An 87,977-nucleotide genomic window follows, 5' to 3' on the forward strand; every position below is an offset into this window, starting at 1 on the left:
CCCAGCCCCCCCCAGACCCCTCGATTCGACGAATGTCTATGTTGACGGTTATCGAATCAGCTGCCATGCTGGCGACGCAAGCCATCGACAGATGTCGAAACAAGAGGAGTCGCTGTGAACGCGCCCATCACCCCCGAACTGCCTGTCGTGGTCGTCGGGGCCGGCCCGATCGGTCTGGCCGCCGCCGCCCACCTCATCCAGCGCGGCGTCGAGCCGCTGGTCCTGGAGGCCGGTTCGTCCGCCGGAGCGGCGGTGCGCGAGTGGTCGCACGTGCGGCTCTTCTCCACCTGGGGCGAGGTCACCGACCCGGCCGCCGAGAAGCTGCTGGCCCCCACCGGCTGGGTGAAGCCCGACGGCACGACGTATCCCTCGGGCGGCGACTGGGCCGAGTTCTACCTCCAGCCGCTCGCCGAGGTACTGGGCGAGCGGGTCCGCTTCGGTGCCCGGGTCACCGGCGTCTCGCGTGCCGGGCGGGACCGGGTGGTCGACGCCGACCGTGAGAAGCGGCCGTTCACCGTGCACGTACGGAACGCCGACGGCACGGAGGAGCGGATCACCGCCGCCTCGGTGATCGACGCCTCCGGCACGTGGGGTAGCCCGAGCCCGGCAGGCGGCGACGGTCTGCCCGCGCTAGGCGAGAAGGCAGCCGCCGACCACATCACCTACCGGGTCCCGGATCTCAAGGACCCCGCCGTACGGGCCCGTTACGCAGGCAAGCGCACCGCGGTCATCGGTTCCGGCGCCTCCGCGTTCACCGCCCTCGCCTACCTCGCCGAGCTGGCGAAGAACGAGCCGGGCACGCACGCGGTGTGGATCCTGCGCCGCGGCATCAGCGGCTCCACCTTCGGCGGCGGCCAGGCCGACCAACTCCCGGCGCGGGGTGCGCTGGGCCTGCGCGCCAAGGCAGCCGTGGAGGACGGGTACGCGAGCGCGGCCACCGGCTTCCGCACGGCCGCCGTGGAGCGCGACGGTAGCCAGCTGGTCCTCGTCGGCGAGGACGGCCGCCGCCTCGACCCGATCGACGAGGCGATCGTTCTGACCGGCTTCCGCCCCGACACCGCGCTCCTGTCCGAGCTGCGCCTGAACCTCGACGAGCGACTGGAGGCCCCCGTCGCCCTCGCCCCGCTCATCGACCCGAACGTCCACTCCTGCGGCACCGTCTACCCGCACGGCGCCAAGGAGCTCTCCCACTCCGAGCAGGACGTCTACGTGGTCGGCATGAAGAGCTACGGCCGTGCCCCGACCTTCCTCGCCATGACTGGTTACGAGCAGGTCCGCTCCGTCGCCGCCGCCCTGACCGGAGACCAGGAGGCCGCCGAGCGCGTCGAGTTGACCCTGCCGGAGACCGGAGTCTGCGGCGGCGCGGGCTTGTTCGACGAGCCGGGGACCCCGGAGAACACAGAGCAGTCCGGAGGCGGCTGCTGCGCGACCCCGACCACCCTGCAGATCGGCATCGGCGCCCCGGCCTCCTCCGGCGGCTGCTGACCGCGCTGATCACACCTCGAGCTGCCGGGCGGCGGCGCGCACGGTCTGCTCCAGCAGCGTGGCGATCGTCATGGGGCCGACCCCGCCCGGCACCGGAGTGATCAGCGAGGCCCGCTCACGGGCGCCGTCGAAGTCGACGTCGCCGACGTTGCCCGGGTTGTAGCCGGCGTCGATCACCACGGCGCCCGGCTTGATGTCCTCCCCGCGGATCAGCCTGGGCCGCCCCACGGCGGCCACCACGATGTCCGCCTCCCGCACGATCGACGACAGCTCCGCGGTCCGAGAATGGCAGTACGTCACCGTGGCGTCGCGGCCGAGCAGTAGCATGCCGACCGGCTTGCCGAGGATCGCACTGCGGCCCACCACGACGGCACGCTGCCCGGCCGGGGCGACGTCGTACTCGTCGAGCAGCCGCATGATGCCGCCGGGCGTGCCGGACACGAAACCGGGCAGCCCGAAGCTCATCGCGGAGAAGGAGGCCAGAGTCACCCCGTCGACGTCCTTCTCCGGAGCGATCGCCTCGAACGCCGCGCGCTCGTCGATGTGCGCGCCCACGGGGTGCTGCAAGAGGATGCCGTGCACATCCGGATCGCGTGACAGCGCACCGAGCGTGTCCACCAGTTCCGCCGTCGTGGTGGCGGCGGGCAGCGCCACGTACCGCGACTCGATACCTGCCTTCCGGCAGCGGTTCCGCTTCATACGGACGTACGTGACGGAAGCCGGATCCTCACCGACCAGAACCGTCGCCAGACAGGGCGCCGTGCCCGTCCGCTCGGTGATGTCCGCCGCCTGCTTGGCGGTCTCCTCGACGATGCGCCGCGCGAGACCGGTGCCGTCCATGAGTCGAGCGGTCCTGGACATGAGTTCCTCCTGAGCGTCGCTGCAACAATCGCCCAGGCGCACGGCATCGACCCATGAGGTGGACCGCTCCCCGGTGGTGCTCCACCTCAGCGCCAGTCACGGTCCGCGACCAGCCTATCCGGGTGGGTCAGGATCGGACGAGAGGGCCCGGGTCCGACGAGACGTGACCCGGACCCTCGACAGGTCCCTGTCCCTGCCTACCCTTCGTCGTCCCATTCCTGGAGCAGTGTCTGGTCGACGATCTTGCCGTTCCGCAGCGCCACCATCGAGGTGGCGAGGACCTTGACGCCGTCGGGGTACTCGCACGACTCCGTGTACGCGAGGTGGTCGCCCTGGACGACGCACTGTTCCAGTTTGTGGGTCATGTCGCGGTTGTACACGTCGTTGAGCATCTCGCTGATCTGCTCGCGACCGTGCATGACCTTCGGGTGGCTGGGCTGGGTGTTGCGGTCGACGACGCGGAACTCCGCGTCGTCGGCGTACAGCGACAGGAGTGCCGTCGCGTTGGGGCCTTCAATGGCCTGGCGCAGGGTTTCGGTGTTGAAGCCGGGGGCTGCCGCTGTGCCCATGATGAACCTCCTTGTGGACCGCCTCCGAAGGCCGCGGCCCGACGAGGAGCGGGCCGCGAGCGGGCTCTCCCTTCGAGGCTCCTCCCGCTCGGGGGCCACAGCAAGCGCAGCCGTCGCGGTGCCCCTGGAGCCTGGGGCGCCCCGGGTGCCGTAAGCCTTCCGTCATCTCTTGATCGGTGCCATGCGGTCGTGGGTTGGCTTGAATGGGGGTTCGAGAGGTTTGACCTTGTAGAAGGCAGGGGTGGGGCGTGTGCGCAAGGTGCTGAGCAGACCGGTGGCCGTCGGCTTCGTGGTGGCGGCCGTCGTGGCGGTCGGCGCGGGGCTGTACTGGTTCCAGCCGTGGAAGGCGTGGCAGGACGAGACCGTACGGGAATCCCTGCCGACGGCCGCTGCCACGCCGACACCCGCGGCCGAACCCTCGAAGGCCGCCTCCGCGTCACCGGAACCGGCCGGACCGGAGACGCTGGCGCGCGGCGACCTGATCAGCCACGAGCACACGACATCCGGTACGGCGAAGGTGGTGCGGCTGGCCGACGGCTCCCACGTACTGCGGCTGGAGAACCTGGACACCAGCAACGGCCCGGATCTGCGTGTCTGGTTGACCGACGCACCGGTGAAGAAGGGGGAGGCAGGCTGGGCCGTCTTCGACGACGGCAAATACGTCAGCCTCGGCAAGCTCAAAGGGAACAAGGGAGACCAGAACTATGTCCTGCCCGCCGACGTCGACCCGGCCGCGTACACGAGTGTGAGTATCTGGTGCGACCGTTTCGACGTGTCGTTCGGCGCGGCGGAACTGGCCCGCGCGTAAACGGTCAGGATGCTGCGAACGGTCAGGATGTTGTTGACCTATGGCCGCGGTTTGCGGGGCCTGGACCTACATGAGTCCAAAGCTGTGATTTGTATCACATTGGGACTAGGGTGAAAGTGCCTGGAGGACTCCCGCCGGGAGCGAGCCGAGTGGCGGTACGCGACGGGGCCGACTCCGGGCGAGGGAAGTGATCCCTTTGTCCGTCGCCTGGGACGACATCGGCGGGCTCGTCGATGCCCACGAGCGTTTCCTGGCCGGTGTGCGGGTCGACTCGGACGTCCGGAGCCCGGTGCTCGACTCCTGGAAGCGGTGCAGGTCCGCGGGGGTCGAGCCGCACCGCCTCGTGGTTCCGTACGCCTCGGACCTGGCCTTGGACGAACGGTTCCTGCGGGCTGCCGACCCGGTGCTGAAGGACCTGGCCACGGCGCTCGCCCATGTGAGCATGACGGTCGCGCTCTGCGACCCGCAGGCCCGCATGGTCCAGCGCCTCGGCGGTGACCGGCGGCTGCGCGAACGCCTCGACGAGGTGAGTTTCGCTCCCGGGTTCGACGCCTCCGAGCACACCGCGGGCACCAACGGCGTCGGCACGGCGCTGGCGGAACGGAGCCCCTGCTACGTAGTCGGCCGTGAGCACTTCGCCGACTGCCTGCAGCCGTTCGCCTGCGCGGGCGCCCCCGTCCGGGACCCGCTCAGCGGACGCATCGAGGCCGTCCTCGACATCACCTGCCTGCGCGACAACGGCGACCCCGCCATGCTGCGGCTGGTCCGTGAAGCCGTCCGCGACATCGAGGCGCGGCTGCTGGAGCAGGCCACGGCACGCGAGCGTGCGCTGCTCGCCGCGTACCGGCGGGCCCGCCACACCATGGGCGGCGACGGCGGATGGCCGGGGCAGCCCGAGTACGCGCCTTCGAGGCACGGGGAGCACGGGGACACCCACAACGGCGGCGACCTCCGCCCGGTCGACCTGGCCCTGCTGCGGGAGAAGGCCGAGGCGCTCATCGCCTCGCCGCACCGCACCCTCGACGAAGTGGCCCTTTCCGGCGGTCGCATCGCCACTCTGCTGCGTCGCGAGGTCAGGGGAGCGGCGGGGGAGACGGGCGTCGTCGTCGAGGCCCGCCTCCTCGACGGACTGCGACTGCGCCATCCCGCGCTCACCGCGCCGGCCGCGCCCGCCCCGTCGGCCGACCTGGCGTCGCTGACCGTTCCGGCCCTGCCCGTCCTGCCACCGCTGCCTTCCCTGGTGCCGATGACGGCCGGAACGCCCCCTGTCGTCGTACGTACCGCCGTACCGCCGCCCCCACCGACGCCTCCCGCGGTACGGCCGGAACCGCGGGGACGGGACGGAAGCAACGGGGACAGCAGTGGCGCAGGCACCGACGGCTGGCCGCTGCTCGTCGGCGAACCCGGCGTCGGCCGGCTGGCCGTACTGGCCCGCAGGCGCCTGGAGTTGCTGCACGACGCCGGTGTACATATCGGCACCACCCTGGACGTCACCCGCACCGCGGAGGAACTGGCGGAGGTGACCGTCCCCCGGTTCGCCGACTTCACCGCCGTCGACCTGCCCGACTGCGTGCTGCGCGGCGAGGAGCCGGAGCCGCTCGGCGCGGACATCCAGCTGCGCCGGATCGCACTGGGCGCCGTGCACGAGGAGTCCCACCTGTACGGCGTCGGCGACGCTGTCCGCTACGTCCCCTCCACACCGCAGGCCCGCAGCCTGGAGAACAGGCAGTCCGTGCTCGAACCCGTACTGGCGGAGGCCGGCGGCTGGATCGCCCAGGATCCGGAACGGATCGAACGGGTACTCACGGCGGGCGTCCACTCCCTGATCACCGTGCCGCTGCGGGCCCGGGGCACGACCCTCGGCGTGGTGTGCTTCTACCGCTCCGAGCAGCCCGCCCCCTTCGAGGACGACGACCTGTCCCTGGCCCAGGAGCTGGTCGGCCGCGCCGCGATCTGCATCGACAACGCCCGCCGCTACACACGCGAGCACAACACCGCCCTCGCCCTGCAGCGCAGCCTGCTGCCCCGCGGCAGGTCCGAGCAGAACGCCGTCGAGGTCGCCTACCGCTATCTGCCCGCCCAGGCCGGGGTGGGCGGCGACTGGTTCGACGTCATCCCGCTGTCCGGCGCCCGGGTGGCGCTGGTGGTCGGCGATGTGGTCGGGCACGGCCTGCACGCTGCCGCCACCATGGGCCGGCTGCGCACCGCCGTGCACAACTTCTGCGCCCTGGACCTGCTGCCCGACGAACTCCTCACCCATCTCGACGACCTGGTCGGGCGGCTCGACCGGGGCGAGGGCTGGGCCGTGGAGAACGCCCAGCCGGATGCCGGAATCGTCGGCGCCACCTGTCTGTACGCCGTGTACGACCCCGTGTCCCGGCGCTGCACCCTCACCCGCGCCGGGCACCCGGTCCCCGCGGTCGTCGGACCCGACGGAGTGGTGGACTTCGTCGATCTGCCCTCCGGGCCGCCGCTCGGGCTCGGTGGGACGCCCTTCGAGACAGTGGAGCTGGAACTGCTTGAAGGCAGCCAACTCGTGCTGTACACCGACGGCCTGATCGAGGACCGGCACCGGGACATCGACGCCGGCCTTGACACCCTCCATGCCGTCCTGGCCTGTGCCGACCGGGCGCCGGAAGACACCTGCGAGGCGGTCCTCGACGCGCTGCTCCCGAGCCGGCAGAGCGACGACGTGGCCCTGCTCGTCGCCCGCACGCGAGCGATGGGGCCGGAGCAGGTCGCCCAGTGGGAGCTGCCCAGCGACCCGGCAGTCGTCTCCCGCTCCCGCGCGGCGGTCACCGAGCAACTCGCCGCCTGGGGCCTCGACGAACTGGCCTTCACCACCGAACTCATCGCCAGCGAACTGGTCACCAACGCCATCCGGCACGCGACCGGCCCCGTTCTACTACGGCTGCTCCGCGACCGGGCGCTGATCTGCGAGGTCTCCGACGGCAGCAGCACCTCGCCTCGGCTGCGCCGTGCCAGGAACGAGGACGAGGGCGGGCGCGGGCTCTTCCTCGTCGCCCAGCTCACCGAGCGGTGGGGAACCCGTTACACCACGAACGGCAAGATCATCTGGACCGAACAGCCACTTCCGTGACCGGAACGGGGGACAGCCCTACTCCGAAGGCTCGGGTTGGCCGGATGGGCCAAGGAGTTGACGCTCCGTAACGTCTGATCCATGGGATCGAAGACACGCGAGCGGTTCGGTCGGTCGGCACGGATCAGGATGACGTTGGCCGTGGCGGGGGTCGGCGTGATCGGGGTGGCCACCCTGCTGGGGTCCGGCTCCGGGGCCCGGGGCGCCGATGCCGATCCGGTGTCGCGCGGCCAGTTCCAGCGGGACGCCGACGCGGTCCGGGACACCGGCGCCACCGGTCTGGCGGCCCGGGCGCGAGACACGTCCGGCCGGGACACGACGGTCAGGTCGGGCGTCGCCGATCTGAAGCAGGGCGGGTCCGTGCCGTTCGACGCCTACTACCGGGTCGGCAGCGACACCAAGACCTTCGTGGCCGTGGTCGCGCTCCAACTGGTCGCCGAGGGCACCCTGAGCCTGGACGACACCGTCGAGCAGTGGCTGCCCGGAGTGGTGGCCGGGAAGGGCAACGACGGAAGCCGCATCACGCTCCGTAACCTGCTGCAGCACACCAGTGGGCTGGCCGACTACACGGACATCCTCTTCGAGGACCCGGCCGAGCTGACACCCGAGCGCTTTCGCGAGCAGCGCTTCACGGTACGCACGCCCGAACAACAAGTCGCGCTGGCCATGACGCGGGCCCCCGGTTGGCTGCCTGACGCCGGCGACCCGGGGGCCGAGACACGCTGGGCCTACTCCAACACCAACTACGTCCTGGCCGGGATGATCATCGCCGAGGCCACCGGTCATCGCTGGGAGCAGGAAGTCCACGAGCGCGTCATCGAGCCGCTGGACCTGCGCCACACCATGACCTTCGGCACCTCGCCCTACATGCCCCGGCCGACCGCCTCCGGCTACGTCCAGTTCCCCGGCCGCGACGACCTCACCGACACCACGCTCTCCGTGGCCGGTGGCGCGGACGGCAGCATCGTCAGCACCACCGCCGACATGAACACCTTCCTGCGTGCCCTGATGGGCGGACGGCTGCTGCCCTCGGAGCAGCTGGCGCAGATGCGCACCACGGTGCCGGACTCCGGTGAGGGCGGCATCGACGGAGCCCGCTACGGGCTCGGCATCGTGTGGCGTCCGGTCGAGGGTTGCCCCAAGGGGGTCTGGTACCACGGCGGCACGTCCATGGGCACCGTCTCGGAGGGCGCCGTCACCCCGGACGGAAAGACCTCGGCCGCCGCGGCCGTCTTCACGACCCGCTTCGGCGACGAGGAACGCTTCCTCCGGCAGAGCGAGGCCACCATCGACCTGATCGACCATGCGGTCTGCGGCCGTTAGCGCGGCCGTGTCCGCCGTGTCTGCCGTGCCCCCCGTGTCACGGGTGCGGGTGCGCCGGTGAGTGCGTGGCCTCCTCGATCTCGTGAGCGGCCTTGCGCAGCAGTCGTCGGGCCAGGTCGTTGAGTGCCCTGGCCGCGGCGAGTTCCTCACCGACCTGGGCCTGGTCCGGATCGTCGGGATTGCGCCGGGCGTGTCCGTGGGTCGTCAGCCGCGTGGTGTCGGGCAACTGCAGGGTGGCGGTCGCCTCGCTCTCGGTGTCGGACCGGTCGATGTCCAGGTCGATATGCCAGTTGAGGTGTGCCTGGTGTGCCTGGTGTGCCTGCATGGCGCTCACCCCTTCGCACACGCCGATGTTCCGTGCAGCCGTGACGAGTGCCCGAATCCCGGGGCCGTATGCGTCGGACGAACCCCGTTGCCGAGGAAACCCCTGCCGCCACATTGGTCACGCGAGGGCGAAGTAGCGCAGCCATACGTAGGCGAGGGCGAAAGCCACGGCCGACGCTCACGACACGGCGACGAGCAGCCGGTCCAGCAGATGCGAGGCGGTGATCACGCCGAGCAGCCGCGTACCGGCCTTGTCCTTTTCGACGACCGCCACCAGCGGGCTGCGCACCTGCGCCATCTGCGCCGCGACTTCGAGGGCGGTGTCGTCCGGCGCGGCGACCGGCGGCGCGGGCACGGACTTGGACAGGCAGTCGCGTACGGTGCGCCCCTTGAGGGCCTGGCACAGCCGGTCGGCGTGGCGCTCGTCGACCACCGCGGCCAGCGTCGGATCCTCGATGACGTACTCCGGCACCAGGATCTTGATCATCTGGGAGGCAGGCAGGATCGCCCTCGGGGCGCCCTGCTCGTCGACCACCAGGAGGGCGGGCAGCCGATGCCGGGCCATCAACCGTGCCGCCTCCAGGGCGTCGGTGTCGACATCGACCGTCTCGTACTCCACTGCCAGGTCACGTGCCCGCACGATCGGCTCCTGTCTCGTTCGTTGTCCCGCCGTCCCGCCGTCCCGACGCCGGACAGCGGAAAAGCCCCGCACTTCTGATTGTCGCTCTTCCACGGCGAGGCACGGCGGCCGGCGTTCGGCGACCGGCCCGGGGGAGCCTTGATGCGCGGGGGAGCGAGGATCGCAATCCCGCACCTCCCCGCTCCCACATCCCACATACCGCATCCCGCTGCGCGCAATAGTCCACACAGCCGCCGTCATCGTCCACAACCGTCGCTCTAGCATCGTCCACAGCCAGCCGCGCGGCTCAGGTTCAGGTACGTGTACATCACGCTCTCCAAACCCCCACGGATGGAGAAACCCATGCGCAGGACGAGCGCAAGGTTCACATTGATGAGCGTCGCTGCCGGTACGGCCGCCGTGCTGGCCGTGACAGCGGCGACCACCGCCAACGGAGCCCCGGCCGAGCCGGCCGGGGACCAGGCGGCCGCGGCCGCGGGCCCCATCGGCTTCGGCGCAGGTACGACGGGAGGTGCGGGCGGCAGCACGGTCACCGTGTCGAACGCCTCCGCCTTCACCTCGGCCGTGCAGAGCAGCAGCCCCACGATCGTCAAGGTCAACGGCACCATCTCGCTGAGCGGCATGACGAAGGTCGCCTCCAACAAGACCATCGTCGGCGTCGGCACCTCCGGCAAGATCACCGGCGGCGGCCTGAACGTCAGCAAGGTCAACAACGTGATCATCCAGAACCTGGCCCTCTCGGGTTCCGGCGACGACGCGATCAACGTCGAGTACGCCGAGAAGGTCTGGATCGACCACAACGACATCTCCGGCGCCAAGGACGGCGGAGTCGACATCAAGCGGGCCTCGAACAACATCACCGTCTCGTGGAACCGCAGCCACGACCAGGACAAGAACATGCTGCTGGGGCACTCCGACGACAACGGCAGCGAGGACAGCGGCAAGCTGAAGGTGACGTACGACCACAACTGGTTCGACGGCACCAACCAGCGCAACCCGCGGGTCCGCTTCGGCAACCCGGTCCACGTGCTGAACAACTACTTCAGCAACGTCGGGTCCTACGGCGTGGCGTCCACCGAGGGCGCGGGCGTGCTCGTCGAGGGCAACTACTTCGAGAACACCGAGGACCCGTTCCACCTCGGCGAGGGCGACTCCGGGCCCGGCACGCTCGTGGCCAAGAACAACCACTTCGCGGGCTCCGGGTCGGGCCAGGCCGGCGGCAGCGTGGCGAGCATCCCGTACAGCTACACCGCGGACCCCGCCTCCGGCGTGAAGGCCGCGGTCATGGCGGGCGCCGGCGTCGGCAAGATCTGACGCACCATCTGATCCGGTACACACCGGATCGTCACCGCGCGGCGCCGCCTCGCCGCAGCGGACACCGGGGCAGGACCTGCGGACGAGCCGTGCCGCAGGTCTTGCCCCGGTAAGCGCTTTCCCCTACGTTCCTCCACCCGACGGGACATCCCCGGACAGCAGCCCGGGAGCACCCCTGACGAGTGAGGCACACATGGCGGAACAGGGACCCGCCGGAGCCGCTGGGCGGCGGGAGGTACCGGATCGGCTCACGATCGGCCTTGTCACGGCGAACATCCATCTCGGTGTCGGGGCCACGTTGTGGTCCGGAGCGCTGAGGGCCGCGGAGCGTGGCGACGTGAACCTCGTCTGCTTCCCGGGAGGGCAACTGCGCCCGGGCGGCGAGGCATCGCGCAGCGCACTGTACGAACTGGTCGGCCGGACAAGGCTGGACGGCGTCGTCTGCTGGACTTCCACCCTCGGCCTGCCGGCGTCCGGCGACCACGCCGAGCGGCTGCTGCGGTCGCTGAGGCACCTGCCGGTCGTCAGTCTCAACCACGCCCTGGAAGGCGTGGACGAGCACGAGACCCTGACACTGGACTCGTACGCGGGTATGCGGGAGCTCGTCGGCCATCTGGTCGCCCGGCACGGCGTGCGTCGGCCCGCGTGCATCCGCGGGCCGCTCACGAACCCGGTCTCCTTCGGGCGGTACCGCGCCTACACCCAGGCCCTGGCCCAATACCGGCTGCCCTCGGAACGCTCCCTCGTCTGCGCCGCGGGCGACTTCACGGCGGGCGCCGGCGCCTCGGCGATGCGGGTGCTGCTGGACGCGCGCGGGCTGCGGCCCGGCATCGACTTCGACGCCGTGGTCGCGTGCAGCGACGTACTGGCGGCGGACGCGCTGCGGCTGCTCGCCGAGCGGGGCATCCGGGTACCCGAGGACGTCGCCGTGGTCGGCTTCAACGATTCCCCCGAAGCCCGGCTGTCCGAGCCGCCGTTGACCTCGGTCTCGCTGCCCTTCGCGGAGCTGGGCGGGCTGGCCGTGGACACCCTGGTGGCCCGGCTGCGGGGCGGGCCCGCACCGGACCGTACGGCGGTCGCGGGCGCCGTGGTCGTCCGCCGCTCCTGCGGATGCCCCTCGCCGCTGGTGGCGCAGGCGTCGGTGCGCGGCCGGTCGTCGTCGGTGCACGGCCGGTCATCCTCGTACGGCGACGAGCCCGCACCGTCGGCCGTGCCAGAGACGACCGCGGCCGTGGCCGGGGAGGACGGCCCGTGGGAGGAGGTCTTCGCGGCTCTTCCGTACGCCGGGCGGGAGTTGGCGGAGGCGTTCCGGGCGGATGTGGCTCTCGCAGCCGGTCCCGCAGCCGGTCCCGCAGCCGGTCCTGCAGTCGGCGCCGAGCCCGCGGTGGCGCGGCGCACCGCGAAACCGGTCGATGGCGCACCCGGCGCCCAAGGTTTCCTGCCCACGCTGGAGCGCCTGTTGGGGCAGCAGGTCCGCAGGCCGGACACGGTGGCGGCGTGGGAACGGGCCCTGCTGGAGATCCGTGACGAGGCGGTGCGGGGCTTGCCCGAGGCGGCGCGGGTCCGCGGCGAGCGGCTCCTGGCACAGGCACGGCTGCTGGCGGCCGACGCGTCCCGGCGGCTGCTGGAGTACGAGCGGTGGGTGGATGCCCGGGAGGCGTCCCGCCTGCGGGAGTTCGGCACGGCGCTGGCCACGGTCGTCGATCTCGACGGGCTCGGCGAGGTGCTGGAGCGGCACACGGCGGCGGGTGGGCTGCCGGGTTGCCGCGTGGTGCTCTACGAGGGCGCCTGGGAACGCGTCTCCGGGGCCGGCCGCGGTCTGGCGCGGGTCCTGCCGGTCCCGTCCGAGCGCTCCCCGGGCGACCATGGCGGCACTCGCCCCGAGCCGGGTCCGTACGGCCCGTACCCGGCACAGCTGCTGCTTCCCGACGAACTGCTGCCCAGGGTGGACCGGTTCACCTTCGTACTCGAACCCCTGCACGTCGGGGACGAGCAGCTGGGTTTCGCCGTCTTCGAATCCGGTACGGGGCACGAGGCGGACCGGCGAGGGAGCCTCTACCGGGCGCTGGGTGACCAGATCAGCGCCGCGTTGAAAGGGATCAGGCTGTTCGCGGAGGTGCGCCGCGCCCGCGATGCCGCGGAACAGGCGAGCACGTTCAAGACACGGCTGCTGACCCAGGTCACCCAGGAGCTGCGCGGACCGCTGGAGGAGATCCGGCGGCATGCGGCCGACGACACGGGTGGGGCCGAGGCGCTGGAGCGGGTCCATCGCGATGCCGACCGGCTGCTGCGGCTGGTCGACGATCTGACGGAGTGGTCCCGCACCGGGACGGACGAACTCGGCCTGGGCCGACGGCTGATCGACCCGCGTCCCGTACTGGTGGAGGCGTTCGGCGCCGTCGCCGCCACGGCACCGGGCGGGGCCGACTGGTCACTCGTACTGCCCCGTCGGCTGCCCGCGGTGCTCGCCGACCGCGAACGGCTGTCGAAAGCTGTCTGTCATGTACTGGACGCCGCGGCACGTGCCGACACACAGGGGGGCGTGGTGCTGACGGCGCGCACCGCTCCGACGTCCGTCCGGGTCACCGTGACCGCGGTGGCCGATCCGTCCGCCGACCCGCCGGCGGGCGAGGCCGAAGGGGCGGGCCTCGGGTCGGCCACAGCACGGCGCCTGGTGATGCTGCACGGTGGTTCGTACGCGGTCGGCGACAGCCCGCCGCACATCCGGCTGACCGTGGACCTGCCGCTCCCCGCGTCGCCGGGGCCCAGGACACCCTGGGCCGGAGCCGGACGCACCCTGCTGGCCGTCGGTACGGGCCGGCCCGCCGAGGATGTCACCGCCCTCGCCAGGCAGCACAGGCTACGGCTGCGCCCGCTCGACGCGTCCGCAGACGGCGCACCCGCCCCGCTCACCGGTGAGCGCACGGTGGCGGCGGTGGTCTGGGATGCCGAGGCCGCCGGGCCCGAGGAGTGGCGGGCGGCACAGCGTCTGCACGACGATCCGGCGCTGAGCGGCACACCGTTCGTGCTGTTCGGGGTGACGGGCGACGACCTCGCGCAGGCGCTACGGGGACAGCGGCCCGCGAACGGCCCACGGCCGGTGATCGTGGTCGACGGTTCGACGCTGTCGCGGGAACGTCTGAGACGTTCGGCGGCCACCGCGTTACGCGGCCACCCGGTCCGTGCCGCCGCCGACGGCACCACGGCACTCGCTCTGATCGCCGACGAGGAACCGCACCTGGTGATCACACAGAGGACGCTCGCCGACATGGACGGGTTCGACTTCGTCGACCGGATACGGGTCGCGGAAGGGCGCCTCTCCGAGGGGCGGCTTGCCGAAGGAGGCTTCGAAGGGGAGGGGCCGGCCGGAGGACGGCTCGTCGGAGGGCGTACCCCCTGCCCCGTACTCCTGCTCAGCGCCGAAGGATTCACCCACACCGACGCACACCGCGCCAAGTCCCATCCCGGTCTCCTCCTCCTCGACCGCGGCATCCTCAGCCCGGATGAAACCGCCCGTCTCGTCGCCGCGATGACGCGCGACCGGACGACGGCCGCCGGACGGAACCGGGCTCTGGTCCACCAGGCCCTGGTCTGTCTTCAGACGCACTACCGTCACCGGATCTCGCGCTGGCAGATCGCTCGGGCGGTCGGAGTCAGCGCCGACCACCTGGGCCGGCTCTTCCACCAGCAGTACGGCCTCACGGTGTGGGAGTACCTCACGCGCCTTCGCATCCAGCGGGCGTGCGAGCAGCTGCGCGGCAGCGAGGACAGCATCCAGAGCGTGGCCCGGGCGGTGGGTTTCACCGACCGGGCGTACTTCAGCCGCGTGTTCCGCAGGGTGACCGGCGTCGCGCCGCACGCCTACCGCACGGCCGCGTCGACGGCCGGCCCTCGGCCGCAGGAGGCGGACGGGATTCTGATTGAGAAGGCAGGGTCATGAATGCGTGCGGGTTCTCGTGTTGGACGGGCGATCTTCTCAGGCCCGATGCTGGAAGCTCGTCACCTCACTGAGCCCCACGGGCACCACGGCGCGACTGAAAGAGATCATCATGGAACAGCGGGTATTCGGCAGGACGAACCAGAGGGTCTCCGTCGTCGGCCTCGGCACCTGGCAGCTGGGCGCCGACTGGGGCGAGGTCAAGGAGGAGGACGCGCTCGCCGTCCTTGACGCCGCGGTCGAGAGCGGCGTGACCTTCTTCGACACCGCCGATGTGTACGGCGACGGGCGCAGCGAGCAGCTCATCGGCCGTTATCTGCGCGAACGCCCGGACGCCGACCTCCTCGTCGCGACGAAGATGGGCCGCCGCGTGGCGCTGGACCCGGCGCTCTACACCCTCGACAACTTCCGTGCCTGGACCGACCGTTCGCGGACGAACCTGGGCGTGGACACCCTCGATCTCGTACAGCTGCACTGCCCGCCCACCCCCGTCTACTCCTCGGACGCGGTCTTCGACGCCCTGGACACCCTCGTCGAGGAGCAGCGCATCGCCGCGTACGGGGTGAGCGTGGAGACCTGTGAGGAGGCGCTGACCGCGATCGCCAGGCCCGGCACGGCCAGTGTGCAGATTATTTTCAACGCGTTCCGGCTCAAGCCGCTGGAGGCGGTGCTCCCGGCTGCCGCCGAGGCGGGCGTGGGCATCATCGCGCGCGTTCCGCTGGCCTCCGGGCTGCTGTCCGGCAAGTACACGAAGGAGACCGTCTTCCCGGCCGACGACCACCGGACGTTCAACCGGCACGGCGAGTCCTTCGACCAGGGCGAGACGTTCTCCGGCGTCGACTACGAGTCGGGGCTCGAAGCGGCCGCGGAGTTCTCGGCGCTCGCACCTGAGGGGGCCACCCCGGCCCAGACCGCGCTGCGCTGGATCATCCAGCAGCCCGGCGTGACCTCGGTCATCCCGGGCGCCCGTTCGCCCGAGCAGGCTCGGGCGAACGCGGACGCCGCCGCCCTGGCGCCCCTGCCGGACGCGACACTCGACGCCGTACGGGAGCTCTATGACCGCAGCATCCGGGCGCAGGTCCACCACCGCTGGTAGCCGCGGGCGACCAGGGACCGACGGCGGCCGTCAGGCCGAGCAAAGGATGTCCAGCGCCGCCAGGCACGCGGGGGAGTGAGGGGTCTCGGGCCACGCCGCCGCCAGGTCCACCAACGGCGGGTCGGCCAGCGGGCGGAAGACGAGCCCCGCACGGGTGATTGCCTGCTGGGACGCGGGGACCAGCGCGAGGCCGGTGCCGGCGGCCACCAGGGCGGTGATCGTCTGCATCATGACCGCTTCCTGCACCACCCGAGGGTGACTGCCTCCCCGGCCGCGGCAGTACCCCGTGATCAGGTCGTGCAGCCACGCCCCCTTCTCGCGGGGGAACAGGACGAAGGGCTCACCCCGCAGATCCGCCGGGGTGAGCCGCTCGCGCCCGGCGAGTGGGTGCCCCTCGGGCAGCGCGGCCACCAGCGGCTCCCGGACCACCAGCCGGATCCGCAGCCCCTGTACGGGAGGCGACGGCGGGCGCAGCAGGCCGAGGTCCAGCTCGCCGCGTCCGAGAGCGGCCACCTGCTCCGCGCTGGTCATCTCCCGCAGGACGAGCCGGAGATCCGGATACCGCGCGCGCAGCACGGGCAGTGCGCGCGGCAGCAGTTCGTCCGTGGCGGAACCGACGAAACCGAGGGTGAGCTGCCCGAGCTCACCGGCAGCCGTACGCCGTGCCGTTCGCGCCGCGCGGTCGGCGCGGGTCAGCGTCTCCCGGGCCTCCCGCAGGAACGCGGCCCCCGCCGGGCTCAACGCCACCCGGCGCCGGTTGCGGATCAGCAGTTCCACGCCGAGCCCCGCCTCCAGACGCTGTATCTGCTGGGAGAGAGCGGGCTGGGCGATCCCCAGGCGTTCCGCGGCGCGACTGAAGTGCAGCTCCTCGGCGACGGCCACGAAGTATCTGAGCTGGCGCAACTCCATGGACTCAACTTATAGGCAACAGCGATTACTTGATATGCGGTGATTGATTGATTGTCTCAGTGGCCCTTCCTAGCGTCGCCCCCATGCGCAGACGACACTTCCTGGGAATGACGGGCGCCGCGGGCGTGGCGACGGTCGTGGGGACCGCGGGCCCCGCCGTCGCGAGGACGGACGCCGACGGCGTCGTACGAACCGATCTGTGGGCGAAGGGCGAACAGGGGCGGCGGATCCACGTCCGTGAGGTCCTGGCCGCGGACCGTGCCGGCGACCGGGACCGGGATGCGACGCCGTTGCTCGTGGTGCACGGTGCGCGGCCCGATGGCGTGGCGGCGTTCGACCTGCCCGTTCCGGGCGGCTCCCTGGCCGCCGACCTGGCTCGGGCGGGACACGCCGTCTACGTCATGGACCTGCGCGGCTTCGGCCTCTCCGGCTACCCGCCCGAGATGAGCCAGGACCCCGAGGCCAACCCGCCGTTGGTGCGGTCGGACGCGGCGGTGTCCGACATCGACACCGCCGTCGCCCTGGTCCGCCGCCGCCGGGGCCGTCGGCCGGCCGCGTTCGGCTGGGCCACCGGCGGCCACTGGGTCGGCATGTACGCCGCGCTGCACCCGGACCGGATCTCCGACGCGATCCTCCTCAACACCCTGTACTCCGGGACGAGTCCATGGCCGCTGCAGAGTGAACTGGAGGACCCGGACCGCCCCGGGCACCCTCGCCCGCAACCCGCCTGGCGGGCGGTCACGGCCGATGCGCTGACGTCTCGCTGGGACGCGGGACTGGAAGGGGAGAACGCCGACGCCCGACGCGATCCGGCGGTACGGGACGCCTACCGCACCGCCGCGTTGCGTGTGGACCCCACCAGCGCCGACCGCACCCCGCCCAGCTTCCGCAACCCCACCGGCCCCCTCGTCGACGCCTTCTACCTGGCCCAGGGACGGCAGTTGTACGACGCGAGCCTCATCCGTGCCCGTACGCTCGTCCTCCGCGGCGAGAACGACTTCTGGTCACGCCCCGAAGACAGCGAGCGGCTCGCCGAGCACCTCACGAGCGCAGGGTCCGTACGCGTACGGACCCTGCCCGGTGCCTCGCACTTCCTGCATCTGGAGCGCAGCCGGTACGGCCGGGGTCAACTGCTCGACGAGATACGGTCGTTCCTCGCCCCCTGACCGCGGGAGTCGTCGTTCCGCTACGGCTTGCGGCCCACGCCGCCATAGGCGTCGACCGTCGACACGCCGGAGTCCGGACGCCACTCGGTGACCGGGACGACGCCGGGCTCGGCCAGTTCGAGGCCGTCGAAGAACCCGGCGACCTCCTCGACGCTGCGTACGTAGTACGGAACGGCCCCGCTCTCGTTGTACGCGTCCGAAGCGGCGATCATGCCCTCGCTGGTGGCGGTGCTGTCGCTGATCACCAGGTAGCTGCCGGACGGCAGACCGGCCATGAGGCGCCCGACCAGCTCCCGGGCCTGCTCGTAATCGGCCACGTGGCCAAGGGTGTTGAGGATCATCAGGGCGACGGGCTGCGAGAGGTCCAGCGTGCTCGCCGCCGCCTTGAGGATCTCCTCGGGCTCGTAGAAGTCGGCGTCGATGTACGCCGTCTCGCCCTCGGGCGTACTGGTGAGCAGCGCGCGGGCGTGGGCCAGCACCATGGGGTCGTTGTCGACGTACACGATCCGCGCGTCCGGGGCCACGCGCTGGGCCACCTCGTGGGTGTTGTCGGCGGTCGGCAGGCCGGTGCCGATGTCGAGGAACTGCCGGATGCCCTGCTCGCCGGCCAGGTGGCGGACGGCACGCCCGAGGAACAGGCGGCTCGTGCGCGCCACGTCCACGAGGCCCGGGAAGATCTCCTTGATCTGGTCCCCGATCTCGCGGTCCACCTCGTAGTTGTCCTTGCCGCCCACGAAGTAGTTCCAGAAACGTGCGGAGTGCGGCTTGCTCGTGTCGATCCGGGCACGAATCTCGGCAGCAGCGGCGAGCTGGGGATCTTGATCGGACACGAGAGTTCCTCCTGCACATTGTTGTTCGGTCAACGAACACCAACTTAGTCGAACGTCCGGCTCCCGACTGACGCCCTGGCAGGCGAACTCAGCCGCACCCTATGGGTTTTGGCCATGTGAGCCGCCGTCAGGCCAATGCGGTGCGGGCGAGGGCGGTGCGGGCGAGGGCGGTGCGGGGGAAGGCCCGGCTCAAATCCAGCCCTGCTGCCAGGCTTGATGGGCGGCGGCGTGGCGGGTGGGGGCGCCCAGCTTGGACATGGCCGCGGAGAGGTAGTTGCGGACCGTGCCCGGTGCCAGATGGACCTCGGCGGCGATCTCGACGACCGACGCACCGGTACGGGCGGCGCGCAGGACTTCCAGTTCGCGGTCGGTGAGGGGGCAGTCGTCCTCGGTCAGCGCGGAGGCGGCGATGTCGGGGTCGACATAGCGACGGCCGGCGGCGATATCGCGGATGATCTCCGCCAGCCGCGCCGCCGGAGTCGTCTTGGGGACGAAGCCGCGTACACCGGCCGCCAGGGCCCGGCGCAGCACCGCGGGCCGGGCATGCCGGGTGACCAGGACGGTCTGCGTGGGCAGTTCGGCGGCCCGGATCTCCTCGGCGGCGCGCAGCCCGTCGGTGGGCGGCATCTCCAGGTCGAGCACGGCGATGTCGGGGCGGTGCTCGTGGGCCAGCCGTACCGCGTCGGTGGACGTGGCCGCCTCGGCGACCACGGTCAGGTCGTCCTCCAGCGCGAGCAGGGCGGCGAGGGCGCTTCTGAGGAGGTCCTCGTCGTCGGCGATCAGCAGCCGGATCATCGCGCCGCCCCCTTCGCGGAGTCGGCCGGGTTCGCTGGGCTCGCCGGATCCGCCGGGTTCGCCGGCAGGGACGCCGCGACCACGAAGCGGTCGCCGTCGTGCTCCCAGGTCAACGCGCCCCCGGCCGCCCCGAGTCGCTCGGCGAGGGTGCGCAGCCCCGTGCCCTCCGGGGAGCCGGGACGGTCGTCGGCACCGTCGTTGCTCACCCGCAGGCGGGCGAAGCCGCCCGCGATCCGGTAGTCGACCTCGGCGTGCCGCGCCCGGCTGTGCCGGAGGACGTTCGTCGTGGCCTCCCGCATCACCAGACCCAGCAGATGGCGGGCGGAGTCCTTGAGGCCGGTCGCGACGGCCGCGGGGTCGATCGCCATCCTGGCGTCGATGTCGGCCGCGGCCAGCACCCGGGTCGCGTTGGCGATCTCGTCGTCGAGCGTCGTACGGCGATAGCCCTGCACCACGGCGCGCGTGTCGCTGAGGGCATCGGCCGCCAGCCGCCGCACCTCCTTCATCTCCGCACCGGCGCGCGCCGCGTCGACCTCCACCAGCCGGGCGGCCAACTCGCTCTTCAGCGCGATCACTTGCAGATGATGGCCCTGGATGTCGTGCAGATCGGCGGCGAACCTCAGCCGCTCGTCCTTGACCGCCAGCTCCGCCTCAAGGCGTCGCGCCTCGTCCAGCCGCCGCGCCGTGTCCCAGGCCCACAGCGGACCGAGCGTCACCCACGCGGTGAAGGCGACGAGCCCGGCCGGGAACAGCGCGGCGTACGGCAGCTCCCCGTCCCCCTCGACCAGGCTGACGACACCCCCCGGCAGGAGCGCGAGAACCACGGCGCCCGCGATCAGCAGTCGCCTGCGGCGTGGCGGGAGGTACGTCGCGACGATCGCCACCACCATGGCGGGCGCGATCGCCCACAGGCCGTAATCGCGCAGGGCCAGCGGGAACACCGCGAGCACAACTCCGGCCACGACTGCGGCAGTCAGCCAGCCCGCGGGCGGCCCGCCGGGGCGCTCATCGGTCACCGGAAGCAGCGCCAGCCGCCGGCTCAGCAGCACCACGCTCGCCACCACCTCGACCACCAGGGCGGCGGCGGCCGGGCCCCGGGCCCAGAGGGCGATGTCACCGTCGAGGACCCAGTCGCCGACCGCGACGACCAGCACGCACGCGATCATGCCCGGCACGGTCCACCACGTGTAGCGGCGGAAACTCGTCAGCCCTGTCCCCGGCCCTGTCCCGCGCTCGATCGCCCCGTCCCCCATCCGGCCATTGTGGCCCAGGTCGCATGACAAATGTCATGCGAGGACGTGACAACGCCATGTGCCCCCATGCGGGTTCGGCACTACTGGCGGGCCTTGCCCCGGCGCAGTCTTGAGGCATCGACAGATACCCCACCCCGGTACCGAGGGAGAGCCCGTCATGCAGGCACAACACACTCAGGCCGCACGACACGGCAAACGGCATTTCGCCCGCCACTACCTGGAGATGCTGGCCGCGATGGTCGTCGGGATGCTGGTCCTCGGCGCCGTGACGAAGGGCGTCCTGGCGCTCGCGGGGGTGGAGTTCTCCGCGAGTCGGTACCCCGAACTCGCCTCCCTGGAGATGGCGTTCGACATGTCGGTCGGGATGGCCGTCTGGATGCGCCACCGCGGTCACGGCTGGGCGAGCACGCTCGAGATGTGCGGTGCGATGTTCGCGCCCCTGCTCGTGCTGTTCCCCCTGCTCTGGCTGGACGTCGTCACGCCGGACTCGATGAGCACCCTTGAGCACCTCGCGATGCTCCCGCTGATGTTCCTGGTCATGCTCCGCCGTCGCCACGAGTACGGCTGCTGACCCGTTCCCTCTCACCGCTTCCCCCCCACCCCTTCCCGTACGACCTCATGACCCGGAGGTTCCTCATGTCCGCCCCGACACCTCACGCGACGCCGGAGAGGCGGCACCCGGCCGCGGCACTCATGCGGCGCTGGCCGACGGCGCTGGCCGTCGCTCTCTCGCTCCCCGGCATGATCGGAGGCGGTTCGGCGGACGTGGCCGACACCGTCGGCGGATTCGGGGAAGCCCTGCCCCTGCTGCCCCTGCTGTATGTGATCGTCAATCAGATAGGGCAGCCCCGGTGGACCTGGCCCCTGCTCGGAGCGGGGCTGGCCGCCATGGTCGCCCTCCGTGCGCTGGACGTCGTGGCCCCGTCCACCGTCTTCGTCGCGCTCGCACTGGTCTTCCTGGTCTGGGGCGCCGTCCGCGGAACCCCGCACGGTCAGGCCACCTTCGGCGTCCAGGCCGTGGGCGCGCTCGTCTTCTGCGGCCTCGCGCTGGCCGGTCTTGCGGTGGATCCGGACCTGGGCCGCTACCTGGTGGCGGCCGGCTGGTTCTTCCACGGCGTCTGGGACTTCGTGCACATATGGCTCGACAAGGTCGTCGCCCGTACGTTCGCCGAGTGGTGCGGTGTCATAGACGTGCTCGTCGCCGTCGAGCTGCTCTTCCTGGTGTAGTCGCGCCACCGGATCACATCAGCGCGGCGGAGAACTCGTCGTAGCCGACCGCCAGTTGCCGCAGCGCACTGGCGGCCGCCGACGTGTCGCCCGCGACGAGGCTGTACTGCACACCGCCGAGCAGCCGCGCCTGGTGGTCGGCGACTTCGGAGCCGCGGGTCTCGCCGATCTCGGCCAGCCAGAGCGAGGCGTCCGCGAGGCGCCGGGTGCCGACCCGGACGGCGAATTCGGTGAGATGGCCGAGGGTGCGGTCATCGAGGCCGGCCTGTACGTCGGCGGCGAGACGTTCCACCGCGGCGGCACCGCCGTCTTTCGAGGGCCTGCGTCCTGCCTGTCGGCCTGTGAGCCAACCCAGCGCGGCGGGCAGGGACCGGCGAAGAGCCGCGGCCAACTCGACCCGCTCGACACGCCGGAAGCCGCTGCGCATGGTGAACGGGCCCGCGCAGTCCGGCAGTTGCTCACGCCAGGCCGCGACGAAGGCGTCGATGGGCAAGGTGGTGAAGGGGAAGCCGCCGGGATCGTGGAAGAGAACCGTACGGTCGTCGACGCCGAGCACTGCTACCCAGTGGTCGCCGCCGTTGGGTGTGCCGGTCGACCCCGGCTGGTACAGGAGCAGGCCGATGTCCACGGGCCCGACCAGTACCGGCCCTCGCTCGGCGGCCTGCCGCAGGCGGCTGACGGCCTCGTCCGCCGTACCGCCCGTGGTGCGGTGGCACGTCCAGCCGAGCAGGCCGATGGCCTGGTCGAGGCCGAGGTCGGGGTTCCAGCCGAGCGGATCGAAGTACGGCAGGCCGCCCTCGATCTGCGCGCCGAACGGCGACCCGGTCAGGACCTCGATCGCGGACGGCGGAGGTGCTTCCGTGTCCAGGACCATGGCGAGCGAATTGGCATAGCAGTACGGGGTCGAACCCCTGAACGCGATCGGCATGCGCCAACCCTGACACTTTCAATTTTTCGCCGCCAGACCTCCTGCCTCCGGCGGGTGGGGCGCCCGCTGTCCAGCACGGCTACGGCTCGCCGCCGGGCCCTGGTCGCGTCCCGGCCCGGGGTCACGTCAGCGCACCAGGCGAACTTCGCGCAGGCGGATGGTGGTTGCGGCGCCGACCGCTTCGAATCGGACCTGGACGGGTCCGGTGGGACGCGTGTCGAGCGGGAACACCTGGGAGATTTCCTCGCCATCGCCATCGCCATCGCCATCGCCATCGCGCTCTGGCGAGGGCGTAATCGTGCCCAGCGCTTGTCCGTCGACCAGCACGCGGGTCGGCCCTGCGCTTCCGTCTGAGAGGTGGACCACCTGAAGCCCTATGGCGGTGCCGTCCGGGTCGGTCAGGCGGTAGGACCACCATCCGGTGGCGGCCCGCCACCTCAGCCCGTCGGTGAGGCCCGACCATGTGTCCTGCCCCAGGAACCGGTGGTCGCTTTCGGGCTGTTGCTCGCCGGCGGCAACGGCGTCAACGGTTCGGTCGTGCAGCGCGAGTGCCGCCTCGTCGGCCGTGCGGAGCTCAGCCCGCCGTTCCTGGAGCCGCCCCGGTTCCGCCACCGGGAAGTAGAGGACGTAGCGGGAGTCGTGGATGCCGGCGAACGGGACGAGGGTGACGGACTCGCCCGGTCGCGCGTCCACATGCTCCAGGGCGAACGCCAGCCGGTCCGGGGCGAGTCGGCGTACCCCGGCCGCCAGGTCGGAGGTGCTGTGCGCGAGCACGACGGGCAGGTGCTCCAGGGGGCGCAACGGGCCGTCGGCGACATGACCCATCCGGGAGTCGTCGGCGAAGAGCCCGACCAGGTCGCTCCGGTCGCCCTCGGCGGCGAGGACGGTGGGTCCGTAGCGGTACGACACCCACGGTGAGCCGTCGGGGAGCAGTTCGGCGCTGATGCGCGGACGAAGGCGCACGGTGACCGTGTCCCCTGCGGACCACCGCTGCTCAAGACGCACGTAGGTCAGGGGCTGTTCGCCTGTCCCGCTGCGTGTCGTGAGTGGGGGCGGTCCGTCCTCGGGCGGTGCGCCGTTGATACGGACCTGCGGCGTCCCTTCGTGCCAGCCGGGGATGCGTATGTGGATCGCCACGGGGCTGGCGGGAGCCTCGCGCACCACGAGTCGCACCTCGTCGTCGTACGGGGCTGTCCCGGTCTGCTCCAGCACCAGGTTCTGTTCGGGCCGGCTGAGTCGGGAGGCGATGAAGAGGTTGACGAACAGGTCGCCGCCCTCGGCGGTGTACACCAACTCGCCGTACTTGGCGTGGTTCTCCAGCCCGGTGCCGACGCAGCACCAGAAGCAGTTGTGGGGCGTCGACACCACGCGGTAGTGGCCCGGCCGTACCGGCGTGAAATACACCAGCCCGCCCTGGGGATGCAGGGACGAGAGGATGTGGTTGACCGTTGCGCGCTCGTAGTGGTCGAGTACCTCGGCGTCGGGCCGTTCGAGGAACAGGGCGCGGCTCAGCTTGAGCATGTTGTAGGTGTTGCAGGTCTCGGGGCCCTCCGGCGACTGGAGCGCGGAGCTGAAGTCGTCGCGGGCGTGCAGGTGCTCGCGTACGGAGTTGCCGCCGAAGGAGAACGTCCGGTGCCGGGTCATGGTCTGCCAGAAGAACCGGGCGGCGTCCCGCAGACCGGGGTCGTCGACGACCTCGCCGAGCCGCTGGTAGCCGACGGCTTTGGCGATCTGGGTGTTGGCGTGCATCCCGTCGAGTACGTCACGGTGCTCGCGCAACGGGCCGAGCAGTGACCTGTCGAGGAACCGCCGGGCCAGGGCGGCGTACCGCTGCGTGCCGGTGATGTCGGCGAGGTCCGCCAGCACCTCGCACATCCCACCGAACTCCGTGCGGAGCATGGCTTCGTGGGTGTCGTCGTCCATCCCCGCCGCCAGCCGGTCCCACCAGTCGGCCAGCCGCCGGACAGCGGTCAGGGCCGGCTCCGAACCGGCGTACCGGTGGGCGTCCAGCAGGCCGGCGAAGAGCTTGTGCAGGTTGTACCAGGGCACCCAGGCGCCACCGAGCTCGAACGAGTCCCGCTCCACCTGCCCCGCGGCGACCCGCTGCCACAGCCGCACGCCGTCGGGAATGCCCCCGACGTAGCCGGTGCCCAGGGCGTCCTGGCACTCGGCGATGCCCTGGACCAGACGCTCGACCATGGCTCTTGGCCGGGGGTCGTCCGTCACCGCGCTCATGAGGGCGGCGCCCGACAACGCGTGCCCGACGGTGTGGCCGTCGAGACCGGAGTTCTCCCAGTTGCCGTAGGACTCGGCGACCGGCGGCAGGCCTGCCTCGCCCCGCAAGGGCGCGAGGAGCCGGTCGGCGTCGAGAGACAGCAGGTAGTCCAGGGCGGTGACCTGCGCGTCCAGGAACGGGCCGGGAAGAAGACGTACCGCGCTGCGGGGGAATGCCTGCATGGGGTGCTTGTTTCCTTAGTTCGAACGCTTCGGCCCTGCGAGAGGGAGGATGGGGGCCTCAAGGATTTCGTCGCGGTCGCACACGAGGGTGTCTCCGCTCACCCGCAGGCGGGCCACCTGGATCGAGCTCCGGCGGCCGTCGTGGTCGTTGTCCGGTGCGGGGGCGTCGCCGGACCGCCTGGGGTGCGAGAAATAGAAGACGAACGCGCCGAGTTCGCTGGTGACGACATCGGCGTGGTAGCCGTACCCCCCGTCGTCCGGGCCCTTGCCGGGACGATCGAGGATGAGTCCTCGCGGTTCCCATGTCTCCAGGTCCCGTGAGTGAAGAACCCGCTGTCCATGCCATTCGTCGATGAGCATCCAGTAACTGCCGCCGAGCTCGAAGACGTTCGGGCCTTCGTGCTTCGAGCACTCGACGGCGGGCCCCCGGACGGTCCACCGCGCCAGATCGTCGCTGTCCGCCGCGTAGGTGTGCGCGTGATCGGCCTCGTCCTTGTACCACATGCGGTAGCCCCCTGTGGGGAGCCGCAGGACGCAGGCGTCGATCACTCGCTCGGAGGAGAGCGACAAGGTGGAACGGTAGGTCCAGGAGAAGAGGTCATGGCTCGTGTAGTGACGGATCACGCGTGCATGGCCCTCCCACCGGGTCGGAACACCGCGGATCACGCTGACGAACATGTGGTACTCGGTGCCGTCGTCGACGATCTCGGGCGCCCAGTAGGTATGCCGCCCGGGCTCGATGTCCAGCCCCTCGGCGATTCCCCGGTACAGCCAGTCGGCACCGCCGTCCGCGGAGGACGCGATCCCGATGTCGGTCCCGTGTATCCAGCTCACGTCGTTCATCGGCGGCGCGTCGGCGCGCCGGCTCGTGTAGAACATCCACCACTCGCCGGCCTGCCGGTTCCAGATGACAGTGGGGTCGGTCGCGCCGTCGTGCATGGGGTCTCGGAACAGGGGTCGGGCAACGGTCGTCATCGGTTCTTCCCAGGTGTGAGGGTGTAGTGGTGCCGCACTGATTCGTCCGAGTGCTCAGTCCTGTCGGTTCGTCAGCCGGATCATGTTCCAGGAGAGCGGTTCGAGTTCGGCGTGGAGGACGCCGCCGTCGGTGACGGTCGTGCCGGTGGCGGGGTGCGTGGTGACCCGGTCGGGCCGGTCCGCGGTGTTGACGGCCTCCGGGTCGCTGTCGGCCAGGACCAGGTGCTCCGCCACGGTGTGGGCGCCGATGCCGCGCAGGTCGATCTCCAGGGGCAGAGCATCTGTCTGGCTGCGGTTGACCGCGAAGACGGTGATGTCGCCGCTCTCGTCGTCCATGACGGCGGTGGCGTGCAGCAGTGGTACGTCACCGAAGCGGGCGGTGGGGTACGTGGGGCTGTCCACGTCGACGCGCAGCACCCGGCCGCGCCCGTACGTCGACGCCTGGGCGAAGGGGAAGAAGGTGGTCTGCCGCCAGGCGGGGCCGCCCGGCTCGGTCATGATCGGCGCGATGACGTTGACGAGTTGGGCCAGGGAGGCGGCGGTCACCCGGTCGGCGTGCCGGAGCAGCGCGATGAGCATCGAGCCGAACACCACGGCGTCGGTGACGGTGTAGACGTCCTCCAGGAGACGCGGGGCCTGCTGCCAGTCGTCCACGGCGTGCGGGTTGGGCCGCTTCTGGTACCAGACGTTCCACTCGTCGAAGGAGAGGTTGATGCGCTTGGTCGCCTTCAGCCGGGCGCGGACGTGGTCGCAGGTGGCGACCACCGACTCGATGAAGTGCTCCATGTCGACGGCGGACGCCAGGAAGGAGTCCCGGTCTCCGTCGATCTCCTCGTAGTAGGCGTGCAGGGAGACGTGGTCGACATTGTCGTAGGCGGCCTCCAGGACCGTGGCTTCCCAGGCGGCGAAGGTGGCGATCCCGGAGCCGGAGCTGCCGCAGGCCACCAGCTCCAGGTCGGGCTCGATCATCTTCATGGCGCGGGCGGTCTCGGCGGCGAGACGCCCGTACTCCTCGGCCGTCTTGTGTCCGATCTGCCAGGGCCCGTCCATCTCGTTGCCCAGGCACCACATCTTGATGCCGTACGGCTCCTTGGCGCCGTGGGCGGCACGGCGGTCGGACAGCTCGGTGCCGCCCGGGTGGTTGCTGTACTCCAGCAGTCGCAGGGCGTCCTCCACCCCGCGGGTGCCGAGGTTGACGGCCATCATGGGTTCCATGCCGGTCTTGGCGCAGAAGTCCATGAACTCCCCGAGGCCGAACTCGTTGGTCTCGGTGGAATTCCAGGCGAGGTCCAGCCGGACCGGGCGCTCCTCGCGCGGTCCCACGGAGTCCTCCCAGCGGTAACCGGAGACGAAGTTGCCGCCCGGGTAGCGCACGGTGGTGACGCCCAGTTCCCGGATCAGCTCCAGAACGTCCCGGCGCAGGCCGTCGGTGTCGGCCTGCGGGTGGCCGGGTTCGTAGATGCCGGTGTAGACGCAGCGGCCCAGGTGCTCGACAAAAGATCCGTACAGCCGGGGGTGGACGGTGCCGATGCCGAACGCCGGGTCGAGGGTGAAGCGTGCGGGGATGGTGGGGCGCGACATGACTGCCCTACTTTCTTGATCGTTGGCTGTTCTCAGGCCGTCCGGCGATGGCGGACGAGGTGTTCAGGGCGAAGTGGGTGTTCAGAGGGCGAGCGCGCAGACCACCGACGGAACGGACATCGCCGGGCCCGCCTGCCGCAGCGCCCCGTCGTCCAGGACACGCAGCGCGACGAGCGTCCCGCTGTGCTGGTTGGCCACCAGCAGATGATCGTGCGCGTAGGTCAGGCCGCGCGGCCAGGTACCGCCGGCTGGTATCTCGTCGATCGGTTCCAGTGCTGTGCCGGTGACCCGGAACGCGGCCACCGTGTCCGCGCCCCGGTTGGTCACCCACACGAAGCGGCCGCAGGGCGAGGCGACGATGCCGCCCGGCTGGTTAGTGACGTTCCGGACCGCCGTGGCGGGCAGTGAGGAGAGACGCGTCAGGGTGCCCGTACCGGCGTCGTACCGGTGGCAGGTGACCGTCGAGGACAGTTCGTCCGCGCTGAACACCAGCTCACCGCCGGGGGCGAAGGTGAGGTGGCGAGGACCGGAGCCGGGGCGCAGCTGGTTCACCGCCGTCCGCTCCAGGGTTCCGGCGCGGGTGTCGAGCCGGTAGGTGAAGACCGCGTCGGCGCCCAGGTCGGTGGCGAGGACGTAACGGCCCGCCGGGTCGACGAGCACCTGGTGGGCGTGGCTGCCCTCCTGCCGTCCGGCGACCGGGCCCGCCCCTTCGTGGACGGCGACGTCGGTCAGCTCCACCGGACGTCCGTCCGCGTCGAGGCGGTGCACGGCCACGCTGCCGGGCGCCGTGTCGCTGCCGTAGTTCGCGGTCAGTAGCCAGCCCCCGTCCGGGTGGACGGTGAGGTGGCACGGGTTGGCGCCGCCGCTGCTCAACGGGCCGCCCAACGGGGACAGTTGACCGCCGCCGTGCCGGACCAGGGCGCTGACGGTGCCCGGATCGGTCTCGTTCGTGCTGTAGACGACGTCGAGCGAGGGATGCGCCGCCAGGAAGGACGCGCCGCTGACGGGCAGCGGCGGCACTCCCGTGTCGTCCGCAAGGTGGCCGGTGGCCGGGGCGAGTCTCAGGGCGGCGATCCCGGCACCGTCCCCGCCGGAGTCGGGTGTGTAGGCGCCGGTGAGGACAGCGACCTCATCGGTGGAGGAAGGCGTGGGCATGGGTGGTCCCTGGAAGTTCCTTGAGCGGGTGGGTACTCGCGCGGATGCGGTGCCGGGAAGGGCTCAGCGCACGATGTCGTCGTAGTGGTCCAGCAGATCCAGTTCGCCCCGCCTGGGCAGGCCTTCCCAGTCGCCGGTGGTGCTGACGGCGAAGGCGCCGAGCAGGGCCGCCGTCCGCAGGCGCTTCTCCGGCCGTTCGCCCGCGAGCAGTTCGGCGAGGTATCCGGCGGCGAACGCGTCTCCCGCGCCCACGGAGTCGTGCAGGGTGACGGGCACGGCGGGCTGCCGGTGTTCCCGGCCGTCGAGGAGGGCGTACGCGCCCTCGGCGCCCAGCTTGATGACGGCTCCGGCGGGGCCGAGTTCGCAGATGCGCTTGGCGAGTTCCTCCGGGCCGTCGGCGTCCGGCACCATGAGACGGGCCTCGTGCGGTCCCGCGAAGACCAGGTCGCTTCTGCGCAGCAGCGGCAGCAGCGTGCACCTGGCCTCCCGCTCGTTCCACAGCAGCGACCGGAAGTTGATGTCCAGTGAGACCGGTACGCCGGCGTCGACGGCGATGTCCACCGCCCGGGTGACGGCACCGGCCGGACCTTCGCCCAGCGCCGGGGTGATCCCGGTGATGTGCAGGACCGCCGCGCCGGCGACGAGGTCCTCGGGGATGTCGTCGGCGGACAGCCGGGCACCCGCCGTGTGGGTGCGGTAGTAGCGCGTACGGCTGTGCGTGGCCGTACGGCGTTCGCGCAGCAACAGTGAGGTGGGGGCCCGGTCGCGTGCGGCGACCGTGGTGACGCCCTCGGCGCGCAGCTCGCGGAGGATGAGGTTCCCGAGTGCGTCGTCGCTGACACGGCCGATCCAGGTGGCGGACCCGCCGAGCCGGCTGACGCCCACGGCGACGTTCGACTCGGCTCCGGCGAGCCCGAGACGCAGGTCGGAGCCCACGGCCAGGGGGCCGGTGTCCGACGCCGCCAGGACCGCGAGGACCTCGCCGACGGTCACCAAGTAGCGTTGCTGGGAAGGGTCGTTCACGGGCCGATCTCCTGATGACTGGATGTGGCCCGGATCGAGTCGAGCAGCGTGCGCGACCTCGCCGTGAGGGCGTCCAGGGTCTCCGGTGCCGGGTTCCGGTCCGCTCCGCGCAGCAGCGGGGAGCCGATGCCGACGGCGAGGGCGCCCGCGTCGAGGTAGTCGCGGGCCTGGTCGAGGCCGACTCCGCCGACGGCGACGAGCGGGATGTCCGGCAGCGGCGCCCGCAGCTGTCGCAGATGGGCGGGGCCGCCGGTGCTCGCGGGGAAGAGCTTGACGGCGGCGGCACCCGCCCGCCAGGCGGTGGACACCTCGGTGGGTGTCCAGGCGCCCGGGTAGAACGGGATGCCCCGGCCGGCGGCGTCGCGGATCACGTCGGTGTCCACGGCCGGGGCCACCAGGAACTCGGCCCCGGCCGCGAGCGCTTCCCGGGCCTGCTCGGTGGTGATCACCGTGCCCGCGCCGACCGCCACATCGGGCCCGAGCTCGTCCCGGATGGCGGCCAGCGCGTCGAGAGCACCCGAGGTGGTGAGGGTGACCTCCAGGCAGGTGATGCCACCGGCCGCGAGGGCCCGGGCCACGGCGGGCAGTCCCGTCGCGTCGGCCGACCGCAGGATGGCCATGACCCGGGTTCGGCCCAGCTGCGGAGTGAGTGGCGGACGCCCGGTCAAGACCTCACCGCCGCGGACGACATGCCGAAACGCTGGGTGGTGGTCATACGAAGTTCCTTTGCGGCGTGGTGCGTCGGTGAACGGCGTCACTTGAGTCCGGAGGTGGAGATCCCGGCGACGAAGCCGCGCTGCAGGATCAGGAAGAGCACCAGCACGGGCACGACGTACATCACGGTGCCTGCCGCGACGAGGTTGCCGAGCTGGGCACCATGCGCGTTGACGTAGCCGGTGGTGAGCTGGACCGCGAGGGTGGTGCGGCTGGTGTCCAGCAGCAGCGCGGGCGCGATCCAGTCGCCCCAGGTCCAGCTGAAGGACAGGATCAGGCTGGTGGCGATGACCGGCCACGACTGGGGCAGGAAGATCCGCCAGAAGATACGGATCTGTCCGCAGCCGTCGACGATCGCCGCCTCCTCCAGTTCCTTGGGCATGTTGCTGAAGAACTGCCGGAACAGGAAGATCAGATACGGTGCGCCGCACAGCCCCCACAGCACCCACGGCATATAGGTGTTCAGCAGGTTGACCTTGGCGAACAGCAGGTAGGTCGGGATGAGGGTGATGACCTGCGGCAGCATCATCGTCGACAGCAGCACACCGAAGATCACCCGCTTTCCCGGCGCTTCGAGCCGGGCGAAACCGTACCCGGCCCAGGCCGAGGCGAGTGTTGCCAGGACCGAGTAGATGACGGCGATCGTCAGGGAGTTGCGGGCGTAGCCGAAGTAGTCCCAAGTGGTCAGCGCCTTCACGAAGTTGCCAGGACTCGGATGATGCGGCCACCAGTGGATGGGGAAGGCACGCAGCTCCGACGGGTCCTTGAAGGCGGTGATCACGAGCCAGGCGAAAGGGCTGAGCATGAGAACGAGGAAGGCGACCAGGAGCATGTAGACGACACTGCGCCGGCGGAGCACCATCACGCGCCTCCGATCGTGCGGGGCTTGGTCTTCGCGCGCTCCGGCTCCACGGAGTAGAAGACCGCGCCCTTGCTGAGTTTGAAGACGAGGAAGGTGACGGCGACGATCATCAGGAAGAGCACCCACAGCAGGGCGGAGGCGTAGCCGTAACGGCCGTCGACGAGGTACTGGTTGAGGACGTGGATCATGATGAAGTAGTTGCTCTCCGGGACCGTTCCGAGGCCCTTCGGTGTGGGATCGAGCGAGATGAGCAGCGGTGCGAAGGTCTGCAGCGCGGCGATGATCCCGGTGACGACCTGGAAGAAGATGACGGGGGAGAGCAGCGGCAGGGTGATCCTGGTGAAGGACTGCCAGGGACTGGCGCCGTCCACCCGGGCCGCCTCGTTCAGCTCCTTGGGGATGTCCTGCAGTCCCGCCAGAGAGATGATCATGACGTTGCCCACGCCCCACAGGGTCAGGACGATCAGCACCCAGCGGGCGTAGGGATCCGCCAGCCATGCGAGCGCGTTGATGCTGAAGAGGTCCAGAAGGCCGTTGGCCGACCCCGAGTCACGATCGAAGATCATCTTGAAGGCGAGGGCGGCGCCGACCGGCGGCACCACGGCGGGCAGGTACAGCAGTGTGCGGAACAGGCCGCGGCCCCGTATCGGCTGGTTCACCAGGACCGCCAGGAACAGCCCGGCCACGATCGTCAGCGGCACGGTCATCGCGGTGAACACCCCGGTGCGGGCCATGGAGTGCAGCGTCTCCGAGTCGGTGAGGATCTCCTTGTAGTTGTCCAGGCCCACGAAGCGGGAGTTCTTCGACAGTCCGTCGGAGTTGGTGAAGCTCAGCCACAGGGCGTAGCCGAGCGGATAGGCCGTCAGGGCCAGAAACCCCAGCATCCAGGGACCGGCGAAGACATAGAAGGACCAGGCCCTGCGCGTGGTCAGTGAGAGGCGCCGGCGCGGCGGCCGGGCGGCCGCCGCGCCGGCCGGGCTCGTGGCACCCGGCCCGGCAGACGTCTCGGTGAGCTGTCCGGTGGTCACCCCACCAGCTCCTTGCCCTTGGCGAGCTGGTCGTTCATCTGCTTGTTCAGCGCGTCCGCGACCTTGCCCGCGGAGGTACCGGACTTGACCGCACCCGGCAGTACCTTGCTGATCACCCCGTCCAGGGCCGCGATCTGGGCGTACGGGGTAAAGGTCAGGGTCTCGAAGTGGGCGAGCTCCTGCTCCTGCACCTTGAAGGCCTGCTTCTGGTACGGCTTGTCCTGCGGCATCTTCGCGCGCAGCGACTTCAGCGCGGGAATGCCCCAGCCGCCGGCGGCCCGGCCCTGGGCGGGCTCTCCGCCGAAGAACCACTCGAAGAACTTCCAGGCCGCGTCCTTGTTCTTGGCGTCCCTGGGCATCCAGAAGCCGGTCGCGCCGAAGCAGGGGCTGACGCGGTTGCTGCCCAGCTGGGGAGCGGGTGCGAAGCGGGAGACATCGGCGACCTTGGGATCGGCGGAGATCGCCCCGCCGAACCAGTAGCCGTCGGTGGCCATCGCCATCCGGCCCGCCTGGTAGGTCGGCCAGTCCCAGCCGTCCGGGTTCGGGTTGACGACGCTCGGGCCGATGTCGGCCTTCGTGTAGTCCAGGTACCACTGCAGCGCCTTGCGCGCCTCGGGGGACGAGAAGTCCACCGAGGCCAGATCCTCGGCGAACAGGCTGCCGCCGGCCGACGCGGTCATGCCCATCAGCTGGGAGAAGTAGCCGAGTCCGCTGGCGTTCAGGCCGTACACCTTCACCTTGCCGAGCCGGCGCTTCGTCAGCTCCTTGCCGAGGTCCAGCCACTCGTCGCAGGACAGCGGCTCACTCTCGCCGGGCAGGTCCAGCTTCGCGGCCTCGAACAGGTCGGAGCGATACCAGAACATCTGGTCCTGCGAGAAGTCCTTGGCCATGCCGTAGCGGGGGCCCGCGCCCTGCTTGCTGCCGTCGTACCGCCAGAGGTCGTTGACCGGGTCGAGGTCGGCGGGCTTGAGCACCGTGCTCTTGGCGAAGTACGGGTCCAGATCGGCCATCAGGCCGCGCGCGGCGAAGTACGGGGTTTCCACAGCGCCGAGCCCGCGCACCAGGTCCGGCGGGGTCTTGCCGGCCAGCATGGCGTTGAGTTTGGTGGCGTCGGTCTTGAGGAACCTGATCTTCACGCCCAGTGCCTTCTGGGCGGCCTTGATGTCGAAGTCCTCCTTCTCGCACATGACCGTGAGCGTCGTGCTGCCGCTCTTCGAACCGCTGCCGCCCGAGCCGTCGTCGACGGAAGCGGCACAGCCGGACAGCGCGGCGGCGCCGAGCGCGGCACCGGAGTAGGTGAGGAAACGACGTCTGTCGAGAGACCCTGTGGTCGGGACTGACATGACTGGACAGCCTTTCGTACGGGACGTATCGGGCATGCGGAGCTGCCGCCGGGGGAAGCGGCAAGAGGAGCGGCAAAGGAACACCGGCGTGGGGACGGACCGGGCGGGAAGCGTCGGGCTCACTCAGCCATGGCGCGAGAGGTCCCGGACCGGGCGCGCACACGGCTGTCGTGCATGTGTGTCGTGTCGTGCATGTGTGTCGGTACCGCCTCGTCCGGCCGCGACGGCGACGGTGGTCGCGTCCGCGGTGACCCTCCCGGGGCGCCTCGTGGCGCACCCCATCCATGGCTGGAATTCGGCGATGACACTGCTGCGTTCACATGGACCGGTTTCTGTGGCTCTGCCCAGAGATGTCGTCTATTTCCTGCTGGGGAAACCGGTTGACTCGAACTTCGGCGAACGTTAAGTTGCAGCGCCAGACGATGTCAAGAGGCTGTTAAGAGAACAGAATGCGCCACCGCCGCACACGCCGAGCGGCCCCTGGCGCCCACCGGAGAGGGGGACCCACGTGCCGGAACAGCCCGTCAGGGCGAGGCTGGTGGACGTGGCGGAGAGGGCCGGAGTCTCCAAGGCCACCGTGTCCAAGCTGCTCAACGGCCGTCAGGACCTGTCCGTGCGGCCGGAGACGCGCCAACGCGTCCTGGAGGCAGCCGAGGCACTCGGCTACCGGCCGCATTCCGGGGCCCGTGCGCTGGCCGGCGCCAGCACGCACGTACTGGCCCTGCTGGTCCCCGCCCTCGGCAACCCCACGTACGTCACCATCGCCCGAGGCGCCTACCAGCGCGCCCGTCAGCTCGGCTATCTCTCCCTGCTGGCCGAGGACTTCGACGGGCAGGAAGCCGACGAGTCGTTCAACGACCTGGTGCAGGAGGGCAGGGTCGACGGGCTGCTCATCGCCTCGGCCCGCCCCGGCCACCCCCTGCTGGACACCCTGAGCCGCAGCCCTGTCCCGCACGTCTTCCTCAACCGCGCCGTGCCGGGATCCGGCCGCAGCGTCACCATGGACGTCGCCCGCTCCAGTGTGACCGCACTCGACCACCTGCACGGCCTCGGACACCGCGCGGTCGGCCACATCGCGGGTCCGCCCGGGATAACGCCCAGCGAGGTCCGCAAGGAGGCGTTCCTGCGCCACGCCGAAGCACTCGGGCTGGATGCGGCTCCGGTCGCCTCCGGGGAGTTCACCGAGGACGGCGGCGGCTTCGCGGCGCGGGAACTGCTGCGCCCCACCGACGGTGGCGAGCGCCCGCCGGTCACCGCCCTCTACACCAGCTCGCTCGCCCAGGCGATCGGTGCCATGGCCGCGATCCGGCAGCTCGGCCTGAGGATTCCGGAGGACGTCTCCGTGGTCGGCAATGACGACCTGCCCGTGGCGGCGCACCTCCATCCCCCGCTGACCACCGTGGCGATGCCCCTGTACGAGCTGGGAACCGCGGCCGTGGACGCCCTGGTGGCCACCATCGAGGGTGCGCCGGTGGGAGACGTCGTCGTACCGACCGAGCCGCGGCTGATGCTGCGCGGCTCCACGACCAGACCGGCAGGACCAGGAGAAACGCCATGACCGTCGCCGCCGCACCGGCGCGTTTCACCGGCCGTACGGCCCTGCTCACCGCGGCCGCCTCCGGCATCGGGGCGGCCACCGCCCGTCGGCTGGCGGCGGAGGGAGCGTCGGTCCTCGTCACCGACGTGGATGCCAAGGGCGCCCATCGCGTCGCCGAGGAGATCCGCACCGCGGGAGGCCGGGCGCGGGACCTGCGCCTCGACGTCACCTCACCGAGTGAGTGGGGCGCGGCCGTCGCCGAGGCCGAGTCCTGGACCGGGCGCCTCGACGTACTCCACCTCAACGCCGGCCAGAACCTGCCCGGAGCCGCACACGAACTGGACGACGCCGGCTGGCACGATCAGCTGCGGCTCTGCCTCGACTCCGTCTTCTACGGTGTCCGGGCCGCCGTGCCCCTGCTCAGGACGGCCGGGGGCGCGGTGGTGATCACCTCCTCCGTACACGCGGTCATCGGCTTCAAGGGCTTCCCCGCGTACGCGGCGGCCAAGGGCGGGATCGACGCCCTCGTACGCCAGCTCGCCGTCGAGTACGCCGGGCAGATCAGGTTCAACGCCGTCCTGCCCGGAGCCGTGGCCACCGCCCTGTGGGCCGAGGTGCCCATGGAGTACAAGGCGCAGACCATGGCACGCACCCCCGTCGGCCGGCTCGGCACCCCCGAGGACATCGCCGCCGCCGTCGCCTTCCTCGCCTCCGAGGACGCCTCCTTCGTCACCGGCCAGAACCTGCTCGTGGACGGTGGCCGCAGCATCAGCTCCCAGGAGTAGACCGCCCTCGCCCGTTCCAGACCTGACCCCTGCCCGCTCCAGACAGGCATGACCGGCCTCCGCATCCCGGTGGGCCGCGCCTGCGGGCGTCCTGCACAGCAACCCCTTCCTCACAGGACCGGAGATCCACCGCATGAAGATCACTGGATACGAGCTTTTCCTCGTCGAACCGCGCTGGCTCTTCCTGCGCGTCGACACCGACGAGGGCATCTCCGGCTGGGGAGAGCCCATCGTCGAGGGCAAGGCCCACACGGTCGCCAAGTGCGTCGAGGAGATGTTCGACTATCTCCTGGGGCAGGACCCGGCCCGTATCGAGGAGCACTGGCAGGTGCTGGCCAAGAGCGGTTTCTACCGTGGAGGCGTCGTACTCAACAGCGCCTTGGCCGGCATCGACCAGGCCCTGTGGGACATCGCGGGCAAGACCCACGGTGTGCCGGTGTATCAGCTGCTCGGCGGCCACGTCCGCGACCGGGTACGCGTCTACGGCTGGGTCGGAGGGGAGACCCTCGAGGAACTGGGTGAGTCGGCAGCCGCGCAGGTCGCCAAGGGTATGACGGCGGTCAAGCTCAACCCCTGCGGCCAGTTGGAGCCACTCGCCACGCCCGCCGCGATCAACGCCATCGTGGACGGGGTGAGTGCGGTCCGCGAAGCCATCGGCCCGGAGCGCGATCTGGCACTCGACTTCCACGGCCGGTTCAGCGGGGCGATGTCCCGCCGCGTACTGCCCCTGCTCGAGCCCCTGCTGCCGATGTTCGTCGAGGAGCCGGTGCTGCCGGAGTTCTCCCAGGACCTCGGCGCCGTGGTGCGCTCCACCTCCATCCCCATAGCCACCGGCGAACGGCTCTACTCCCGCTGGGACTTCCGCTCGGTGCTCTCCGACGGCATCGCCGTGGCCCAGCCCGACATCAGCCACGCCGGAGGCATCTCCGAGAGCCGCCGGATCGCCGCGATGGCCGAGGCCTACGACGTCGTGGTGGCCCCGCACTGCCCGCTCGGCCCGATCGCCCTCGCGGCCAGCCTCCAACTCGACTTCGCGATCCCCAACTTCCTCATCCAGGAACAGGCGCTGGGCATCGGCTACGGCGACAGCAGCGGGCTGCTGGACTACCTCGCCGACACCACGCCCTTCACGTTCCGCGACGGCTACATCGACCGCCCCACCGCGCCCGGACTCGGCATCACCATCGACGAGGACGCGGTCCGCGCCGCCGCCGAACGCGGCCACCGCTGGCGCAACCCGGTCTGGCGCAACACGGACGGCTCACTGGCCTCCTGGTAGACGACGCCTTCCCCGGGCCCCGGGCAGCGGCTCGGGAATCGGGGCGCCGGTGACGCGTAGCAGTGGGTCCATCATCGTCACCGGCGCCACCGGACACGTCGGCCGTCTTGTCATCGAGGAGCTGCTGGAGAAGGTTCCGGTCGATCGGGTCACGGCCGTCGTGCGGAACAGGGAGAAGGCCGCCGACCTCGCGGCGCGCGGCGTGCGGATCGCGGTCGCCGACTACAACGCTCCCGAGACCTTCGACGGTCTGTTCTCCGCCGGCGACAAGGTGCTGCTGATCTCCAGCAGCGAGACGGACAAGGACCGTGTCGCCCAGCACAAGGTCGTCGTGGACGCCGCCAAGGCGGCCGATGTGGCGCTCCTCGCCTTCACCAGCACCGCCGCCACCCTCAAGGCTTCCCTCGCCGACGACCTCCGCGCCACCGAGCAGGTCATCCAGGACTCCGGCGTTCCTTATGTGGTGCTGGGCAATTATTGGTACCACGAGAACGAGACACAGCAGCTCGCCCAGATCCTGGCGCACGGTGCCGTGCTGCGGGCCGCGGGAGAGGGCCGGATCGCCTCCGCCAGTCGCGCCGACTACGCCGCCGCCGAGGTACTGACCGGTGAGGGGCACGAGAACAAGACGTACGAGCTGGGCGGCGACGAGGCGTGGAGCCTTGCCGAGTTCGCGGCCGAGATCGGCAGGCAGACCGGCAGGGAGATCGCCTACACGCCTGTCTCCGTCGACACTCTCAGCGGCGTCCTCGCCGACGCGGGCGTGCCCGGCCCCTTCGTCGCCACCCTCGTCGGCGTGGACGCGTCCATCGAGAAGGGCGAGTTGGCCGTCCTCACCGGCGATCTCTCACGCCTCATCGGCCGTCCGACCACACCGATCGCCGATTCCATCGCGGCGGCGCTCAAGGCACTCGACAGCTGAGGTTCCCGCTGTCCCAGGCCCCTCCCCGTCGCAGCCCGGTTGGCCCGGTTCGGGTGGTGGTCTCAGGCGCTTGCCTGGGGTTGTGCCGGGCTGAGGTAGTGCACGGTCGTCTGTGCGGTGTGCGGGGCGAGCAGGCCCTGGAGTTCCTCCGCTGCGACCTTGAGGAGGTCGCCGTCGCGGGTGGCGTGGAGGGTTTCGAGGACGAAGGTGACGTGGGTGGAGTCCTCGGTGACGCGGGTGCGGTGGGCGTCGCGGTGGTTCCAGTGGCGGGTCAGGACGCCGGTGGCGTCCGCGTAGATGATCTCGCCGGGCTTGGGGTTCTCGACGGTGTCGGGTTCGCCGAGCGGGGTGAAGGACTCGGTGCCGTCCGCGTGGCGGATGTCGACGTCGCCGGTGACGTGGTCCAGGTCGAAGGCGCCGGCGGGCAGGGCGTGCCGTACGGAGACGGCGTTGTAGGAGTCGACGGCCGCATTGATGCGCGGCAGGGTGCCCTTCTTGGCGAGGCGGCGGCCGAGCGCGTCGACGCTGGGGCGGATACGGCGGGGGTTGGTGCCGAACGAGCGGTAGGCGGTGTGCCAGGCCTCGATGCGGGGGTCGGTCTCGTCGGCGGGGTGCCAGGTGCCGTCGGCGAGTTGTTGCTCCAGGTCCTCCAGGGCTGCGGTGGTGTGGGGCCAGGGTTCGCGGCTGCGCAGGCCGGTGGCGGTGACCAGGGCGATCAGAGTGTCGGGGAAGGCGTCCGCGACGGCGGGGGTGAGGCGGAAGGCGGGCATGGGCGGGTTTCCGTTTCCTGCGTGCGTGCGTGCGTGCGTGCGTCAGTGAGTGAGTGAATGCGTGCGGGGCGGTCGGGGTGGGGGTCAGGGTTTCCAGGGGCCGATGCGGTCCCGGCGGCGGCGCTGCTGGCGTGCGGCGGGCGCGTCGAGGCCCTGGCCGCGTGCGGTGAGGTGGTCGGCGACGGTGGTGCGGTGCTCGACGGGCTTGTGGTCGTCGTACTTGAACTTGGCCTGTACGTCGGCGACTTCGAGGCGCAGGCCACGGATGCCGGGCAGCATCCGGCCGTAGGGCGGCTGGTCGACGGCGACGGGAGCGTGGTCACCGTCGGGCTGGAAGTGGGCGAGCTGGCGGCGCAGCAGCTCGGCCTTGGCCTCGGGGTCGTCGACGATATGGGCGCGACAGGTGAACTGGACGGCTGTGTAGTAGCTGGTGGGGACGCCGTCGGTAGGCGGAGTGTCGGCTTGGGCGCGCCAGGGGCCGGGGACGAAGGCGTAGTCACCGATGACGGTGAAGACGACGTTCGCGTCGTGCTCGATCGCCTTCCAGACCGGGTTGGGCCGGGCGAGGTGGATCAGGAGATGGTCGCCGTCGCTCGTGAAGTGAGTGGGCACGGTCATGGGCGGGTGGCCGGGCAGGCCGTTGACGCTGAGCTGTCCGAAGTCGTGGCCTTCGGCGATCCAGGCTTGCCATTCGGCTTCGTCCAGGCCGGCGTCCCAGGGCTGGATGAGCATGCTCGTCTCCTTGCGTCGTCGGCTGCGGGGTGGGCTTGCTTGGGCTGCGGGGCTGCGGGGCTGCGGGGCTGCTCAGGTCAGGGCGAGGAGACTGACGGCGACGGCGGCGGTGCCCAGGCCGACGAGCTGGCCACGCCGGACGCGTTCGGCGAGCACGCCGCGGGCGAGCAGGACCGTGCCGGCCGGATAAAGGGCGACGATCACGGCGACGACGGCGAGGTCCCCGCTGCGGGCGGCGAGCAGGAACAGCAGGTTCGCCACGGAATCCAGCACACCCGCGGCTGCGGACATCGCGTACGCGGGCCGCTCCGAGCCCAGCCTGCGATACATCACCCCCGCCGCGGCCAGGGTGACGGCCGAGGAGACCGCCCGGCCCACGATCAGCGGCGCCACCCCGCTGTCGGACGGCGTCTGGTGCAGGAAGACCAGCTGGAGGGCGATGGCGGCGCCCGCGCCGAAAGCCAGCAGCAGCGCCGTACGGGAGGGGCGCGCCGACCCTGCGCCGTGTCCTGCGCTGACCAGCACGACCGCCACCAGCGCGAGCGGCAGACCCACCATGCCCGCAACGGCCAGGTGCTCGCCCTGCAACAGGCCCACCCCGACAGGCAGAGCGGCGGACACCAGCGCGGTCACCGGCGACAGCACGTTCATCGGACCGATCGCCAGCGTGCGATACAGCAGGACGAACGCGGCGGCGGAGGCGACCCCGGACGCGGCACCCCAGCCAAGGGCGCCGACGCTGAACGAAGCACCGAGCACCGGCCACAGCAACAGCTCGACCACGAGAGACGCCGGGGCCGCGATCATCACCGTACGCAGCACATGAGCCTTACGGGCGCCGAGGCCGCCGAGGAAATCGGCGCATCCATAGGCGAGTGAGCTGCCCAGGGCCAGCAGCAGAGCGATCACGGCACATCCCTTAATCCCTTACTATCATTCGAACGACCGCACCGTACAACGTAACGACCGTTCCGTGTCAACCGAACGACCGCGCGGTGCACTGTGATGGTCAGTGGCGAGGATGGAGATCAGATGGTCGAGACAGCCGGGGCCCTGCGGACGGTCGCGCACAACGTGCGGGCGGCCCGCACCCGGGCCGGCCTGTCCCTGGAGGAACTCAGCAGACGCTCCCAGGTCAGCAAGGGAGCCCTGGTCGCCCTGGAGAAAGCCCAGGGCAACCCCAACCTGACCACCCTGGTCCGACTGGCCGACACCCTCGGCATCTCGGTCTCCGACCTGATGCAGGGACCGCCCGAAGGCCGCGTCCGCGTCGTGGCCGCCGACGCCGTGGCACCGCTGTGGACCGGAGAACGGGGGAGTGAGGCCCGGCTCATGCTGACCACCTCGGGCCCGGCCCCTGTCGAGGTCTGGCGCTGGCAACTGGAGCCGGGCGAGGAATACCCCAGCCACCCCCACCAGGCCGGCGTCGTGGAAACCGTCAGCGTCACCTCCGGCCGGATGACCCTGGTCGTCGACGGCACCGAGCACACCCTGGAAGCCGGACAGACCGCCACCTTCGACGGCGACACCCCGCACACCTACCGCGGCTCGGGCACCGAAACCTGCCACCTGATCATGACGGTCCACCTGCCGCCAGGTCCCGCTCCCACAACCTGACCCCCTCGGAATCAACAGGCCGCTGAAAGGCCATAGTTGGGCGAGATACCCGGGTCGGACTCAGCACGCGTCCGGGAATCCCACAAACTCGCCCGCACGTTCCCCGCAACACACACGCACCTCACCCAAGCCATGCATGGAGGAGCCGGATACATGGTGACCCGCATACTCGTCATCGGCGGCGGGATCGCCGGTACTACGACGGCCCTGGCCCTGCACAAGGCCGGCTTCGACGTCTCCGTGTACGAGGCCCACCCCGACTCGGCCGAGGACATCGGCGCCTTCCTCACGCTTGCGAGCAACGGCATGCGAGCCCTGGCGCAGATCGACGCGTCCGCCGCGGTCACCGCGGCCGGTTTCCCGCTGACCTCGATGCGCCTCCTCGACGGCGCGGGCACCGAAGTCGCGCGGAGGCCGCTCGGCGAGGCCGACAACCCCGTTCTGCGGTTCCGGTGCCTGCGACGCGGCGAACTCAACGCCGCCCTGCAGACCGAGGCCGCCCGCCGGGGCATCGGCATCCGGCACGGCGCCTCGCTGGCGTCCGTCGAGGACGGCCCCGACCACGTCACCGCACACTTCACCGACGGCAGCACTGCGACCGGCGACCTGCTCATCGGCGCCGACGGCCTGAACTCCACCGTCCGCCGGGCGTTCGCCCCGGCCGCACAACCGCGCCACGCGGGCGAGTACGTGTTCTACGGCTACACCACCGGCGCCACTCCGGCCGAGGAGTCCGACGACGAGCGCTTCACCATGGTGCGCGGAAGTGCGGCCTCCTTCGGTCACGCGGTGTCGCCCGGCGGGCAGACGTACTGGTTCGCACGCGTGGCCGGAGGACCCCTGTCCGCCGACGAGATCGCACACGGCACGCCTGCCCGATGGCGCGACCTGCTGCTGCCGCTCCTGCGCGAAGACGCCACCCCGGCCGCCGCCATCGTCGCCGCGACCACCGACGACATCCTGGTCACCAACGCCACCGAGATGCCGCCCGGAGGACCCTGGCGTTCGGAGCGGATGCTGCTCGTCGGCGACGCCGCCCACGCGGCATCCCCGGCAACCGGGCAAGGGGCCTCGATGGCGATGGAAGACGCCGTCATCCTCGCCAAAGCCCTCCGCGACACCCCCGACACCGACACCGCGCTGTCCGTCTATGAGACGCTCCGCCGCCCGCGTGTGGAACACAACACCACCGTCAGCGGAAACATCTCCCGGGGCGTCCACACACCGTCCCGCCCCGGTCAAGCGCCTGCGGCGCGGCCCGGGGACGAGGAACTGGCGCGGCTGCTGGAGTGGAACTCCACCATCGGACTCAATGCCTGAGACGACCGCTGCCAGCATCTGTGCCTTCGGATGGGCGGGGTGGAGTGCCTGAGCGGACTTGCCGAAGTCCTGTGCGGTTCCGCGCCCCTAAGGAGGCCGCAGGCCTCTTTGGGGCGCGGGGAACTGCGCGACCAGCCACGAACGGCCCGCAGCCGTCGAACCGCCTGTCGAACCGCACCCCCAGCGGAGCGCCTAGCTCGAATCCTGCTCCGCCGCCTCCGCTTCCTCGGCCACGCGCTTGATGGTCGCCAACCGCCGGTCCCAGTCGGCCGCGAGCGAGGCCATCCACCGCGCTGTCGCGTCCAGCGCCGCCGGCCGCACCGCGTACCGCACCTCGCGTCCGACCCGGCTGCCGGAGACCAGCCCGGCGGCGTCCAGCACGGCCAGGTGCTTGACCACCGCCTGCCGTGAGACGGGCAGTTGTGCGGCGAGCGTGGTCGCGGTGGCCTCGCCCTGGGCGGCGAGTTGATCGAGCAACTGACGTCGCGTCGGGTCGGCCAGCGCTCCGAGGACGCTGTCGACCGCCGCGACGCCGCCGCGAGCTTCGTCGGTCACTCGGCGGGCTGTTCGGCGCGCGACTTGAGCGCGTCGAGCTCCAGGGGCCAGCCTTCGCTGTGGTCCTTGAAGTTCTGGCTGCGCAGCTCCTCGGAGCCGGCCAGCGCCGCGAACCCGCTCTCGACCACCTGCAGCCGGGTCTGGTCGCCTTCCTGCGTCAACGTGAACTCCACGAGGGTGCTGTTGTCCTCGCGCAGCTCTTCTCCCGGGAACGCGCTGGTCCAGCGGTACGCCAGATACGTCGGAGGCTGAACCTTCTCCACGCGCACCGGGAAGTCGCCGTGCTCGGAGTTCTTCGCCACCATCGATTCGCCTTCCCTTGCCACCGTGCCGGGCAGGCTCGCCTTGTCGGCCACCCAGAACCCGGGCTGGGCCACCAGCGACCAGACCCGCTCAAGGGGTGCCGCGATCAGAGTCTCGCGTTCAATCCGGTCCTCGTTCATGAGATGACTCCTTTATCGCCTTCATCGCCGTCGTCGCTTGCAACTCCAGAGTTGCACATCGATTCCCGACGTGCAACCCCAGGGTTGCGCTATGCCTCGGCCGGCACCGCCGACTCCGGCGGCATGTTGTACGGGGTGACGACCTGGATGGCGGACGGCAGCGCGGGAGCCGTGTCGGCGGGCAGGGCACCCTGGGCCCGCATGATGACCCGGCAGGCGCGGCGCATGTCCTGACGCAGGTCGTGGTGGAGTACGGCGGACAGCCGCCCCGCCCGCAGCAGCCGCGCGTTGTCGTGGTCCAGGTCATGGGCGATGAAGACCTCGCACGGCCGGTTCAACGCGTCGAAGGCGTCGAGCGTGGCGACGTTCCCGCCACCGATCGAGTAGACCGCCTTGATACCGGGGTCGTCCCGGAGCGCGGCCAGCACCAGGTCGTACTGGGTGGCGTCAAGGCCGTCGCTGTCCGTGACCTCGACCAGGCGCCGTACGGGATGCCGGGCGCGTATCGCGGCGCGGAAACCCATCTCGCGTTCCTCCTCGCCCCGGAAGAAACCCCGGCTGACGGTGGTCAGGACGTGCCCCGGCCGGTCGCCCAGCCACTGGCCCAGAAGATACGCAGCGGTGGCGCCCGCCGCCCGGTTGTCGATGCCGACGTAGGCGAGCCGCGTGCTCGCGGGCAGATCGGTCACCAGGGTCACGACCGGGATGCCCGCCGCCTCGAGCCGGCCGACCGCGGCGGTGACCTCGGGGACGTCCGGGGCCTTCAGGATCACGCCCTGCGAACCGCGCCGGGCGATCCGGTCCAGGGTGCCGACCAGTTCCCCGACCGGGCCCCTCTCGCGGAACCGGAACCGGGAGCGCAGCACGGCAGGGTGCAGGGACGGCAGCTCGGCCTCCAGAGCGGCGCGTACGGCGGTGGTGAAGCGCTCCGGCGCCTGCATCACTATGTCGATCATGAAGGTACGGCCGACGAGCCGGACCTGCGTGCGCTGCCGGTCCAGGTCGGCTATCGCCCGCCGCACCTCCTGCGCGGTGCTCTCCCGCACACCGCCCCGGCCGTTGAGGACCCGGTCGACCGTGGCCTCGCTCAGGCCCGCCTGACGTGCGATCTCCCGGACGGGAAAGGGGTGGCCCATGCGCCGGCTCCTTGAGGGGTTTTTGATGGGTTGCTGCTGGTTGTTCGAGGGGTTTGTACTGACAAGAATGACAGCGCTGCGTCGCTCCGTGACCCGAAGGGACGGCGATGTCCTTCACCTCCGTACACTCCCGTGCCTGGCTGTCCGAGCAGGACTGCGACCTGGACGCCTTCCGCGCCCTCGTCGAGCAGGGGACCGACCCCACCGACTACCCGCAGGCCTCCGCCATCCAGCGGAACGTGCCGGTCTACGACGCCGAACAGGTCGAGCCCGACCGCGAGTTCCAGGCCGAGCTGGTGCACGCACTCGCCGAGGGGCCGGGCATCGTGGTCTTCCGCGGCGCCTTTGCGGACCCGGAGGTCGTCGACCGGGCCACCGCCGTCTTCGACGCCCTGATCGCCGAGCAGCGTGCCGCGGGCGCGACCGCCGGCGATCACTTCGCCAAGCCGGGCGCCAACGACCGGGTGTGGAACGCGCTGGAGAAGGCCGCCCTGTACGACGTGGAGGCGTTCGCCGACTACTACGCCAACGACGTCCTCGCCCTGGTGTCATCGGCCTGGCTCGGCCCCGGCTACCAGGTCACCTCCCAGATCAACGTGGTCAACCCGGGCGGCGCCGCCCAGACCGCGCACCGCGACTACCACCTCGGCTTCCTCTCCGACGAGACCGCGGCCGCCTACCCGGCGCACGTCCACCGACTCTCACCCGTACTCACCCTCCAGGGCGCGGTCGCCCACTGCGACATGCCCGTCGAGTCCGGCCCGACGATGTACCTGCCGCATTCACAGAAGTACGAGCCCGGCTACCTGGCCTGGCGACTGCCGGAGTTCCGGGCCTACTTCGAGGCACGTCACGTCCAGCTCCCGCTCGCCAAGGGCGACGCGGTCTTCTTCAACCCCGCCCTCTTCCACGCCGCCGGGCACAACCGCTCGGCGGACATCCGCCGCATGGCCAATCTGCTCCAGATCTCCTCGGCCTTCGGCCGGGCGATGGAGACCGTCGACCGCGAGGCCGTGGCGAACGCCGTCTACCCGGTCCTGCTGAAGCGCAAGGCCGAGGGCGTACGCCAGGAGTGGCTGGACTCGGTGATCGCGGCCTGCGCCGAGGGCTACCCCTTCCCGACGAACCTGGACTCCGACCCGCCTGTCGACGGACTGGCCCCGCCCTCCCAGGCGGACCTCGTCCGGCGCGCCCTCGGCGAGGACTGGCCCCCGGGACGCCTGCGGAGCGCACTGCGGGCCGCCACCGAGCGCCGCGAGACCTGAGGAAGAGGAACGAGAGAGCACATGGGACTTCTTGAGGACAAGGTCGTCCTCGTCAACGGCGGCACCCAGGGTGTCGGCGCGGCCGTCGCCCGGGCCGCCGCCCGCGAGGGCGCGACCGTGGCCGTCACGGGGCGCCGCCCCGAACCCGGCGAGGCACTGGTCACGGAACTGACCGAAGCCGGGGCCAAGGCCATGTACGTACGGGCCGACCTCGCCGACGCGCAGCAGGCGCGGGGGAGCGTGGCCCGGGTGATCGAGGCGTACGGCCGGGTCGACTGCCTGGTCAACTCCGCCGGGCTCACCTCCCGCGGAACACTGCTCGACACCACACCCGAGCTGTTCGACGCGCACATCGCGATCAACCTCAAGGGCCCCTTCTTCGCCATGCAGGCCGCCGTCGCCGACATGGTGGCGCGCAAGGCGCCCGGCACGATCGTCAACATCATCACCTCGTCCGAGCACGGCGGGCAGCCCTTCCTGGCCCCGTACGTCGCGGCCAAGGCCGGACTGGCGGGGCTGACGCGCAACGCCGCGCACGCCCACCGCTGGGACCGGATCAGGATCAACGGCCTGAACATCGGCTGGACCGCGACCGAGGGCGAGGACGCCACCCAGCGCACCTTCCACGGCGCGGGCGACGACTGGCGCGAACGGGCCGCAGAGCGGCTGCCCATGGGCAAGCTCGGCCGGCCCGACGAGATAGCCGACTTCGTCGTCCTTCTCCTCTCCGACCGCAGCGGTGTCGTCACCGGCTCGGTCATCGACTGGGACCAGAACGTCCTCGGCGGACTCGACTGACACAGCCGGGCAGCCGGAGCACATCCGCACACCCCACCAAGGAGCAGCACCACCATGCGTATCGGCATCCTCGGCCTCGGCCGCATCGGCGCGTTCCACGCCGAGACCCTCTCCCGGCTCGACGTGGTCGAGTCCCTCGTCGTCGCGGACCCGTTCGCGAATGCCGTCACGGCCGCCGTCGAGCGCTTCGGCGCCGAAGCAGTCGGCTCACCGGAGGCCGTGCTGGCCGCCGGCGTGGACGGTGTGGTGATCGCCGCCGCCACCGACGCCCATCCCGGACTGATCCGGGCCGCCGTCGAGGCGGGCGTGCCGGTCTTCTGCGAGAAGCCCGTCGCCCGCGCGATGAAGGAGGGCGTCGAAGTGCTGCACGCGGTGCGGGACAGCGGCGTCGAGATCCAGATCGGCTACAACCGGCGCTTCGACGCCGGGTTCGTGGCCGCCCGTTCCGCCGTCCAGAGCGGTGAACTCGGCCCGCTGCACACCGTACGGTCCACCACCCTGGACCCGGCGCCGCCCCCGGCCACGTACATCGCCGCCTCCGGAGGCATCTTCCGCGACTGCTCCGTGCACGACTTCGACATCATCCGCTGGGTGACCGGCCGCGAGGTGACCGAGGTGTACGCCGTCGGCGGCAACCGGGGCGCCGACTACATCAAGGAGGCGGGCGACGCCGACACCACCGGCGCGATCCTCACCCTCGACGACGGGACGATCGCGGTGGTGTCCAACTCCCGCCACAACGCCCGCGGTTACGACGTCCGCATGGAGATCCACGGTTTCCAGGACTCCATCGCGGTCGGCCTGGAGGACAAGCTGCCGCTGCGCTCCGTGGAGCCCGGCGTCACGTTCCCCGCCGGGACGCCGCACGACTTCTTCATGGACCGCTTCACCGACGCCTACCGGGCCGAACTCGACGCGTTCACCGAGGTCGTCGCAGGCCGACGGACCTCGCCGTGCACGGTGGCCGACGCGTTGGAGGCGGGCTGGATCGCCGAGGCCTGCACGCTGTCGCTGCACGAGCACCGGCCGGTGACGATCGCCGAGGTCCGCGCCGGCTGAGGCGCCCCGGAGGCGCAGCAATGTAGACGCCGCCCGGGACACAGGTGTGTGAACACCACAGCTCCCGTATCCGTTTACGGCCGTGTGATCTCTCCGTACGACCATGAGAGCCCTTCACGTCCGACCGATCGAGGAGCGACGACCATGCACGACTTACCCGACACCGCCGGACCCCGGAGCGTGGTCGTCATCGGCGGGGGACCGGGCGGTCTGGCGGCTGCCCGTGAACTGGAGCGTGCCGGGCACCGGGTGACCGTCCTGGAGGAGCAGGACACGGTGGCCGGGAAGTGCCAGAGCGTTCACGTCGACGGCCGGGCCTACGACCTCGGCGGCCATATATGCACCAGCCGGTATGCGCGGGTCGCGGAGTTGGTGACCGAGCTGGACGTGGAGACGGAACGCACCACCCGCTACCGCGTCCTCGACGTCGCCGCACGCACCCCGGGCCGCCAGTCCATGGCCTTCCTGCTCGACGGCGCCCTCCCGCGCTACCAGGCGCTGCGCGAGCGGGAGTTCCCGCGCATCGCCGAACCCGGGCTCGCCCACTCCGCGCGGGCGCTCGCCGCTCCCGTCACCGAGTGGCTCGCCCGGCACGGCCTTCAGTCCATGGCCGAGTCGTTCGGCACCGGATACACGGCGGCCGGATACGGCTATCTCGACGACGACGTGCCCGCGCTGTACTTCGTGAAGTACGCGGAGATGACCGGGCTGTTGTCCTCCCACAGACCCGAACTGCTCGGGTACGCAGGCGATTTCACCGTCGTGGGCGGTTTCGCCTCGCTGTGGCGCCGGGTCGCCGACGAGCTGAAGGACGTACGGTGCGCCGTGCGCGTGGAGTCGGTCGAGCGGCACGCGGGCGGAGTGCGGGTCGCTACCGACTCCGGCCCGGTGGAGGCGGACGACCTGGTGCTCGCCGTCGCCCTGGACCGGATCCTGCCGGTCCTGGACGCCACCGAGGAGGAGCGCGACCTCGCCGCGCGGATCCGCTGCAACGCCTACCACACCACCCTCGCCTCCGCGTCCGGCCTGCCGGAGAACGCCTTCTACTTCCTCGACCGCCACACCGCGACCCGCGAGGCGAGGGGCCACTGCGTCTCGTACCACCACCGTTACCCGGGCAGCGATGTGCGCACCTTCTACTCCTACGGCCGCCCCGAGGACGTCCCCGCGCTGCTGCGGGACGACGTCGCGGCGCTCGGGGGGCGGCTGCGGGAGGTGCATCTGCGGCGCCAGTGGGCGTTCATGCCGCACTTCGGCAGCGACGACCTCGCCGGCGGCGCCCTTGACCGCCTCGACGCGCTGCAGGGCCGGGCCCGCACCTACTACGTCGGCGGCCTGCCCGCCTTCGAACTCGTCGAGTGCGCCGTGGCCCACGCCCAGGACCTCGCCCGCCGGCATTTCCCGGCTGTGGACGGCGGGGCGACACTGCAGGAAGATCGTCCTGTCACGATCGAGGAGGAACAGCAGGCATGAGCGAACCGGGCAGGGAACCACTGCGCATCGGCGTACTCGGGGCGGCACGGATCACCGAACGCGCGCTCGTCGACCCGGCCCGGGCCGGCGGCCATCGCCTGGTCGCGGTGGCCGCACGGGACCGCGGCCGGGCGGAGACCTTCGCCGCACAGCACGGCGTGGAGCGGGTGCACGACTCGTACGGTGACCTGCTCGCCGACCCCGAGGTCGAGGTCGTCTACAACCCGCTCGCCAACGGTCTGCACGGGCCGTGGAACCTCGCCGCCCTCGCCGCGGGCAAGCATGTCCTGACCGAGAAACCGTCGGCGAGCAACGCCGAGGAGGCCGCCGAGGTGCGGGAGGCGGCCGCGAAGGCGGGAACCGCCTTCATGGAGGGCTTCCACTACCTCTTCCACCCGGTCACGCGGCGCCTGCACGAGCTGCTGGGCAGCGGTGAACTCGGGGAGCTGCGACGGGTGGAGACCCTTGTCGCGATTCCCGCCCCGGACGACGCCGACCCGCGCTGGTCGCTGCCGCTCGCCGGCGGTGCCGTGATGGACCTGGGCTGCTACAGCCTGCACGCGGTGCGGATGCTGGCGCCGTGGGCGGGCGGTGCGCCCCGGCTGGTGTCCGCCCGCGGTGAGGAACGGGCCGGGGCACCCGGGGTCGACGAGTGGATGGACGCCGAGCTGGAGTTCCCCGGCGGCGCCACCGGGTCGGCCCGCTGCCACATGGCGTACGGCGAGCTGGAGATGAGCTGCCGGATCGTCGGCACCCGGGGCGAGGCTTTCGCACCGAACTTCGTGCTGCCGCACCAGGACGACCGGGTCGTGGTGCGCACGGGGGAGGGGGAGCGGGTGGAGCGCCTCGGCACCAGGTTGTCGTACACGTACCAGCTGGATGCCTTCGCCGCGCGCGTCCGCGGCGGGGCGGCGCTCCCGCTGGACGCGGACGACGCGCTGGCGACGATGACCCTGATCGACGAGTGCTACACGGCGGCGGGCTTCCGCCCGCGACCGCGTACGGCTCTCCCGGCCTGACACCGCGTCAGCCGCGTCGAACGACAGGCGTGGGCCGGGGATTGGCTCCCCGGCCCACGCCTTGACGTCCGGTATGGCGCCCTGTCAGCTCCGGTACAGCTCAGGGCGGTCGATCAGCTCCACCTCTCTTCGGCCGCCCTCGGTCAGTGCCGTCACGCCCGTCTCGCAGACCGCGGCGGCCGCGTAGCCGTCCCACACGCTCGGTCCTGTGACCTCGCCGCGGCGGGTGGCGTCGACCCAGGCCTGCACTTCACGGTCGTACGCGTCCTCGAAGCGCGCCACGAAGTCCGGGGCGATCGAACCGCCCCACTGCCCGGCCGAGTTGACGAGCATCCCGTGGGCGTCACCGATCCGTGCGGTGCCGTTCTCGCAGACCGCCTCCGCCTGAACCTGGTAGCCGAACCGGCAGTTGACGCTCATCTCGACGTCGACGACGGCGCCGCCATCGGTCTCGAAGATGACGAACTGCGGGTCCTGGAGGCCCTCGGGCGCGTTGGACGACGGCCTGGGCTTCATCACGGTGACCGCGGTGATCTCCTGGTCCAGGAGCCACCTGGTGATGTCCATCTCGTGCACGACGGCGTCGTTGATGAGCATCTCGCTGGTGAAGCCGGGCACCGGGAGGGTCGCGTTGCGGTGCCGGTGGTGCAGCATCAGCGGACGTCCCAGCCGGCCGCTGTCCAGCAGTTCCTTGAGCCGCATGTACTCGGCGTCGTAGCGCCGCATGAACCCGACCTGCACCCGCCGGTGGCCCAGCCTCTGCTCCGCCTCCATGATCCGCAGCGCGGAGGCCGCGTCCGGAGTGAGCGGCTTCTCGCACAGGACGGGCAGGTCGTGCCCGAAGGCCGTGAGCAGCGCCGCCTCGTGAGCGGGACCGGGGGAGGCGATCAGCACGGCGTCCACGTCGTCCGCGGCCATGGCGGCGGCGGGGTCGGTGTACGCCGTGCAGCCGTCGATGCCGTCGGCGAGCAGCTTGGCCCGTTCGGCGTCGATGTCCACGACCGCGGTCACTCGGGCGCCGCTTGTCACCGCGTCGATACGACGCACATGGTCGGCCCCCATCCTGCCGGTGCCGACGACGGCCACGCCGAGCGTTCCGCGCTGGGTCATGGGCTGATGTCCCCTTCTCAGGCGCCGCAGGAGCGGAGGAACTTCCGGGTGCGCGTGGCGATGGGCAGCGGCTTGTCCGGCGGGCAGGGGTACATGTCCTGCTCGACGATGGCGAACAGCTCGACGCCGAGGTTCTGCGCGGCGGCGAGCACCGGCTCCAACTCCGGTACTCCGGACGGGGGTTCGCACATCACACCGCGCTGGACGGCGGGACCGAACGGGACCTCGTTCTTGACGACGTCGGCGAGGATCTCCGGGTCGACCTGCTTGAGGTGGAGGTAGCCGATGCGCTCGCCGTAGGTCTCGATCAGCTTGACGTTGTCGCCCCCGCAGTAGGCGTAGTGGCCGGTGTCCAGACAGAGGTTGACCAGTCCGCTGTCGGTGGAGTCGAGGAAGCGCTCGACGTGCGTCTCGGTGTCGATGTGGGTGTCGGCGTGCGGGTGCACGACGATGTCGAGGCCGAAGTTCTCCTTCACCTCGTGTCCGAGGCGCTCCATGCCCTTGGTCAGATAGGCCCACTGACGCACCGTCAGCTCGGGTGGCTCGATCAGCTCGGCGGTCTTGTCGTCCCGCCAGAAGGACGGGATGACCACCAGGTGCTTGGCGCCCATGGCCCGGGTCAGCTCGGCGACCTGGCTGACGTGCTCCCAGGTGGACTCCCAGACGTCGGGGCCGCGGTGCAGCGCGGTGAAGACCGTGCCGGCCGACACCGTAAGACCGCGCCTGTCCACCTCGTCGGTGAGCCTGGCCGGATCGGTCGGCAGATAGCCGTACGGGCCGAGTTCGATCCAGGAGTAACCGGCCTCGGAGACCTCGTCCAGGAAGCGTTCCCAGGGCACCTGCTGGGGGTCGTCGGGGAACCACACGCCCCAGGAGTCGGGAGCCGAACCGACGCGGATACGGTCCAGAGCGTTCGTCACGGGGCAGTCCCTTCGGAAGCCACGACAGGGGCTTTGAGGTCGTCCTTTTCGGGGAGTTTCTCGACGTCGACGCCGCGGACCTGCGCCAACTCGTGCTTGAGTGCGGCCAGTTCGGCGCCTCCGGCCATGTGGTTGGTGAGTTCTTCGAGGCTGACCTGGTCGCGGGAGGCGGAGAGTTCCATGGTGCCCAGGCGCAGGACGCTGAAGTGGTCGCCGACCATGTAGGCGTGGTGGGGGTTGTGGGTGATGAAGATGACGCCGAGGCCGCGGTCGCGGGCGGCGGCGATGTACTTGAGCACGACGCCGGACTGCTTGACGCCGAGGGCGGCGGTGGGCTCGTCCAGGATGAGGACGCGGGCGCCGAAGTAGACGGCGCGGGCGATGGCCACCGACTGGCGCTGGCCGCCCGACAGGGTGCCCAGGGGCTGTTCGAGGTCGTCGAGGACGATGCCCATGGCGCGCAGTTCCTCGTCCGCGGTCTTCTTCATGCGGTTGATGTCGAGGCGGCGGATCGGCCAGGGGCCCTTGGTCATCTCGGAGCCGAGGAAGAAGTTGCGCCACACCGGCATCAGCGGGACGGTCGCCAGGTCCTGGTAGACCGTGGCGATACCGGCGTCCAGGGCCTCGCGGGGAGTGGAGAAGCGCACCGCCTGGCCGTCGACGAGGAACTCGCCCTCGCTGTGCTGGTGCAGGCCGGAGATGATTTTGATGAGCGTGGACTTGCCGGCGCCGTTGTCGCCCAGCACGCAGGTGACCTTGCCGGGGTGGACTTCGAGGTCGACGCCGTGCAGGGCGCGGATGTTGCCGTACGACTTGCCGGCGCCGCGCAGCGCGACGATCGGCTTGCCGTCCTTGGGGACGGCATCCTTGACGAGGGCCTCGTCGGGCGAGGATCCGTTGGTTGTCATGAGATGGTTCACCTCCGGGTCGCCGCGTTGCGGACCCACAGATTGACGAGGGTGGCGCCGAGCAGCATCACGCCGAGGAAGGCCATGAACCAGTCGGGGTTCCAGTTGGCGTAGACGATGCCCTGCTGCACCATGCCGAACATGAAGGCGCCGAAGACCGGGCCGATCGCGGAACCGTAGCCGCCGGTGAGCAGGCAGCCGCCGATCACCGCGGCGGCGATGTAGATCAGCTCCTGGCCGACGCCCTCGCCGGACTGCACGGTGTTGAAGGCGAACAGCTGGTGCATACCGACGAACCAGGCACCGAAGCCCACGCCCATGAACAGCGTGATCTTGGTGAAGGTCACCGGCACGCCGACCGCGCGGGCGCTGTGCTTGTTGCCGCCGACCGCGAAGATCCAGTTGCCGTACTTGGTGCGCAGCAGCAGCCACGTCGCCAGCGCCGCGAAGACCAGCCAGTACACGATGGTGATCTTCAGCTGGACGTCACCGACGGTGAAGGACGAGGAGAAGACCGCCTTCGCCTGCTCGAAGCCGTCCATGTCGCTGATGTCGTTGGTCGCGACGTTGCCGGTGACCAGCTTGGTGACCGCCAGGTTCACGCCCTGCAGGATCAGGAAGGTGCCCAGGGTGACCAGGAAGCTGGGCAGCCCGGTGCGCATGATCATCCAGCCGTTGAACGCGCCGACCGCGAGGGACACCACGAGGGCGGCGAACACGCCCACCCAGACGTTCATCGTCAGTTGGTAGCTGACCATGCTCGCGGTCAGTGCCGAGGTGAGCACGGCGACGCCGGACGACAGGTCGAACTCTCCGCCGATCATCAGCAGGGCCACGGGCAGGGCCATGATGCCGATCGTCGACGACTGATACAGGATCGTGGCCATCGAACTGGCCTCGCGGACCGGCGGCGCCGCGACCAGGAAGAAGACGAACACCGCGACGGCCCCGAGGAAGACGCCGACCTCGGGCCGGGCCAGCAGCCTCAGCCACAGGGGGCGCTGCGCGGTCCGGCCGTCGGTCTCCTTCTTGGGGCCGGAGGCCGGCGGTGCGGTCACCGCCGGCGCAGCCTGCTGGGTCATAGGGATCACCGGGTTCCCTTCGCGGCGAACTTGGCGACGGTCTCGACGTTGGACTTGTCGACGAAGGCCGGGCCGGTCAGCACGGGCTGCTCACCGCCGCCGGGGAAGTTGCCGTTGTTCTTGTAGAGCCACATGGTGTCGATCGCGAGGTAGCCCTGGAGGTAGGGCTGCTGGTCGACGGCGAACTCGATGTCGCCCTTCTCGATGGCGCCGGTCAGGTCCTTGTTGAGGTCGAAGGTGGCGACCTTGGCCTCGCTGCCCGCGTCGGCCACGGACTGCACCGCGGTCAGCGCGTACGGGGCGCCGAGAGTGACCACCTCGTCGATGGAGGTGTCCTGCTTGAGCTTGGCGGTGATGGTCGACTTCACGGACGGCATGTCGGTGCCGTTGACGTAGAGGTTCTGCGTCTTGCCCTCGAAGGTCTTCTTCACGCCCGCGCAGCGCGCCTCGAGGCCGACGTGGCCCTGTTCCTGGACCACGCAGACGGCGTTCTTGGCACCGGTCTCGTTGAGCTTGTTGCCGAGGGCTTCGCCGGCGACGCCCTCGTCCTGGCCGAAGTACGACAGCAGGCCCAGGTCCTTCCAGTTGTCCACGCCGGAGTTGAGGCCGACCACCGGTATGCCGGCCTTCGTCGCCTTGGCCACCACGTCCTTCATGGCGTCCGGCTTGGCCAGGGTGACCGCGATGCCGTCGACCTTCTGGTCGATCGCGTTCTGCACGAGGCCCGCCTGCTCGGCCGCATTGGGATTGCTGGAGTAGATGAGCTTGACGTTGTCCTTGGCGGCGGCGGCCTCGGCACCCTTGCGGACGATGTCCCAGAAGGTGTCGCCGGGGGCCTGGTGGGTGACCAGCGCGACGGTCATGCGGGGAGTGCTGGCCTTGCCCGCGGCGATGTTCTCGCCGCTCTCCTCGGCTTCCTTGCCTCCGGAGCTGCTGGAGCAACCGGTGGCGATCATCAGCGCGGTCGCGGCGGCAGCGGCCACGAGGACGGGGAATCTACGGGAGCGGGGGCGAGACGTACGGTCCATCTTTCCGGCACCTCACTGTGCTGCGGGGAAAAGGGGAGTGGGCGGGGAGACGGGCCGGGCGTAAGCCCGCACCCTGGGAGCCCGTTGCGTAAACATACGCCGGGCCACGTGCCGAGGAACTCTCGGCTGCACTTGTATGGGACGGGATGAAAGTCCCTGGCAGGCTCCGTGTCAATACTTTGTTAAGACATCATTTCACGATCACGTGCGAATGTAAGTACAAACTATTGACAGGGCTCCGTCGCGCGACTTACACCTGAGAGCATCCACACCACGAGGAGCGACGCGCATGACCGAGTCCTTCGACCTGATCACCATGGGCCGCATCGGCGTCGACCTCTACCCCCTCCAGACCGGAGTCCCCCTGGCGCGCGTCGACACCTTCGGGAAGTTCCTCGGCGGCTCCGCGGCGAACGTCGCGGTGGCCGCCGCGCGCCTGGGCCGGTCCACCGCGGTCATCACCCGCACCGGGAACGATCCCTTCGGCGCGTATCTGCACCAGGCCCTGGGGGAGTTCGGGGTCGACGACCGCTGGGTCACCCCGGTCGACGCCCACCCGACCCCCATCACTTTTTGCGAGATCTTTCCCCCCGACGACTTCCCGCTGTACTTCTACCGGCAGCCCAAGGCGCCCGATCTGGAGATCCACACCGAGGAGCTCGACTTCTTCGCCATCCGAGCGGCCCGCATCTTCTGGATCACCGGGACCGGTCTGAGCGAGGAGCCCAGCCGCTCGGCCACGCTCGCCGCCCTCAAGGCGCGCGACAAGTCGGGCATCACCGTCTTCGACCTCGACTGGCGGCCCATGTTCTGGAAGAACCCCGACGAGGCCCGCCCGTACTACGCCGAAGCCCTGCGCCACGTCACGGTCGCCGTCGGCAACCTCGACGAGTGCGAGGTCGCCACCGGCGTGCGCGAACCGCATGCCTGCGCCCGGGCGCTGCTCGACGCGGGCGTGGAACTCGCCGTGGTCAAGCAGGGCCCCAAGGGCGTCCTCGCCGTCCACCGCGACGGCACGACCGCCGAGGTGCCACCCGTGCCCGTGGAGGTGGTCAACGGCCTCGGCGCGGGCGACGCCTTCGGCGGTTCCCTCTGCCACGGGCTGCTCGCCGGCTGGGAACTGGACAAGACCATGCGGTACGCCAACGCGGCCGGAGCCATCGTCGCCTCCCGCCTCGCCTGTTCCTCCGCGATGCCCACCGCCGCCGAGGTCGACGATCTCGTCGCCTCCCGAGGCTGACCCCGACGCCCCCTGAACGGAGCCAACCCTTGAGCCTCACCATCCCCGACCTCGTCAGGGTGCGCGCCCGGCACCCGGAGGCCATCGCCGAAGCGGCCGCCCGCCGTTCCCGTCGCCCGCTCATCGGCGACAGCGGACGCCTCATGATCGTGGCCGCCGACCACCCGGCACGCGGCGCGCTCGGTGTCGGCGACCGCCGTATGGCCATGGCCAACCGAGCCGACCTGCTGGAACGCCTGTGCATCGCACTGTCCAGGCCCGGCGTGGACGGGGTGCTCGCCACCGCCGACATCCTGGACGACCTGCTTCTCCTCGGCGCCCTGGAGAACAAGGTCGTCATGGGCTCGATGAACCGCGGCGGGCTCGCCGGGGCGTCCTTCGAGATGGACGACCGCTTCACCGGACACCGCGCCGAGGACATCGCCCGGCTGAACTTCGACGCGGGCAAGCTCCTGGTGCGCATCGACTACGACGACCCCGGATCGCTGACCACCCTGGAGTCCACCGCCCGCGCCATCGACGCCATGGCCGAGCGCCGGCTCCCGATCTTCGTCGAGCCGTTCATCTCCCGCCGCGTCGAGGGCACGGTGCGCAACGACCTGTCCGCCGAGGCCGTCACCCGCTCCATAGCCATCGCCTCCGGCCTCGGCGGCACCTCCGCCTACACCTGGCTGAAGCTGCCGGTCACCCGCGACCCGGACGACATGGCCGCGGCCCTGGAGACCTCGACCCTGCCCGCTGTACTGCTGGGCGGCGAGGTCGGCAAAGACCAGGAGGGCGCGTACGAGAAGTGGCGCAAGGCGCTGCGGCTGCCCACCGTGCAGGGCCTGGTCGTCGGCCGCTCCCTGCTCTACCCCGCCGAGGGCAGCGTCGAGACCGCCGTGGACACGGCCGTGGGCCTGCTGTGAGCGGGGCCGTGAGGATCCACGCGATGACCGGACCGGGAGGAGCCGAGCGATGACCACCACCCACCACCTGCCCTCGGGCAAGGCCACCAGTGACCAGTACGCCGTCGACATCACCCCCGAGAAGGCCGGCTGGGGCTACTCCAGCCTGCGCGTGCTCGACCTGCCGCCCGGCGGATCCCATCTCTTCACGGCCGGGGACAGCGAGTGGATCGTGCTGCCGCTCAGCGGCGGCGGCGCCGTCACCGTCACCGACGACTTCGGCAGCGAGGCGTACGAACTGCACGGCCGCGACAGCGTGTTCAGCGGGGCCAGCGACTTCGTGTACGTCCCGCGCGACGCGACCGCGGCCCTCACCTCGGACACAGGCGGGCGCCTCGCGCTCACCGGCGCCCGCTGCACCCGGCGCCTGCCGCCCCGCTACGGGCCCGCCTCGTCCGTCCCCGTCGAACTGCGCGGCACCGGCAACTGCTCGCGCATGGTCCGCAACTTCGGCGCCGCCGGCGTCTTCGAGTGCGACAAGCTCATCGCCGTCGAGGTGATCACCCCCGGCGGCAACTGGTCCTCGTACCCGCCGCACAAGCACGACGAGAACCGCCCCGGCGAGGAGTCCGAGCTCGAGGAGATCTACTACTTCGAGTTCGCGGACCACGCGGGCACGCCGGGCCTCGGCTATCAGCGGGTGTCGCCGTCCGGCAACGGTCACGGCACCGATGTGCTGGCGGAAGTCCGCGGCGGCGACGTCGTCCTGATCCCGGACGGCTGGCACGGGCCCTCCATGGCCGTGCCGGGTCACGACATGTACTACCTCAACGTCATGGCGGGCCCCGGCGCCGACCGCGCCTGGCTGATCTGCGACCACCCCGACCACGCCTGGATCCGCGACACCTGGCCGGGCCAGCCCGTCGATCCCAGACTCACACGATCCGACTCCGCGTCCCAGTGAGGTACGTACCGATGAGCCGTTCCACCCGCCGCCTGACCGTCGCCCAGGCACTGGTGCGCTTCCTCGCCGCGCAGTACACCGAACGCGACGGCGCCCGGCACCGGCTGATCGCCGGCACCTGGGGGATCTTCGGCCACGGCAACGTCGCCGGCATCGGCCAGGCGCTGCTTGAGGCCGGTGAGCAGACCATGCCGTTCCACCAGGGCCGCAATGAGCAGTCCATGGTGCACGCCGCGGTCGGCTACGCCCGCCAGCTCAACCGGCTCTCCGCACAGGCGGTCACCACCTCCATCGGCCCCGGTGCCACCAACCTGGTGACCGGCGCCGCCCTCGCCACGGTCAACCGGCTCCCGGTCCTGCTGCTGCCCGGCGACTACTTCGCCACCCGCGCCGCCGACCCGCTGCTCCAGCAGCTCGAACACCCCGTCTCGGCGGACGTGTCCGTCAACGACACCCTGCGCCCGGTCTCCCGCTACTTCGACCGGATCACCCGCCCCGAGGCCCTGATCCCCTCCGCCCTGGCCGCCATGCGCGTGCTCGCCGACCCCGTCGAAACCGGCGCCGTCACCCTCGCCCTGCCGCAGGACGTCCAGGCCGAGGCGTACGACTGGCCCGAGGAGTTCTTCGCCGACCGGATCTGGCGGGTACGCCGCCCCGCGCCCGAACCGGCCGAACTCGCCGAGGCAGTCCGCCTCATTCGCGCCGCCGAACGGCCGCTGATCGTCGCGGGCGGCGGCGTCCACCACAGCGAGGCCGAGGACGCCCTGAAGGCACTGGTCGACGCCACCGGCATCCCCGTCGCCTCCACCCAGGCGGGCAAGGGCTCACTGCGCCACGACCACCCCGCCGACCTCGGCGGCATCGGCCACACCGGCACCGCGGTCTGCGACGACATCGCACGCACCGCGGACCTGGTCATCGGCGTGGGCACCCGCTACACGGACTTCACCACCGCCTCTGCCACGCTCTTCCAGAATCCGGACGTCCGTTTCCTCAACCTCAACGTCACCGCATTCGACGCCCACAAGCTCGCCGCCCGCACCCTGGTCGCCGACGCCCGCGCGGGCCTTGCCGCGCTCACCGAGGCGCTGTCCGGCCATCGCGTGGACGAGGCGTACGAGGCCGGGTACCGCGCGGGCAAGGAGCGCTGGGCGCAGGTCGTGGATGCCGCCTACCGGGCGGACGACGAGAACCAGATCCCCACCCAGACGCAGGTGCTGGGCGCCCTGGACGCCGTGGTCGGCGACGACGACGTGGTCATCAACGCGGCCGGCTCGCTCCCCGGCGACCTGCACAAGCTGTGGCGCGCCCGCTCACCGCGCCAGTACCACCTGGAGTACGGCTACTCCTGCATGGGCTACGAGATCCCGGCGGGCATCGGCGTCCAGCAGGCCGCGCCCTCAACTCCCGTATGGTCCCTGGTCGGTGACGGTACGTACCTGATGATGCCGACCGAGATCGTCACCGCCGTCCAGGAGGGCCTGCCCGTCAACCTGGTCCTCATCCAGAACCACGGCTACGCCTCCATCGGCGGCCTTTCCGAGGAGACCGGCGGCGAGCGGTTCGGCACCGCCTACCGCTACCGGGCGGCCGACGGCACCTTCACCGGCGCGCCCCTGCCGGTCGATCTCGCCGCCAACGCGGCCAGCCTCGGCATGGACGTCCTGCGCGCCAAGACCGTCCGCGAACTGCGCGACGCCCTGGCCACCGCCCGCGCCTCGGACCGCCCGACCTGTGTGTACGTCGAGACGGACCCGACGCCCACCGCCCCCGCGGCCCAGGCCTGGTGGGACGTACCGGTCGCCGAGGTCGCCTCCCGCGAGGCCGCCACCCGGGCCCGCGAGGCGTACGACCAGCATGTTCAGGGACGCCGTCGGCACCTCTGACCCCTCCGGCGCGGACGTGGCGCGATCACCCCGTTTGAACCCTCTGACCCCTTCCTTGCCTCTCCCCCCGGCTCACGAAAAGGACCCGCACGTCATGAAGACCATCAACCACTGGATCGGGGGCAAGCCCGTCGAGGGCGCCTCCGGTCGCTTCGGACCCGTGTACGACCCGGCCACCGGCGCTCAGGACAAGCAGGCCGCCTTCGCCACCGTCGACGAGGTGGACGCCGCCGTCGCCACCGCCAAGGCCGCCTTCGAGAGCTGGGGCACCGCCTCGCTCGCCAAGCGCACCGCCGTCCTGTTCAAGTACCGCGAACTGCTCGACGCGCGCCGCGACGAGATCGCCGCGCTGATCACCGCCGAGCACGGCAAGGTGCACTCCGACGCGCTCGGCGAGGTCGCCCGCGGTATGGAGATCGTCGAACTCGCCTGCTCCATCCCGCAGTTGCTGAAGGGCGAGCTGTCCACGCAGGTCTCCACCCGCGTGGACGTGTCGTCCATCCGTCAGCCGCTGGGTGTCGTCGCGGGCATCACGCCGTTCAACTTCCCGGCCATGGTGCCGATGTGGATGTTCCCGGTCGCCATCGCCTGCGGCAACACCTTCGTGCTCAAGCCGAGCGAGAAGGACCCCTCCGCCTCGTACCGGCTGGCGGAGCTGGCCTCCGAGGCAGGACTGCCGGACGGCGTGCTGAACGTCGTGCAGGGCGACAAGGTCGCCGTGGACCGCCTCCTGGAGCACCCGGACATCGCCGCCGTCTCCTTCGTCGGCTCCACGCCGATCGCCAAGTACATCCAGCTGAAGGGCATCGAGCACGGCAAGCGCGTCCAGGCCCTCGGCGGCGCCAAGAACCACATGCTCGTGCTGCCCGACGCCGACCTGGACTTCGCCGCGGACCAGGCCATCAACGCCGCGTACGGCTCGGCCGGCGAGCGCTGCATGGCCGTGTCGGTCGTCGTCGCGGTCGGCGACACCGGCGACGAGCTGGTCGGCAAGATCGCCGAGCGGGCCAAGGGACTGAAGATCGGCCCCGGCAACGACCCCGCCTCCGAAATGGGCCCGCTGATCACGCGCGAGCACCGCGACAAGGTGGCGTCCTACGTCGCCGGAGCGGCGGCGCAGGGTGCCGAGGTCGTCGTCGACGGCACCGGCTACTCCGTCCCGGGCCACGAGGACGGCTTCTTCCTCGGCGTCTCGCTCCTCGACAAGGTGCCGGTGACGGCGGACGCGTACAAGGACGAGATCTTCGGCCCGGTGCTGTGCGTGGTGCGCGCCGACACGTACGACGACGCCATCAAGCTCATCAACAGCTCCCGCTGGGGCAACGGCACCGCGATCTTCACAAGGGACGGCGGCGCCGCCCGCCGCTTCCAGCTGGAGGTGCAGGCGGGCATGGTCGGCGTGAACGTGCCGATCCCGGTGCCCGTCGGCTACCACTCCTTCGGCGGCTGGAAGGACTCCCTCTTCGGCGACCACCACATCTACGGGAACGACGGCATCGCCTTCTACACCCAGGGCAAGGTGATCACCACGCGCTGGCCCGACCCGGCCGACGGAGGCATCAACCTCGGCTTCCCCAGCAACTCCTGACCCCACGTCAATTCCTGACCCCACGTCGCCCCCCGACGCGAAGGGAGGGTTCCTGTGGCGAAGAAGGGCCGAGCCGCTCGTGCCGTGACCGCCTCCGCGTTCGACGGCATCGAGATCGCGCTGGACCGGGGCAGCCCGATCCCGCTCTACTACCAGTTCGCCCAGCAGCTGGAGTCCGCGATCGAGCACGGTGCGCTCGCTCCCGGCAACCTGCTCGGCAACGAGATGGAGATCGCCGCGCGGCTCGGCCTTTCCCGGCCGACCGTCCGGCAGGCGATCCAGTCCCTGGTGGACAAGGGCCTGCTGGTGCGCCGCCGGGGTGTCGGCACTCAGGTCGTGCACAGCCAGGTCAAGCGCCCGCTGGAGCTGAGCAGCCTCTACGACGACCTGGCGACCGCCGGGCAGAGCCCCGCCACCCGGGTCCTGCGCAACGAGGTCGAGCCCGCCTCGCCGGACGTCGCCGCCGCCCTCGGCATCCCCGAGGGCGGCGACGTCACGGTCCTCGAACGGCTGCGCCTCACCCATGGCGAGCCCATGGCACACCTGTGCAACTACCTGCCTCCCGCACTGCTCGACCTCGACACCGCCAGGCTGGAGGCGACCGGCCTCTACCGGATGATGCGGGCCGCCGGGATCACCCTGCACAGCGCCCGCCAGACCGTCGGCGCCCGCTCCGCCACCACCGAGGAGGGCAAGCTGCTCGACGAGCCGGCGGACGCCGCGCTGCTCACCATGCGGCGCACGGCCTACGACGACACGGGGCGGGCGGTCGAGTACGGCACCCACGTCTACCGCGCCGCCCGCTACGCCTTCGAGTTCCAGCTCCTCATGCGGGCCTGAGCAGGCGGCCCCAGGGCCGGACGGCCCGGGTGACGGTAGGTTGGGGCCGTGCCGGACAGGTGTGGCCGCTGCCGCACAGGGCACCGAACGAGAAGTACGAGAGCAGACCACTCTCAGGGACGGAGAGGGTCACGGTGGTGACGGGCGAGGAAAGCGGAGTCACGCGCCGGCGGTTCGACGTGGCGGACGCCGCGGCGGTGCTGCTGGACGCGGACACAGTGCTGACCGGCTGGAGCAGGGACGCCGAGCGGCTGTACGGATATGCCGCGGCCGACGTCCTCGGCCGGGGCGCCGCCGACCTGCTGATGCCCGAGGACGCCGCGCGCCTTCCCCACCTGATCGAACGGTGCGGCCGCGACGGCGGCTGGGCCGGGCCGCTGTCGGTGCGGCACCGGGACGGGCACCCGGTCGCCACGATGGTGCGCGTCGTCCCGGCCCTGGAGTCGGACGGCCCGCCGCGGTGGATGGTGCTGGCCTCCGACATGACCGGCGCCGCGGGCTGGGCCATGAGCCGTACGGTCCTGGAGCGGATCGCCACACAGTCGCCGATCGGCCTCGCCATCGTGGACACGGACCTGCGGTACGTGTGGTCGAACACGGCCATGCAGCAGTTCGGCGGCGGGCCCGCGCACGAGCGTCTCGGCAAGCGGCTGGCGGACATCCAGCCGGGCCTGGACGCCGAGCGGCTGGAAGGCGTGATGCGCCAGGTACTGCACACCGGTGTGCCGATCGTCGAATACGAACACGTGGGCAGAGTGCGGTCCGCGCCGCACCGCGAGGCGGCGCACGCCATGTCGTTCACGCGGCTCGAGGACGACCACGGCAACCCGATCGGCGTGTACTACACGGTCGTGGACGTCACCGAGCGCTACCGGGCCCGTCAGCGGCTCACTCTGCTGGACCAGGCCGGTGAGCGCATCGGCCGCACGCTGAACGTGATGCGCACCGCCCAGGAGCTGGCCGACGTGGCGGTGCCTGGACTCGCCGACTTCGTCACCGTCGACCTGCTCGACTCCGTCCTCCAAGGGGGCGAGCTGGTTCCCGGGCCGCTGAGCGAGACGGACGTGGTGGCGCTGCGGCGGGCCGGCCACCAGTCGGTGAACGAGGACGTCCCGGAAGCCGTCGTCGACATCGGGCATGTGGTCAGATACCGGGCCGGGGCGCCCCCGATCCGCTGTCTGACCAGCGGCAGGTCCTGGCACGAGGAGCGGCTCGACCCGCTGGCCAGGGAGTGGGACAGCGACATACCCGGAGGCAGGGCCGCCGCCTTCCTCGACCTCGGGCTGCACAGCGTGATGATCGTGCCGATCCGGGCCCGGGGCACCACGCTCGGTGTCACCACGTTCTTCCGGCGGCAGCGGCAGGACCCCTTCGAGGCGGACGATCTGAGCCTGGCCGAGGAGTTCGTCGCCCGCGCGGCCCTGTGTCTGGACAACGCCCGCCGCTACACGCGGGAGCGCGACGCTGCTCTCGTACTGCAGCGCAATCTGCTGCCGCACCGGTTCCCCGAGCAGGACGCCATGGAGGTCGCCGCCTGCTATCGGCCGGCCGACGAGCTGACGGGCCTTGGAGGCGACTGGTTCGACGTCATTCCGCTGTCGGGTGCCCGGGTCGCCCTGGTGGTGGGGGAGGTGGCGGGGAGCGGGATCGAGGCCGCCGCGGCCATGGGACGGCTGCGTGCCGCCGTCCAGACGCTCGCCGACCTGGATCTGCGCCCCGACGAGGTGCTGGCGCACCTCGACGACGTGGTCGTCCGGGACGCGCACGAGGACGACACCACGACGGATCTGCGGGTCGGTGGCGTGCAGGCGGTGGGTGCCAGTTGTCTGTACGCGGTCTACGACCCGGTCGCCGGGCGGTGCGCCATCTCCGCCGCCGGCCAGGGCGCACCCGCGATCGTCGCGCCGGACGGCACCGTCGACTTCCTCGAACTGCCTCCCGGCCCCGCGCTCGGTGTGGGCGGCCCGCCCTTCGAGTCGGTCGAACTGCCGCTCGCGGAAGACAGCGTGCTCGTCCTGCACACCAACGGCCTGCTCGTCGCCGAAGGGCTCGACCCGGTCGAGGAGGCCGCCGCGGGCCGGGAACGGCTGCGCCGTGTGCTGGGGCGGCGGGAGCCCACCCTCGACGACCGGTGCCAGGCCGTGGTCGACGCGCTCGTGCCGGCCCGCCCGCCGGACGACGTGGCGCTGCTGATGGCCCGCGCCCGCCGCCTCGACCAGCGGCACATGGTGTCCTGGAACCTGCCCCGCGATCCCGCGATCGTCGCCGACGTCCGCAAGCGGACCGCACGGCGGCTGGCCGAGTGGGGCCTTGACGAGCTGACCTTCACCACCGAACTCGTCGTCAGCGAGCTGGTCACCAACGCCATCCGGCACGCCTCAGGACCGATCCGGCTGCGCCTGATCCTGACCGGCGCCACCCTGATCTGCGAGGTCTGGGACGCCAGCGCCAGTGCCCCGCATCTGCGGCATCCGAAGGCGACCGACGAGGGCGGCCGCGGCCTGTTCCTGATCTCCCAGTTCACGCAGCGCTGGGGCACCCGCCACACCCAGGACGGCAAGATCATCTGGACCGAGCAGTCCCTGACGGGTCCGGCGGTGTGACACGCAGTCCCTGACGGGGCTGGCGGTGTGGCACGCCGATTCCGGCGGTTCTTCGGCGCGCGTGGTGACGTTCCGCTGGCTAGCGTGAAGAACCGGAGCACTTCTCGCAGCAACCTTCGACGAAGAGGGAGGCGGAGCCATGGCCGTGGAACCCGAGGGAACGCCGTGCTGGGCCGATGCGATGTTCAGCGATGTCGAGGGGGCTAAAAGCTTCTACGGTGACGTGCTGGGCTGGACGTTCGGCGAGACGTCGACGGAGTTCGGCAACTACACGGAGGCGTACTCGAACGGCAAGGCGGTGGCCGCCGTCGTCCCGCCGATGCCCGGCGCGGAGGAACAGTCGGCCTGGTGCCTGTACTTCGCGTCGCCGGACGTCATCGCCACCGCCGCCAGGATCCGTGACAACGGCGGTGAGGTGGTGATGGAACCCATGCAGGTCGGCGACTTCGGCTCCATGCTGCTCGCCCGCGACCCGGGCGGTGTTGTCTTCGGCGTGTGGCAGGCCGGCAAGCATGAGGGCTTCGAGGCGAAGGCGGTGCCCGGCGCGTACTGCTGGGCCGAGGTCTTCACCCGGGAGCCCGAGAAGTCCGACGCCTTCTTCCCGGCCGTCTTCCCGTACAGCGCGCAGCAGATGGAAGACGAGGAGATGGACTTCCGGCTCTTCAACATCGACAAGGAGCCGGTGCTCGGGCGGATGAAGATGACGGAGGAGTTCCCGCCGGAGGTGGCGCCCTACATCAACGTCTACTTCACGGTCGAGGACTGCGACGCCGCGGTGGCGAAGGCCACCGAGCGCGGTGGGGTGCTTCGGTTCGGCCCGATGGACAGCCCCTTCGGCCGCTTCGCGGCACTGAGCGACCCGCAGGGCGCGTTGTTCTCCGTCATCGACACCACGACGATCAAGGGCGAGATGCCCAAGCTGACCGACGTGTCCTGACGGTTCGGGCGGCGGCCGTTTTTGCGGGGAACCGGCCGCCACCCTCGTCGTGCGGTGCTCGCTAACAGATGTTCTGGCTGCTGTTGACCAGCCGGTTGTTGCGGAACGTCGTGTTCTCGCCGCAGGGGCTTTCCCTGATGGCCGAGTCGGTCACCGTGAGGTTCTGGATGGTGATGTCCCGGTTGTTCGGGAAGTCGGAGCGCGCGGCGAGCCGGATCTCTCCGCCGCCGGTGACGGTGCCGCTCTGGGCGGCGATGTTCACGTTGGAGCAGTTCTCGATCAGGATCGAGTTGTTGCCGGTGTTGGAGAGGGACACCTTGTCGATGACCGCGCCGCCGCTCTCGGAGACGCAGAAGACGCCGCGTCCGCCACCGCGCGCGATGACCTCGCCCACCCGGATGTTGGTCGGGTAGCTGCTGCCGACCCGGCCGTTGCGGTTGGCCATGCGGAAGGCCGCGTAACCGGTGCCGGCGCCCGCGTTGTCCGCGTCGACCTTGGTGACGGTGGCGTTGATGGTCTGGTTGAGCAGCAGACCGGACTCGCCGACATTGCGGGCGGTGACCGTGCCGATGGTGATGCCGTCGACGCCGTACGTCTCCACGGCGTGGCTGCTCGCCCCGGACACGTACACGTTGTCGATCCTGACGTTCTTGGTCCACTGGCTGGTGTCGCCGCGGTTGTCGATGCGGACGCCGAGACCGCGCGACAGGCGCATGTCGATCTGGCCGAGGACGACGTTCTGCACGTTGCGCATGAAGACGCCGTACAGCGGGGCGCCGGTGAGTTTCAGATTCTGGACCTCGATGTCCCGGGCGCCGCGTGCGTAGACGGGGGCCTGGTCGCCGGAGCCCGTGCCGGTGACGTTGATCGTGCCGCACACGTCGAGGACGGTGTAGCTCGGCAGGGAGACCCTGGATCCGGCGCTGATGGAGCCCGAGCCGCGCACGACGACCCGTTCCTTCGAAGTCCGGCCCGCCGTAAGGCTGTTGACGGCGGCCTGCATCGCCGCACGCATGTCGGTGCCGGTGTAGGCGACGCTGCTGCCGCGGCGGGCGGTCCAGGTGCTGCCGCTGAGCACGGCCTCGGCCTGGAACGAGCCGTCGCCGCAGGCCGCCGCCCTGGCGGCAGCCGCCGGTTCCGGTGCGGCGGCCGGTTCCTGGGCCGCGTCGGCGGGTGCTGTCAGCACGGCCGCTCCGGTGAGCAGGGCGGTGGCACAGGCGGCGGTGACGCCGGCCCGCTTCTTGCGCGTACCTAAGGCTCTGCCGATGAGGTGAGGTGCGGCTCTGCGTCCCATCTCGTCTTCTCCTGTACGTGGGGGTGGACGCGTCCGCTGCCCCCGTTGCCGTCCAGCACTTCACTACGGTCGTCGAAGCCGATTCGATTGAATCGATTCACGACCGGGCGTGCGTGACCTGGGGCGACTTGGCTCGGGGAGCGGCGGCACGTTGCGGGAAGTACGTTAGCAAGCGCTTTCTGGTGCGGGTGGTGAGTGTGGCAACGGCCTGACGTGACGTCAAGGGGGCTGGTGCGCCTCGGCTTTGGGTGCCGGGCTCCGGGCTCAGGCCGTGGCGTGGAAGGCGTGCAGAGTGTCGACGACCTCCGCGTCGGAGATCTGGCGGAAGTCCTCGTACCACTCGCTGACCGCCTGGAAGGCCGGCGGCTGTTCGAGGCAGACGACGTCGTCGGCCTCCCGGCGGAGTTCGGCCACCGCCTGCGGGCTGCCGACCGGTACGGCCAGGACGAGCCGTCCCGGCTCCTGCCGGCGCAGGAAGCGCAGGGCCGCGGTGGCGGTCAGGCCGGTGGCGAGGCCGTCGTCGATCAGGACGACGGCGCGGCCGCGCACGGAGGGGGCCGGGCGGCTGCCCCGGTAGAGGTATTCGCGGCGGTGCAGCTCATTGCGCTCGCGGGCGACGTCCGCGCCGAGCCGGTCCTCGGTCATGTCCAGGAGCGCCAGGCTGCGCCGGTCGAAGAGCGGGGGGTCCTCGCCGACGATCGCGCCGATCGCCGCTTCCGGCCGGACCGGGGTGCTGATCTTGCGGGCGGTCAGTACGTCCAGCGGCGCGTGCAGTTCGCGGGCGACCTCCGCCGCGACGGGTACGCCGCCGCGTGGCAGGGCGAGGACGAGCAGGTTGATGAGGTCGCCGGAATCGGCCCACTCGGCGAGCCGCAGGGCGAGTTGCCTGCCGGCGTGCTTGCGGTCGCGGAATGGCATGGGTTGCCTCCGACGGTTGGGTGGTTGGGTGGTTGGGTGGTTGGGCGGTTGGGTTCGTTGGCGGTTGGGTTCGTTTTCGTGTGCGGGTGGTTTGTGGCTGGTCGCGCAGTTCCCCGCGCCCCTAAAGGGGCGCTGGTCGCGCCCACGGGGCGGAGCCGCATATTGACACAGCCCCGCGCCCCTGAAGGGCGCTGGTCGCGTCCGCGCGGCGGAGCCGCACATTGTCACAGCCCCGCGCCCCTAAAGGGCGCTGGTCGCGTCCGCGCGGCGGAGCCGCAGATGGACACAGCCCCGCGCCCCTGAAGCTTCGCGCCCGCGCGGCGGGGTCGCTCGTGTGGCAACCCCGCGCCCCTGAAGTGCGCTTTGCGTCCTTAGGCCCGCGCCCGAGTTCCCGGCGCGGGGTGGCCGAAACCACGCACCGCGTTTCCGGCGCGGGGTGCCCCGAACCGCGTACGGCGGACGGGGCCGCTGTCAGCCCGAGTACGGCGGACAGGGCGCTGTCAGCTCGGTGTGGAGGTGACGTCGGGGATTCCGTCCCGGAGGCGGGCTCCCTGTCGCAGTAGTTCGCGCTGGACGAGCGAGTGCGGCAGGTCCCGTGGGCTTCGGCCGAGGCGGGTGGCCAGTGCTGCGCAGGCGCCTGCCGCCTGGCCGGTGGCCATTGCGATGGGCATGACCCGGTACGAGGAGTGGGCCACGTGCGTACCGGAGATGCAACGGCCGGCCACCAGCAGACGGTCGGTGTCCCGGGGCAGCAGGCAGCGCAGCGGGATGTCGTAGAAGCTGCCCGTGGGCACGCGTTTGAGGAGCGTGCCGGTGCCCTCCGGGTTGTGGATGTCGATCGGGTAGGCGCCATGCGCGACGGCGTCCGGAAACGGACGGGCGGCCAGGATGTCGTGGCCGGTCAGCTGGTAGTCGCCCACGATGCGGCGGGTCTCCCGTACGCCGATGTGGGTGCCGCTCTGCATCACGTAGGAGTGCTCGAAGCCCGGCACCCGGGTGCGCAGGAAGTGGTCGATCTGTGCCAGCTGGCGGCGGGCGGTGTACTCGGCGCGGCTGAGGTCCCAGACGCTGGTGCCGAGCGCTCCGGTGACACGCGTGCTGTTGACGCTGACCTCGCGGGGGTGCGGGGTGGCGAAGAACAGCACGTCCTCGCGCGGCAGCCGGAGTTCGCCGGCCTCCGTGGCCTCCCGGACCAGGTCCCACAGGCCGTGCACGCCGCGCCACTCGTCGGGGTGGGCACGGACGTACTCGGCGAACCGCGGCCGCAGGAAGTCCGCGACGCGGAACATGAGCGTCATCGGCTGCACCCGTCCGTCCTCGGGGCGGCCGATCTCGTACGGAGCTCCGCAGGCGGCCGCGACATCGCCGTCACCCGTGCCGTCGACGACCACGCCCGCGTCGATCACCACCGGTCCCGACTTGGTCTCGAAGACCACGCGCCAGCCGTCGTCGAGCGGCAGCGCGGCGGACGCGAAGGAGTGGAACAGCATCCGTACGCCCGCCTCGTCGAGCATCTCCAGCAGGACCATCTTGAAGATCTCCGGGTCGAACGGCACGGTGTAGCCGGTCTCGACGGAGGGCGGGACACAACCGCCGCTCGCGGTGAGCCGGTCAAGGAGGCGCCACAGAACGCCGGCGACCACCGGCTCGCCCTCGCCGTGGTCGGTGGGCAGCAGCCGGGTGTCCTCGCCGTTCTCGGTGAACGCGGCCTGCTTGTGCTCGTTGTGGAACGACATCAGGGGCATGACGAGGGCCACGGTCGCATTGCCGCCCAGGAACGCGTAGCGCTCGACGAGGGCGACCTCGGCCCCGGCGTCGGACGCGGCGAGCGCGGCGCCGCAACCGGCCGGGCCGCCGCCGACCACCAGGACGTCGGTCCGGCCCGCGTAGCGGGCCTCCCGCGGCGGCAGGGTGACGGTACGGGGCTCGTTGGGCGGCTCCAGGATCGGCATCGCTTCCTCCCGTCAATCCTCTCTCGGCTGCGGGGCCTCGGGAGGCCCGCGCACTTCCGGCCGGTCGTGCCCGTCAGGCCCCCGCACTCAGGTCCTCCACGTGACGGTCGTCCGGGGCGGGCCGGGACACCAGCAGCTCGTCAGAGCCCCTGCGGGAGCCGCTGTCGATCTCGTCGATCTTGTCCAGGAGGGCTCCGCAGCGCCCGCAGGTCTCCCGGGCGAGCCCGCACAGCTCTCGGACACGCGACCGCAGCTCCTGGCGCCGCTGCGGATACTCGTCCCAGAGCCGGTCCACCTCCGCCAGCAGCAGCCCGGCCTGCTCCCGTGCCACTCCGACCAGGGCCGGCGCACCCACCCGGCGCGCGAAGTCGAACACCTTGCCCGAGTAGGGGAGCGGCAGGATCGGCAGCCCGGAGAGCGCCGCGAAGATCAGGAAGTGCAGGCGCATGCCGACGGCGAGATCCAGGTGGCGCATAAAGCCGAGGACCTGCCCTGGGCTGTAGGTGCCGTTCATGATCCGGCCCTGGTCCGGCGCGGACATGTGCGACAGCACGGCATGTGCGTGGCGCACGTCGTGGCGTTCCATCGGCATGAAGACGACATGGGCGTCCAGGCGCCGGACCAGGAAGTCGGCCACGTCCGCGAGCAGTGCGTGATAGCCGCCCTCGTCCAGCTTCTCGGCCGCCCGGCCCGGCTCCCGCACCGACATCCCCACCAGGCGTTTCCCGGCCGGGATGCCCTCGTGCGTCATCATCCGGCCGGTGAACGGCTCCGGGGACAGCAGCAGCGCCGGGTCGGCGGTGACCGTGAGCTCGCGCTCGACCCCGACCTCGTCGAGGACGAGGCCGGACTCCTCGTCCCGTACCACCACGTCGTCCATCTCCGGCAGCACGGTGCGTACCGCCTCCCGGTCGTCGGCCTCCCTCAGCGGACCCGCGCCGATGGCGTAGGCGAACGTGCGGACTCCGTGGACCTGCGCCGCACGGACCAGCCGCAGGTACCGGCGCGCCTCACCGTCGTAGAGGATCCCGCCGCCGCCCAGCACCAGCAGGTCCAGGCCGGACAGCGCGTCCAGCAGCTGCCTCTGGGCGACGCCCTCCCAGTCCACCACCTCGTCGACGCCGCGGTGGTGGGTGCGGGTGTGCTCGGCGTTCCGGCTGAAGACGACGATCCGGGCGTGCGGGCGATGGTGCCTCAGGCAGCCCAGCACACAGGTCAGGATGGACTCGTCGCCGATGTTGAAGCCGCCGTACGAGCCGAGGACGCCGATCCGCGGGGCCGAGGTACGGGGGGACGGAGGCGGGCGCTGGGCAGCGTGGGTCATCCATGCGCTCCCGTCGCGTCGGGGTTGGTCGGTAGGGGCTCGGGTTGCCCGGCCCGGGCGCGACAAACACCCCTGAAACGGTCACCGCCCCTGCGTCCGGTGCGGTGCCGACACGGCATCGCTCAGCCGGTCGTACTCCCACAGCTCATCGACCAGCTCGAATCCGGCCTCGTGGAAGAGCCGCGGCGCGGCGCCGCTGGTACCGGTCGGGCGCGACGACGTGCCGACGACGGCGACGACATGTGTGGCGCCCTCCTCGGCGAGCAGGGCCAGCGCCTGGTCGAGGAGTTTGCGGCCCAGACCGCGGTGGCGGTACGGGCTCACCGTCTCGAGCCAGTACACGGTCGCGGTGCGATCGCGCGCCGTGCTCACCACGATCTCGGCGACCGGCTCGGCCGCCTCGTGGAAGACCAGACGATGGCCCGGCGGAAACTCGTTGGGGAACACGTCGGCCACGAGTTTGGGAGGCGAAGGACCGCAACGGAGGGACCGAAGCAGGTAGTGGCCCCGGAGGCGGCCGGTGAAGCCCCGGCGGACCAGTACGTCATGGGTCGCGGCGCGGTGGGTGCGGGGCAGGCCGCCCGGGCCCAGGGCGCCCGGTTCGGCACAGGTGAACGCCTCGATCCGCGGGCAGTCACCGAGCGCGGCCAGGGCATGGGCGACCAGGTCCTGCAGGGCCGCGGTGTCCTCGCGGGCGTGCAGAAGATGGATCAGCCCGGAGCGCAGGTCCTGCCAGGACAGAAACGCGATGGTGCCCAGGGGCCGGTCGTCGGCGTCGGTGAGCACGCTCAGGCGTGCCCGGGCCGGTGCCTGCCAGCCCGCCGCGGACGGGCAGCCCTGCAGCGCGGCGGCCGGCAGCTCCGGTACGCAACGCGGCTGCCCGGGCAGCCGGTCGGCATCGATCAGATCTCGTACGGTCGGCTCGTCCCTGGCCTGGTACGGGCGCACGTTCCACCCGCGCCTGTCGGGTGCCACGGCGATGTCACCGTCCTTGCGCATGGTGTCGTCTTCTTCCGGCATCTGCTGGATGTACCCAGCCTCTCGCAAGCCGGCCGCCCTGTCATGGGCGGCGGCTCAGCCGGCCAGCGGAACCTGCACGGCGGCGTCGGTGAGCAGCGCGCGGACCTCATTGATGACCGTGCCGTGCACGGGCAGCATCAGATGCCCGACGCCGTCCACGAGGACGTTGCGCACCAGCAGGTCCTCGTGATCGAGGCGGCCCCGGGCGGTCGGGATGACCGCCTCGTCGAGGTTGCTGTAGAAGGCGACGAACTGGGCGCGGCAGTCGGGGCACGGCTCGGCCAGCTCGGCCAGCAGCGGACTTCCCGGGCGCAGCTGGCGCAGCACGGGGTGCGGAGGAGCCCACAGCGCCATCGCGGTGCCGCTGTGCGGCGTGGCCAGCGTGATCACCAACGGCACATGGGCGTCTCCGCCCAGCCGCTGCACGTAGTAGCGCGCGATCAGTCCGCCCATGCTGTGCCCCACCAGGCACACGGGCCGGTCGCCGTTCTGCTTCCGCACCCGTTCGACCTGCTCGCCCAGCATGCGGGCGGCGACGCGGATGTCGGGGTTGAAGACGTTGTACGTCGCCGTGACGAACGGCCCGGCCCCGCAGCCGCGCAGACCGTTCTGCAGCTTCGAGAAGATCGACGGACGGTCGGCAAGGCCGTGTACGAACACCACAGGCATGCCCGACACATCGGGTTCACACTTGTCGTCGTCCGTCGGCAGCCGGCGGTCAACGGCGCCGATCAGTCCGGCGAACTGCCGCACACCCCACAGGGCGAGATCCAGCGGCAGGCCGGCCAGTCGCACGGTCATCCATCCCGTCTCCAGGGTGACTCCCCGAAGGGTCACCAGCCAGGGAACGGGGAAGCGCGGTCCCCTCAATGAAATGCTCGTGGTACTCATCTCCGAGACGACACTACCGGCGCCCGTACCCCGATTTTCCGGGGTTACCAAGGCGGCCGACTCTGTTCCTGAGCCTCTCAAGTACCCAGGAGCACCACCTCAAACGTGAGGAGCGCGGCGGGTGACCATGGTCCGGAGCCGTGTTTCCGGTGGCAAAGTGTAAGTTTACGCCTCGTGCTGCTTACTGTCCTGGTGGGCGTACTGGGGATGGTTCAGGTCGAAGGCCGGGGACTCCGAGCGGATCCGGGGCAACGCCACGAAGTTGTGGCGCGGCGGCGGACTCGACGTGGCCCACTCCAGTGACCGGCCGTACCCCCAGGGATCGTCCTCCGTCACGCGCTGTCCGTACCGCGCCGTCCGCCACACGTTGTAGAGGAACGGCAGCGTGGACACGCCGAGCAGGAACGCACCGGCCGAGGAAAGCGTGTTGAGCAGGGTGAAGCCGTCCGCGGGCAGATAGTCGGCGTACCGACGGGGCATTCCCTTCTCGCCGAGCCAGTGCTGCACAAGGAAGGTCAGCTGGAAGCCGATGAACAGCAGCCAGAAGTGGACCTTTCCGAGGCGTTCGTCGAGCAGTTTCCCGGTGAATTTCGGCCACCAGAAGTAGAAGCCCGCGAACATCGCGAACACGACCGTGCCGAACAGCACGTAGTGCAGGTGCGCCACGATGAAATACGAGTCCGTGAGGTGGAAGTCGAGCGGCGGAGAGGCGATGAGCACGCCGCTCAGCCCGCCGAGCAGGAACGACACCAGGAAGCCCATGGCCCACAGCATCGGGGTCTCGAAGGACAGCGATCCCTTGATCATGGTGCCGATCCAGGCGAAGAACTTGATGCCGGTCGGTACCGCGATGAGGAACGACATCAGTGAGAAGAACGGCAGCAGTACGGCGCCCGTGGCGAACATGTGGTGCGCCCACACCACCGCCGAGAGCATGGTGATGGCGATGGTCGCGCCGATGAGCGGCACATAACCGAAGATGGGTTTACGGCTGAACACCGGGATGATCTCGCTGATGATGCCGAAGAACGGCAGCGCCACGATATAGACCTCGGGATGGCCGAAGAACCAGAAGAGGTGCTGCCACAGAATGGCGCCGCCATTGGCCGCTTCGAAGATGTGCGCCCCGAATTTGCGATCCGCCTCCAGCGCCAGCAGTGCGGCGGTCAGGACGGGGAAGGCGGGCAGTACGAGAATGGACGTGAACAGAATGTTCCAGGTGAAGATCGGCATTCGGAACATCGTCATGCCCGGCGCGCGCAGGCACAGTATGGTGGTGATGAAGTTGACCGCGCCGAGCGTGGTGGACACACCTGTGATCACCAGCCCCATGGTCCACAAGTCGCCGCCGGATCCGGGCGAGCGCACGGCGCTGTTGAGCGGTGCGTAGGCGAACCAGCCGAACGCGGCCGCACCACCCGGCACCAGGAAGCCGGAGACCACCATCAGCCCGCCGAACAGATACATCCAGTACGAAAGGGCGTTGAGACGAGGGAAGGCCACGTCCGGAGCCCCGATCTGCAATGGCATCACGGCATTCGCGAAGCCCGCGAACATCGGCGTCGCGAACAGCAGCATCATGATGGTGCCGTGGATGGTGAACAGCTGGTTGTACGTGTGCTCGTTCACCAACTGCAGTCCGGGACGGGCGAGTTCGGCCCGCATCAGCAGCGCGAGGACGCCGGCCAGCAGGAAGAATCCGAACGCGGTGACCATGTAGAGATTGCCGATCACCTTGTGATCGGTGGTGGTCGCCCAGCGGTACAGGGCACGCCCCAGCCGCAGGCCTGGTGATCCTGGTGAAGTTGACGGCGGGCCGATCGGAACGGTCTTCCTCGCGGACGTGCCCATGAGCCCGCGCAGTACCCCGGCGTGCGGGGCACAAACAAGAGGTGGACGAGACCATGGCAGGTGAGACGGACGCCATCAGGGAACTGACCGATGACCACCGCCACGTGGAAGACATATTTCGGCAGATCGAGGCACTTCCCAGCGCTGACCGGATATGCAAGATCTATACGGACCGGGCCACCATCGAGCTGGTACGGCATTTCGTTTCCGAAGAGGAATTCGTCTATCCGGTCCTGAGTGATCGCATCGCGGACGGAGCCGATCTCGCGAAGAAGGGAATGGAGGACCACGGTCGCGTCGAGCAGCTGATGAGAGATCTCGAAGACGCCGAGGCGGGGACTTCCACATTCGGGCGACTTGTCGACCAGCTGCTGCGTGAGGTCCGCCTCCAGACCCGGGAAGAGGAGGACCTGCTCTTCCCCCGCCTCCAGGCCGCTCTGCCGCCGACGACGCTGACCGATCTCGGCAGCCGGATCCGCCGGGTGAAATCCATCGTGCCGACGCGTCCCTACCCGGCCGTCCCCGGTGTTCCGCCGACGAGCAAGCTGCTCTTTCCCGGGCCCGGCCTCGTAGATCGGGTACGGGCCGTCCTGTCGGGATGGAGCCACGCCTTCTGACGACCTTCTGATGAGGACCTTCTGATGAGGACCGAGGCACGTCTGTTCACCGGGGTGGCGGTCTTCTTCGCCGTCACCGCCGTCGGATACGGCTGGTTCTCCGAGGAACCCGCCGGCACCGCCGTCCTGGCCATCGCCTTCCTGATGGCGGCACTCGTGGCGTTCTTCCTGCACGTCCAGTACCGCAGGCGCGGCCCCAGGGCCCAGGACCGCGGCGACGCCCAGGTGGTGGAGACCGCAGGGCCCCTGGAGTTCCTCCCGCCGCACAGCCCCTGGCCCATCACCACGGCCGTGGGATCGGTCGTCGTCGCCCTCGGCGTGGTCTACGGCCTGTGGCTGCTGCTGCTCGGCCTCGGTGTGCTGGCGCACGGTGTATTCGGAATGGTCTTCCAGTACGCCGGACGGGCCGATCGGGCCGGTCCCGGACGCCCCGGCCACCCCGATCGGGCCGGTCAGGGCTCCAACTCGCCCTTACGGGACGGCCGTTCCGCCTCGACACGGTCACGGTAGTACCAGGAGCTCAGCGTGGCACGCAGCCGTCGCAGCCGAGGCACGTCGCCGTTGCGCTCCGGCACGGTCAACGGCTGCGGCAGCTCGCGCGTCCGCAGGATGTACTGCCGCTCGGCGTCCAGCGGTTCGTGGCTCTCCTCGTATCCGCCCTCCACCGACTGCCGCACCTCGCCGGTCTCCTCGCCCTCCTCGAGCCGCTTCAGCTCCGCCTCCCGCAGGGCGAGACAGACCCGCTTGGTCACCATGAACGCGAGCGGCGGCAGCACCACGAGGAGGATCCGGAATACCCACGTCAGAGTGTTGAGCGAGATCCTGAAGGTGTGCGCGATGACGTCGTTGCCGCCTGCCGCGAGCAGTACGCCGTAGAAGACGATCGCGGCGACGCCGAGCCCCGTGCGTACGGGCTTGTCCCGCGGCCGGTCGCACAGATGGTGCTCCTGGTCGTCGCCGGTGACCCACTTCTCGAAGAACGGATACGCGTACAGCACCGCGAAGAGGGCGAGCGGCAGTATCACGGCGGGCAGCAGCACGTTCCACATGACCGTGTGCCCGGCGACCGCCGTCTCCCACGGCGGCACGAGTCTCAGCGAGCCTTCGAGGAATCCCACGTACCAGTCGGGCTGCGAGCCGGTCGACACATGGTCCGTGCGGTAGGGCCCGTACGCCCAGACCGGATTGATCTGCGCCAGCCCCGCCAGCACCGTCAGTACGCCGAAGACGGTGAAGAACAGGCCGCTCGAACTCGCCACGAACTGCGGGAACATGGGCTTGCCCACGGCGTTGCGGTTGGTCCGGCCGCGCCCCGCCCAGTGCGTGTGCTTCAGGTAGAAGACCAGGATCAGATGGACGGTGACGAGCGCGAGCAGCAGGCCGGGCAACAGCAGGATGTGCAGCGAGTACAGCCGCGGAACCATGTCCTCGCCCGGGAACTCGGCCCCGAACGCGAACATGCTCAGATACGTCCCCACCACCGGGATCGACAGCATGATCCCCTGCGCGATGCGCAGCCCCGTGCCGGACAGCAGGTCGTCCGGCAGCGAGTAGCCCGCAAAGCCCTCGGCGAGCGCCAGCAGGAACAGCGTCACGCCGATCATCCAGTTCACCTCGCGCGGCTTGCGGAAGGCGCCGGTGAAGAAGATCCGCAGCAGATGCACGCCGATCGCCGCGAGGAACACCAGGGCCGCCCAGTGGTGCAGCTGCCGGATGAGGAGCCCGCCGCGCACGTCGAAGCTGATGTGCAGGGTCGACTCGTACGCCTCCGACATGCGTACGCCCTCGAGCGGCCGGTACGAGCCGTCGTACACGACCTCGTTCATCGACGGATGGAAGAACAGCGTCAGCCAGACCCCGGTCAGCAGCAGGACGACGAAGCTGTAGAGCGCGAGCTCGCCGAGCAGGAACGACCAGTGGTCGGGAAACGCCTTGCGCAGCAGCGAACCGCCCTCGGAGACCGGCAGCCGCGCGTCCAGCGCGTCAGTGGTTCGCTCCGCGGTCCGCCGCATGCGCGCCGAGGCGCGAGCCTTCCGCCTGGTGAACACCCGCCCCGGGTGCCCCGCGCCCGTGGGCGGAAACCATGGTCATGAGGGCTTGAGGGGGTCGTGTCCCAGGGACATGAGCCGGTGGCGCCTGCTCTGGTCGGCGGCCTCCGGCTCCCGCTCCTCGTCGCTCAGGGCATGGATGCGGTCGACCACCTTGCGCATGAGGCGTACGTCGTCGTCCGTGAGGTCCCTGCGGCGCTTGGCCAGGATCGACAGGATGTGCTGTCCCGCCTCGCTCCCGGCCTGATCGGGCAGCGGCTCGGTGAGAGGGCTCGCGTCCCGGGTCCTGAGCCAGGTACTCAGCTCCTGCGAGGTCATGTTCACCACACGGTGGAACTCGTCCCACAGGACGTCGACTTCGTGGTGGGAGAGGTCGGTCATGGAGGATCACCTCACATCATGAGTCGGTGTGCGGCCCCTCGTGGACAGGCGGGGCGAGGTCATCGGCCTCGGGTACCCGTGAGCGCGCGGCTCACCCTCGTACGACGCCGAAACCGGTGCGGAGGACTGGTCCGGCCGGAGGGGACTGGTCCGGTCCCCAGGGGGGACTCGTAACCGCACAGCAGTGCGGAAGAGCGAGGAGCCATGGAGATCTCAGGCATTTTCAGTGCGATTGTGATCGGTATCGTCATCGGCGTGCTGGGCCGGCTTGTCGTGCCGGGGCGTCAGCGCATCGGCATTCTGTGGACGATCGTGGTCGGTATCCTGGCGGCCTTCGTGGGATCGGCGATCGCGTCGGCCTTCGACGTGGCCGACACGGAGGGCGTCGACTGGGTGGAGTGGATCTTCCAGATCGCTCTGGCCGCCTTCGGCGTTGTCGCCCTGGACCGGGTGAAACTGCGCCGCTGACCCGGCGCCCGACTTTTCGGCCGGGGCGAGACGGGAACTCGGCCGCCTGACCGGACTCGACCAGCGGTCAGGAGGCCGACGTGACCGATCCGCAGCACGCGCAGCAGAACCCGGCGACGCAGCACCCTCGCCCCGAGTTTCCGGCACAGGACCAGCCCCATCCGGGCTGGACAGGGCCGATGGACCCGCCGCCCGATCACGGTGAGGAGTCCTACCGCGGCAGCGGCCGCCTGGAAGGCCGCAAGACGGTCATCACCGGTGGGGATTCCGGCATCGGGCGGGCGGTGGCCCTGGCCTTCGCCCGGGAGGGCGCCGATGTGCTGTTCACCTACCTTCAGGAGGAGGCGACCGAGGCGAGTGAGACGTCCCGGTTGGTGGAGGGTGCCGGCCGCAAGGCCGTCGCGGTCTCCTGCGACATCCGGGACGAGGAGAACTGCCGGGCGCTGATCGGGCGGGCGTCCGGTGAGTTCGGCCGTATCGATGTCCTGGTGAACAACGCGGCGTACCAGATGTCGCAGCCGGACGGCATCGAGGCGATCTCCACCGAGCAGTTCGACCGGGTCATGCGCACCAATATCTACGGGATGTTCTGGCTGACGAAGTTCGCCCTGCCGCATATCCCGGAGGGCGGCAGCATCATCAACTCCACGTCCGTGCAGGCCTACAAGCCCAGCCCCCACCTGCTGGACTACGCGACGACGAAGGGCGCGATCGTGACCTTCACCCAGGGGCTGGCCCAGATGCTGGTGGACCGTGGCATCCGCGTCAACGCGGTCGCGCCGGGCCCGGTGTGGACGCCGCTGATCCCCTCGACGCTGCCCGACACGGTGGAATTCGGCAAACAGGCCCCCTTGGGCCGCCCGGCACAGCCCGCCGAGCTGGCCCCGGCGTACGTCTATCTCGCCTCCCAGGAGGCGAGCTTCATCACGGCGGAGATCCTCAACGCGACGGGCGGCACGCCTCTGCCCTAGCGGGTTTGCTCTCGTTCGACGAAGGGAGCGGTCGGCATGAACGAGAAACGGGCGGAGGAGCCGGGCACGGAGACGAAAGTGCCGCGAGATCTGCCCCCGTCGCAGGAAGAAGCCGAGCGGGAGGACGCCATCGTCGACGTTCCGGCGGCGGCTGAGGAAGAGCCTTCGGAGGCCTACCCGGACACGGACGAGGCGGGCTCGGGGCGGCGTGACGGCGCTGAGAACGGCGGTCCGCAGGTTCCCCCGGTGGAGGAGGAGCCCGGCCCTCAGGAACAGCCTGACTGACGCCTGACCGACGTCGGACCTGACCGACGTCGGACGTCGGCAGCCGCGGTACGCGTCATGTGTTGGAGCGTGCCTGCCGCAACGCTCACAAGGCGAGCACGATCGCGAACGCGAGGAAGCCCGCGGCGATCAGCACCACCACGACCAGGATGAGGGCCAACGGGCCCTTGGCCCAGCCGCGCGTCGGGTTGTGGGTCTCCTGCGGGCCGGCGCCGGGGGTACTGCCCTCGGCAGGCGGGGTCTCGCCGGGCGGGACGCCGCCACCGGGCTCCAGGCCGGGACTCCGCAGCGGATCGGGATCTGGGTTGCTGTGCTGCATGGTCCCCGAGTTCCCTCGCGATCCGGTCACGAACGGTGGAGAACGTACCAATACGGAATGTGCCAATTCCGGGCGACTTGTCTCCAATTGTTTGAGACAGCCGCAGTGGGCAACCGCGTAAAGCTCAGGGTTCTCACACACGCTTCGGATGGAGCCGCCCATCATGCACATCCTTGGCATCAACGCTCTCTTCCATGATCCGGCCGCCGCGCTCGTCGTCGACGGCCGCACGGTCGCCGCGGCCGAGGAGGAGCGGTTCAGCCGGCGCAAGCACGGAAAGCGCCCCGTGCCGTTCTCGGCGTGGGAGCTGCCCGAGCACGCCGCCCGGTGGTGCCTGGAGCAGGGGGGCGTACGCCCGGACGAGCTCGACGCCGTGACCTACTCCTTCGATCCGGCGCTGGCCCGTCCCGCCCAGGAGATGGGCCTGCACGACCCGTGGGACCCGCTGCGCATCCGGTACGCCGAGAGGGCCCCGCAGTTTCTGGCCGAGGCGCTGCCGGGGCTTGCCCCGGAGGCCGTCCGTTTCGTACCCCACCATGTCGCACACGCGGCGTCCGCGGGTCCCGCGTCGCCGCACCCGGACAGCGCGGTCCTCGTGCTCGACGGACGGGGCGAGGCCGCCTCGCATCTCGCCGGCCGCTACCACGGAGACCGGCTCGAGGTGCTGGCCGCCCAGGCCCTGCCGGAGTCGCTCGGGCTCGTCTACGAGGAGCTCACCGAGCATCTCGGCTTCCTGCGCAGCAGCGACGAGTACAAGGTGATGGCCCTCGCCTCCTACGGCAAACCCCGTTTCCTGCCCCAGTTGCGGCAGCTGGTCCACCCGACGGGCGACGGCGGTTTCCGGGCGCACGGCGTCGACTGGGCGGAGTTCGCGCCCCCGCGCCCCAGGGGCGAGCCCTGGACGCAGGACCACGCCGACCTCGCGGCCAGCACCCAGGCCGTCCTCGAAGAGGTGCTGCTCGAACTCGTGCACTGGCTGCACGGGCAGGCCGGCGGCGAGGCGCTCACGATGGCCGGGGGAGTGGCGCTCAACTGCGTCGCGAACTCCCGTATCGCGGCTCAGGGCCCGTATCGGCACGTCTGGGTCCAGCCGGCCTCCTCAGACGCCGGAACCGCACTCGGTGGGGCCCTGCACTTCGCGGCGGTTCAAGAGGAGTCCCCGGTGCCCATGCCGGGCGTCGACCTGGGCCGGGGCTGGAGCGACGAGGAACTGCGCGCCCGGCTCGAAGAGGCCGCCCTGCCCTACGAGCGGCCGCCGGACATCGCCGAGACGGTGGCCGAGGAACTGGCCCGGGACGGGATCGTCGCCTGGTTCCAGGGCCGCAGCGAGTACGGACCCCGAGCCCTCGGACACCGCTCCCTGCTCGCCCACCCGGGGCGGGCCGAGAACCTGGAGCGGCTGAACCGGGTCAAGGGCCGCGAGGAGTTCCGGCCCGTGGCGCCCATGGTGGCCGCCGAGCGCGCGCACGAACTGTTCGCGGGTCCGCTGCCGAGCCCGTACATGCTGTTCGTGCATGACGTCGTACGGGACTGGCGTGACCGCATTCCGGCCGTCGTGCACGTCGACGGGACCGCGCGCATCCAGAGCGTCGACGAGCGTCAGGAGCCGCTCGTGGCACGGATGCTGAGCGCCTTCGAGCGGCGCACCGGACTGCCGGTGGTCGTCAACACCAGCCTCAACACGGCGGGCCGTCCCATGGTCGACGACCCGCGCGACGCGCTCGAGTGCTTCGGCTCCGCACCCGTCGACCTGCTCGCGATCGGGCCGTACGCGGTGCGCAGGGGGAGGGCGTTCGCATGACCGAGCCATCGCACACCACGGAGCCGACTCCCCCCACGTACGCCGTGGTCGTCCCGACCGTGGTGCGCGACACGCTCGCCGACTGTCTGGCCGCGCTCGTCGCCGCCATCGGGCCGCCGCCCAGCGAGATCGTCGTGGTCGACGACAGGACCGACCCGGAGCCGGGGCCTCTCGAACACCCGTTGAGCGTCCTCGGCGACCTGCGTGCCCGCACCACCGTGCTGCACGGCGGCGGCCGGGGACCGGCGGCGGCGCGCAACACCGGCCTGCGCGCCGTCTCCTCGCCCTGGTGCGTGTTCCTCGATGACGACGTGCAGGCAGGACCGCACTGGTGCGAGCAGGTCGCGCGGGATCTGGCCGAGGCGCCGCCGAACACGGCCGGCATCCAGGGCGTGATCACGGTGCCGCTGCCCGGCGGGCGCCGCCCCACCGACTGGGAGCGCTGCACGGCGGGTCTGGCCCGGTCCCGGTGGATCACCGCCGACATGGCCTACCGCACGGACGCGCTCAAGCAGGTCGGCGGCTTCGACGAACGCTTCCGGCGCGCCTTCCGCGAGGACACCGACCTCGCGCTGCGCGTCCTCGACGCCGGCTGGCGCATCCAGCGGGGCCGGCGCACCACCCGCCACCCCGTGCGCCCCGCCGACCGGTGGGTGTCCCTGCGCGCCCAGCGCGGCAACGCCGACGACGCGCTCATGCTGCGGCTGCACGGACCCGGCTGGTGGCACCGGGCGGCGGCACCGCGCGGCCGGATCCGTACGCATCTCGCGGTCACCTCGGCGGGCGTCGCCGCGTGCGCCCTCGCGGCGCTCGGACGCCGCCGGGGCGCCACGGTCGCATCGCTCGGCTGGGCGCTCGGTACCGCCGAGTTCGCCTGGGCCCGGATCGCCCCCGGCCCCCGCACCCGGTACGAGGTCGACACCATGCTCGCGACCAGCGTGCTCATCCCGCCGGCCGCCACCTGGCACTGGCTCACCGGCCTGTGGCACCACCGCGACGCCCCGCCCTGGCAGGAGGTGTCGCCGTGACGGCCGAGCCCGCGATCGCCGAGCCCGCGATCGCCGGGCAAGCCCTCGTCTCCTGTCCCGACAGCTTCGGCGACGTCCTGTCGGCCGGTCCCGCCGTACGCGCCGTCGGGCTCGCCCTCGCCGCCGCGGCGGGCTTCCCGCAGCCGGTAGGAGACGGCGGTCTGCTCCGGGTGCGGCCGGTGCCCGAAACCAGGGACCTGACCGGTGGTTCGCCGTACGCCGTGCCGCACCCGGGAGCGGGCGTCCCCGCGCGGGCCCGGCGCCCGGAGCACGGCGCTCAGGCCGTGCGCGAGCCGACCGCGGCCGGTCACCGGGTCGTGGTGACCGGCGGCCCGGGGGAGCGGGAGCTGACCGCCAAGGTGGCGAGCGCCGACGGGCTCGGCCTCGGGGGCAGGACCGGCGCGGCGGAACTCGCCGGCGCGGCGGAACTCGCCGGCGCGGCGGAACTCGCCGGCGTGCCGGCCCGCGCCGACGCCGTCGTCACCGGCAACACCGCCCCCGCGCACCTCGCCGCGACCGTCGGCACCCCCGTCGTCTCGCTGTTCGCGCCCGCCGTACCCGCCGAGCGTCGGCGGCCGTACGGCATCCCGTACGTCCTGCCCGGCGACCAGGACGCCCCCTGCGCGGACAGCCGCGCACGGCACCGCCCGGCCCCCGGCCGCCCCTGCCCGGACACGGTCACCGCGCACGACGTGCTCGCGGCGGTGGAGAAGGTTCTGACCTCATGAGGATTCTGCTCTGGCATGTACACGGCTCCTGGACGACGGCGTTCGTCCAGGGACCGCACACCTACCTCGTCCCCGTCACCCCGGACCGCGGACCCGACGGACTCGGCCGCGCCCGTACCTACGACTGGCCGGACTCCGTCGTCGAACTTCCGCCCGAGCGGCTGCGGGACACGGAGGTGGACCTGGTCGTACTGCAACGCCCGCACGAACTCGCCCTCGCCGAAAGGTGGTTGGGCCGAAGGCCCGGACGGGACGTACCGGCGGTGTACGTCGAGCACAACGCCCCGCACGGCGACGTGCCAGACACCCGCCACCCGGCCGCCGGCCTCCCCGGCCTGACCCTCGTCCACGTCACCCACTTCAACCGCCTGATGTGGGACAACGGAGACACCCCGACAACCGTCGTCGAACACGGCATCGTCGACCCCGGTCACCTGTGGACCGGCGAGCTGGCACGGGCCGCCGTGGTTGTCAACGAGCCGCTGCGCCGGGGCCGCACGACGGGCACCGACCTGTTGCCCGGGTTCGCGGAGGCGGCGCCGCTCGACGTGTTCGGCATGGGCACTCACGGCCTCGCCGACCTGCTCGGCCTGCCGCCCGACCGCTGCCGCAGCCACGACCTCGCCCAGTGCGACCTGCACCACGCCATGGCCGCACGCCGGGTCTACGTCCATCCCGTCCGCTGGACCTCGCTCGGCCTGTCCCTCCTGGAGGCGATGCATCTGGGCATGCCGGTGGTCGCCCTCGCCACGACCGAGGTGACCGAGGCCGTGCCCAAGGGTGCCGGTGTGGTCTCCAACCGAATCGACGTACTGACCGATGCCGTACGGAACTTCGTCGCCGATCCCGTGCACGCCCGCCTGACCGGCGAGGGAGCACGTGCGGCAGCGCTCGCCCACTACGGGCTGTCCCGCTTCCTGGACGACTGGGAGCGGCTGATCAAGGAGGTGACCCGATGAGGATCGCCATGGTGTCCGAGCACGCGAGCCCGCTTGCCGCGCTCGGGGGCCCCGACGCCGGTGGCCAGAACGTGTACGTGGCCCGCCTGACCGAAGAGCTCACGCGCAGGGGCCACGACGTCACCGTCTACACCCGCCGTGACGCGCCCGAACCGCCCCACCGCGTCCCGCTGCCCGGCGGCGCCGTGGTGGAGCACGTACCCGCGGGACCGCCCGAGCCACTGCCCAAGGACGAGCTCTTTCCGCACATGCCCGTCTTCGGCACGTACCTGGCGCACGCCTGGGACGAGGAAAGGCCCGATGTCGTGCACGCCCACTTCTGGATGTCCGGCATGGCCTCGCAACTCGGCGCGCACGCCTTCGGCATCCCCGTCGTGCAGACCTTCCACGCGCTCGGCACCGTCAAGCGACGCCACCAGGGCAAACAGGACACCAGCCCGTACGAACGCATCGGCGTCGAGCGGCACATCGGCCGCACCTGCGGACGGGTCCTGGCGACCTGCACCGACGAGGTGTACGAACTCGCGGACATGGGCGTGCCACCGCGACAGGTGTCCGTCGTGCCCTGCGGCGTCGACGTGGCGCACTTCCACCCCGGGCCGGACACCGGCGGTGCCCCCGCACGAGCGTGGGGACGGCGGATCCTGGCGTGCGGCCGGCTCGTCCCGCGCAAGGGCTACGACCAGGCGATCCGCGCGCTGACCCGGATCCCCGACACCGAACTCCTCATCGCGGGCGGCCCCGTACCGGCTCTGCTGGAGGCCGACCCGGAAGCCGAACGGCTCCTCCGGCTCGCCGACCGGCTCGGCGTGGGCGACCGCGTGCGGCTGCTCGGCGCGGTGGACCCCTCCGACATGCCCGCCCTCACCCGCAGCGCCGACCTCGTGCTGTGCACCCCGACGTACGAGCCCTTCGGGATCGTGCCGCTGGAGGCGATGGCCTGCGGCGTGCCGGTGATCGCCACCGATGTCGGCGGACACCGGGACACCGTGGCCGACGGGGTCACAGGCCGCCTTGTGCCGCCCGGGAACCACCGGGCGATCGCCGAGGCCGCGCGCGAACTGCTCGACAGGAAACGGCGGCGGCTGCGCTACGGCGCGGCGGGCCGGGAGCGGGCGCTGGCCCGCTTCACCTGGCAGCGGGTCGCGGACGGCGCCGAACAGGTCTACCGCCAGGTCGCGGTGGGACACGAACTGCCTTCGGAGGTGGCGTGATGACGCTCGCGCCCGTCGTCGGGCACTGCGACGAACTCCTCGACGCGCTGGGCCCCTTCCGCGGTTCGGCTCAGATCACCGCGCGCTGGGGCGCACGCCTCGCCGCCGTACTCACGGGCGGCGGGCGGCTCCTTGCGGCCGGCAACGGCGGGAGCGCCGCCCAGGCCCAGCACCTCACCGCCGAACTCGTCGGCCGTTACCGCACGGACCGTCCGCCGTTCTCCGCCATCGCGCTGCACGCCGACACGTCCAGCACGACGGCGATCGCCAACGACTACGGGGTGGACGAGGTGTTCGCCCGCCAGGTGCGCGCCCACGGGCGGCGCGGCGACGTCCTCGTCCTGCTGTCCACCAGCGGGGCCAGCGCCAACCTGCTCTCGGCCGCCAACGCGGCGCGCGAGGCGGGCCTGCGCGTCTGGGCGCTCACCGGACCGGCCCCCAACCCGCTGGCCGCGGGCAGCGACGAGTCGCTGTGCGTCGGCGCGCCTTCCGCCGCCACGGTCCAGGAACTCCACCTCGTGGCCGTGCACATGCTGTGCGCCGCGTTCGACGCCGCCCTCGACGGAACCCGATCCCATGACGGACCCCGTTCCCATGAGTGACCCGGGAGGAGAGTGCGCCCATGAGTGACAGGGCCCCGCTGCTCGTCGTCGGTGATGCCCTGCTCGACCGCGATCTCACCGGCTGCGCCGAACGGCTCGCGTCCGACGCCCCGGTACCCGTCGTGTCCGACTGCGAGGACCGGGTGCGGCCGGGCGGTGCCGCGCTCGCCGCCTGGCTCGCGGCGCGCGACGACCGGGACGTCACACTGGTCACCGCGGTGGGCGACGACCCGGCCAGCCGCGAACTGCGCAGGCTGGTCGAACCCTGGCTGACGTTGGTGCCGCTCCCGCTCTCGGGCGCACTGCCCGAAAAGACCCGCATCCTGGCCGGAGACCGCCCCCTGGTCCGGGTGGACCACGGCACCGGCCGCGCCCGGGACCGTACGGACGAGGCCTGTGCGGCGATCCGCTCGGCGCGTTCCGTGTTCGTGTCCGACTACGGGCGTGGTGCCGCCGAGGTCCTGCGCGACGTACTCGCCGAGCGGGCGCCCTTCGTCTGGGACCCGCATCCGCGCGGCGGCCCGCCCGTGCCGGGTACGCGACTGGTGTCGCCCACCGCGAAGGAGGCGCGCGCTTTCGCCGGCGAGGGAGAGGGGCACGTCGGTCACGGTCACGACGACCTGCGGGAGACCGCGCGCGGAGCGGCCGCACTGGTACGGAGGTGGCAGGCCGGCGCGGTCGCGGTGACGCTGGGCGCGCGGGGCGCCCTTCTCTCGTACGGGGACTGCCCGTTGCTCGTGCCCGCGCCCGCCACGCACGGCGGGGACAGCTGCGGGGCGGGCGACCGGTTTGCCGCCACGGCGGCCGGGCTGCTCGCCGACGGAGCGCTCGTCGGCGAGGCGGTCGAGGGCGCGGTGAGCGCGGCGACCGCCTTCGTGGGGAGGGGCGGGGCGGGCGGAC

At 70.9% G+C, this 87,977-nt stretch carries 79 protein-coding genes, 1 pseudogene and 1 riboswitch; of the genes and pseudogenes, 41 read left to right on the forward strand and 39 right to left on the reverse strand.

The window, feature by feature from the left end:
• Nucleotides 1-114: 114 nt before the first annotated feature.
• The gene (locus tag G5C60_RS06645; RefSeq protein ID WP_165255589.1) at nucleotides 115-1,485 is read left to right on the forward strand and encodes an NAD(P)-binding domain-containing protein; all 1,371 of its coding nucleotides are present in this window, start codon (nucleotides 115-117) and stop codon (nucleotides 1,483-1,485) included.
• Between the two features lie 9 nt (nucleotides 1,486-1,494).
• Here the strand turns inward: G5C60_RS06645 and G5C60_RS06650 are convergent, their stop codons facing one another.
• Nucleotides 1,495-2,346, reverse strand: a complete 852-nt coding sequence (locus G5C60_RS06650; RefSeq protein WP_165255591.1) for a bifunctional 5,10-methylenetetrahydrofolate dehydrogenase/5,10-methenyltetrahydrofolate cyclohydrolase — start codon at nucleotides 2,344-2,346, stop codon at nucleotides 1,495-1,497.
• A 23-nt stretch (nucleotides 2,347-2,369) separates the two neighbouring features.
• Nucleotides 2,370-2,456, reverse strand: a riboswitch (ZMP/ZTP riboswitch).
• A gap of 87 nt (nucleotides 2,457-2,543) precedes the next feature.
• On the reverse strand, nucleotides 2,544-2,915 hold the full coding sequence (locus tag G5C60_RS06655) for a nuclear transport factor 2 family protein (RefSeq protein ID WP_165255594.1): 372 nt from the start codon (nucleotides 2,913-2,915) through the stop codon (nucleotides 2,544-2,546).
• A gap of 241 nt (nucleotides 2,916-3,156) precedes the next feature.
• Here G5C60_RS06655 and G5C60_RS06660 point away from each other — a divergent pair, with 241 nt between their 5' ends.
• The 3 genes from G5C60_RS06660 to G5C60_RS06670 all read left to right on the forward strand — a co-directional run bounded on the left by G5C60_RS06660 (nucleotide 3,157) and on the right by G5C60_RS06670 (nucleotide 8,146).
• On the forward strand, nucleotides 3,157-3,723 hold the full coding sequence (locus tag G5C60_RS06660) for a DM13 domain-containing protein (RefSeq protein WP_165255596.1): 567 nt from the start codon (nucleotides 3,157-3,159) through the stop codon (nucleotides 3,721-3,723).
• Nucleotides 3,724-3,919: 196 nt separating this feature from the next.
• A complete protein-coding gene (locus G5C60_RS06665; RefSeq protein WP_206439170.1) occupies nucleotides 3,920-6,823 on the forward strand; it encodes a SpoIIE family protein phosphatase in 2,904 nt (967 codons plus the stop codon).
• 81 nt (nucleotides 6,824-6,904) lie between these two features.
• Nucleotides 6,905-8,146 carry a serine hydrolase domain-containing protein gene (locus G5C60_RS06670; RefSeq protein ID WP_241266558.1) on the forward strand — a complete coding sequence of 414 codons (1,242 nt, stop codon included), beginning with the start codon at nucleotides 6,905-6,907 and terminating at the stop codon, nucleotides 8,144-8,146.
• 37 nt (nucleotides 8,147-8,183) lie between these two features.
• Here G5C60_RS06670 and G5C60_RS06675 read toward each other — a convergent pair whose 3' ends face one another.
• Together G5C60_RS06675 and G5C60_RS06680 are read right to left on the reverse strand one after the other, a co-directional pair.
• A complete protein-coding gene (locus G5C60_RS06675; RefSeq protein WP_165255602.1) occupies nucleotides 8,184-8,471 on the reverse strand; it encodes a DUF1876 domain-containing protein in 288 nt (95 codons plus the stop codon).
• Between the two features lie 177 nt (nucleotides 8,472-8,648).
• Complete coding sequence (locus G5C60_RS06680) at nucleotides 8,649-9,110, reverse strand: CBS domain-containing protein (RefSeq protein WP_165255605.1); 462 nt, start codon at nucleotides 9,108-9,110, stop codon at nucleotides 8,649-8,651.
• Nucleotides 9,111-9,482: 372 nt separating this feature from the next.
• Here G5C60_RS06680 and G5C60_RS06685 point away from each other — a divergent pair, with 372 nt between their 5' ends.
• The 3 genes from G5C60_RS06685 (at nucleotide 9,483) to G5C60_RS06695 (ending at nucleotide 15,457) form a co-directional block, all read left to right on the forward strand.
• Nucleotides 9,483-10,424, forward strand: coding sequence for a pectate lyase family protein (locus tag G5C60_RS06685; protein WP_241266559.1), 942 nt, complete (start codon nucleotides 9,483-9,485; stop codon nucleotides 10,422-10,424).
• A gap of 193 nt (nucleotides 10,425-10,617) precedes the next feature.
• The gene (locus G5C60_RS06690; protein ID WP_165255609.1) at nucleotides 10,618-14,364 is read left to right on the forward strand and encodes a substrate-binding domain-containing protein; all 3,747 of its coding nucleotides are present in this window, start codon (nucleotides 10,618-10,620) and stop codon (nucleotides 14,362-14,364) included.
• Between the two features lie 109 nt (nucleotides 14,365-14,473).
• Nucleotides 14,474-15,457 carry an aldo/keto reductase gene (locus G5C60_RS06695; protein ID WP_165255612.1) on the forward strand — a complete coding sequence of 328 codons (984 nt, stop codon included), beginning with the start codon at nucleotides 14,474-14,476 and terminating at the stop codon, nucleotides 15,455-15,457.
• A 30-nt stretch (nucleotides 15,458-15,487) separates the two neighbouring features.
• Here G5C60_RS06695 and G5C60_RS06700 read toward each other — a convergent pair whose 3' ends face one another.
• Complete coding sequence (locus G5C60_RS06700; RefSeq protein WP_165255615.1) at nucleotides 15,488-16,366, reverse strand: LysR family transcriptional regulator; 879 nt, start codon at nucleotides 16,364-16,366, stop codon at nucleotides 15,488-15,490.
• Nucleotides 16,367-16,449: 83 nt separating this feature from the next.
• On the opposite strand from G5C60_RS06700, the gene G5C60_RS06705 reads away from it, so the two are divergent.
• Complete coding sequence (locus G5C60_RS06705; protein WP_165255618.1) at nucleotides 16,450-17,532, forward strand: alpha/beta fold hydrolase; 1,083 nt, start codon at nucleotides 16,450-16,452, stop codon at nucleotides 17,530-17,532.
• Between the two features lie 20 nt (nucleotides 17,533-17,552).
• On the opposite strand, the gene G5C60_RS06710 is transcribed toward G5C60_RS06705, so the two are convergent.
• From G5C60_RS06710 to G5C60_RS06720, 3 genes are all read right to left on the reverse strand, one after another.
• Entirely contained in the window at nucleotides 17,553-18,362 is an 810-nt protein-coding gene (locus tag G5C60_RS06710; protein WP_165255620.1) for an SAM-dependent methyltransferase, read from the reverse strand.
• 189 nt (nucleotides 18,363-18,551) lie between these two features.
• Complete coding sequence (locus G5C60_RS06715) at nucleotides 18,552-19,157, reverse strand: response regulator transcription factor (protein WP_165255622.1); 606 nt, start codon at nucleotides 19,155-19,157, stop codon at nucleotides 18,552-18,554.
• Nucleotides 19,154-20,410, reverse strand: coding sequence for a sensor histidine kinase (locus G5C60_RS06720; RefSeq protein WP_165255624.1), 1,257 nt, complete (start codon nucleotides 20,408-20,410; stop codon nucleotides 19,154-19,156). Before G5C60_RS06720 ends, G5C60_RS06715 begins: the two co-directional genes overlap by 4 nt.
• 157 nt (nucleotides 20,411-20,567) lie before the next feature.
• Between G5C60_RS06720 and G5C60_RS06725 the strand changes: the two genes are divergently transcribed.
• Complete coding sequence (locus tag G5C60_RS06725; protein ID WP_165255627.1) at nucleotides 20,568-20,981, forward strand: hypothetical protein; 414 nt, start codon at nucleotides 20,568-20,570, stop codon at nucleotides 20,979-20,981.
• 65 nt (nucleotides 20,982-21,046) lie between these two features.
• The gene (locus G5C60_RS06730; RefSeq protein WP_165255629.1) at nucleotides 21,047-21,637 is read left to right on the forward strand and encodes a hypothetical protein; all 591 of its coding nucleotides are present in this window, start codon (nucleotides 21,047-21,049) and stop codon (nucleotides 21,635-21,637) included.
• Between the two features lie 13 nt (nucleotides 21,638-21,650).
• Here the strand turns inward: G5C60_RS06730 and G5C60_RS06735 are convergent, their stop codons facing one another.
• The 10 genes from G5C60_RS06735 to G5C60_RS06780 form a co-directional block, all read right to left on the reverse strand.
• Entirely contained in the window at nucleotides 21,651-22,565 is a 915-nt protein-coding gene (locus tag G5C60_RS06735) for a cysteine peptidase family C39 domain-containing protein (protein WP_165255631.1), read from the reverse strand.
• A gap of 126 nt (nucleotides 22,566-22,691) precedes the next feature.
• The gene (locus tag G5C60_RS06740) at nucleotides 22,692-25,022 is read right to left on the reverse strand and encodes a beta-L-arabinofuranosidase domain-containing protein (protein WP_165255633.1); all 2,331 of its coding nucleotides are present in this window, start codon (nucleotides 25,020-25,022) and stop codon (nucleotides 22,692-22,694) included.
• Between the two features lie 15 nt (nucleotides 25,023-25,037).
• Complete coding sequence (locus G5C60_RS06745) at nucleotides 25,038-25,997, reverse strand: glycoside hydrolase family protein (protein WP_165255635.1); 960 nt, start codon at nucleotides 25,995-25,997, stop codon at nucleotides 25,038-25,040.
• A gap of 54 nt (nucleotides 25,998-26,051) precedes the next feature.
• Nucleotides 26,052-27,578 carry an arabinosylfuranosidase ArfA gene (gene arfA, locus G5C60_RS06750; protein WP_165255637.1) on the reverse strand — a complete coding sequence of 509 codons (1,527 nt, stop codon included), beginning with the start codon at nucleotides 27,576-27,578 and terminating at the stop codon, nucleotides 26,052-26,054.
• 81 nt (nucleotides 27,579-27,659) lie between these two features.
• Nucleotides 27,660-28,733 carry a lactonase family protein gene (locus tag G5C60_RS06755; protein WP_165255640.1) on the reverse strand — a complete coding sequence of 358 codons (1,074 nt, stop codon included), beginning with the start codon at nucleotides 28,731-28,733 and terminating at the stop codon, nucleotides 27,660-27,662.
• 63 nt (nucleotides 28,734-28,796) lie between these two features.
• A complete protein-coding gene (locus tag G5C60_RS06760) occupies nucleotides 28,797-29,756 on the reverse strand; it encodes a PfkB family carbohydrate kinase (protein ID WP_165255642.1) in 960 nt (319 codons plus the stop codon).
• On the reverse strand, nucleotides 29,753-30,424 hold the full coding sequence (locus G5C60_RS06765) for a bifunctional 4-hydroxy-2-oxoglutarate aldolase/2-dehydro-3-deoxy-phosphogluconate aldolase (RefSeq protein WP_165255644.1): 672 nt from the start codon (nucleotides 30,422-30,424) through the stop codon (nucleotides 29,753-29,755). Before G5C60_RS06765 ends, G5C60_RS06760 begins: the two co-directional genes overlap by 4 nt.
• An 86-nt stretch (nucleotides 30,425-30,510) precedes the next feature.
• Nucleotides 30,511-31,332: a carbohydrate ABC transporter permease gene (locus G5C60_RS06770; protein ID WP_165255646.1), complete on the reverse strand. Its 822-nt coding sequence runs from the start codon at nucleotides 31,330-31,332 to the stop codon at nucleotides 30,511-30,513.
• The gene (locus G5C60_RS06775; protein WP_165255649.1) at nucleotides 31,332-32,360 is read right to left on the reverse strand and encodes an ABC transporter permease subunit; all 1,029 of its coding nucleotides are present in this window, start codon (nucleotides 32,358-32,360) and stop codon (nucleotides 31,332-31,334) included. Before G5C60_RS06775 ends, G5C60_RS06770 begins: the two co-directional genes overlap by 1 nt.
• Nucleotides 32,357-33,703, reverse strand: coding sequence for an extracellular solute-binding protein (locus G5C60_RS06780; RefSeq protein ID WP_165255651.1), 1,347 nt, complete (start codon nucleotides 33,701-33,703; stop codon nucleotides 32,357-32,359). The genes G5C60_RS06775 and G5C60_RS06780 overlap by 4 nt, the downstream gene beginning before the upstream one ends.
• Nucleotides 33,704-34,211: 508 nt before the next feature.
• Here G5C60_RS06780 and G5C60_RS06785 point away from each other — a divergent pair.
• The 4 genes from G5C60_RS06785 (at nucleotide 34,212) to G5C60_RS06800 (ending at nucleotide 38,226) form a co-directional block, all read left to right on the forward strand.
• The gene (locus G5C60_RS06785; RefSeq protein WP_165255654.1) at nucleotides 34,212-35,261 is read left to right on the forward strand and encodes a substrate-binding domain-containing protein; all 1,050 of its coding nucleotides are present in this window, start codon (nucleotides 34,212-34,214) and stop codon (nucleotides 35,259-35,261) included.
• Nucleotides 35,258-36,025, forward strand: a complete 768-nt coding sequence (locus tag G5C60_RS06790; protein WP_165255656.1) for an SDR family NAD(P)-dependent oxidoreductase — start codon at nucleotides 35,258-35,260, stop codon at nucleotides 36,023-36,025. The genes G5C60_RS06785 and G5C60_RS06790 overlap by 4 nt, the downstream gene beginning before the upstream one ends.
• 133 nt (nucleotides 36,026-36,158) lie before the next feature.
• On the forward strand, nucleotides 36,159-37,304 hold the full coding sequence (dgoD, locus tag G5C60_RS06795) for a galactonate dehydratase (protein WP_165255659.1): 1,146 nt from the start codon (nucleotides 36,159-36,161) through the stop codon (nucleotides 37,302-37,304).
• A gap of 49 nt (nucleotides 37,305-37,353) precedes the next feature.
• Nucleotides 37,354-38,226 (forward strand): NAD(P)H-binding protein, encoded by an 873-nt coding sequence (locus tag G5C60_RS06800; RefSeq protein WP_165255662.1) that lies wholly within the window; start codon nucleotides 37,354-37,356, stop codon nucleotides 38,224-38,226.
• A gap of 62 nt (nucleotides 38,227-38,288) precedes the next feature.
• Here the strand turns inward: G5C60_RS06800 and G5C60_RS06805 are convergent, their stop codons facing one another.
• The 3 genes from G5C60_RS06805 to G5C60_RS06815 all read right to left on the reverse strand — a co-directional run bounded on the left by G5C60_RS06805 (nucleotide 38,289) and on the right by G5C60_RS06815 (nucleotide 40,637).
• Nucleotides 38,289-38,996, reverse strand: a complete 708-nt coding sequence (locus G5C60_RS06805) for a B3/B4 domain-containing protein (protein ID WP_165255665.1) — start codon at nucleotides 38,994-38,996, stop codon at nucleotides 38,289-38,291.
• Nucleotides 38,997-39,080: 84 nt separating this feature from the next.
• Nucleotides 39,081-39,728: an FMN-binding negative transcriptional regulator gene (locus G5C60_RS06810; RefSeq protein WP_165255667.1), complete on the reverse strand. Its 648-nt coding sequence runs from the start codon at nucleotides 39,726-39,728 to the stop codon at nucleotides 39,081-39,083.
• A 72-nt stretch (nucleotides 39,729-39,800) separates the two neighbouring features.
• The gene (locus G5C60_RS06815; protein ID WP_165255669.1) at nucleotides 39,801-40,637 is read right to left on the reverse strand and encodes an EamA family transporter; all 837 of its coding nucleotides are present in this window, start codon (nucleotides 40,635-40,637) and stop codon (nucleotides 39,801-39,803) included.
• Nucleotides 40,638-40,760: 123 nt separating this feature from the next.
• On the opposite strand from G5C60_RS06815, the gene G5C60_RS06820 reads away from it, so the two are divergent.
• Together G5C60_RS06820 and G5C60_RS06825 are read left to right on the forward strand one after the other, a co-directional pair.
• Nucleotides 40,761-41,345 carry a helix-turn-helix domain-containing protein gene (locus tag G5C60_RS06820; protein WP_165255672.1) on the forward strand — a complete coding sequence of 195 codons (585 nt, stop codon included), beginning with the start codon at nucleotides 40,761-40,763 and terminating at the stop codon, nucleotides 41,343-41,345.
• Nucleotides 41,346-41,501: 156 nt separating this feature from the next.
• Nucleotides 41,502-42,665, forward strand: a complete 1,164-nt coding sequence (locus G5C60_RS06825) for an FAD-dependent oxidoreductase (RefSeq protein WP_165255762.1) — start codon at nucleotides 41,502-41,504, stop codon at nucleotides 42,663-42,665.
• A gap of 192 nt (nucleotides 42,666-42,857) precedes the next feature.
• Here G5C60_RS06825 and G5C60_RS06830 read toward each other — a convergent pair whose 3' ends face one another.
• The 3 genes from G5C60_RS06830 to G5C60_RS06840 form a co-directional block, all read right to left on the reverse strand.
• Nucleotides 42,858-43,220, reverse strand: a complete 363-nt coding sequence (locus tag G5C60_RS06830) for a metalloregulator ArsR/SmtB family transcription factor (RefSeq protein ID WP_165255673.1) — start codon at nucleotides 43,218-43,220, stop codon at nucleotides 42,858-42,860.
• Nucleotides 43,217-43,663 (reverse strand): SRPBCC domain-containing protein, encoded by a 447-nt coding sequence (locus tag G5C60_RS06835; RefSeq protein WP_165255674.1) that lies wholly within the window; start codon nucleotides 43,661-43,663, stop codon nucleotides 43,217-43,219. The genes G5C60_RS06830 and G5C60_RS06835 overlap by 4 nt, the downstream gene beginning before the upstream one ends.
• An 89-nt stretch (nucleotides 43,664-43,752) precedes the next feature.
• Nucleotides 43,753-44,799: a LacI family DNA-binding transcriptional regulator gene (locus G5C60_RS06840; protein WP_165255675.1), complete on the reverse strand. Its 1,047-nt coding sequence runs from the start codon at nucleotides 44,797-44,799 to the stop codon at nucleotides 43,753-43,755.
• A gap of 107 nt (nucleotides 44,800-44,906) precedes the next feature.
• On the opposite strand from G5C60_RS06840, the gene G5C60_RS06845 reads away from it, so the two are divergent.
• From G5C60_RS06845 to G5C60_RS06865, 5 genes are all read left to right on the forward strand, one after another.
• Entirely contained in the window at nucleotides 44,907-46,064 is a 1,158-nt protein-coding gene (locus G5C60_RS06845; RefSeq protein WP_165255676.1) for a phytanoyl-CoA dioxygenase family protein, read from the forward strand.
• Between the two features lie 21 nt (nucleotides 46,065-46,085).
• On the forward strand, nucleotides 46,086-46,862 hold the full coding sequence (locus G5C60_RS06850) for an SDR family oxidoreductase (protein ID WP_165255677.1): 777 nt from the start codon (nucleotides 46,086-46,088) through the stop codon (nucleotides 46,860-46,862).
• A gap of 54 nt (nucleotides 46,863-46,916) precedes the next feature.
• Nucleotides 46,917-47,921: a Gfo/Idh/MocA family protein gene (locus G5C60_RS06855; protein WP_165255678.1), complete on the forward strand. Its 1,005-nt coding sequence runs from the start codon at nucleotides 46,917-46,919 to the stop codon at nucleotides 47,919-47,921.
• Between the two features lie 144 nt (nucleotides 47,922-48,065).
• Nucleotides 48,066-49,394 (forward strand): FAD-dependent oxidoreductase, encoded by a 1,329-nt coding sequence (locus G5C60_RS06860; RefSeq protein ID WP_165255681.1) that lies wholly within the window; start codon nucleotides 48,066-48,068, stop codon nucleotides 49,392-49,394.
• Nucleotides 49,391-50,413: a Gfo/Idh/MocA family protein gene (locus G5C60_RS06865; protein ID WP_165255686.1), complete on the forward strand. Its 1,023-nt coding sequence runs from the start codon at nucleotides 49,391-49,393 to the stop codon at nucleotides 50,411-50,413. Before G5C60_RS06860 ends, G5C60_RS06865 begins: the two co-directional genes overlap by 4 nt.
• A gap of 84 nt (nucleotides 50,414-50,497) precedes the next feature.
• Here G5C60_RS06865 and G5C60_RS06870 read toward each other — a convergent pair whose 3' ends face one another.
• From G5C60_RS06870 to G5C60_RS06890, 5 genes are read right to left on the reverse strand one after another with little or no spacing between them, the layout of a single operon-like run.
• Nucleotides 50,498-51,523, reverse strand: coding sequence for a Gfo/Idh/MocA family protein (locus G5C60_RS06870; RefSeq protein ID WP_165255688.1), 1,026 nt, complete (start codon nucleotides 51,521-51,523; stop codon nucleotides 50,498-50,500).
• Between the two features lie 17 nt (nucleotides 51,524-51,540).
• Entirely contained in the window at nucleotides 51,541-52,443 is a 903-nt protein-coding gene (locus G5C60_RS06875) for a TIM barrel protein (RefSeq protein WP_165255691.1), read from the reverse strand.
• A complete protein-coding gene (locus G5C60_RS06880; protein WP_165255693.1) occupies nucleotides 52,440-53,351 on the reverse strand; it encodes an ATP-binding cassette domain-containing protein in 912 nt (303 codons plus the stop codon). Before G5C60_RS06880 ends, G5C60_RS06875 begins: the two co-directional genes overlap by 4 nt.
• 8 nt (nucleotides 53,352-53,359) lie before the next feature.
• Nucleotides 53,360-54,439, reverse strand: a complete 1,080-nt coding sequence (locus tag G5C60_RS06885) for an ABC transporter permease subunit (protein WP_165255765.1) — start codon at nucleotides 54,437-54,439, stop codon at nucleotides 53,360-53,362.
• A complete protein-coding gene (locus G5C60_RS06890; protein ID WP_165255695.1) occupies nucleotides 54,439-55,461 on the reverse strand; it encodes a sugar ABC transporter substrate-binding protein in 1,023 nt (340 codons plus the stop codon). Before G5C60_RS06890 ends, G5C60_RS06885 begins: the two co-directional genes overlap by 1 nt.
• A 289-nt stretch (nucleotides 55,462-55,750) precedes the next feature.
• Between G5C60_RS06890 and iolC the strand changes: the two genes are divergently transcribed.
• The 8 genes from iolC (at nucleotide 55,751) to G5C60_RS06930 (ending at nucleotide 66,406) form a co-directional block, all read left to right on the forward strand.
• Nucleotides 55,751-56,701: a 5-dehydro-2-deoxygluconokinase gene (gene iolC, locus G5C60_RS06895; RefSeq protein WP_165255697.1), complete on the forward strand. Its 951-nt coding sequence runs from the start codon at nucleotides 55,751-55,753 to the stop codon at nucleotides 56,699-56,701.
• Nucleotides 56,702-56,730: 29 nt separating this feature from the next.
• On the forward strand, nucleotides 56,731-57,609 hold the full coding sequence (locus tag G5C60_RS06900; protein WP_165255699.1) for a Cgl0159 family (beta/alpha)8-fold protein: 879 nt from the start codon (nucleotides 56,731-56,733) through the stop codon (nucleotides 57,607-57,609).
• Between the two features lie 49 nt (nucleotides 57,610-57,658).
• Nucleotides 57,659-58,552: a 5-deoxy-glucuronate isomerase gene (gene iolB / locus G5C60_RS06905; protein ID WP_165255701.1), complete on the forward strand. Its 894-nt coding sequence runs from the start codon at nucleotides 57,659-57,661 to the stop codon at nucleotides 58,550-58,552.
• A gap of 11 nt (nucleotides 58,553-58,563) precedes the next feature.
• On the forward strand, nucleotides 58,564-60,438 hold the full coding sequence (gene iolD / locus G5C60_RS06910) for a 3D-(3,5/4)-trihydroxycyclohexane-1,2-dione acylhydrolase (decyclizing) (RefSeq protein ID WP_165255704.1): 1,875 nt from the start codon (nucleotides 58,564-58,566) through the stop codon (nucleotides 60,436-60,438).
• A 94-nt stretch (nucleotides 60,439-60,532) separates the two neighbouring features.
• The gene (locus G5C60_RS06915) at nucleotides 60,533-62,026 is read left to right on the forward strand and encodes a CoA-acylating methylmalonate-semialdehyde dehydrogenase (protein WP_165255706.1); all 1,494 of its coding nucleotides are present in this window, start codon (nucleotides 60,533-60,535) and stop codon (nucleotides 62,024-62,026) included.
• A 54-nt stretch (nucleotides 62,027-62,080) separates the two neighbouring features.
• Nucleotides 62,081-62,866, forward strand: coding sequence for a UTRA domain-containing protein (locus tag G5C60_RS06920; RefSeq protein WP_165255709.1), 786 nt, complete (start codon nucleotides 62,081-62,083; stop codon nucleotides 62,864-62,866).
• Nucleotides 62,867-63,000: 134 nt separating this feature from the next.
• Nucleotides 63,001-65,469: a SpoIIE family protein phosphatase gene (locus G5C60_RS06925; protein WP_165255711.1), complete on the forward strand. Its 2,469-nt coding sequence runs from the start codon at nucleotides 63,001-63,003 to the stop codon at nucleotides 65,467-65,469.
• Between the two features lie 139 nt (nucleotides 65,470-65,608).
• On the forward strand, nucleotides 65,609-66,406 hold the full coding sequence (locus G5C60_RS06930; RefSeq protein ID WP_165255714.1) for a VOC family protein: 798 nt from the start codon (nucleotides 65,609-65,611) through the stop codon (nucleotides 66,404-66,406).
• A gap of 61 nt (nucleotides 66,407-66,467) precedes the next feature.
• On the opposite strand, the gene G5C60_RS06935 is transcribed toward G5C60_RS06930, so the two are convergent.
• The 7 genes from G5C60_RS06935 to ctaD all read right to left on the reverse strand — a co-directional run bounded on the left by G5C60_RS06935 (nucleotide 66,468) and on the right by ctaD (nucleotide 75,656).
• On the reverse strand, nucleotides 66,468-67,700 hold the full coding sequence (locus G5C60_RS06935; RefSeq protein ID WP_165255716.1) for a hypothetical protein: 1,233 nt from the start codon (nucleotides 67,698-67,700) through the stop codon (nucleotides 66,468-66,470).
• 264 nt (nucleotides 67,701-67,964) lie between these two features.
• The gene (locus tag G5C60_RS06940) at nucleotides 67,965-68,618 is read right to left on the reverse strand and encodes a phosphoribosyltransferase (protein ID WP_165255718.1); all 654 of its coding nucleotides are present in this window, start codon (nucleotides 68,616-68,618) and stop codon (nucleotides 67,965-67,967) included.
• 500 nt (nucleotides 68,619-69,118) lie between these two features.
• A complete protein-coding gene (locus G5C60_RS06945; protein ID WP_165255721.1) occupies nucleotides 69,119-70,570 on the reverse strand; it encodes an FAD-dependent oxidoreductase in 1,452 nt (483 codons plus the stop codon).
• Nucleotides 70,571-70,643: 73 nt separating this feature from the next.
• Nucleotides 70,644-71,894, reverse strand: coding sequence for a polysaccharide pyruvyl transferase family protein (locus G5C60_RS06950; protein ID WP_165255723.1), 1,251 nt, complete (start codon nucleotides 71,892-71,894; stop codon nucleotides 70,644-70,646).
• A gap of 81 nt (nucleotides 71,895-71,975) precedes the next feature.
• Entirely contained in the window at nucleotides 71,976-72,914 is a 939-nt protein-coding gene (locus G5C60_RS06955) for a GNAT family N-acetyltransferase (protein WP_165255725.1), read from the reverse strand.
• Nucleotides 72,915-72,968: 54 nt separating this feature from the next.
• On the reverse strand, nucleotides 72,969-73,715 hold the full coding sequence (locus tag G5C60_RS06960; RefSeq protein WP_165255728.1) for an esterase/lipase family protein: 747 nt from the start codon (nucleotides 73,713-73,715) through the stop codon (nucleotides 72,969-72,971).
• A gap of 255 nt (nucleotides 73,716-73,970) precedes the next feature.
• On the reverse strand, nucleotides 73,971-75,656 hold the full coding sequence (gene ctaD, locus G5C60_RS06965) for an aa3-type cytochrome oxidase subunit I (protein ID WP_165255730.1): 1,686 nt from the start codon (nucleotides 75,654-75,656) through the stop codon (nucleotides 73,971-73,973).
• A 53-nt stretch (nucleotides 75,657-75,709) separates the two neighbouring features.
• On the opposite strand from ctaD, the gene G5C60_RS06970 reads away from it, so the two are divergent.
• Nucleotides 75,710-76,273, forward strand: coding sequence for a hemerythrin domain-containing protein (locus tag G5C60_RS06970; RefSeq protein WP_165255733.1), 564 nt, complete (start codon nucleotides 75,710-75,712; stop codon nucleotides 76,271-76,273).
• A 24-nt stretch (nucleotides 76,274-76,297) separates the two neighbouring features.
• A complete protein-coding gene (gene ctaF / locus G5C60_RS06975) occupies nucleotides 76,298-76,783 on the forward strand; it encodes an aa3-type cytochrome oxidase subunit IV (RefSeq protein ID WP_165255736.1) in 486 nt (161 codons plus the stop codon).
• Here the strand turns inward: ctaF and qcrB are convergent.
• Nucleotides 76,726-78,285: a cytochrome bc1 complex cytochrome b subunit gene (gene qcrB / locus G5C60_RS06980; RefSeq protein ID WP_165255768.1), complete on the reverse strand. Its 1,560-nt coding sequence runs from the start codon at nucleotides 78,283-78,285 to the stop codon at nucleotides 76,726-76,728. The genes ctaF and qcrB overlap by 58 nt on opposite strands.
• A 75-nt stretch (nucleotides 78,286-78,360) precedes the next feature.
• Nucleotides 78,361-78,702, reverse strand: coding sequence for a DUF3140 domain-containing protein (locus G5C60_RS06985; protein ID WP_165255738.1), 342 nt, complete (start codon nucleotides 78,700-78,702; stop codon nucleotides 78,361-78,363).
• A gap of 204 nt (nucleotides 78,703-78,906) precedes the next feature.
• On the opposite strand from G5C60_RS06985, the gene G5C60_RS06990 reads away from it, so the two are divergent.
• The 3 genes from G5C60_RS06990 to G5C60_RS07000 all read left to right on the forward strand — a co-directional run bounded on the left by G5C60_RS06990 (nucleotide 78,907) and on the right by G5C60_RS07000 (nucleotide 80,426).
• Nucleotides 78,907-79,170: a GlsB/YeaQ/YmgE family stress response membrane protein gene (locus G5C60_RS06990; protein ID WP_165255741.1), complete on the forward strand. Its 264-nt coding sequence runs from the start codon at nucleotides 78,907-78,909 to the stop codon at nucleotides 79,168-79,170.
• An 80-nt stretch (nucleotides 79,171-79,250) separates the two neighbouring features.
• Nucleotides 79,251-80,141 (forward strand): SDR family oxidoreductase, encoded by an 891-nt coding sequence (locus tag G5C60_RS06995; protein WP_165255743.1) that lies wholly within the window; start codon nucleotides 79,251-79,253, stop codon nucleotides 80,139-80,141.
• Nucleotides 80,142-80,177: 36 nt separating this feature from the next.
• Nucleotides 80,178-80,426, forward strand: a complete 249-nt coding sequence (locus G5C60_RS07000) for a hypothetical protein (protein WP_165255586.1) — start codon at nucleotides 80,178-80,180, stop codon at nucleotides 80,424-80,426.
• An 85-nt stretch (nucleotides 80,427-80,511) separates the two neighbouring features.
• On the opposite strand, the gene G5C60_RS07005 is transcribed toward G5C60_RS07000, so the two are convergent.
• Nucleotides 80,512-80,745, reverse strand: a complete 234-nt coding sequence (locus G5C60_RS07005; RefSeq protein WP_165255746.1) for a DUF6480 family protein — start codon at nucleotides 80,743-80,745, stop codon at nucleotides 80,512-80,514.
• Nucleotides 80,746-80,908: 163 nt separating this feature from the next.
• Between G5C60_RS07005 and G5C60_RS07010 the strand changes: the two genes are divergently transcribed.
• The 7 genes and pseudogenes from G5C60_RS07010 to G5C60_RS07040 all read left to right on the forward strand — a co-directional run.
• Entirely contained in the window at nucleotides 80,909-82,546 is a 1,638-nt protein-coding gene (locus G5C60_RS07010; RefSeq protein ID WP_165255748.1) for a carbamoyltransferase family protein, read from the forward strand.
• Entirely contained in the window at nucleotides 82,543-83,574 is a 1,032-nt protein-coding gene (locus G5C60_RS07015; protein WP_165255750.1) for a glycosyltransferase family 2 protein, read from the forward strand. Before G5C60_RS07010 ends, G5C60_RS07015 begins: the two co-directional genes overlap by 4 nt.
• Nucleotides 83,575-83,684: 110 nt before the next feature.
• Nucleotides 83,685-84,302 (forward strand): annotated as a pseudogene (locus tag G5C60_RS07020) (glycosyltransferase family 9 protein); the annotation flags it as partial.
• Nucleotides 84,299-85,261 (forward strand): glycosyltransferase, encoded by a 963-nt coding sequence (locus G5C60_RS07025; protein ID WP_165255752.1) that lies wholly within the window; start codon nucleotides 84,299-84,301, stop codon nucleotides 85,259-85,261. The pseudogene G5C60_RS07020 and the gene G5C60_RS07025, both read left to right, overlap by 4 nt.
• Nucleotides 85,258-86,475 (forward strand): glycosyltransferase, encoded by a 1,218-nt coding sequence (locus tag G5C60_RS07030; protein ID WP_165255755.1) that lies wholly within the window; start codon nucleotides 85,258-85,260, stop codon nucleotides 86,473-86,475. The genes G5C60_RS07025 and G5C60_RS07030 overlap by 4 nt, the downstream gene beginning before the upstream one ends.
• The gene (locus G5C60_RS07035) at nucleotides 86,475-87,077 is read left to right on the forward strand and encodes a D-sedoheptulose-7-phosphate isomerase (protein WP_165255757.1); all 603 of its coding nucleotides are present in this window, start codon (nucleotides 86,475-86,477) and stop codon (nucleotides 87,075-87,077) included. Before G5C60_RS07030 ends, G5C60_RS07035 begins: the two co-directional genes overlap by 1 nt.
• A gap of 20 nt (nucleotides 87,078-87,097) precedes the next feature.
• A partial coding sequence (locus tag G5C60_RS07040; RefSeq protein WP_241266561.1) for a bifunctional heptose 7-phosphate kinase/heptose 1-phosphate adenyltransferase occupies nucleotides 87,098-87,977 on the forward strand: 880 nt, incomplete at its 3' end.

The sequence above is a fragment of the Streptomyces scabichelini genome (assembly GCF_011045015.1).
Lineage (GTDB): Bacteria > Actinomycetota > Actinomycetes > Streptomycetales > Streptomycetaceae > Streptomyces > Streptomyces scabichelini.

Coding starts and splice junctions, on each gene's coding strand:
- G5C60_RS06650 (WP_165255591.1), bottom strand. CDS start 2,346: ATGTCCAGGACCGCTCGACTCATGGACGGCACCGGTCTCGCGCGGCGC.
- G5C60_RS06655 (WP_165255594.1), bottom strand. CDS start 2,915: ATGGGCACAGCGGCAGCCCCCGGCTTCAACACCGAAACCCTGCGCCAG.
- G5C60_RS06670 (WP_241266558.1), top strand. CDS start 6,905: ATGGGATCGAAGACACGCGAGCGGTTCGGTCGGTCGGCACGGATCAGG.
- G5C60_RS06675 (WP_165255602.1), bottom strand. CDS start 8,471: ATGCAGGCACACCAGGCACACCAGGCACACCTCAACTGGCATATCGAC.
- G5C60_RS06685 (WP_241266559.1), top strand. CDS start 9,483: ATGAGCGTCGCTGCCGGTACGGCCGCCGTGCTGGCCGTGACAGCGGCG.
- G5C60_RS06690 (WP_165255609.1), top strand. CDS start 10,618: ATGGCGGAACAGGGACCCGCCGGAGCCGCTGGGCGGCGGGAGGTACCG.
- G5C60_RS06695 (WP_165255612.1), top strand. CDS start 14,474: ATGGAACAGCGGGTATTCGGCAGGACGAACCAGAGGGTCTCCGTCGTC.
- G5C60_RS06700 (WP_165255615.1), bottom strand. CDS start 16,366: ATGGAGTTGCGCCAGCTCAGATACTTCGTGGCCGTCGCCGAGGAGCTG.
- G5C60_RS06705 (WP_165255618.1), top strand. CDS start 16,450: ATGCGCAGACGACACTTCCTGGGAATGACGGGCGCCGCGGGCGTGGCG.
- G5C60_RS06715 (WP_165255622.1), bottom strand. CDS start 19,157: ATGATCCGGCTGCTGATCGCCGACGACGAGGACCTCCTCAGAAGCGCC.
- G5C60_RS06720 (WP_165255624.1), bottom strand. CDS start 20,410: ATGGGGGACGGGGCGATCGAGCGCGGGACAGGGCCGGGGACAGGGCTG.
- G5C60_RS06725 (WP_165255627.1), top strand. CDS start 20,568: ATGCAGGCACAACACACTCAGGCCGCACGACACGGCAAACGGCATTTC.
- G5C60_RS06730 (WP_165255629.1), top strand. CDS start 21,047: ATGTCCGCCCCGACACCTCACGCGACGCCGGAGAGGCGGCACCCGGCC.
- G5C60_RS06735 (WP_165255631.1), bottom strand. CDS start 22,565: ATGCCGATCGCGTTCAGGGGTTCGACCCCGTACTGCTATGCCAATTCG.
- G5C60_RS06740 (WP_165255633.1), bottom strand. CDS start 25,022: ATGCAGGCATTCCCCCGCAGCGCGGTACGTCTTCTTCCCGGCCCGTTC.
- G5C60_RS06745 (WP_165255635.1), bottom strand. CDS start 25,997: ATGACGACCGTTGCCCGACCCCTGTTCCGAGACCCCATGCACGACGGC.
- arfA (WP_165255637.1), bottom strand. CDS start 27,578: ATGTCGCGCCCCACCATCCCCGCACGCTTCACCCTCGACCCGGCGTTC.
- G5C60_RS06755 (WP_165255640.1), bottom strand. CDS start 28,733: ATGCCCACGCCTTCCTCCACCGATGAGGTCGCTGTCCTCACCGGCGCC.
- G5C60_RS06770 (WP_165255646.1), bottom strand. CDS start 31,332: ATGGTGCTCCGCCGGCGCAGTGTCGTCTACATGCTCCTGGTCGCCTTC.
- G5C60_RS06780 (WP_165255651.1), bottom strand. CDS start 33,703: ATGTCAGTCCCGACCACAGGGTCTCTCGACAGACGTCGTTTCCTCACC.
- G5C60_RS06790 (WP_165255656.1), top strand. CDS start 35,258: ATGACCGTCGCCGCCGCACCGGCGCGTTTCACCGGCCGTACGGCCCTG.
- dgoD (WP_165255659.1), top strand. CDS start 36,159: ATGAAGATCACTGGATACGAGCTTTTCCTCGTCGAACCGCGCTGGCTC.
- G5C60_RS06805 (WP_165255665.1), bottom strand. CDS start 38,996: ATGCCCGCCTTCCGCCTCACCCCCGCCGTCGCGGACGCCTTCCCCGAC.
- G5C60_RS06810 (WP_165255667.1), bottom strand. CDS start 39,728: ATGCTCATCCAGCCCTGGGACGCCGGCCTGGACGAAGCCGAATGGCAA.
- G5C60_RS06820 (WP_165255672.1), top strand. CDS start 40,761: ATGGTCGAGACAGCCGGGGCCCTGCGGACGGTCGCGCACAACGTGCGG.
- G5C60_RS06835 (WP_165255674.1), bottom strand. CDS start 43,663: ATGAACGAGGACCGGATTGAACGCGAGACTCTGATCGCGGCACCCCTT.
- G5C60_RS06840 (WP_165255675.1), bottom strand. CDS start 44,799: ATGGGCCACCCCTTTCCCGTCCGGGAGATCGCACGTCAGGCGGGCCTG.
- G5C60_RS06845 (WP_165255676.1), top strand. CDS start 44,907: ATGTCCTTCACCTCCGTACACTCCCGTGCCTGGCTGTCCGAGCAGGAC.
- G5C60_RS06850 (WP_165255677.1), top strand. CDS start 46,086: ATGGGACTTCTTGAGGACAAGGTCGTCCTCGTCAACGGCGGCACCCAG.
- G5C60_RS06855 (WP_165255678.1), top strand. CDS start 46,917: ATGCGTATCGGCATCCTCGGCCTCGGCCGCATCGGCGCGTTCCACGCC.
- G5C60_RS06860 (WP_165255681.1), top strand. CDS start 48,066: ATGCACGACTTACCCGACACCGCCGGACCCCGGAGCGTGGTCGTCATC.
- G5C60_RS06865 (WP_165255686.1), top strand. CDS start 49,391: ATGAGCGAACCGGGCAGGGAACCACTGCGCATCGGCGTACTCGGGGCG.
- G5C60_RS06870 (WP_165255688.1), bottom strand. CDS start 51,523: ATGACCCAGCGCGGAACGCTCGGCGTGGCCGTCGTCGGCACCGGCAGG.
- G5C60_RS06880 (WP_165255693.1), bottom strand. CDS start 53,351: ATGACAACCAACGGATCCTCGCCCGACGAGGCCCTCGTCAAGGATGCC.
- G5C60_RS06890 (WP_165255695.1), bottom strand. CDS start 55,461: ATGGACCGTACGTCTCGCCCCCGCTCCCGTAGATTCCCCGTCCTCGTG.
- iolC (WP_165255697.1), top strand. CDS start 55,751: ATGACCGAGTCCTTCGACCTGATCACCATGGGCCGCATCGGCGTCGAC.
- iolB (WP_165255701.1), top strand. CDS start 57,659: ATGACCACCACCCACCACCTGCCCTCGGGCAAGGCCACCAGTGACCAG.
- iolD (WP_165255704.1), top strand. CDS start 58,564: ATGAGCCGTTCCACCCGCCGCCTGACCGTCGCCCAGGCACTGGTGCGC.
- G5C60_RS06915 (WP_165255706.1), top strand. CDS start 60,533: ATGAAGACCATCAACCACTGGATCGGGGGCAAGCCCGTCGAGGGCGCC.
- G5C60_RS06930 (WP_165255714.1), top strand. CDS start 65,609: ATGGCCGTGGAACCCGAGGGAACGCCGTGCTGGGCCGATGCGATGTTC.
- G5C60_RS06935 (WP_165255716.1), bottom strand. CDS start 67,700: ATGGGACGCAGAGCCGCACCTCACCTCATCGGCAGAGCCTTAGGTACG.
- G5C60_RS06940 (WP_165255718.1), bottom strand. CDS start 68,618: ATGCCATTCCGCGACCGCAAGCACGCCGGCAGGCAACTCGCCCTGCGG.
- G5C60_RS06945 (WP_165255721.1), bottom strand. CDS start 70,570: ATGCCGATCCTGGAGCCGCCCAACGAGCCCCGTACCGTCACCCTGCCG.
- G5C60_RS06950 (WP_165255723.1), bottom strand. CDS start 71,894: ATGACCCACGCTGCCCAGCGCCCGCCTCCGTCCCCCCGTACCTCGGCC.
- G5C60_RS06955 (WP_165255725.1), bottom strand. CDS start 72,914: ATGCCGGAAGAAGACGACACCATGCGCAAGGACGGTGACATCGCCGTG.
- G5C60_RS06960 (WP_165255728.1), bottom strand. CDS start 73,715: ATGACCGTGCGACTGGCCGGCCTGCCGCTGGATCTCGCCCTGTGGGGT.
- ctaD (WP_165255730.1), bottom strand. CDS start 75,656: ATGGGCACGTCCGCGAGGAAGACCGTTCCGATCGGCCCGCCGTCAACT.
- G5C60_RS06970 (WP_165255733.1), top strand. CDS start 75,710: ATGGCAGGTGAGACGGACGCCATCAGGGAACTGACCGATGACCACCGC.
- ctaF (WP_165255736.1), top strand. CDS start 76,298: ATGAGGACCGAGGCACGTCTGTTCACCGGGGTGGCGGTCTTCTTCGCC.
- qcrB (WP_165255768.1), bottom strand. CDS start 78,285: ATGCGGCGGACCGCGGAGCGAACCACTGACGCGCTGGACGCGCGGCTG.
- G5C60_RS06985 (WP_165255738.1), bottom strand. CDS start 78,702: ATGACCGACCTCTCCCACCACGAAGTCGACGTCCTGTGGGACGAGTTC.
- G5C60_RS06990 (WP_165255741.1), top strand. CDS start 78,907: ATGGAGATCTCAGGCATTTTCAGTGCGATTGTGATCGGTATCGTCATC.
- G5C60_RS07000 (WP_165255586.1), top strand. CDS start 80,178: ATGAACGAGAAACGGGCGGAGGAGCCGGGCACGGAGACGAAAGTGCCG.
- G5C60_RS07005 (WP_165255746.1), bottom strand. CDS start 80,745: ATGCAGCACAGCAACCCAGATCCCGATCCGCTGCGGAGTCCCGGCCTG.
- G5C60_RS07010 (WP_165255748.1), top strand. CDS start 80,909: ATGCACATCCTTGGCATCAACGCTCTCTTCCATGATCCGGCCGCCGCG.
- G5C60_RS07015 (WP_165255750.1), top strand. CDS start 82,543: ATGACCGAGCCATCGCACACCACGGAGCCGACTCCCCCCACGTACGCC.
- G5C60_RS07025 (WP_165255752.1), top strand. CDS start 84,299: ATGAGGATTCTGCTCTGGCATGTACACGGCTCCTGGACGACGGCGTTC.
- G5C60_RS07030 (WP_165255755.1), top strand. CDS start 85,258: ATGAGGATCGCCATGGTGTCCGAGCACGCGAGCCCGCTTGCCGCGCTC.
- G5C60_RS07035 (WP_165255757.1), top strand. CDS start 86,475: ATGACGCTCGCGCCCGTCGTCGGGCACTGCGACGAACTCCTCGACGCG.